Annotated in this window: 106 protein-coding genes and 1 pseudogene (2 of these 107 only partly in view); 61 read left to right on the top strand and 46 right to left on the bottom strand. The window is 58.8% G+C overall.

Annotated elements, in window-relative coordinates; genetic code table 11:
* The 4 genes from J0G10_RS27010 to J0G10_RS26995 all read left to right on the top strand — a co-directional run.
* Nucleotides 1-50: the 3' portion of a hybrid sensor histidine kinase/response regulator gene (locus J0G10_RS27010; protein WP_220557043.1), read on the top strand. The gene continues 2,305 nt to the left of window position 1, outside the view; only the last 50 of its 2,355 coding nucleotides appear in the window; its start codon lies off the left edge, out of view; the stop codon is at nt 48-50.
* A gap of 96 nt (nt 51-146) precedes the next feature.
* Entirely contained in the window at nt 147-1,796 is a 1,650-nt protein-coding gene (locus tag J0G10_RS27005) for an acyl-CoA dehydrogenase family protein (protein WP_095125488.1), read from the top strand.
* A gap of 182 nt (nt 1,797-1,978) precedes the next feature.
* The gene (gene amn, locus J0G10_RS27000; protein WP_016986142.1) at nt 1,979-3,478 is read left to right on the top strand and encodes an AMP nucleosidase; all 1,500 of its coding nucleotides are present in this window, start codon (nt 1,979-1,981) and stop codon (nt 3,476-3,478) included.
* A gap of 72 nt (nt 3,479-3,550) precedes the next feature.
* The gene (locus tag J0G10_RS26995; protein WP_245398005.1) at nt 3,551-4,186 is read left to right on the top strand and encodes a pseudouridine synthase; all 636 of its coding nucleotides are present in this window, start codon (nt 3,551-3,553) and stop codon (nt 4,184-4,186) included.
* On the opposite strand, the gene J0G10_RS26990 is transcribed toward J0G10_RS26995, so the two are convergent.
* Together J0G10_RS26990 and J0G10_RS26985 are read right to left on the bottom strand one after the other, a co-directional pair.
* Entirely contained in the window at nt 4,181-4,390 is a 210-nt protein-coding gene (locus tag J0G10_RS26990) for a DUF2788 domain-containing protein (RefSeq protein WP_007909655.1), read from the bottom strand. The genes J0G10_RS26995 and J0G10_RS26990 overlap by 6 nt on opposite strands.
* Before the next feature lie 295 nt (nt 4,391-4,685).
* A complete protein-coding gene (locus tag J0G10_RS26985; protein ID WP_008081091.1) occupies nt 4,686-5,165 on the bottom strand; it encodes an Lrp/AsnC family transcriptional regulator in 480 nt (159 codons plus the stop codon).
* A 450-nt stretch (nt 5,166-5,615) separates the two neighbouring features.
* Here J0G10_RS26985 and J0G10_RS26980 point away from each other — a divergent pair, with 450 nt between their 5' ends.
* Complete coding sequence (locus tag J0G10_RS26980) at nt 5,616-6,668, top strand: DUF6515 family protein (protein ID WP_220557042.1); 1,053 nt, start codon at nt 5,616-5,618, stop codon at nt 6,666-6,668.
* Here the strand turns inward: J0G10_RS26980 and J0G10_RS26975 are convergent.
* Complete coding sequence (locus tag J0G10_RS26975) at nt 6,662-7,570, bottom strand: cation diffusion facilitator family transporter (protein ID WP_095048757.1); 909 nt, start codon at nt 7,568-7,570, stop codon at nt 6,662-6,664. The two genes, J0G10_RS26980 and J0G10_RS26975, sit on opposite strands and share 7 nt — an antisense overlap.
* Before the next feature lie 12 nt (nt 7,571-7,582).
* Nucleotides 7,583-8,002: a hypothetical protein gene (locus J0G10_RS26970; RefSeq protein WP_007909665.1), complete on the bottom strand. Its 420-nt coding sequence runs from the start codon at nt 8,000-8,002 to the stop codon at nt 7,583-7,585.
* 110 nt (nt 8,003-8,112) lie between these two features.
* Here J0G10_RS26970 and hrpB point away from each other — a divergent pair, with 110 nt between their 5' ends.
* A complete protein-coding gene (gene hrpB, locus J0G10_RS26965; protein WP_095125485.1) occupies nt 8,113-10,632 on the top strand; it encodes an ATP-dependent helicase HrpB in 2,520 nt (839 codons plus the stop codon).
* A gap of 66 nt (nt 10,633-10,698) precedes the next feature.
* Here the strand turns inward: hrpB and J0G10_RS26960 are convergent, their stop codons facing one another.
* The 3 genes from J0G10_RS26960 to J0G10_RS26950 all read right to left on the bottom strand — a co-directional run bounded on the left by J0G10_RS26960 (nt 10,699) and on the right by J0G10_RS26950 (nt 13,500).
* Nucleotides 10,699-11,619, bottom strand: a complete 921-nt coding sequence (locus J0G10_RS26960) for a hypothetical protein (RefSeq protein WP_095048755.1) — start codon at nt 11,617-11,619, stop codon at nt 10,699-10,701.
* Nucleotides 11,620-11,670: 51 nt separating this feature from the next.
* A complete protein-coding gene (locus tag J0G10_RS26955; protein WP_095125483.1) occupies nt 11,671-12,750 on the bottom strand; it encodes an endonuclease/exonuclease/phosphatase family protein in 1,080 nt (359 codons plus the stop codon).
* Nucleotides 12,751-12,825: 75 nt separating this feature from the next.
* Nucleotides 12,826-13,500, bottom strand: coding sequence for a YciC family protein (locus J0G10_RS26950; RefSeq protein WP_220557041.1), 675 nt, complete (start codon nt 13,498-13,500; stop codon nt 12,826-12,828).
* Between the two features lie 178 nt (nt 13,501-13,678).
* On the opposite strand from J0G10_RS26950, the gene J0G10_RS26945 reads away from it, so the two are divergent.
* From J0G10_RS26945 to J0G10_RS26935, 3 genes are all read left to right on the top strand, one after another.
* On the top strand, nt 13,679-14,437 hold the full coding sequence (locus J0G10_RS26945; protein ID WP_220557040.1) for a DUF2076 domain-containing protein: 759 nt from the start codon (nt 13,679-13,681) through the stop codon (nt 14,435-14,437).
* Nucleotides 14,438-14,575: 138 nt separating this feature from the next.
* On the top strand, nt 14,576-15,055 hold the full coding sequence (locus J0G10_RS26940; RefSeq protein WP_007949802.1) for a LabA-like NYN domain-containing protein: 480 nt from the start codon (nt 14,576-14,578) through the stop codon (nt 15,053-15,055).
* Between the two features lie 41 nt (nt 15,056-15,096).
* The gene (locus J0G10_RS26935; protein WP_220557039.1) at nt 15,097-15,708 is read left to right on the top strand and encodes a 3'-5' exonuclease; all 612 of its coding nucleotides are present in this window, start codon (nt 15,097-15,099) and stop codon (nt 15,706-15,708) included.
* 12 nt (nt 15,709-15,720) lie between these two features.
* Here the strand turns inward: J0G10_RS26935 and J0G10_RS26930 are convergent, their stop codons facing one another.
* Nucleotides 15,721-18,630, bottom strand: coding sequence for a P-loop NTPase fold protein (locus J0G10_RS26930; protein ID WP_220557038.1), 2,910 nt, complete (start codon nt 18,628-18,630; stop codon nt 15,721-15,723).
* Nucleotides 18,631-18,764: 134 nt separating this feature from the next.
* The gene (locus tag J0G10_RS26925) at nt 18,765-19,217 is read right to left on the bottom strand and encodes an Lrp/AsnC family transcriptional regulator (RefSeq protein WP_220557037.1); all 453 of its coding nucleotides are present in this window, start codon (nt 19,215-19,217) and stop codon (nt 18,765-18,767) included.
* A 163-nt stretch (nt 19,218-19,380) separates the two neighbouring features.
* On the opposite strand from J0G10_RS26925, the gene yedA reads away from it, so the two are divergent.
* Complete coding sequence (gene yedA / locus J0G10_RS26920; protein WP_095048751.1) at nt 19,381-20,316, top strand: drug/metabolite exporter YedA; 936 nt, start codon at nt 19,381-19,383, stop codon at nt 20,314-20,316.
* A 52-nt stretch (nt 20,317-20,368) separates the two neighbouring features.
* Nucleotides 20,369-21,706 carry a DEAD/DEAH box helicase gene (locus J0G10_RS26915; protein WP_095048750.1) on the top strand — a complete coding sequence of 446 codons (1,338 nt, stop codon included), beginning with the start codon at nt 20,369-20,371 and terminating at the stop codon, nt 21,704-21,706.
* A 235-nt stretch (nt 21,707-21,941) separates the two neighbouring features.
* Here J0G10_RS26915 and J0G10_RS26910 read toward each other — a convergent pair whose 3' ends face one another.
* Together J0G10_RS26910 and J0G10_RS26905 are read right to left on the bottom strand one after the other, a co-directional pair.
* A complete protein-coding gene (locus tag J0G10_RS26910) occupies nt 21,942-23,189 on the bottom strand; it encodes a TIGR03862 family flavoprotein (RefSeq protein ID WP_220557036.1) in 1,248 nt (415 codons plus the stop codon).
* A gap of 281 nt (nt 23,190-23,470) precedes the next feature.
* Nucleotides 23,471-24,391 carry a histone deacetylase family protein gene (locus tag J0G10_RS26905; protein ID WP_034153803.1) on the bottom strand — a complete coding sequence of 307 codons (921 nt, stop codon included), beginning with the start codon at nt 24,389-24,391 and terminating at the stop codon, nt 23,471-23,473.
* 82 nt (nt 24,392-24,473) lie between these two features.
* Here J0G10_RS26905 and J0G10_RS26900 point away from each other — a divergent pair, with 82 nt between their 5' ends.
* The 3 genes from J0G10_RS26900 to J0G10_RS26890 all read left to right on the top strand — a co-directional run bounded on the left by J0G10_RS26900 (nt 24,474) and on the right by J0G10_RS26890 (nt 26,614).
* Nucleotides 24,474-25,043, top strand: a complete 570-nt coding sequence (locus J0G10_RS26900) for a GNAT family N-acetyltransferase (protein WP_095048748.1) — start codon at nt 24,474-24,476, stop codon at nt 25,041-25,043.
* Between the two features lie 111 nt (nt 25,044-25,154).
* Nucleotides 25,155-26,024: an acyl-CoA thioesterase II gene (gene tesB, locus J0G10_RS26895; protein WP_095048747.1), complete on the top strand. Its 870-nt coding sequence runs from the start codon at nt 25,155-25,157 to the stop codon at nt 26,022-26,024.
* Nucleotides 26,021-26,614, top strand: coding sequence for an HAD family hydrolase (locus J0G10_RS26890; protein ID WP_220557035.1), 594 nt, complete (start codon nt 26,021-26,023; stop codon nt 26,612-26,614). The genes tesB and J0G10_RS26890 overlap by 4 nt, the downstream gene beginning before the upstream one ends.
* A 139-nt stretch (nt 26,615-26,753) precedes the next feature.
* On the opposite strand, the gene J0G10_RS26885 is transcribed toward J0G10_RS26890, so the two are convergent.
* From J0G10_RS26885 to J0G10_RS26870, 4 genes are all read right to left on the bottom strand, one after another.
* Complete coding sequence (locus tag J0G10_RS26885) at nt 26,754-27,704, bottom strand: alpha/beta hydrolase (protein ID WP_220557034.1); 951 nt, start codon at nt 27,702-27,704, stop codon at nt 26,754-26,756.
* Nucleotides 27,705-28,592 (bottom strand): KPN_02809 family neutral zinc metallopeptidase, encoded by an 888-nt coding sequence (ypfJ, locus tag J0G10_RS26880; RefSeq protein ID WP_034153808.1) that lies wholly within the window; start codon nt 28,590-28,592, stop codon nt 27,705-27,707.
* A gap of 192 nt (nt 28,593-28,784) precedes the next feature.
* Nucleotides 28,785-29,618, bottom strand: a complete 834-nt coding sequence (locus J0G10_RS26875; RefSeq protein WP_220557033.1) for an aldo/keto reductase — start codon at nt 29,616-29,618, stop codon at nt 28,785-28,787.
* Nucleotides 29,602-31,341 (bottom strand): FAD-dependent oxidoreductase, encoded by a 1,740-nt coding sequence (locus J0G10_RS26870; RefSeq protein ID WP_220557032.1) that lies wholly within the window; start codon nt 31,339-31,341, stop codon nt 29,602-29,604. The genes J0G10_RS26875 and J0G10_RS26870 overlap by 17 nt, the downstream gene beginning before the upstream one ends.
* Nucleotides 31,342-31,516: 175 nt before the next feature.
* Between J0G10_RS26870 and J0G10_RS26865 the strand changes: the two genes are divergently transcribed.
* The 4 genes from J0G10_RS26865 (at nt 31,517) to J0G10_RS26850 (ending at nt 35,408) form a co-directional block, all read left to right on the top strand.
* On the top strand, nt 31,517-32,293 hold the full coding sequence (locus J0G10_RS26865; RefSeq protein ID WP_093434699.1) for an IclR family transcriptional regulator: 777 nt from the start codon (nt 31,517-31,519) through the stop codon (nt 32,291-32,293).
* 243 nt (nt 32,294-32,536) lie between these two features.
* Nucleotides 32,537-33,598 (top strand): Gfo/Idh/MocA family protein, encoded by a 1,062-nt coding sequence (locus J0G10_RS26860; RefSeq protein WP_095048740.1) that lies wholly within the window; start codon nt 32,537-32,539, stop codon nt 33,596-33,598.
* Nucleotides 33,599-33,600: 2 nt separating this feature from the next.
* Nucleotides 33,601-34,416: a sugar phosphate isomerase/epimerase family protein gene (locus J0G10_RS26855; RefSeq protein WP_220557031.1), complete on the top strand. Its 816-nt coding sequence runs from the start codon at nt 33,601-33,603 to the stop codon at nt 34,414-34,416.
* A 113-nt stretch (nt 34,417-34,529) separates the two neighbouring features.
* A complete protein-coding gene (locus J0G10_RS26850; protein ID WP_034153813.1) occupies nt 34,530-35,408 on the top strand; it encodes a DMT family transporter in 879 nt (292 codons plus the stop codon).
* Nucleotides 35,409-35,534: 126 nt separating this feature from the next.
* On the opposite strand, the gene J0G10_RS26845 is transcribed toward J0G10_RS26850, so the two are convergent.
* On the bottom strand, nt 35,535-36,872 hold the full coding sequence (locus J0G10_RS26845) for an MFS transporter (RefSeq protein WP_095125472.1): 1,338 nt from the start codon (nt 36,870-36,872) through the stop codon (nt 35,535-35,537).
* Between the two features lie 356 nt (nt 36,873-37,228).
* Here J0G10_RS26845 and quiC point away from each other — a divergent pair, with 356 nt between their 5' ends.
* Together quiC and J0G10_RS26835 are read left to right on the top strand one after the other, a co-directional pair.
* A complete protein-coding gene (gene quiC, locus J0G10_RS26840) occupies nt 37,229-39,130 on the top strand; it encodes a 3-dehydroshikimate dehydratase QuiC (RefSeq protein ID WP_220557030.1) in 1,902 nt (633 codons plus the stop codon).
* A 101-nt stretch (nt 39,131-39,231) separates the two neighbouring features.
* A complete protein-coding gene (locus tag J0G10_RS26835; RefSeq protein ID WP_220557029.1) occupies nt 39,232-39,909 on the top strand; it encodes a TetR family transcriptional regulator in 678 nt (225 codons plus the stop codon).
* Nucleotides 39,910-40,021: 112 nt separating this feature from the next.
* Here the strand turns inward: J0G10_RS26835 and J0G10_RS26830 are convergent, their stop codons facing one another.
* Together J0G10_RS26830 and aroQ are read right to left on the bottom strand one after the other, a co-directional pair.
* A complete protein-coding gene (locus J0G10_RS26830) occupies nt 40,022-40,876 on the bottom strand; it encodes a shikimate dehydrogenase (RefSeq protein WP_220557028.1) in 855 nt (284 codons plus the stop codon).
* 5 nt (nt 40,877-40,881) lie between these two features.
* Nucleotides 40,882-41,322 carry a type II 3-dehydroquinate dehydratase gene (aroQ, locus tag J0G10_RS26825; RefSeq protein WP_008084592.1) on the bottom strand — a complete coding sequence of 147 codons (441 nt, stop codon included), beginning with the start codon at nt 41,320-41,322 and terminating at the stop codon, nt 40,882-40,884.
* A 315-nt stretch (nt 41,323-41,637) separates the two neighbouring features.
* On the opposite strand from aroQ, the pseudogene J0G10_RS30090 reads away from it, so the two are divergent.
* Both J0G10_RS30090 and J0G10_RS26820 read left to right on the top strand, forming a co-directional pair.
* A pseudogene (locus J0G10_RS30090) lies at nt 41,638-42,066 on the top strand (DUF4160 domain-containing protein).
* Nucleotides 42,063-42,506, top strand: coding sequence for a DUF2442 domain-containing protein (locus J0G10_RS26820; protein WP_220557027.1), 444 nt, complete (start codon nt 42,063-42,065; stop codon nt 42,504-42,506). Before J0G10_RS30090 ends, J0G10_RS26820 begins: the two are co-directional and overlap by 4 nt.
* Nucleotides 42,507-42,565: 59 nt before the next feature.
* Here J0G10_RS26820 and trmA read toward each other — a convergent pair whose 3' ends face one another.
* Nucleotides 42,566-43,645 (bottom strand): tRNA (uridine(54)-C5)-methyltransferase TrmA, encoded by a 1,080-nt coding sequence (gene trmA, locus J0G10_RS26815; protein WP_095048732.1) that lies wholly within the window; start codon nt 43,643-43,645, stop codon nt 42,566-42,568.
* A complete protein-coding gene (locus J0G10_RS26810; RefSeq protein ID WP_095048731.1) occupies nt 43,642-44,937 on the bottom strand; it encodes an NCS2 family permease in 1,296 nt (431 codons plus the stop codon). The genes trmA and J0G10_RS26810 overlap by 4 nt, the downstream gene beginning before the upstream one ends.
* Nucleotides 44,938-45,159: 222 nt before the next feature.
* Here J0G10_RS26810 and J0G10_RS26805 point away from each other — a divergent pair, with 222 nt between their 5' ends.
* On the top strand, nt 45,160-45,609 hold the full coding sequence (locus tag J0G10_RS26805) for a DUF4879 domain-containing protein (protein WP_220557026.1): 450 nt from the start codon (nt 45,160-45,162) through the stop codon (nt 45,607-45,609).
* 66 nt (nt 45,610-45,675) lie between these two features.
* Nucleotides 45,676-46,221 carry a DJ-1 family glyoxalase III gene (locus tag J0G10_RS26800; protein WP_095048729.1) on the top strand — a complete coding sequence of 182 codons (546 nt, stop codon included), beginning with the start codon at nt 45,676-45,678 and terminating at the stop codon, nt 46,219-46,221.
* A gap of 12 nt (nt 46,222-46,233) precedes the next feature.
* Here J0G10_RS26800 and J0G10_RS26795 read toward each other — a convergent pair whose 3' ends face one another.
* From J0G10_RS26795 to J0G10_RS26785, 3 genes are all read right to left on the bottom strand, one after another.
* Nucleotides 46,234-46,521: a HigA family addiction module antitoxin gene (locus J0G10_RS26795; RefSeq protein ID WP_095048728.1), complete on the bottom strand. Its 288-nt coding sequence runs from the start codon at nt 46,519-46,521 to the stop codon at nt 46,234-46,236.
* A gap of 14 nt (nt 46,522-46,535) precedes the next feature.
* Complete coding sequence (locus tag J0G10_RS26790) at nt 46,536-46,814, bottom strand: type II toxin-antitoxin system RelE/ParE family toxin (RefSeq protein ID WP_220557025.1); 279 nt, start codon at nt 46,812-46,814, stop codon at nt 46,536-46,538.
* 84 nt (nt 46,815-46,898) lie between these two features.
* Nucleotides 46,899-48,137: an MFS transporter gene (locus J0G10_RS26785; RefSeq protein WP_095125466.1), complete on the bottom strand. Its 1,239-nt coding sequence runs from the start codon at nt 48,135-48,137 to the stop codon at nt 46,899-46,901.
* 395 nt (nt 48,138-48,532) lie between these two features.
* On the opposite strand from J0G10_RS26785, the gene J0G10_RS26780 reads away from it, so the two are divergent.
* The 3 genes from J0G10_RS26780 (at nt 48,533) to J0G10_RS26770 (ending at nt 51,233) form a co-directional block, all read left to right on the top strand.
* Nucleotides 48,533-49,975, top strand: coding sequence for a cytochrome ubiquinol oxidase subunit I (locus J0G10_RS26780; RefSeq protein ID WP_220557024.1), 1,443 nt, complete (start codon nt 48,533-48,535; stop codon nt 49,973-49,975).
* Nucleotides 49,976-49,978: 3 nt separating this feature from the next.
* Nucleotides 49,979-50,986, top strand: a complete 1,008-nt coding sequence (gene cydB, locus J0G10_RS26775; RefSeq protein WP_007909749.1) for a cytochrome d ubiquinol oxidase subunit II — start codon at nt 49,979-49,981, stop codon at nt 50,984-50,986.
* Nucleotides 50,987-51,065: 79 nt separating this feature from the next.
* Nucleotides 51,066-51,233 carry a DUF2474 domain-containing protein gene (locus tag J0G10_RS26770; RefSeq protein ID WP_095048725.1) on the top strand — a complete coding sequence of 56 codons (168 nt, stop codon included), beginning with the start codon at nt 51,066-51,068 and terminating at the stop codon, nt 51,231-51,233.
* Nucleotides 51,234-51,306: 73 nt separating this feature from the next.
* On the opposite strand, the gene J0G10_RS26765 is transcribed toward J0G10_RS26770, so the two are convergent.
* Nucleotides 51,307-52,431, bottom strand: a complete 1,125-nt coding sequence (locus J0G10_RS26765) for a methyltransferase (protein ID WP_095125465.1) — start codon at nt 52,429-52,431, stop codon at nt 51,307-51,309.
* 177 nt (nt 52,432-52,608) lie between these two features.
* Nucleotides 52,609-53,322 carry an autoinducer binding domain-containing protein gene (locus tag J0G10_RS26760; RefSeq protein ID WP_220557023.1) on the bottom strand — a complete coding sequence of 238 codons (714 nt, stop codon included), beginning with the start codon at nt 53,320-53,322 and terminating at the stop codon, nt 52,609-52,611.
* A gap of 323 nt (nt 53,323-53,645) precedes the next feature.
* Between J0G10_RS26760 and J0G10_RS26755 the strand changes: the two genes are divergently transcribed.
* Complete coding sequence (locus tag J0G10_RS26755) at nt 53,646-54,422, top strand: ferredoxin--NADP reductase (RefSeq protein WP_095125464.1); 777 nt, start codon at nt 53,646-53,648, stop codon at nt 54,420-54,422.
* A 46-nt stretch (nt 54,423-54,468) separates the two neighbouring features.
* Here the strand turns inward: J0G10_RS26755 and mscL are convergent, their stop codons facing one another.
* Nucleotides 54,469-54,882, bottom strand: a complete 414-nt coding sequence (gene mscL, locus J0G10_RS26750; protein ID WP_095048721.1) for a large-conductance mechanosensitive channel protein MscL — start codon at nt 54,880-54,882, stop codon at nt 54,469-54,471.
* Between the two features lie 285 nt (nt 54,883-55,167).
* Between mscL and katB the strand changes: the two genes are divergently transcribed.
* Genes katB through radA form a run of 3 tightly spaced genes read left to right on the top strand, consistent with a single transcriptional unit; the run spans nt 55,168 to nt 58,728 of the window.
* Nucleotides 55,168-56,709, top strand: a complete 1,542-nt coding sequence (katB, locus tag J0G10_RS26745) for a catalase KatB (RefSeq protein ID WP_220557022.1) — start codon at nt 55,168-55,170, stop codon at nt 56,707-56,709.
* Between the two features lie 60 nt (nt 56,710-56,769).
* A complete protein-coding gene (locus tag J0G10_RS26740) occupies nt 56,770-57,315 on the top strand; it encodes an ankyrin repeat domain-containing protein (protein WP_095048719.1) in 546 nt (181 codons plus the stop codon).
* A gap of 45 nt (nt 57,316-57,360) precedes the next feature.
* Complete coding sequence (gene radA / locus J0G10_RS26735) at nt 57,361-58,728, top strand: DNA repair protein RadA (RefSeq protein WP_007909773.1); 1,368 nt, start codon at nt 57,361-57,363, stop codon at nt 58,726-58,728.
* Between the two features lie 128 nt (nt 58,729-58,856).
* Here radA and J0G10_RS26730 read toward each other — a convergent pair whose 3' ends face one another.
* Nucleotides 58,857-59,225 carry a PilZ domain-containing protein gene (locus tag J0G10_RS26730; RefSeq protein ID WP_220557021.1) on the bottom strand — a complete coding sequence of 123 codons (369 nt, stop codon included), beginning with the start codon at nt 59,223-59,225 and terminating at the stop codon, nt 58,857-58,859.
* Nucleotides 59,226-59,384: 159 nt separating this feature from the next.
* Here J0G10_RS26730 and J0G10_RS26725 point away from each other — a divergent pair, with 159 nt between their 5' ends.
* The 3 genes from J0G10_RS26725 (at nt 59,385) to yjiA (ending at nt 62,795) form a co-directional block, all read left to right on the top strand.
* Nucleotides 59,385-61,451, top strand: a complete 2,067-nt coding sequence (locus J0G10_RS26725; protein WP_038361749.1) for a carbon starvation CstA family protein — start codon at nt 59,385-59,387, stop codon at nt 61,449-61,451.
* 15 nt (nt 61,452-61,466) lie between these two features.
* A complete protein-coding gene (locus J0G10_RS26720; protein WP_003228401.1) occupies nt 61,467-61,664 on the top strand; it encodes a YbdD/YjiX family protein in 198 nt (65 codons plus the stop codon).
* A gap of 159 nt (nt 61,665-61,823) precedes the next feature.
* On the top strand, nt 61,824-62,795 hold the full coding sequence (gene yjiA, locus J0G10_RS26715) for a GTPase (RefSeq protein ID WP_095048717.1): 972 nt from the start codon (nt 61,824-61,826) through the stop codon (nt 62,793-62,795).
* Between the two features lie 98 nt (nt 62,796-62,893).
* Here the strand turns inward: yjiA and J0G10_RS26710 are convergent, their stop codons facing one another.
* The 5 genes from J0G10_RS26710 to morA form a co-directional block, all read right to left on the bottom strand.
* The gene (locus J0G10_RS26710; protein WP_095048716.1) at nt 62,894-63,604 is read right to left on the bottom strand and encodes a GntR family transcriptional regulator; all 711 of its coding nucleotides are present in this window, start codon (nt 63,602-63,604) and stop codon (nt 62,894-62,896) included.
* A gap of 19 nt (nt 63,605-63,623) precedes the next feature.
* Nucleotides 63,624-64,328, bottom strand: a complete 705-nt coding sequence (locus tag J0G10_RS26705; protein ID WP_034153832.1) for a FadR/GntR family transcriptional regulator — start codon at nt 64,326-64,328, stop codon at nt 63,624-63,626.
* An 87-nt stretch (nt 64,329-64,415) separates the two neighbouring features.
* Nucleotides 64,416-65,729, bottom strand: coding sequence for a C4-dicarboxylate transporter DctA (locus tag J0G10_RS26700; protein ID WP_007909782.1), 1,314 nt, complete (start codon nt 65,727-65,729; stop codon nt 64,416-64,418).
* Between the two features lie 334 nt (nt 65,730-66,063).
* Complete coding sequence (gene glyA, locus J0G10_RS26695; RefSeq protein WP_095125462.1) at nt 66,064-67,317, bottom strand: serine hydroxymethyltransferase; 1,254 nt, start codon at nt 67,315-67,317, stop codon at nt 66,064-66,066.
* 253 nt (nt 67,318-67,570) lie between these two features.
* A complete protein-coding gene (morA, locus tag J0G10_RS26690) occupies nt 67,571-71,419 on the bottom strand; it encodes a cyclic di-GMP receptor MorA (protein WP_095048714.1) in 3,849 nt (1,282 codons plus the stop codon).
* A gap of 285 nt (nt 71,420-71,704) precedes the next feature.
* Here morA and ettA point away from each other — a divergent pair, with 285 nt between their 5' ends.
* Entirely contained in the window at nt 71,705-73,369 is a 1,665-nt protein-coding gene (ettA, locus tag J0G10_RS26685; protein ID WP_007909789.1) for an energy-dependent translational throttle protein EttA, read from the top strand.
* Between the two features lie 350 nt (nt 73,370-73,719).
* Nucleotides 73,720-75,057, top strand: a complete 1,338-nt coding sequence (gdhA, locus tag J0G10_RS26680; protein WP_095048713.1) for an NADP-specific glutamate dehydrogenase — start codon at nt 73,720-73,722, stop codon at nt 75,055-75,057.
* On the opposite strand, the gene J0G10_RS26675 is transcribed toward gdhA, so the two are convergent.
* The 4 genes from J0G10_RS26675 to J0G10_RS26660 form a co-directional block, all read right to left on the bottom strand.
* Nucleotides 75,054-75,548, bottom strand: coding sequence for a GreA/GreB family elongation factor (locus tag J0G10_RS26675; RefSeq protein WP_220557020.1), 495 nt, complete (start codon nt 75,546-75,548; stop codon nt 75,054-75,056). The two genes, gdhA and J0G10_RS26675, sit on opposite strands and share 4 nt — an antisense overlap.
* A 70-nt stretch (nt 75,549-75,618) precedes the next feature.
* Complete coding sequence (locus J0G10_RS26670) at nt 75,619-75,975, bottom strand: hypothetical protein (protein ID WP_093434789.1); 357 nt, start codon at nt 75,973-75,975, stop codon at nt 75,619-75,621.
* Between the two features lie 211 nt (nt 75,976-76,186).
* Nucleotides 76,187-78,040 (bottom strand): Lnb N-terminal periplasmic domain-containing protein, encoded by a 1,854-nt coding sequence (locus tag J0G10_RS26665; RefSeq protein ID WP_220557019.1) that lies wholly within the window; start codon nt 78,038-78,040, stop codon nt 76,187-76,189.
* Between the two features lie 94 nt (nt 78,041-78,134).
* Entirely contained in the window at nt 78,135-78,623 is a 489-nt protein-coding gene (locus J0G10_RS26660) for a DUF3015 domain-containing protein (RefSeq protein WP_007909797.1), read from the bottom strand.
* A gap of 416 nt (nt 78,624-79,039) precedes the next feature.
* Between J0G10_RS26660 and J0G10_RS26655 the strand changes: the two genes are divergently transcribed.
* On the top strand, nt 79,040-81,478 hold the full coding sequence (locus tag J0G10_RS26655) for a Lon protease family protein (protein WP_095125459.1): 2,439 nt from the start codon (nt 79,040-79,042) through the stop codon (nt 81,476-81,478).
* 311 nt (nt 81,479-81,789) lie between these two features.
* On the top strand, nt 81,790-82,104 hold the full coding sequence (locus tag J0G10_RS26650; RefSeq protein ID WP_007909799.1) for a PA4575 family protein: 315 nt from the start codon (nt 81,790-81,792) through the stop codon (nt 82,102-82,104).
* Nucleotides 82,105-82,140: 36 nt separating this feature from the next.
* Here J0G10_RS26650 and J0G10_RS26645 read toward each other — a convergent pair whose 3' ends face one another.
* Entirely contained in the window at nt 82,141-83,970 is a 1,830-nt protein-coding gene (locus J0G10_RS26645; protein WP_220557018.1) for a hypothetical protein, read from the bottom strand.
* 159 nt (nt 83,971-84,129) lie between these two features.
* Between J0G10_RS26645 and J0G10_RS26640 the strand changes: the two genes are divergently transcribed.
* From J0G10_RS26640 to J0G10_RS26630, 3 genes are all read left to right on the top strand, one after another.
* Nucleotides 84,130-84,618 (top strand): TIGR00645 family protein, encoded by a 489-nt coding sequence (locus tag J0G10_RS26640; RefSeq protein WP_007909801.1) that lies wholly within the window; start codon nt 84,130-84,132, stop codon nt 84,616-84,618.
* A 135-nt stretch (nt 84,619-84,753) separates the two neighbouring features.
* Nucleotides 84,754-85,059: a DUF6482 family protein gene (locus J0G10_RS26635; RefSeq protein WP_220557017.1), complete on the top strand. Its 306-nt coding sequence runs from the start codon at nt 84,754-84,756 to the stop codon at nt 85,057-85,059.
* A gap of 121 nt (nt 85,060-85,180) precedes the next feature.
* Entirely contained in the window at nt 85,181-85,798 is a 618-nt protein-coding gene (locus J0G10_RS26630; RefSeq protein WP_008078561.1) for an FKBP-type peptidyl-prolyl cis-trans isomerase, read from the top strand.
* 146 nt (nt 85,799-85,944) lie between these two features.
* Here J0G10_RS26630 and J0G10_RS26625 read toward each other — a convergent pair whose 3' ends face one another.
* From J0G10_RS26625 to J0G10_RS26615, 3 genes are all read right to left on the bottom strand, one after another.
* Nucleotides 85,945-86,202, bottom strand: coding sequence for a PA4570 family protein (locus tag J0G10_RS26625; protein ID WP_034153845.1), 258 nt, complete (start codon nt 86,200-86,202; stop codon nt 85,945-85,947).
* 205 nt (nt 86,203-86,407) lie between these two features.
* Nucleotides 86,408-86,749, bottom strand: a complete 342-nt coding sequence (locus tag J0G10_RS26620; protein WP_016986200.1) for a zinc ribbon domain-containing protein YjdM — start codon at nt 86,747-86,749, stop codon at nt 86,408-86,410.
* A gap of 146 nt (nt 86,750-86,895) precedes the next feature.
* Nucleotides 86,896-87,864: a polyprenyl synthetase family protein gene (locus J0G10_RS26615; protein WP_007950962.1), complete on the bottom strand. Its 969-nt coding sequence runs from the start codon at nt 87,862-87,864 to the stop codon at nt 86,896-86,898.
* 239 nt (nt 87,865-88,103) lie between these two features.
* Here J0G10_RS26615 and rplU point away from each other — a divergent pair, with 239 nt between their 5' ends.
* From rplU to J0G10_RS26590, 5 genes are all read left to right on the top strand, one after another.
* Nucleotides 88,104-88,418 (top strand): 50S ribosomal protein L21, encoded by a 315-nt coding sequence (gene rplU / locus J0G10_RS26610; protein WP_003176051.1) that lies wholly within the window; start codon nt 88,104-88,106, stop codon nt 88,416-88,418.
* 34 nt (nt 88,419-88,452) lie between these two features.
* A complete protein-coding gene (rpmA, locus tag J0G10_RS26605) occupies nt 88,453-88,710 on the top strand; it encodes a 50S ribosomal protein L27 (RefSeq protein ID WP_003176049.1) in 258 nt (85 codons plus the stop codon).
* A 193-nt stretch (nt 88,711-88,903) separates the two neighbouring features.
* Nucleotides 88,904-90,127, top strand: a complete 1,224-nt coding sequence (gene cgtA / locus J0G10_RS26600) for an Obg family GTPase CgtA (RefSeq protein WP_016986202.1) — start codon at nt 88,904-88,906, stop codon at nt 90,125-90,127.
* 220 nt (nt 90,128-90,347) lie between these two features.
* A complete protein-coding gene (gene proB, locus J0G10_RS26595) occupies nt 90,348-91,466 on the top strand; it encodes a glutamate 5-kinase (RefSeq protein WP_042561149.1) in 1,119 nt (372 codons plus the stop codon).
* Between the two features lie 10 nt (nt 91,467-91,476).
* Nucleotides 91,477-91,944 carry a CreA family protein gene (locus J0G10_RS26590; RefSeq protein ID WP_007909822.1) on the top strand — a complete coding sequence of 156 codons (468 nt, stop codon included), beginning with the start codon at nt 91,477-91,479 and terminating at the stop codon, nt 91,942-91,944.
* A 181-nt stretch (nt 91,945-92,125) separates the two neighbouring features.
* Here the strand turns inward: J0G10_RS26590 and rpsT are convergent, their stop codons facing one another.
* A complete protein-coding gene (rpsT, locus tag J0G10_RS26585) occupies nt 92,126-92,398 on the bottom strand; it encodes a 30S ribosomal protein S20 (protein ID WP_003228351.1) in 273 nt (90 codons plus the stop codon).
* A 252-nt stretch (nt 92,399-92,650) separates the two neighbouring features.
* Between rpsT and murJ the strand changes: the two genes are divergently transcribed.
* The 6 genes from murJ (at nt 92,651) to ispH (ending at nt 100,073) form a co-directional block, all read left to right on the top strand.
* Nucleotides 92,651-94,189, top strand: a complete 1,539-nt coding sequence (gene murJ, locus J0G10_RS26580; protein ID WP_095048705.1) for a murein biosynthesis integral membrane protein MurJ — start codon at nt 92,651-92,653, stop codon at nt 94,187-94,189.
* 129 nt (nt 94,190-94,318) lie between these two features.
* Complete coding sequence (gene ribF / locus J0G10_RS26575) at nt 94,319-95,257, top strand: bifunctional riboflavin kinase/FAD synthetase (protein WP_174244482.1); 939 nt, start codon at nt 94,319-94,321, stop codon at nt 95,255-95,257.
* A 13-nt stretch (nt 95,258-95,270) separates the two neighbouring features.
* Nucleotides 95,271-98,102, top strand: a complete 2,832-nt coding sequence (ileS, locus tag J0G10_RS26570; RefSeq protein ID WP_220557016.1) for an isoleucine--tRNA ligase — start codon at nt 95,271-95,273, stop codon at nt 98,100-98,102.
* Nucleotides 98,095-98,607: a signal peptidase II gene (gene lspA, locus J0G10_RS26565; RefSeq protein ID WP_095048703.1), complete on the top strand. Its 513-nt coding sequence runs from the start codon at nt 98,095-98,097 to the stop codon at nt 98,605-98,607. Before ileS ends, lspA begins: the two co-directional genes overlap by 8 nt.
* A gap of 7 nt (nt 98,608-98,614) precedes the next feature.
* Nucleotides 98,615-99,052: an FKBP-type peptidyl-prolyl cis-trans isomerase gene (fkpB, locus tag J0G10_RS26560; protein WP_169843368.1), complete on the top strand. Its 438-nt coding sequence runs from the start codon at nt 98,615-98,617 to the stop codon at nt 99,050-99,052.
* A gap of 76 nt (nt 99,053-99,128) precedes the next feature.
* Nucleotides 99,129-100,073, top strand: coding sequence for a 4-hydroxy-3-methylbut-2-enyl diphosphate reductase (gene ispH / locus J0G10_RS26555; protein ID WP_095048702.1), 945 nt, complete (start codon nt 99,129-99,131; stop codon nt 100,071-100,073).
* Here ispH and J0G10_RS26550 read toward each other — a convergent pair.
* The gene (locus J0G10_RS26550; RefSeq protein ID WP_220557015.1) at nt 100,045-100,599 is read right to left on the bottom strand and encodes a GspH/FimT family pseudopilin; all 555 of its coding nucleotides are present in this window, start codon (nt 100,597-100,599) and stop codon (nt 100,045-100,047) included. The genes ispH and J0G10_RS26550 overlap by 29 nt on opposite strands.
* 130 nt (nt 100,600-100,729) lie before the next feature.
* Between J0G10_RS26550 and J0G10_RS26545 the strand changes: the two genes are divergently transcribed.
* Genes J0G10_RS26545 through thiO form a run of 7 tightly spaced genes read left to right on the top strand, consistent with a single transcriptional unit; the run spans nt 100,730 to nt 107,500 of the window.
* Nucleotides 100,730-101,203, top strand: a complete 474-nt coding sequence (locus tag J0G10_RS26545; RefSeq protein WP_095048700.1) for a GspH/FimT family pseudopilin — start codon at nt 100,730-100,732, stop codon at nt 101,201-101,203.
* Complete coding sequence (gene pilV, locus J0G10_RS26540; RefSeq protein ID WP_220557014.1) at nt 101,200-101,649, top strand: type IV pilus modification protein PilV; 450 nt, start codon at nt 101,200-101,202, stop codon at nt 101,647-101,649. The genes J0G10_RS26545 and pilV overlap by 4 nt, the downstream gene beginning before the upstream one ends.
* Nucleotides 101,646-102,359, top strand: a complete 714-nt coding sequence (locus tag J0G10_RS26535; protein WP_095048698.1) for a PilW family protein — start codon at nt 101,646-101,648, stop codon at nt 102,357-102,359. The genes pilV and J0G10_RS26535 overlap by 4 nt, the downstream gene beginning before the upstream one ends.
* Before the next feature lie 10 nt (nt 102,360-102,369).
* A complete protein-coding gene (locus J0G10_RS26530) occupies nt 102,370-102,849 on the top strand; it encodes a pilus assembly PilX family protein (protein ID WP_095048697.1) in 480 nt (159 codons plus the stop codon).
* A complete protein-coding gene (locus J0G10_RS26525; RefSeq protein WP_220557013.1) occupies nt 102,836-105,925 on the top strand; it encodes a pilus assembly protein in 3,090 nt (1,029 codons plus the stop codon). Before J0G10_RS26530 ends, J0G10_RS26525 begins: the two co-directional genes overlap by 14 nt.
* Nucleotides 105,926-105,940: 15 nt before the next feature.
* Nucleotides 105,941-106,342, top strand: coding sequence for a type IV pilin protein (locus tag J0G10_RS26520; RefSeq protein ID WP_220557012.1), 402 nt, complete (start codon nt 105,941-105,943; stop codon nt 106,340-106,342).
* Nucleotides 106,343-106,399: 57 nt separating this feature from the next.
* Nucleotides 106,400-107,500: a glycine oxidase ThiO gene (gene thiO, locus J0G10_RS26515; RefSeq protein WP_220557011.1), complete on the top strand. Its 1,101-nt coding sequence runs from the start codon at nt 106,400-106,402 to the stop codon at nt 107,498-107,500.
* Nucleotides 107,501-107,615: 115 nt separating this feature from the next.
* Here thiO and J0G10_RS26510 read toward each other — a convergent pair whose 3' ends face one another.
* The 4 genes from J0G10_RS26510 to J0G10_RS26495 form a co-directional block, all read right to left on the bottom strand.
* A complete protein-coding gene (locus J0G10_RS26510) occupies nt 107,616-108,962 on the bottom strand; it encodes a sigma-54-dependent transcriptional regulator (protein WP_220557010.1) in 1,347 nt (448 codons plus the stop codon).
* A complete protein-coding gene (locus J0G10_RS26505; RefSeq protein ID WP_095048692.1) occupies nt 108,959-110,548 on the bottom strand; it encodes a sensor histidine kinase in 1,590 nt (529 codons plus the stop codon). Before J0G10_RS26505 ends, J0G10_RS26510 begins: the two co-directional genes overlap by 4 nt.
* Entirely contained in the window at nt 110,538-110,780 is a 243-nt protein-coding gene (locus J0G10_RS26500; protein WP_093434843.1) for a PP0621 family protein, read from the bottom strand. Before J0G10_RS26500 ends, J0G10_RS26505 begins: the two co-directional genes overlap by 11 nt.
* 126 nt (nt 110,781-110,906) lie before the next feature.
* On the bottom strand, nt 110,907-111,923 hold the full coding sequence (locus J0G10_RS26495; RefSeq protein ID WP_093434846.1) for an outer membrane protein assembly factor BamD: 1,017 nt from the start codon (nt 111,921-111,923) through the stop codon (nt 110,907-110,909).
* Between the two features lie 151 nt (nt 111,924-112,074).
* On the opposite strand from J0G10_RS26495, the gene rluD reads away from it, so the two are divergent.
* Together rluD and pgeF are read left to right on the top strand one after the other, a co-directional pair.
* A complete protein-coding gene (gene rluD / locus J0G10_RS26490; RefSeq protein ID WP_016986220.1) occupies nt 112,075-113,037 on the top strand; it encodes a 23S rRNA pseudouridine(1911/1915/1917) synthase RluD in 963 nt (320 codons plus the stop codon).
* Nucleotides 113,034-113,096, top strand: partial view of a peptidoglycan editing factor PgeF gene (gene pgeF / locus J0G10_RS26485; protein WP_095048691.1) — the start only. 660 nt of this gene lie beyond the right edge of the window; only the first 63 of its 723 coding nucleotides appear in the window; its start codon is at nt 113,034-113,036; the stop codon falls past the right edge of the window. Before rluD ends, pgeF begins: the two co-directional genes overlap by 4 nt.

Raw genomic sequence — 113,096 nt, 5'->3', positions numbered from 1 at the left:
AATTCGAAGATCTGCAATCTGCGCTGGAGCGGCGGGTGTTGTGCTGCTAACAGGGTAAAAGCGCCGCAAATTCGGCGGATATGACACTTTGATCGGTTGCGGAGCGGTGCTTAACTGGGTTCCTTGGTTGCCCGAAGGAGCCCGTCATGAACCTGCATCAGTTCGCCGAAACTCACGAAGTCACCAACCAGCCACCGTCGCTGGACGGCACTAACCTGTACCGCATCGACCTGCCGTTGCAGGAGTGGTCGCGGCGCTTTGGTGCCGGGTGGGCGGAGTCGCGGATCGATGCCTACGGTGCACTCGCTGGTGGGCCGTTGATGGAAGCCGGGTTCCTCGCCAACCAGAACAAACCTACGTTCGCCAGCCATGACCGCTACGGTCATCGCATCGATCTGGTGGAATTTCATCCGGCCTATCACGAACTGATGGGCACGGCGATCGAGCATGGCCTGACGTCGCTGCCATGGACCCATCCACAGGACGGCGCGCATGTCGCGCGCGCCTCGATGACCTATCTGCACAGCCAGGCAGAAGCCGGCAGCGGTTGCCCGTTGACCATGACCTTCGCCAGTGTGCCGGCCCTGCGTTTGCAGGCGAACATCGCTGAGCAGTGGCTACCGAAAGTCCTCGCCACCGAATACGACCCACGCAACGTCGGCATGGCGCACAAGGCCGGCGTGACCATCGGCATGGCCATGACCGAGAAACAGGGTGGCACCGACGTGCGCGCCAATACCACAAAGGCTTACCCGGTCGGCGCCAGTGGCCCGGGTCAGGCTTATGAACTGGTCGGGCACAAGTGGTTCTGCTCGGCGCCGATGTGCGATGCGTTTCTGACCTTGGCGCAGACCGACAAGGGTTTGAGTTGTTTCCTGCTGCCACGGCATCGCCCGGACGACACGCGTAATCAGTTCTACATCCAGCGCCTGAAAAACAAACTCGGTAACCAGTCCAACGCCTCCAGCGAAGTGGAGTTCCGTGGCGCGCTGGCGTGGATGGTTGGTGAGGAGGGGCGCGGCGTGCCGACTATTATCGAGATGGTCGCTATGACTCGGTTCGACTGCATGGTCGGTTCCAGCGCGTTGATGCGTCAGGCGCTGACCCAGGCCAGCCACCACTGCGCACACCGCAAGGTCGGCGGCAAACTGCTCAGCGAACAGCCGTTGATGCAAAACGTCCTGGCTGATCTGGCCTTGGAAAGCGAAGCCGCGCTGGCCCTGAGTTTGCGCATGGGCAAGGCGCTGGATCATCTGGATGATCGCCACGAAGCGCAATTTGCGCGGCTGGTGACGGCGGTGGGCAAGTATTGGATCTGCAAGCGCGCGCCGGGGATGATCAATGAGGCGGCCGAGTGCATGGGCGGCGCCGGGTATGTCGAGGACAGCATCCTGCCGCGTCTGTACCGTGAGGCACCGGTGAACTCGACGTGGGAAGGTTCGGGGAATGTGCAATGTCTGGACGTACTGCGGGCGTTGTCGAAAGAGCCGGGTGTGCTTGATGTGTTGTTCAGCGAATTGGGCGACGGGCACGGTGACAAGCGCCTGGCCGCGCATATTCAGCAGTTGCAGGCGCAGTTCAAGGACACCAGTGATATTCAGTATCGCGCGCGGCAACTGACCGAAGACATCGCGCTCGGTTTACAGGCCAGGCTTTTATTGGAGGCCGGAAATTCAACGGTCAGCGATGCCTTCATCGCCAGCCGCCTGAGCGGTGGCGGCCGGGTTTACGGCGCCTTGCCGCGTGGGCTAGACGTCGAAGCCATCGTCGCCCGCTCAACCCCACAAGGTTTCTAATCAAGCAAAAATCCCCTTGTGGGAGCGAGCCTGCTCGCGAAAGCGGTGTATCAGTCGACATCTTTATTGAATGACCCACCGCATTCGCGAGCAGGCTCGCTCCCACAGGGGATCTTCATTGATTTAAAGATTTGGGTACACCCACAACGCCACTGTTCCCGTGACGCCACGATGCAGGCAAGATGAAGCTCTGCAAGTCAGAACACAGGAAGCTGATCGTGACCGAAGCGTTTATTGTCGTTCAAACCGCCGAACAAGCCGTGGACCGTCTGGCCGAGCTGCATGAGCGGGCCACCACTGCGCTGAACTCGGCGCTCAAGCGTTACCTCAAGGATCGCGTCGAACCCGACGCTGCGCAGCGTGCTCTGTTTCGTTATCCCGAACTGCGTCTGACCTATCATTGCCAGGGCGAAGTGCCGCAGACCACCCGCGCTTATGCCAAGGTGCAACTGCCGGGCACCTATAGCGTCACCGTCACCCACCCGGCGGCGTTCCGCAAATACCTGCTCGAACAGTTGGTGCCGTTGATGCACGACTTCACCGTGACTGTGGAAGTCGGCGTCAGCCAGCAAAACATTCCGTATCCGTACGTGGTCGAGCAGGGCGATGAACTCGCCGGCTCTGGCGTCACCGCTGCCGTGCTGGCGCGGGTGTTCCCGAGCACCGACTTGTCTGCCGCTACCGATGGCATCGCCGACGGTCTTTACGACTGGGAAAACACCGATCCGCTGCCGCTGGCCTTGTTCGACGCCGCGCGCGTGGATTTCTCCCTGCGCCGTCTGGTGCACTACACCGGCAGCGACTGGCGGCATGTGCAGCCGTGGATTCTACTGACCAACTATCACCGCTACGTCGACCAGTTCATCGTCCATGGTCTGGAACAGTTGCGCCGCGACCCGCGTTTCGTGCGCATGGTGTTGCCGGGCAACGTGATCATCGAGAAGGGCATGGATCACGGCGAAGCATCGGCGATTGCGGCCGGTGTGGTCTGGCACCGTTACCAGATGCCGGCCTATCACCTGATCGCCAGCGATGGCCACGGCGTGACGCTGGTCAACATCGGCGTCGGCCCGTCCAACGCCAAGAACATCACCGACCACTTGGCGGTGCTGCGTCCGCATTGCTGGCTGATGATCGGCCACTGCGGCGGCCTGCGTCAGTCGCAGACCATCGGCGACTATGTGCTGGCCCACGCTTACATGCGTCGCGACGGCATTCTCGACCGTGTGGTGCCGCCGAACATCCCGATCCCGGCCCTGGCAGAAGTGCAAATGGCGTTGCAACAGGCTGCCGCCAATGTCACTGGCGAGAAGGGCGATGATCTGAAAAAACGCCTGCGCACCGGCACCGTGCTGACCTATGACGATCGTAACTGGGAATTGCGCTGGGCGCAGGAACGACCGTTGATCAACCTGTCCCGCGCCGTGGCCGTGGACATGGAAAGCGGCACGATTGCAGCGCAGGGTTATCGCCTGCGGGTCCCATACGGCACGTTGCTCTGCGTTTCAGATAAACCGCTGCACAGTGAAATCAAACTGCCGGGTTCGGCCAATGCCTTCTATGAACGCGCGGTCAGCCAGCACTTGAAGATCGGCATTGAAGCGGTGGACCTGCTGCGCACTGAACTCAACTCGTTGCACTCGCGCAAATTGCGCAGCTTCGACGAGCCGCCGTTCCGTTAACGCTTAGTCGTGGTCATTTGGCGGTCGGGGCACTAGCATTGTCAGCCCTGATCGCTAAATGTCTGTTCTCTTATGTCTCGTCCCCCGCGTCCACCTTCCCGCCGCTCCGGCGCGAAGCCTCAGTCGTCCGCGCCGCGCCGTGTTGCCAAGGCACCCCCGGCCGAGCCGAAACTGATCCTGTTCAACAAACCGTTCGATGTGCTGACGCAATTCAGCGACGGTGAAGGGCGGGCGACGCTCAAGGATTTCATCGATGTGCCCGGCATTTATCCGGCCGGACGCCTGGATCGCGACAGCGAAGGCTTGTTGCTGCTGACCAACGACGGGCAGTTGCAGGCGCGTATCGCCGATCCGAAACACAAACTGGCGAAGACCTATTGGGTGCAGGTCGAAGGCGTGCCGACGGCTGAGCAATTGCAGCGCTTGCGCGATGGCGTTGAACTGAATGACGGCATGACCTTGCCCGCCGAAGCGCGGCAGCTGGATGAGCCTGAGTTGTGGCCGCGCAATCCGCCGGTGCGTTTTCGCGCGACCATACCGACGTCATGGCTGGAACTGGTGATTCGCGAAGGGCGCAACCGTCAGGTACGGCGCATGACGGCGGCGGTAGGCCTGCCGACATTGCGGTTGGTGCGGGTGAAGATTGGTGACTGGACGATCGACGGACTCGATCAGGGCCAGTGGAAGGAAGTGCCGGCGCGCTTATAAAGCGCCGGATTCGATCAGGCCGATCACCACACTCTTGATGATGAACGCGGCCACGCCCAGGCCCAGTACGAAGAACAGAATGAACGAGCCAAAGCGCCCGGCTTTGGACTTCTTCGCCAGATCCCAGACGATGAAACCCATGAAAATGATCAGGATGCTGACCAGACCGGTCATCATCCACTCTTCTAATAAGGCTGGATCCATTGGGTTTCTCCGACGCGCACGCGGCTAAAAGGGCGCGGCGAGTATACGCCAAGGTGTGTGGGGTGACATTGATCTGGGTCTGATCCGGAACTGTTGCCCTCACCCTAGCCCTCCCGAAACGTCGGACCGCCCGGAGGGAGAGGGGACTGACCGGGGGATGCTCGCAAAATACGCCGACCTGAACGTTCTGTTGTGAATCCATAATCGACTCAATCTTTCAGGTCGATGTATGACGCCAGACTCCTCGGTCGGCCCCCTCTCCCTTTGGGAGAGGGCTGGGGTGAGGGGCTTTTGATCAGTTGCGCAGGTGGGTCAAGGGCAGTTCTGTGCTGTTGAGCACCTGATTCAGTACGAAGCTTGAACGAACGCTGGTCACCCCTTCAATCCGGGTCAGGTGTCCCAGCAATAGCTTCTGATAGTGATCCATATCCGGCACCACCACCTTCAACTGGTAATCTGCATCCACCCCCGTCACCAGACTGCACTCCAACACCTGCGGCAACGTGCGAATCGCCGCTTCGAAGTTCTCGAAACGCTCTGGCGTGTGTCGGTCCATGCCGATCAGCACATACGCCGTCAGGCTCAGCCCGAGCATCTTGCGATCGAGCAATGCCACCTGACGCGAGATGTAGCCGTCGTCTTCCAGTTGCTTGACCCGGCGCGAGCAAGGGGAAGGCGACAGACCGATGCGCTCGGCCAGCTCCTGGTTGGAGATGCGGGCGTCGCGCTGCAATTCCGCCAAAATACTCAGGTCGTAACGGTCGAGTTTGCTCATCAATCTGTCCTTGGTTGTAACTATTGCGGCAGATTATCTATCCAGGGTTAAAAATTGCGCAAGTGGTGTTTATTTCAGCAATCTTCGCAATCCTCTGTCGCCGTCTCAGGCCTATTCTTATCACCAGAATCACTGCTCGGTAACACAGTCCACGCGGCCCGCCCTATCCGGCCTGCCGCGGCCGCCACCCCCACCGGGGTTGTGCCGGCCCCCGAACTGCACACTGTCCAGAAGACGGCGTGAGGTGAGCCGACGTCAAAAGCGTCGAGCCAGGACGAAGTTCTCTAAAGGGAGGCCGACGGGTCTCCCTTTTTTCTTGCCTGCGATTTCATGCCGGACGCTCAATAAATAAGTTGCGTGACTGATAACCTGTTGCAGAACCCGGTGTGTGTATTCCCGGTCTTAGTGACAAGCCCTCTTACATTTACAGGCCCCGCAGTGAGAAAAAGCATGAATTCGCGCATCTGGCGTCTGGCCGGTGTTGGTTTGCTGTGTGTGAGTGTCAGTGCGCAAGCGCTTGCCGATGAACCGCAGAATCGCGGGCCGGAGGGCGGTGGCCATGGCCAGGACCATCAGGGCAATAATCAGGGCCATGGCGGCAACAATCAGCCGCGTCCGCAGAATAATCAGCCACAGCAGAATCAGCCGCGCCCGCAGAACAACGAGATCATTCGTGGCGACAACAGCCGCCAGTTCGAGCACAACGGCAACAACAATGGTCCGTGGCAAAACCACGACCAGAATCGTCCGGCGTATAACCCCAACCCGGTGCGCCAGCCGCCACCACCGCCACAACTGCCGGCCAATAGCCTGCCGATCCAGCCACGGCCCGATACCGTGCGCCAGACCCAGGAACCGCGTCAGGGTTACTACCGCGACGAGCGCCCGCAAAACGGTTATCACAATCAGCAATGGCAGACCGGTAACCGGCCCAATGACAATCGCTGGCCGGGCCGTCCGGATGGTCATGGCAATGGCTGGGGGCCTGGTCCGCAATATCGACCGGGGCATGTGATCGACCGTTTCCCGGATCGTGACTACCGCGTGCCGTATCGCGGTCAGGATTACTTCTACTCCGCAGGCTACTGGTATCGCCCGCAAGGCCCGCGCTACATCGTCGTGCAGCCGCCACGCGGGATTCGCATTCAGTATTTGCCCGATTACGCCCGTGAAGTGTGGATCGGTGGTTCGCTATTGTTCCTCGCCGCCGGTGCCTACTACGCGTATCAGGAGGCGACCCAGGATTATATAGTCGTCGAGCCGCCGGTTCAGCCACAACCGCAGCCGCAATCCCAAGGCTATGACGTCGAAGCCTATCCGGCCAACGGCCAGTCGCCGGAGCAGGTGCAGCAGGACGGATACCAGTGCTATCAGTACGCCGTGCAGCAAAGCGGTTTCGACCCGCGCACCGCGACGTATCAACCGGCACCCGAAGTGGTGCAGGCGTACCGTCAGGCGCAGGGTAATTGCCTGAGCAGTCGCGGTTATCAGGTCAGTTACTGAAGCCGGGTTTGCGCCCGTTCTGACTTGACCACTTCCTGCGGATCGGCGTGCACCAGCACTTCGGCTCGCGGGTAGGCCTTGTGAATGGCATCGGCGGCTTGGTCGCTGATGCCGTGCGCCACTGACAAGGTCAATTCCCCCGGCAATTCCAGGTGCAACTGCACGAACCAGTGGTTGCCGGAGATCCGCGTGCGCAAGTCATGCGCGCCCAACACCCCCGGCACGCTGCAGGCCAATTCGAGCATGTGCTGACTGACGTGGGTTGGCAGTTCTTCATCCATTAGCACCGAAAAACTTTCCCGGGCGATCTGGATCGCACTCCATAGGATATAGGCGGCAATGCCGAGTCCGAACCAGGCATCCAGTTGATGCCAGCCGAACCCGGCCAACACCAGCGCCACCAGAATACTGCCGTTGAGTAACAGGTCGGATCGGTAATGCAGTGAGTCGGCACGCACGGCGTTGGAACCGGTCTGCTTGATCACTCGATGCTGCAGCACCAGCAAGGCCACCGTCAGTAGCAATGAGAAAATAATCACGCCAATGCTGATCCACGGTGCGCCAAGCGGTTCCGGATGCTGGATGCGTTCATAGGCTTGAAACGCGATCAATACCGCGCTGCCGCCAATGAACAGCGCCTGCGCCATCCCCGCCAGCGACTCCGCCTTGCCGTGACCATAACGATGATCGTCATCGGCCGGGCGCAGCGCGTAATGCACGGCCAGCAGATTGAGCAGCGAAGCGATGCCATCCAGCGCCGAGTCGGTAAGGCCGGCGAGCATGCTCACCGAGCCGCTGAGCCACCAGGCGATGGCTTTGGCGATGATCAGCGTGCACGCCACCGCTACCGAAGCGCGGGTTGCCAGCCTGAGCAGGCGGGCGTGTTCGGGGCTGGATGTCATTGAACGTCCTTTTTAAGCGGCGGGTTGCAGGCCGAACATCGCCAGTTGTTGAGTGCTGCCCTTGTGTTGAATCAGGCGCGGATCATCCAGTGGGAAATCTCGGCCCAACTCGCTTTCGAGAATAGCCTGCAACTTGTGATTATCGACCTGGCCGTCCGGGCCGATGGCTTGCTTGAGTTTGGCCGGATCGATCTGCGCAGTGTGGCCCGGTTCGAAATAGATCGCACCGGTGGCGAAGTCGACGGCAAACGCGATCAGCCCGGGAATGACGTAGAACAGCAGGCCCACGGCGTCGAGCACGGCAATCGCCGGGTCGATCTTGCCGTCGATCTGCCCGCGCCGGTCCGGGTAGAAAATCGAACCGCACGCGGTAATTTGCGTGAGCAGGGTAGCGACCAGTACACCGCCGATCAGGCGAAAAGGTAAGCGCATGGGGAAATCTCCTGATTCATCTAAGAACGAAGCGTAGTCGTGTGAAGTTAAGACCCTGACGAACGCCTAGCAGTTCGCCGTTATACTCGCGCCTCTGTTTTGGAGCCAGCATGATTTCTTTGCCAATCGATGACGTTTTACCCGCCCTGCGTGAAGCCCTCGCGACACGCCACGAAGCCGTGCTCGAAGCACCGCCGGGCGCCGGTAAAACCACCCGCGTGCCCTTGGCCCTGCTCAATGAAGCGTGGCTGGCCGGGCAAACCATTCTGATGCTTGAACCACGGCGTCTCGCTGCGCGTGCAGCAGCGGAGCGTTTGGCCAGCGAGTTGGGCGAGAAGGTCGGGGAAACCGTCGGATATCGCATCCGTCTCGACAGCAAAGTCGGCCCCAATACGCGTATCGAAGTGGTCACCGAAGGCATTCTCACCCGCCGTTTGCAGGATGATCCGGCGCTGGAAGGCGTGGGCCTGCTGATCTTTGACGAGTTTCACGAACGCAGCCTCGACGCCGATCTGGCGCTGGCCTTAAGTCTGAACGGTCGCGAGCTGTTCCGGGCTGAACAGCCGCTGAAGATTTTGCTGATGTCGGCCACGCTGGAAGGCGAGCGTCTGGCCGGGTTGCTGGATGACGCGCCGATACTGCGTAGCGAAGGCCGCATGTACCCGGTGACGATGCGCTGGGGCCGGCCGTATCAGCCCGGCGAGTACATCGATCAACGCGTTACGCAAACCGTGCTCGAAGCACTGCACGATGAAACCGGCAGCCTGTTGGTATTCCTGCCGGGACAGGCGGAAATCCGTCGCGTCCATCAACAACTGGCCGACGCGATCGGTGAGCGCAGCGATGTTTTGCTGTGCCCATTGCACGGCGAACTGGACCTCAACGCCCAGCGTGCCGCCATCGACCCGGCGCCGACCGGCCAGCGCAAAGTGGTGCTGGCGACCAACATTGCCGAGACCAGTTTGACCATCGACGGCGTGCGCGTGGTGATTGATGCCGGGCTGGCGCGGGTGCCGCGTTTCGATCCCGGCAGCGGCATGACCCGCCTCGATACCCAGCGCATTTCCAAGGCCAGTGCTACGCAGCGCGCCGGCCGGGCGGGGCGTCTGGAACCGGGCGTGTGTTATCGCTTGTGGTCGCAGGATCAACACGAGCAAATGGCCGCGTATGGCAGTGCGGAAATTCTTTCGGCGGATCTCGCCGGTCTTGCGTTGCAACTGGGGCGCTGGGGTGTGACGCCGGGCGAACTGGTCTGGCTGGATGTTCCGCCGGCGGCCGCTTATGCCCAGGCGCAGGAGTTGTTGCAGCGGCTCGGCGCGCTGGAAGGTGAGGCGCTGACTTCTCACGGTCAGGCCATGGCTGAGTTGCCGGCGCATCCGCGCATCGGGCATTTGCTCCTGCGCGGTCAGGCGCTGGGGCTGGCGAACATGGCCTGCGATGTCGCCGCGCTGCTGGGCGAGCGCGATATCTTGCGCGGTGCCGGGGCAGATTTGCACAGTCGCTTGGTTCTGCTATCCGGCGAAGAACGCGCCGCTCGCGGTGCGCACGGTGGTGTGCAGCGCGCCCGGCAACTGGTGCGGCAATATCGCGGTTATCTGCGCGGCAAGGCGAGCGAGCCGGTCAGCGATCCCGATCATCCGCGCTGGCTCGGTGCCTTGCTGGCGCTGGCCTACCCGGATCGCGTCGCGCAACAGCGGCGTGCCGGTGGCGCCGAATATCGTCTGGCCAACGGTCGCGCGGCGCTGTTCGCCGAAGCCGATAGCCTGATGAAAGAGCCGTGGATCGTCATTGCCGACCTCGGCAGCCGTCAGGGCCAGCGCGAGGAGCGGATTTATCTGGCGGCGGATTTCGATCCGGCGCTGTTCGATTCGGTGCTCGCCGAACAGGTGCGCAACGTTGATCAACTCGACTGGGACGAACGCGAAGGTGTGCTGCGCGCCGAACGCCAGCGCAAGGTCGGCGAGCTGATTCTCAGCCGTGAGCCGTTGACCGGTCTTGATGAAAATGCGCGCAGTCAGGCGCTGGTCAATCTGGTGCGACGCAAAGGTCTGGAACTGCTGCCGTGGACGCCGGAACTGCGCCAGTGGCAGGCACGTGTGGCGTTGTTGCGGCAGTTGGAATTGCACAATCAGGACGACAGTCAGTGGCCGGATGTCAGTGATGCGACGTTGCTCGATACCCTTGAAGACTGGCTGATGCCGTATCTGGGCAAGGTCTCGCGGCTCAGCCATTTTGCTAATCTGGATCTGTCGAGCATTGTGCGTAACTTGCTGCCGTGGCCGCTACCGCAGAAGCTTGATGAGCTGGCGCCACATCATCTGAGTGTGCCGTCGGGGTCGTCGATTCGTCTGGACTACAGCGAGTTTCCGCCGATTCTCGCGGTGCGTTTGCAGGAGTTGTTCGGGCTGGCGGATACGCCGCGGATTGCCGGCGGGCGCCAGGTGGTCAAGTTGCATCTGTTGTCGCCAGCAAGGCGACCGGTGCAGGTGACGCAGGATCTGGCCAACTTCTGGCGCAGCACCTATGCCGAGGTGAAGAAGGATTTGAAGGGCCGCTATCCGAAACATTATTGGCCGGATGATCCGCTGGTGGCCGAGGCGACTGCACGGGCCAAACCACGCGGCACCTGAAGAGTAAAAAATCGCAGCCCGCGCAGCTCCCACAGGTTTCGTGGTGGGGCTGCCTGCGATGTCATTTCATGAACGCGAAAAGACCGTTTTGACCCACCCCTGCAAGGTGTACTTCTGGTAGATGTGCTTAGGCACATCGACATACGGATCAGTAATGAACCGTTCCGGAATCACCGGGTTGGCCTCATCGATCACCAGAATGTTCGCCGGGTTGTAAAAGTCATAGTCGACCACGCTCTTGTTGGTGGTGATGACTTTTTTCCGTGAGGCCATGGCTTCGAAGAAACGGAAGCTCAAACCGGCCTGACCGGGTTTGGCAATGTCCAGAATAATCCGTGAGCGCTTGACCAACTCACCCACGGATTCCAGCGACATTCTCTGTTCGAAAAAAGTGATGCCCGGATGCGCGCCCGGGATCGGTTTGCTCTGAACCAGAAACTTGTAATCGGTCACCCCGAGGCAATCGAACGCCCGCGCGAGACCGGTAAGTGCCGGCACCCGATCCTTACCCGCCATCACCACAAACGCCGAGTATTCACCGGGCTCGCCGTCGGCGACGTAGTCGTCGTAAATGAAGTTGTGGAGTTTCTTCAGGCCGTAGCTTTCGGCATTCTGCGGATCGAAGGAAAACACCTCGTTATAACCGGCCAGTTCTTCGCGGGTCATCGGCCAGCGACTGAAACTGTCGTAGAGGTAGGCGATCTTGTGGTCCGAGACGTTGAGTCCGGCGGCCAACTGTTTCGTATCGATCTGGGCCGGGTTGATGATGAGCGCGACATCAAATCTCCCGCACGCAGCAATGGCTTTATTGAACTGGCGTAACTGCGCCCAGCGTTTCAGCGGGCGGCGCAAGATCTTCGGCGCTTGATCAAAGCTGTTCTGCATCGATGACGTATCGATGAAACACACGTCATTGTCGATCATCAGGTAGTCCGCCAGTTTGCGCGCGTAACCACCAATGTCCTTGCACACCAATAAGATTTTCATGGGATTCCATATCGTCAATTCGGGCGACGGGGCGATGATCCTCGGCCCTGCCTATGGCGCCGCCGGCAGCAGGAAGCGCGCAATCACCGGCAGGTGATCGGAGATGCGCAACGTGTCGTCCTGGCGCACCCTTGCTTCGACCCGCTTGATCTTCGGGCTGTAAAACAGATAGTCGACCGTGCGATCCGGGCCATTCAGGCCGGGATCGTTGGGGTAGTGGGTCAGCCAGCGCGCACGGTCGATGCCGCTGGCTTCGTTGTTGGTCGGGATCATCGGGTACTTGTCCCACAGCAGATGCAATTCGCTGTCGGCGGAGTAGGGCGTGCGCTGTTCGGCAGGCAGGCGGCGGTACTGGCCCAGCGGCAACAGATTGAAATCGCCGCCGATCAGCCACGGCAGGCCTTGGCTCTCATACTTGTCGAGCACTTTGGCTACGGCGGTCAATTGTGCTTGCGCGGTGTCACCCGGTTGGCTGGAGCGTTCAAGGTGGGTGTTGAATACGGTCAGTTGCCCGCCGTCACTCAGGGGCAGTTTGGTCGCGAGCAGGGCGTCTTTCGGCTGGAACTGGCGGTTGATGAAGTTGGCGGCAGCGACCGGCAATTGCAGGCGTTCGGCGTGTTCGATGCGGTAGCGACTCAGGGTCGCCAGTTGCCGGCCGACGCTGCCGTAAATGTGCGGGTCGGGAACGAATTCGGCCTTCCAGTCGAACGCACTGGCACTGCACGGATACAGGTCGGCGACCCGTTCCTGCAACAGCTTGAGCTGGTTCTGATAGTCGCTGGCCTTGGCGCCGTCATCGAGCTCCTGCAACAGCACCAGATCGGGCTGCTCGTCGCGGATCACCCGCGCCACTTCGTCGAGGCTGAAGGCCATGTCTTCCAGCGTCGGCGCTTCATCATCGCCCTGAGCCAGATCATTCCAGAACACGTAGCGTTTGCCGGCCAGGTATTGCACGTTCCAGGTCATGACTTTCAGCGCCTGCCCGGGCACCAGCGTCGGCGTTGTGGCGGTGCAACTGACCGGCACGGTTTCGCGGGCGTCGGGGCGCCAGGTCAGGCTGAACAGCAGCCCGCCGATCAGGGCGATGGCGAGCACGACAAACAACAGGGTGTAGCGCAGTAGACGGGTCATGGCTCGGCTTATAGCGTTACAGAAAGTGGCCCCGAGCATACCTGACGGTCGTCTCGAAGCCCAAGCGCAGTGCTGTCAGATGGCTCTTTCACGTTTGTCAGGTAATTCGCTGATCAGCATGAACAGGCGGAACAACACCACACTGGTGAACAGTTGCAGGAAGCTGTGAGCGCTGTCGATCAGAATGGCGATCACAGGATTCTGCGGCTCGGGGTACACCGCCAGTGTCGCGCCTTTGAGCAACCACAGCGGCGTCATCACGCAGAGAATGCACAGCAGGATCCGCCAGAAATGCCCGCGGGTCAGGCGCAGGCTTTCCTTCATCGCCTGCAATGGTCCCATACCGCGCAGTACCAGCAGGTATTCGCCGAACGCGAGCATCACCATCAGCATCAGGCCCGGCAGGAAGTACAGCGACAGGCCCAGCAGAATCAGCAAGGTATTGAGCGCCGTGAGCAACGCGAAACGCGGCCACAGAGTGGCGGCCATCGCCAGCAGATCGCGGTTGCGCGGCGCCTCGCCACGGCTGCGCGCATCGAGAAAGAGGATCAGTGCGGCGGTGTACAGCGGATACACCAACAGACCAACGATGATGCTGATCGCCGAGATGTTATCCGGCCCGCTGGCGTGATCGACCACTTGTTGCAGGAATGCTTCGAAAATCACCAGCGGCAGGCACAACCGCACGATGCTGCCCAAATGGCGTTTGAAAAAATACAGAGAGTCGCGCAGCACTTCGAGGGCATTCATCAGTCGGTATCGCAGGTCGAAAACAGTGGCTCACTTTAACCGATGATGGCTGGCGCGACACAAACGTAAACATTCGGTAAAGGTCATTGAAACGTTTTGTCACCGTCTCCATTACAGGAGAGCACCTCGGCCAACGTGGACGAGGGCAATGTTATCCCCGGCAATCTACGAGGTCGCCATGAACAGCGAAGAGCAAACCCTGATCGATGGACTGTTTTCGCGGCTGCAACAGGCCGAAACGGAGGCAGCCCCGCGCGACGCCCAGGCTGAAACGCGGATCAAGGAACACCTGACCCGCCAGCCGGCGGCAGGTTATTTCATGACCCAGGCGATTCTGGTGCAAGAGGCTGCGCTCAAGAGCCTCGACGAGCAGAACAAACAACTGACTCAGCAAGTCCAGCGTTTGCAGGCGGAGTTGCAGTCGGCCAAGGCGCAGAGTGCCGCACCGGCGCCGAGCGGCGGCGGTGGTTTCCTGTCGAGCATTTTTGGTGGCAGCCCGCGTCCGGCGCCGACTCAGAGTGCCGCGCCGGCCTCGACTGGCGGCTGGCGCGAACCGGCACCGCAGCAGAATTACGGCGCGTCTGCACCCCAACAGAACTTCGGCGCGCCACCGCCTAACTATGCGCAACAAGCCGCTCCGGCAGCCGGCAGCAGCTTCCTCGGCAGCGCCTTGAAAACCGCCGCTGGTGTGGCCGGTGGCGTGATGCTCGCGCAGGGCATCAGCAGCTTGTTCCATCATAACCAGCAGCCGGAAGAAATCGTTGAAGTGATCAAGGAAGAACCGGCGCAGGTTGCCGACCAGAGCAACAACGGTTGGGGCGATGACCAGCGTGTGGCCGATAACGGCTTCTCTGGCAACGACCAGGGCGGCTTCACCGACACCGACTACGGCAACGACAATTCTTCCTTCTTTGATGACGACGATTCCTTCGTCTGATTCACCATTCGTCCGGAGCCCCTGAGGGCTCCGGGCCGATTATTCGCGGAACCCTCCTGATGGCTGGCATACTGAGCGCCTTTTTCGGGCCTGGCGCCTGATCCCGCTTCGTGCGCTTGCGCGCCCACAGGAACTCCGGTGAAAAAAATCGCAGTGTTCGCCGACGTGCAGAACCTCTACTACACCGTGCGTCAGGCTTATGGTTGTCACTTCAACTATGCCGCATTGTGGGCCGACATCAGCAAGGACGGGCAGATCGTCGAGGCCTACGCCTATGCGATCGACCGTGGCGACAGCAAGCAGCAACAGTTCCAGCAGATCCTGCGCAACCTCGGTTTCACCGTGAAGCTCAAACCCTACATCCAGCGCAGCGACGGCTCGGCCAAGGGCGACTGGGACGTGGGCATCACCCTCGACATCATGGACGCCGCCGACCACGTCGACGAAATCGTCCTGGCTTCCGGTGACGGCGATTTCGACATGCTGCTCGAACGCATCATCAGCAAACACGGCGTGCAAGCGGTCGCCTACGGCGTGCCGGGTCTGACCGCCAACTCGCTGATCCGCGCCGCCAGCCGTTATGTGCCGATCGAAGGCGCACTGTTGTTGAAGAATTGAGCTGTTACTGAAGAATTGATTTGTACGGAGTTGAACCCGGTTTGGAACGCATTGCAGTCATCGACTTTGAAACCACTGGCCTGTCGCCGAACAGCAACTGCCGCGCCACGGAAATCGCTGTGGTCATGCTGGAAAACGGCCGCATCGTCGAGCGTTACCAGAGCCTGATGAACGCCGGCGTGCGGGTCCCTGCGTTCATCGAACAACTGACCGGCATCAGCAACGCCATGTTGCGCACCGCGCCCTCGGCCGAGCAGGTGATGAACGAGGTCAATGAGTTTGTCGGTTGCACGCCGCTGGTCGCGCACAACGCCTCGTTCGACCAGAAGTTCTGGGACTTTGAACTGGGGCGGATCAAACGCACGCGATTGCAGAACTTTGCCTGCTCGCTGCTGCTGGCACGGCGCTTGATGCCTGCGGCACCAAATCACAAGCTCGGCACGCTCACCACGTTCGCGCGCCTGCCGCATACCGGCCAGGCTCACCGGGCCATGGCCGATGCCGAGATGGCGGCGAATCTGATGGCGCATCTGGCGGATCAGTTGCGGCACAAGCACGGCGTCAGCGAGCTATCGCACGACCTGCTGTGCAAGTTGCAGAAAGTCCCGGCTGCGAAAGTCACTGAGCACTTGCAGCTCTACCGTGGCGAGTGATGATTTTCCATATCACTCTTTTGACAATAAGAACTTGTGATTCAGTGCGTTATAGATTGAGGGGAGCTGAGAATAACTCACGTTGAAAAACGTCTTGAATAGCGTTTTTTCAGGTTGTTTGTTGAGAGTTTGAATTATTTTTTCTTGATGTTGAAGCCAGTATGCGGCCAACGTTTCTTTTCCTAGGATTTTAATAGCAGTATCAATGTTGGCTAAAAATGGAGGTTCGTTACTGTGGACTCCGCTGTCAAGTGTGATGAGTAACATATCTGCAAAGTAAATGTAGGCGGAAGCTTCTAGTTCTGGATTGAAGCATACTGAAAAAAAGTAATCGGATAAGGCTCGGTGTATACCGTGCTGTATGTTTTTCCCTTCTTCGTCATAGCTTCCGCATTCGCCAGTGGTTGTATTGCTTAGTTGTGATGATATGAAAAGTTTTATATAGTTTTTTTCAATTTCAAGCTCCGTCTCAAGCTCTTCTGTAAGTTTGCCTGAGGTTGTGGATCCAAGAAGGTCTGAGTGTGATAGTTGGTCGATCTCTTTGAATATATTTGTTTTTGTTTTTATATACTTGTTTTTGAATATGTTGAATGTGATTTGTGAGATTTCACGCATCTGATCGATGGTGGTTTCATAGCGATTCAATGATAAGTTAGGATTGTCATTGGCGTGATAACTGACGCTCTGCCAAAGGTTTACTAATCCTGATACCGTTTCTACGCTGCAGTTTAGTCGGAAGTGTAGAAGGTCGTAGAACCCAAGGATGCCACGATCTTCCTGAGTCAGTCGGTGCAATACTCCTTTTATACCTTTCGAAGAATTTCCAAAAATGATGTCTGAAATGATGTTGTGATTTTTATTTGAAATTTTGTTGTTTTTTTCACTTGAATAATTTGGGATGTTGTTGAGTACTCTCATTATTTCAGAATGTACTTTTCGTCTGAATCCAACAAAGTCTTCTTTCTCTGTGAGAGAGTACTGTGGCATTTTTTCAATGAAGTGATCGATAATTGTGTTGGACAGTTGTAGTCCAAAACTATTTAAGTATTTCATTGTTACTCGCCAAAACTCTCGAAGATTTTCTTCTTTTGAGTCAAGTTTTCTGGTGAAGAGTTCTTTTAAAAACTCATTTTGGTTCTCGGAGGTGAATAGCTCTTCTTTGAGGTTTTCGTAATATTGATAGGAATTTTGAGGTACGGGTCTGGATAGCTTTGCGATAATATATAGGTACTTTTCCAAGGGCCTTTTATTGCTCGGTGAACATGCTCGCGAACTGAACTCAGCCTCCGTCATTCGATTCGTTCCGATGGCATTAAATTGTGCAGAGTCAAATAGTTTAGATAGCAGTAGATTTTGGTCTTCGGTGAGGGTTGTTATATATTTTTTATAGTCGGGATGATTGTCGTATTTGTTGTTGGACTCTTGTAGCTTAAAGAAGCCCGATTTCCCGCTCGATTCACAGTCATAAATTTTTCGGAAAATTTTAGGGTGGTTGACGTAAATAAGTGTAAGGTGTAGTAAGTCGCTGGTATTTGTATCGCTATTTTTGAAGTCTATATTTTCGATATCTAAAAGTATAAGTGCATTGATCAGTCTTTTGATTTTTCTAATGTCGCCAAGTAGCAGCTTGTATTTGTGGAAATCATCGCTTTGGAATATTTTTGCTATTTCTTGTGTTAGAAGTTTTAGCTTATCAACAGCTGCTGTTGATATATTTAGATTTTCCTTGATGGCTTTGTCAAAGTATCGGTAGAGATAGTTTGTGAGGTCGTTTGAGCTTAGAAATAGACTGGTTTTTATGTTGATGAATTTCTCAAGAAATTCCAGTGTTTTTTCAGAGTCAGGGTTTTCTGTTGTTGCTTTAATGTTATCGGTGTCGTAGCAAAGTACGTAAGAAATGTTGCTGAGCATAAAGCTGCGCTTTATGGAGAATAGTATGCTTTTTGCCGATGACCAATGCAGCCTGTCTAGGTCGTCCACAATGACAATGATTCTGATGCTTATGTTTCTTAATGTATAATCCATCTCTTTTAGTGTGGAATGTATCGTGTCGGTATCTAGAGATAATTTTTTTCTTATGTCAAGAAAAGAGGTGGCTTTCTTATCGGCTACTAAGTTTTCATAGCGCTTGAATAACGGACGTAAGGCAGGTGCGAAAATTTGCTCTTGTATTGTGCTGATAAGATCGTCAATGAATTTTTCTGTTAGATCTACGCCTTCGTCATAACGTAATGGCTCAAAGCGGTGGATTACCGTTTTCCTGTCAGGCAACTCTCTCCAGTAGTTACAGCAGAAGTTAACAAAACTGGATTTTCCCGTGCCCCATGGAGCGTCTATACCGAATACCAGGCTATCCGATGAACCGCCGTTGAGAACTCTCTCTGCAAAAATGGTTGCTCTCTCTCCGAAGTCCAAAAGGTCGTCATCTTGGCCTTCTATGTCTCGATCACTCATGAAATAGGGGTGACATATTTCTTTTTTTCTAATATTTAATGAAGCTTTTATCATTGCAATCCAAGCTATGATCACTGGGCTGATATAAAGGCAAAAAAGTTGTGTAAAAGTAAGTCGCTCCAAATACTTTGCATAAAACTCATTGGCTAGCCCGTCGCTGTTGCAGGACAGAAAAAAACCAAGCGAAAAAACGATAAGCAAATCAATTCGTGAGCTATCGATGAGCTTTCTGGATTCCTTGCATGCACCGCGACTTACTGCGTAAAAAATGCAAGTAATAGCACTGAGACCCGAAATTGATAACACTAGGAGATCTATATTAAGGGTGGCGATATGCCTATTTATAAGTGCGCCGATTATTTGTCCGATGGACAGCGCTTCACCGATGAGAACTCCTGCAATAAAGAACTGAAGAAGTGGTGTGATTTCGCTGGCGCGCAATCCTTTACTGTATTCCGAAAAGCGCATTCTCTTTCCTTGTAGGCTGTTTCTTGTCGCATTGGTGGAAGAACACTGATTTGATGTCTGAATGTTATCTGTGCGGTGCCATTTGCCCAAGCTCTAAACTGCAGTTTTCAAAAGTTGATCAGCTCCAGAGGTGCTTATCGAGACCCCCCTTCGATATGCCCGAGCGGAACGCGTTTCTCGATGGCGCTAGACAACACAATCGACGTCTTGCTGAAGCCAAACTTCGCCACCCGATTGATCAACTCCTCCAGCTCCGTCATCGACCCCACCGCAGCCTTCATCATCACGCACGGATCGCCCGTGACTCGAAAGCATTCGGTCAGTTGCGGGATCTTCACCAGTTCGTCGTAGACCTTCTGGCTGCCGTTCTGGTGCAGGCGCAATTCGATCATGCACTGGATCGGCAGGCCGATTTTCGACAGGTCGATTTTCGCCTCATACCCGGTGATCACCCCGGCTGCCTCAAGTTTGGCAACGCGCTCGGCCACCGCCGGGGCGGAGAGGTTAACTTTGCGTGCCAGATCGGCGTAGGACGCACGGCCATTTTCCAGCAGGGCGCTGAGCAGCATGCGGTCGTATTTGTCCAAGGCCGGACTCCTGAAAATGCCAGACTTTCGAAATCGTGGTTTATTCCACCGATCTCCGTGATTTCCAAAGTGTACCGGCGCTATAAACAGGTTTTGTAACTTATTTTTGCTCGTCAGCCTTTCTAGAATAATCCATCCCCTGACTCAGACTTTCGAGCTGCCCATGTCTGCCTTGCGCCGTTTTTCCTTGCCGCTGATCGCCGCGTTTTTTGCGTTGTATGTGATTTGGGGATCGACCTATCTGGTGATCCGCATCGGCGTCGAATACTGGCCGCCGCTGATGCTCGGCGGGGTGCGCTTCGTGATCGCCGGCAGCCTGATGTACGCCTTCCTGCGCTGGCGCGGGGCTCCGGCGCCGACCTGGGCGCAGTGGAAAGCGGCGGGGATCATCGGGATTTTGCTGCTCAGTTTCGGTAATGGCGCGGTGAGTGTGGCCGAGCACACGGGCGTGGCTTCGGGTGTGGCGGCATTGGCGGTGGCGACGGTGCCGTTGTTTACTTTGCTCTGTGGATATTTCTGGGGCGCGCGTAACACTCGGCTGGAATGGGCCGGGGTGGCGTTGGGGATTGTTGGTATTGCCATGCTCAACATGGGCTCCAACCTGCAATCGAGCCCCCTGGGCGCGGCGCTGCTGATTTTTGCGGCGGCGACCTGGGCGTTCGGCTCTGTGTGGAGTAGACATCTGCCGTTGCCGCAGGGCGCGATGGCCAGCGCGGTGGAAATGCTCGTTGGCGGTGTGGTGCTGCTGATCGGCAGCGTTGTCAGCGGCGAGCACCTGCAAGCCGTGCCGCCGGTTGAAGGCTGGCTGGCGCTGGCGTACCTGATCTTCTTCGGCTCGATCATCGCCTTCAATTCCTACATGTACCTGCTCAAGCACGTACGTCCGGCGGCGGCGACCAGTTATGCCTACGTCAACCCGGCGGTCGCGGTGTTGCTGGGGATTGTGTTTGTCGGCGAGACCATCGGCATCGAAGAAGCGCTGGCGATGCTGGTGATCATCAGCGCGGTGGTGTTGATTGGCTTGCCGCAGTGGCGTCGGCCGGCACAGCCGCCAGTCGTGGCGCCGACAGCCGTTCCCACAGAAACGCGTACGAATTAGGGTAAACTGCGCGGCATTGCATGCCTGCGTTATTTTTTCCTACGGTACTCCCATGACTTTCGCCACCCTTGGCCTGATCGAACCCTTGCTGCGCTCCCTCGAGACGCTCGGCTACCAGACCCCGACGCCGGTTCAGGCGCAAGCCATTCCGGCCGTGCTGGCCGGTCGTGACTTGATGGCAGCCGCTCAGACCGGCACTGGCAAAACCGCCGGTTTCGCCTTGCCACTGCTGCAGTTGTTGGCCATGGAAGGGCCGAAAGTCGCTGCCAACTCGGCGCGTGCACTGATTCTGGTGCCGACCCGTGAGCTGGCCGAGCAGGTTCATGAGTCTGTGCGTCAGTACGCCGAAAACCTGCCGCTGCGTACTTATGCGGTTTACGGCGGCGTCAGCATCAATCCGCAGATGATGAAGCTGCGCGGCGGCGTCGATGTGCTGGTCGCCACGCCCGGTCGCCTGATCGACCTGTTCCGCCAGAACGCGCTGAAACTCGATCAGTTGCAGACTCTGGTGCTGGATGAAGCCGATCGTATGCTCGACCTGGGCTTCTCTGAAGAACTGGCGAACATTTACCGCATGCTGCCAAAAAAGCGCCAGACCCTGTTGTTTTCCGCAACCTTCTCCGATGACATTCGCCTGCTCGCCGGGCAGATGCTCAACGATCCGCTGAGTATCGAAGTCAGCCCGCGCAACGTCGCCGCCAACACCGTCAAGCAGTGGATCGTCACGGTGGACAAGAAGCGCAAGGCCGAACTGTTCGTGCACCTGATGCGCAAGAACAAGTGGAAGCAGGTGCTGGTGTTCGCCAAGACCCGTAACGGTGTGGATGCGCTGGTGGAAAAACTTCAGGGCCTGGGCGTGAATGCCGACGGTATCCATGGTGATAAACCTCAGGCGACCCGTCAGCGTGCGCTGGACCGTTTTAAACTCAGTGAAGTGCAGATTCTCGTGGCGACTGACGTTGCGGCGCGGGGCCTGGATATCGAAGATCTGCCGTTGGTGATCAACTTCGATCTGCCGATCGTGGCTGAAGACTACATCCACCGTATCGGCCGCACGGGTCGTGCTGGCGCGACCGGTGAGGCGATCTCGCTGGTATGCGCGGATGAAGTGAACATGTTGTCGGCGATTGAAATGCTGACGCGCCAGACCTTGAAACGTCAGAACGAGCCGGATTTCGAACCGGAGCACCGCGTGCCGGACACCGATGCCAGCGGTCAGGTGATCAAGAAACCGAAAAAACCGAAGAAGCCGAAGGCTTCCGGTGGTGGCGGCAAGCGTAATCTGGGCAAATGGGTCGACAGCGGCGAGACGCAGGCGCCGGAGCCTTCGGTCAAGCCTGTGCGTAAAGTGCCGGTGTTCAATACCGGGCCGCGCAAGCGCAAACCTTAAAGTCAAAAGCCCCTCACCCTAGCCCTCACCCAGGGGTAGAGGGGACTGATTGGGGGATATTCGGGAATTACGCCGACCTGGTCCGACTGTTGTGAATCCACAATCGACAGGGCTTTCGCCAGACACCTCGGTCGGCTGACCAAATCCATAATCGACTCGGTCTTTCAGGTCGACGGATGACGTCAGACACCTCGGTCAGCTCCCTCTCCCTCTGGGAGAGGGCTGGGGTGAGGGTTCAGGCAGACGCCTCGGACTTGAGCCATTGCACAATACCCAAGCCCGCCGCCCGACCACTGGCAAAACACCCCGTCAGCAAATAGCCGCCCGTCGGCGCTTCCCAATCAAGCATCTCCCCCGCGCAGAACACCCCCGGCAACGCCTTGAGCATCAAGCGCTCGTCCATCGCCTCGAACGTCACGCCCCCGGCACTGCTGATCGCCTCGTCCAATGGCCGCGTTTTGACCAGAGTCAGCGGCAACGCTTTGATTGCCCGCGCCAGCAGCGCCGGATCAGCAAACGTCGCCGCATCAGTCAACTCACGCAACAACGCCGCTTTCACCCCATCAATCCCGACCTGACTGTGCAGATGCTTGGCCATCGACCGCGAACCGCGTGGCTTGCTCAAAGCTGCCTGCAATTTATCCACAGGTCGGCCGGGCAACAAATCGATGTGAACAACCGCCGCGCCATATTGGTTGATTGCCTCACGAATCGGCGCCGACAGCGCATAAATCAGACTGCCCTCAATCCCGGTCGCGGTGATCACGCATTCGCCCAAACGCGGAACGTCGTCGTTCAAACCGATGGCGATATTTTTCAGCGGTGCGCCGGCGAATTTGCTCACCATCAAATCGCTCCAGGCCTGCACTTCGAAGCCGCAATTGCTCGGTTGCAACGGCGCCAGTCCTACACCGCGCTGCTCCAGAGCCAGCATCCACGCACCGTCGGAACCGAGGCGCGACCAACTGCCGCCGCCGAGGGCAAGCAGCGTGGCATCGGGTTTGACGGTGATTTCACCTTCCGGGCTGTCGATGCGCAGCGCGCCATGTGCATCCCAACCGAGCCAGCGATGGCGTGTGTGGATAACGACGCCGCTGTCGCGCAGGCGTTTGAGCCAGGCGCGCAGTAGCGGGGCCGCTTTCATATCAGTGGGGAACACCCGGCCGGAGCTGCCGACAAAGGTTTCGATGCCCAGATCATGAATCCATTTACACAGCGCATCGGCATCGAAACCGCGCAGCAGCGGGGCGATTTGCGGCGCGCGCTCGGCGTACCGAGAAAGGAATGCCGGGTAGGCTTCGGAGTGGGTGATGTTCATGCCGCCGACGCCGGCGAGCAGGAACTTGCGGCCCACCGAGGGCATTCCGTCGTAGAGATCGACGCGGATTCCGGCCTGGCTCAGCACTTCGGCGGCCATCAGGCCAGCGGGGCCACCGCCGATGATGGCGACGTGAGCGGGGGAGGAGGCGGAATTCTGAGTCATGGTGAGCGCTGCGGTATGGCGGGATAAGGCGCGCATTCTAGCAGCCGAGATCTTTTGTAGGAGTGAGCCTGCTCGCGATAGCGGTGTATCAGCCAAGTTAATGTTGAAGGTGCTGACGCTATCGCGAGCAGGCTCACTCCTACAAGGGATTCGGGTGGGCTTGAAATGTTGGTTGAAAAATGATCAGTGCGCTGCAGGCCATAACCGGTATGGCCTGTAGTCCCTTTCACTCAGGTTATCCACAGGCAGTTCCACAGCCATTGTGGGTAACGCAGCACAACTCAATGACAACCGTGTGACTGCCAGACCCGTTGCGCGCTGTGATGGAGGATGCCGTGGCGGCGGGCGAGGGCGTGGCGATCCTTGCTGTAGCCGCCGCCAATTACGCCCATCACCGGAATGTCGCGGCCCAGGCAATGGCGCATCACGCTTTCGTCGCGGGCGGCGACGCCTTCGTCGGTCAGTTGCAGATAACCGAGGGCATCGTCCTTGTGTACATCGACGCCGGCGTCATACAGCACCAGGTCCGGTTGATATAGCGGCAGCAGATAATTGAGTGTGTCGTCGACCACTTTCAAATAATCAGCGTCGCCCATGCCCTTGGGCAGCGGGATATCCCAGTCACTTTCCGCCTTGCGTGCAGGAAAATTCTTCTCGCAGTGCAGGGAAACCGTAATCGCCTCCGGCGTGTCATGCAGAATCCGCGCGGTGCCGTCACCCTGATGCACGTCGCAGTCGAAGATCAGTACGCGATTCACCCGGCCGCTTTGCAGCAGGTAATGGCTGATGATCGCCAGGTCATTGAAGATGCAGAACCCCGCCGGGTAGTCGTAGTGCGCATGGTGGGTTCCGCCGGCCAAGTGGCAGGCCAAGCCATGTTCCAAGGCTTTTTCCGCCGCCAGAATCGAACCGCCGACCGCCCGTACCGTGCGCCGCGCCAAGGCTTCGTTCCACGGCAGACCCAGACGCCGTTGGTCTTCGCGGGACAACTCGCCGCTCATATAGCGTTCGATATACGCACGGTCATGGGCGAGGGCGAGGATGTCGTTGGGGCAGATCTCGGGCCGCAGCAGGTCGGCGTCGCGGGTCAGACCGCTGTCGACCAGGTGATCGCGCAGCAGACGAAACTTGTCCATCGGGAAGCGGTGATCCGCCGGAAACTCGGGGCTGTAGTCTTCGTGGTAGATCAGCGGCAGTGGCATGGCGGTTTCATGTAGGAACGTAGGAAAGAGTGAAGGATCCTACCAGCGATGTAGACTTGCGGCATGGAAACGGAGGGGCATGATGGAGCCGATACTGGAACTTGAAAGCGCGCGCTTGCTGATGCGTCAGTGGCAGGACGAGGATTTGCCGGCATTTGCCGCGATGTGCGCCGATCCTCAAGTGATGCGCTACTTCCCGACACCGTTGAGCCGACTGGAAAGTGCGTCGATGATCGGCCGCGTGCGCGGGCATTTCGCCGAGCACGGTTTTGGCCTGTGGGCGCTGGAGCGCAAGGACAGCGGCGAATTTATCGGTTTCACCGGACTCGGCGTGGTCGGCTTTGATGCGCCGTTCACTCCAGCAGTGGAAATCGGCTGGCGCCTGGCCAAGGAACATTGGGGCCTGGGTTACGCCAGCGAAGCAGCGTGGACCGCTCTGCGTTGCGGCTTTGATCGGTTGGCCTTGAAGGAAATCGTTTCCTTCACCGCGCAATCCAATTTGCCCTCAGAGAAAGTCATGCAGGCGATCGGCATGCATCACGCCCCGGAAGATGATTTTGATCACCCCAAGCTTGCCGTCGATCATCCGCTAAGACGGCATGTGCTGTACCGCATTACTCGGGAACAATGGCTGCAAACCTTGCATGGATAAGCCGACACGGACGTTTACAATGGCCGCCATATCATTGGCCCGCGCCAGAATCTGAATCGGCCGCCGCAGCCAAGACTGCGCGGCATAGTGCTTTGTGTGAGGAGAGTCTGAATGAGCCAAGTGTTGGAAGATCTGGTCGACTTGCTGACCCTGGAACCGATCGAAGAAAACCTGTTCCGTGGCCGTAGCCAGGATCTGGGTTTCCGTCAGTTGTTCGGTGGCCAGGTGCTCGGCCAGTCGCTGTCGGCGGCCAGTCAGACCGTTGAAGAGGCGCGCCATGTGCATTCGATGCACGGCTATTTCCTGCGTCCGGGCGATGCCAAGTTGCCGGTGGTCTATTCGGTTGATCGCGTGCGCGATGGCGGCAGTTTCAGCACTCGCCGCGTCACGGCGATTCAGAAGGGCCATCCGATCTTCACCTGCAGCGCTTCGTTTCAATACGACGAGGCAGGCTTCGAGCACCAGAGCCAGATGCCGGTGGTGGTCGGCCCGGAAAACCTGCCGTCGGAGCTGGAGTTGACCCAGCAACGCGCGCACCTGATCCCGGAACACATGCGTGAAAAACTGCTGTGCCCGAAACCGATCGAAGTACGCCCGGTCACCGAAAAGGACCCATACAACCCGCAGCCGGCCGATCCGATCAAATACGTGTGGTTCCGCGCCGACGGCGCATTGGCCGACATCCCGGCGCTGCACAAATACTTGTTGGCGTACGCTTCGGACTTCGGTTTGTTGACCACCTCAATGCTGCCCCACGGCAAATCGGTGTGGCAGAAAGACATGCAGGTCGCCAGCCTTGATCACGCGCTGTGGTTCCACAACGATCTGCGCGCCGATGACTGGTTGCTCTACGCGATGGACAGTCCGTGGGCCGGCAATTCCCGTGGATTCTCCCGTGGCAGCGTGTACAACCGCGCCGGGCAACTGGTCGCTTCGGTGACGCAGGAAGGCCTGATCCGCCATCGCAAGGACTGGGCATGAGTCTGAAAGAGGTCAAGCACTGGGTGTTCGATATGGACGGCACGCTGACCGTCGCCGTGCATGATTTTGCGGCGATTCGCGTGGCGCTGGCGATTCCGCCGGAGGACGACATCCTCACTCATCTTGCGGCATTGCCGGCGGATGAGGCGGCGGCGAAACATGCCTGGTTGCTGGAGCACGAGCGCGATCTGGCGCTTGGTTCGACCCCGGCGACCGGAGCGGTGGAGCTGGTGCGCGATCTGCATGCGCGCGGTTATCGCCTCGGCATTCTGACCCGCAATGCGCGGGAGCTGGCGCATGTGACGCTAGAAGCGATTGGTTTGGCCGACTGCTTCGCGGTGGAAGATGTGTTGGGCCGTGATGAAGCACCGCCGAAGCCGCATCCGGGTGGGTTGCTGAAGCTGGCAGACGCTTGGGAAGTACCGGCCAGTGAGATGGTGATGGTCGGTGATTACCGCTTTGATCTGGATTGCGGGCGAGCGGCGGGCGCGCGGACGGTGTTGGTGAATCTGCCGGAAAACCCGTGGCCCGAGTTGGCCGATTGGCATGCGAAGGATTGTGTCGAATTGCGCAGGATGTTGTTTACCTGACATCTCGGTTGTTTGATCTGGCCTCATCGCTGGCAAGCCAGCTCCCACAGGGATTTTCAGTGGATGCAAAATGTGTGCGACACAACCCACTGTGGGAGCTGGCTTGCCAGCGATGGCGGCAGATCATTCAATGCAGGACTTATTCAAACAACGCCTTCTGCCCCTCCGGCGAGGTCAACATCCCATCGCCGTTATGCCCAACCCCGGGCACTTCAACTAGCCGCTGATTCACCCCTTCCGGATGCCGACGCAGCAAATAGCCGAAGTACAATTTCCCACGCTCCAAGCGATACGCACCTTGCGCTTCGGCTTCACAACGCTTGTCCAACGCCGGATGCTTGGGATCGACGTCCTGCTGTCCAAGCAGATAAATCATCTCGCGCTTGATGTAACTGCTCTCAAGCTGCAACGGCGTTTGCCCACCGGCGTACACCGGCATGTCTGACAGACCGTACTTCCAGCGATTGAAACCCGCGCATTTGGCGTGATCGAACGCCACCGGCCGTTGTTCATTGAAGTAGGCATACGATGACGGGTTGGCGACCACGTAGCGCAAGCGAATGCCGTTGGCCTTCAGCGCAGGCTGATCCTTGGCCAGCAGGGCATAGCGCTGCACCACCTGGCCACCGCCAGAATGACCGAAGATCACGATCTGCTTCACGTCGGGAAACTGTTTGCGGTCGCTGATCCGTCCGACGATCTCATCAAGTGCGGCGTAGGAACTCAACGGGTTCGGCCCTGTGGATAAGCCGCCGCCCATCCACTCGTTGCCTTGCCAGCGCAGCAACGTGGCGGGGAGCGAGTACAGCGCGACATCGCTTTCATTGAGGAACTGCGGCGCAATCACCAGCGTGTGGGCACTTTGTCCCGCTAGCTCGGCGGCGCTCTCGGCGCTTTTGCGATAGGTTTCCGAGTTGCGCAACCGGCCATGAATGACGATCAGCACCCGTTCGATCTTCTCCGGCGCAGGACCAATGCCGACCGCCATTTCCCCGGCCTTGAGTTGCAAACGACCGGGGCTGATCGCATCGACACCGGCGGCTTGCGCAGTGCTGCCAACGATCAGTAACGCCAAAAGCCATTTATGCATTTACAGGTTTTTCGCCGCGAAGGTATCGCACTGGCCGACCTGGCCCTGCGCGAATCCGGTTTTGAACCAGCGCACCCTTTGCGCCGACGTACCGTGGGTGAACGAGTCCGGCACCACACGGCCCTGACCCTGTTGTTGCAGGCGATCATCACCGATGGCGTTGGCCGCATTCAAGGCCTCTTCGATATCGCCCGGTTCCAGCCAGTTCAAACGCTTCTGCGCACTGTAGGCCCAGACGCCGGCGAGGCAGTCGGCCTGCAATTCCTGACGCACCAGCAAACCGCCGTCGCCTTCCATCTGCCGACCTTGCTGGCGAGCTGTCTGAATTTTCGCCGAGACGCCGAGAAGCGTCTGCACATGATGTCCGACTTCATGCGCGATCACGTAGGCCTGGGCGAAGTCACCGGCCGCTTTGAAGCGTTGCGACATTTCCTGGAAGAACGCCATGTCCAGGTAGACCTTCTGATCCGCCGGGCAATAGAACGGGCCAGTGGCCGAGGTTGCCAGACCGCAGGCGGAGTTGACCCGGTTGCTGAACAGCACCAGGGTCGGGTCCTTATATTGGCGCCCGGCCTGTTGGAAAATCGCGCCCCAGGTGTCTTCGGTATCGCCAAGGATCGAGCGAACGAATTCGGCCTGTTCATCGTTCGCCGGCGGGGCCTGACGGGTTTGCGAGGTTGGCGCCGATTGTTGGGTGGATTGCCCGGCGAGCTGACCGAGGATCTGCATTGGGTCCTGGCCGGTGATCCAGCCGATACCGACGATCAGCAGGATGGCCCCCAGGCTCAGGCCTTTACCGCCGCCGAAACGCATGCCGCCGCCACCGCCGGCATCATCACCACGGGCATCGACGACGTTGTCACTGCGTCGGCCTTTTTTCCATAGCATGTGGGAATCCTCTGTGTGTATCGGGTGGTGATGAGTGTTGCTGTTGTGTGAGTGTGGCGCCAGTCCGGTCGTCCGTCTATTGGCCACACGCAAACAGGCCCGGCCTCGTGTTGACGAGGTCTGGCCTGTTATTGACGGTCTGGCACGCGGCAAATTCAATCCCGCGCAGGATTTCTATCGCTGGATTATCAATCAGCGATCAAAGGCATCCCACTCAGGGGCGAAATCCGGGCTGACCTGGCGTTGGTTTTTCGGCAGTGCTGCAATCAATGCGCGGTCTTCATCATCCAGTTCAACTTTCAGCGAGGCGAGGTTGGCCAGTTGATTGGTGCGGCTGCTGGCCTTGGGAATCGCTGCGACGTTGGGTTGATCAAGCAACCATTTCAACGCTACTTGGGTCGGCAACACGCCATGTTTGTTGGCGATCTGTTGAATCTGCGGGATGTCTGAGACCTTGTTGCGCGCCAGCGGGGTGTAGGCCGTCAGCGCCAGGTTGTGTTCGCGGGCGTAGTCGAGCAGGGCGTTTTGGCCGAGCAGGACGTGGTATTCGACCTGAATCGCTGACAGATCAATCCCATAGTCTTCGACGACTTTACGCAGCAAGGGCAGCGGAAAATTCGCCACGCCGATGTTGCGTGCCAGCCCCTGTTTCTTGAACGAAGCCAATGTCTCGAGGGTGCGTGGCAGGTCCCAGTCGGTGGTGGGCCAGTGGATCATGAACAAGTCTACGTAGTCGCTGCGCAACGCGGTAAGGCTGCGGTCCATGGAATGGCGCATCGCGTCGGGTTGCAGCTGATCCCACCAGACTTTGGTGGTGACGTGAATCTGCTCGCGCGGTGTCGGGGTATTCGCCAGTGCTTGTCCGACGGCGTCCTCGTTGTTGTAGGCCGCTGCCGTGTCGATGTGTCGATAACCCAGTTCCAGTGCTTGCTCCACGGCGCGAGTGCATTCGTCGCCGAGCATCGGCCAGGTGCCGAGGCCTAGTTTCGGCATGTTCAAACCTTGGGCATTAACGATGTGCTGCATGGTCGATCTCCTGTTCGAAAGCAGTCATGCCGGCGATATGCCGGGCGGCGATGTAACCGAAAGTCAGCGCCGGGCCGATGTTGATACCGCCCGCCGGGTAGTGGCCGCCCATGATGCTGGCCATGTCGCCACCGGCTGCGTAGAGGCCGACGATGGGCTGTTCGTGGGTATCCAGTACTTGCGCGTGCGGGTTGACCTTGAGTCCGGCGAAGGTGCCGAAGCAGCCCGGCTGGACTTTCACGGCGTAGAACGGGCCGGTGTCTATTGGGGCAACGCAGGGGTTGGGCAGGTTCGCCGGATCACCCTGTTTGCGGTTGTAGGGTGTTGCGCCGCGACCGAACAACGGGTCTTCGCCGTGGCGGGCATGGCGGTTGTAGTTATCCACAGTCTGGCGCAACCCGCTCGGGTCGATGCCGCAGGCGAGGGCCAATTCTTCAATACTGTTGCCGCTTTTCAGATAGCCGCTGCGGATAAAATCTGACACTGGCAGCGGAAATGGCCGCGATATGCCCAGTCCATAACGCCGTTGAAAGGCGCGCGTGCAGATCAGCCATGAGGCGACTTCTTCACCTTCCGGCGCAGCAGCGACCATGGCGCTGACGTAGTCGTAATAACCGTTGGCTTCGTTGACGAACCGTTGGCCGTTACTCAGTACACCGATGATCCCGGGTTTGCCGCGCTCAATGATGTGTGGGAAATGGCCGATGCTACCGTCGGAATGTGGCACTTGCGATACTGGCGCCCACGCCACGGGCGAAGCTACATCGGCATTGACCCGTGCGCCGACACTTTCGCCCAGGCGCAAACCATCGCCGTTGACGGCCAGCGGCGGCAGCGCCCAATGCTCGTGACCGGTCGGCGTGCGCGGGAACAGGGCTTTGCGTCGCTCGATGTCATTGGCAAAACCACCGGCGGCGAGCACTACGGCTTTGCGTGCATGAATGCGGATCGGGCCTTTGTCTGTGTTGACCACAGCGCCCGAGACGCGCGAGCCTTCACGCAGTAACGCTGTCACCGGTGCCGATTCCCAGAGCAACACGCCGAGGTCTTCGGCGGATTTTGCCAATCGTGCAATCAACGCCACGCCGTTGACCAATTGCATGGCCCGGCCATAGACCGCGAGATCTAGCAAATGTCGGGTAAAGCGCCGGGTGACATGCCACGCGGCTTTCAGTGAACGGGTCAGATTGAGGAACGCCGACAGATCGGCGCCGGCCATGATCGGCATGCCCATGAAGGACGTTTCGCGCATCGTTGTACGAAGGCGCTTGAGCAAGCGTCCGACCTTGCGTCCATCGTAAGGCGCGGCGATGACCGAGCGGCCACCGGTGCCAGCACCCGGCGTGTCACCATGAATGTCGGCAATGGCATTGCCATCGGCAAATTGCAGCGCAGTGTGTTGCTCGAAAAACCCGACCATGCGCGGTCCCGCTTCAAGGAAAGCGTCGATCATCGCCGGGTCGAAGTGCTCGCCCAGTTCATGGCGCAAATAGGTGCGCGGTTGTTCGATGTCTTCGATGATCCCGGCCCGACGCGCGAGTGGATTGCACGGCACCCACGCCCAGCCACCGGACCAGGCAGTGGCGCCACCGAATACCGGATCTTTCTCGACAACGATGACTTTCAAACCATGCCACGCGGCAGTCACGGCGGCCGATAAACCGGCGGCACCGGAACCGACGACCAATACGTCGCAGTTGATATCAGGGTGTTCGGCAGACATCAAACAACGCTCCGGCAGTAATTTTTTTTGGAATTTGATTCCAGAAAATAACCAGTGTCGTGACGACTCGACAAGCCTTTAACCCATAAAATGGGCGGTTATCGAACGGCCGGTTCCAGATTTCGCTTTGCCGTCAATGTCTTCTAGAATCAGCAAAATTTCTTTGGACGTCCCCATGGCCGGCAGTCAAATCGAACGGGTTTTCAGCGTGCTGGAAAGCCTCACCAGTGATCCGCGCGGGCTGCCGATGCAGACGCTCGCCGAGCAGCTGGATATCCCCAAGAGTGCAACACACCGCTTGCTCGCCGAGCTGATTCGGTTGGGCTACGTACGGCAGAATGCGGAAACGTTGCGCTATCACTTGTCGACCAAACTGGTCGCTATGGGCTTTCAATACCTGTCGAGCTGCGGTGCCGATATCGTCCAGCCAGTACTCGACCGACTGGCGCAGGAAACCGGCGAACTGGTGCGTTTGGGCGTGATCGATGGCGAGCGCCAGACCTGGATTGCCAAGGCACAAGGCGCGCGCACCGGTCTGCGTTATGACCCGGACATGGGCCGCGATGCGCCGCTGTTCTACACCGCCTCCGGGCATGCGTGGCTGGCGTGCATGAGCGACGCCGAGGCGCTGTCACTGGTCGAGCGGCAGGCGGCGGAGGTGCCGGTGGGGATCGGGCCGAATGCGCCGCGTTCAAATATCGAGTTGCTGGAACGGCTGCGTCTGGCTCGTGAGCAGGGTTATGCCTGTGTCGAAGAAAGTTCGGCAGTGGGGACTTCAGCGATTGCGGCGGTGGTGAGGCATCCAACGGATGGTCGGGTGATTGGCGTGCTGAGTATCGCCGGGCCCAGTGCGCGGATGCCGGGGGCGCGGTTGCATGAGCTGGCGCCGCTGTTGCTGACCTTCACCGAAGAATTATCAGCAGCCAGCCTGGCCTCAGAACTGTTTATCTAATCCGAGTTCACGCAGACCCCCTGTAGGAGTGAGCCTGCTCGCGATAGCGGTATGTCAGCCAACGTTAACGGCGACTGACACTCCGCTATCGCGAGCAGGCTCACTCCTACAGGGGATTTTTGTTGTTCACGAAGTTGTGCGGTGTTCGCACGGTTTCAGGATGGATGGGTGTTTGATTGTGGAACTCGGTTCTAAATTGTTGCTGGAGTGATATTCCAACAACAATTACAAAAGGACCGCACCTTGAATTCGCCCCTTCGAATTGCCCTGATCGGCGCCGGCAACATGGGCCAGCAACATTATCGGCATCTACAAACCCTCAACGAAGCAACGCTGTGCGCGGTGGCGGATCCTGGGCCGCAAGCAGCAGGGCTTGCGGCCGAATGGGGCGTAAGGCATTTCGCTGATCATCGTCAGATGCTGGAGCAAATCCGGCCAGACGCGGTGATCGTCGCCAATCCGAATAATCAACACGTCAGCACGGCGCTCGATTGTCTGGCGGCGGGTGTGCCGGTGTTGCTGGAAAAACCGGTCGGCGTGCACCTGGATGAAGTGCGCGAACTGGTTGCGGCGGTCAAAAGCAGCGGCGTGCCGGTACTGGTCGGCCATCATCGGCGCCACAACCCGCTGATCGTGCGGGCCCATGAATTGGTGCAGAGCGGGGCACTCGGGCGTCTGACCACGGTCACTGCGTTGTTCCAGTTGCGCAAACCCGACAGCTATTTCGAGATCCCGTGGCGCCGCGAACCGGGCGCCGGAATGTTGCTGACCAACCTGATCCACGACCTCGACCTGCTACGGCATCTGTGCGGTGAAGTGCGCTCGGTGCAAGCGATCACCGACAACGCCGTGCGCGGTTTCGCCAACGAAGACAGTGCGGCGGTGTTGCTGCAATTCGAAGGCGGCACATTGGGCACATTGAGCGGTTCCGACGCGGTCGCCGCGCCGTGGAGTTGGGAGCTGGATTCCGGCGAGAACCCAGTGTATCCGCGTCAGGCCGATCAGCCCTGTTATCTGCTGGCCGGGACTACCGGAGCGTTGAGCATTCCGCAGCTCAAGCGTTGGCACTATGGCGCTGAGCAGGTCGACGCCGGTTGGCATGAGCCCTTGTTGATGGTCGAAGAATCCTCCGGCGGTGACGACGCTTTACGCTTGCAGTTACAGCATTTCGTCCGCGTGGCGCGGCGTGAAGTCGAGCCGCTGGTGAGTGCGGCCGACGCTGCGCGCACTTTGGCGCTGATCGAAGCCATACGCGAGGCCGCGGCCACCGGCCGTGCCTGCCCCCCTGCACTGATTGAGGCTTGAACATGAACGAACGAATCCTGTCTCTGGCCAGCCTCACCGTGCTGGAGTTGTCGCCACCGCAAATGGTCGAAGTGGCGGCACGTGCTGGTTACAGCCATGTCGGCCTGCGCCTGGAACCGGCGACGCCCGAGGAGCATCATTTCCCTTTGGTCGCCGATGCTGAATTGCGCCGTCAGACTTTGCAGCGGCTGCGCGACACCCGCATCCGCGTGCTCGACGTGGAAATCCTGCGATTGAAGCCGCAAACCGTCGTCGCCGATTTCGAGAAACTTCTTACGGTCGGTGCGGAATTTGGCGCTACCGAATTGCTGGTCGCCGGTAACGATCCTGACGAGCAGCGGCTCACCGATAACTTTGCGGCGCTTTGCGATCTGGCCGCGCCTTACGGGCTGCACCCGCATCTGGAGTTCATGCCCTGGACTGATGTGCGCAACCTCGAACAAGCGCTACGAATTGTCGAAAACGCTGATCGGGAAAACGCTGCGGTGCTGGTCGATGCGTTCCACTTTGATCGTTCGGCGTCACGCTTGGAGGATCTGGCTGAAGTGTCAGTGTCGCGTCTGCGTTATGCGCAATTATGTGATGTAGCGGGGCCGAGGCCGTCAGACATGGCCGAGATCTTGCGTCAGGCGCGCAACGAGCGGCGGTTTCCCGGCGAGGGTGATTGCGATCTGCTCGGGTTGCTGCGAGCGCTGCCGACTAATATTCCACTGAGTCTGGAAATTCCCACGGTAAAACTGCTGGAGCAGGGCGTGAGCGGATTGGAGCGAGCGCAGATGGCGATCGACAGGACGCGGGAATTGTTGGCGCGACTGTGAGTCTTTTTTGTGGCGAGGGAGCTTGCTCCCAGTGGACTGCGTAGCCGTCCCCAATCGGCGACCGCCGCGCGATCTCCTTCGCCACCGTATTGTTGTTCAAACAGGGATAACCAATGACTGTCAGCACCCCGCTCTCCGGTGTCAACCAACCCTTCAAGGGGATCTTGCTGATTGTCGTGGCAACCTTCCTGTTCTCCAGTCACGACGCATTGTCGAAATACCTGTCCGGTTTTTATCCGATCGTGATGGTGGTCTGGGCGCGCTATCTGGTGCACACACTGCTGATGGCAGGGATTTTTCTGCCGCAATCCGGGTTGCGTGTGCTGCGCACCAAGAAGCCGCTATGGCAATTGGTTCGGGCACTGTGCCTGCTCGGCACCAGCCTGTTCTTCACCACCGCGTTGTTGTACATCCCATTGGCGGAAGCCACGGCGGTCAACTTTCTTGCGCCAGTATTGGTGACCGCATTGTCGGTGCCGCTGCTCAAGGAGCGAGTGACCCGAGGTCAATGGATCGCGGTGATCTGCGGCTTTATCGGCGTGCTGATCATCGTCCACCCCGGCGGTGAGTTGTTTACTCCGGCGGTGTTGCTGCCGTTCTGCTCGGCGCTGTTTTTCTGCTTTTATCAACTGCTGACCCGCAAGCTCGCCGAGGTGGACAGCCCGACCACCAGCAACTTCTTTGCCGGGTTATGCAACACGCTGGTGATGAGTGCACTAGTGCCGTTCTTCTGGCAGGTGCCGACGTTGACCCATGCCGGGTTGATGCTGGCGCTGGGCAGTTGCGGGATGACCGCGCATTTGTTTCTGACCCAGGCGTTCCGCCATGCCGCTCCAGCACTGCTGGCGCCGTTCGGTTATTGCCAGATTGTGTTTGCCGGGTTGTTGGGCTGGCTGCTGTTCAATCACACGCCGAGTCTGCTGACGATCATTGGCATCGCGGTGATCTGTTGCAGCGGACTGGCGGCAGCGTGGCAGCAGAGCCGCCGTTGAGGGATACGCAAACCCCTGTGTAGGAGCTGACGAGTGAAACGAGGCTGCGATCTTTTGATCTTCAACATCAAGATCAAAAGATCGCAGCGTGCCGCAGCTCCTACAAGGAAGCCGGGTGTTGGCAGATTACTCGGTGACGGTAGGAATCTTGCGCGGTGCCATGAAGTACATCCACGTCAGCGCAATGAAGTACATCGCCGGAATCAGGGTGAACAACACGGTGTAGTTGTTGTTGGTCACGGTGAGGATGTGGCCGACGATCTGGGTCATGAACATCCCGCCGATCGCTGCGCACATACCACCGAAACCGAACACGGTGCTCATCATGTGCTTGGGCGTGTAGTCCATTACCAGGCTCCAGATGTTTGCTGTCCACGCCTGGTGCGCACCGATTGCCAGAGAAATCGCGGCCACCGCCACCCACAGGTTGGCTGAGCCGGCGGCCATGATCACGCCGATGATGCAGCAAGCAAACAGGAACATCGACAGCAGCCGCGCTTTGATCGAGTTCATCCCGCGACCGATCAGGAACGAAGACAGAATGCCGCCACCGACGCTACCGAAGTCGGCCGTGACGTAGATGATGATCAGCGGAATACCCATTTGGGTGACGTTGATGCCTAGGTTGTATTGCTGATTGAGGAACGGTGGCAGCCAGTACAGATAGAACCAGAACACCGGTGCGGTCAGCGAGTAGGCGAGGGCGAAGGCCCAGGTGCCGCGCATCCGCAGGATTTTCGAGAACGGCACGCGGGCCTGTTCCGGTTCGACTTCTTGCTGGATGTAGTCCAGCTCGGACTGTTTCACGCTCGGGTGATCTTCCGGGTTGAAGTATTTCAAGCCCCAGAACAACAGCCAGATCCCGCCCAGCGCCGCCATGCACAGGAACGCCGCTTGCCAGCCCCAGACGTGCAGGACCAGTGGCAGCAGCATCGGCGTGAACATCGCACCGACGTTGGTGCCGGCGTTGAAGATGCCGGTGGCGACCGCACGTTCGCCGGCCGGGAACCACAGGCGCGTGGTTTTCACACAGGCCGGGTAGTTCGCCGCTTCAGTCAGGCCGAGAATAAACCGGCAGACCATAAAGCCAACGGCTGACGTTGCCAGACCGTGGGCACCGGTGGCCAGGCTCCACAGCAGCACGGCGCAGAAGAACACGCGCTTGACGCCGACCCGGTCGATCAAGCGTCCTTGCAGGACGAAACCGATCGCGTAGCCGACCTGAAACCAGAAGTTGATGTTGGCGTAATCCATCGCCGTCCAGCTCATTTCCTTGGCGAGGATGGGCTGCATGACGCCGAGGGCGGCGCGGTCGATGTAGTTCAGGGTCGTGGCGAAAAACACCAGCGCCAGCATGCCCCAACGGGTCTTGCCGACAGCCATGGCGCCGCGGATCTTGTCGCCGATGCCACCCGTGGCAGTGCTCATGGCCGGAGCCATGCGGGAAGTCTGTGAAGGAATCATGTGTTCCACCCGTTTTTGGATTTGTTATTTGGTGTGCTTTTTACTTGCACGCTGCGACCGGTGGTTCAGATCCGGACTCAATGTGCAGTCGATGTTGGGCAGTGGACGAAAAATCGTCAATTCGCCAAACCGCCATTGTGTTCGATAATCGCACGCAAAACTAACCGGGTAGTACACTTTAAATTGCTGCCGCGATCGATGCAGCCAATAATTTCCCTACTATAAAAACCATCCCATGTAGGAGCTGCCGCAGGCTGCAATCTTTTGATTCTGTTTTCACGAATAAAGATCAAACGATCGCAGCCTTCGGCAGCTCCTACAGTAAAGATAAAGCGGCGCAGTCCGGGAGTTGAAACATGCAGCGTTCCATTGCCACCGTTTCCTTGAGCGGCACCCTGCCGGAAAAACTCGAAGCCATCGCCGCCGCCGGGTTCGACGGGGTGGAGATTTTCGAAAACGACCTCCTGTACTACGACGGCAGCCCGCGGGAAATTAAACAGATGTGCGCCGATCTCGGCATCGCCATCACTCTGTTTCAGCCGTTCCGCGATTTCGAAGGCTGCCGCCGTGATCGCCTGGCGCGTAACCTTGAGCGCGCCGAACGCAAGTTCGACCTCATGCAGGAGCTGGGCACCGACCTGGTGTTGGTCTGCAGTAACGCCTCGGCCGACAGCGTCGGCGATCAGCGAATTCTAGTCGATGATCTGCGCCTGCTGGCCGAGCATGCCGGCGCGCGCGGCTTGCGCATTGGTTACGAAGCGCTGGCGTGGGGCCGTCACGTGAATACTTATCAACAGGTCTGGGACATCGTGCGTCAGGCCGATCACCCGAGCCTCGGCGTGTTGCTCGACAGCTTCCATACGCTGTCGTTGAAGGGCGATCCCCGCGCCATTGCCGACATTCCCGGCGACAAGATTTTCTTTGTGCAAATGGCCGACGCGCCGATCCTGGCCATGGATGTGCTGGAGTGGAGCCGGCATTTCCGTTGCTTCCCGGGACAGGGCGAATTCGATCTGCCGGGTTTCCTCGCGCCGATCATCCAGAGCGGTTACGCCGGGCCGCTGTCGCTGGAAATTTTCAACGATGGCTTCCGCGCCGCGCCGCCACGGGCCAATGCCGCCGATGGTTTACGTTCACTGCTGTATCTGGAAGAGAAGACCCGCCAGCGTCTCGAGCAGGAAGCGACGCCTGTCGCCAATCGCGAAATCCTTTTCGAAACACCGAAGGCCAGCGAGTACAACGGCATCGAATTTCTTGAGTTCGCCGTTGATGAAAGCCTCGGCGCCAAGCTGTCGAACTGGCTGGAACGCTTGGGGTTCGTCAAGGCCGGGCAGCATCGTTCCAAGAGTGTGAGCCTGCTGCGTCAGGGCGACATCAATCTGATCCTCAACTCCGAACCGTATTCCTTTGCCCACAGCTTCTTCGAGGCTCACGGCCCGTCGCTGTGTGCCACGGCTGTGCGGGTCAAGGACAGCGCCAGTGCATTGGCACGCGCCGTCGCTTACAAAGGTCAGCCCTATCGTGGACTGGTCGGCCCCAACGAACTGGAACTGGCGGCGGTGCGCGCGCCGGACGGCAGCCTGATTTATCTGGTGGATGAGCAGGCCGACGTTTATGGCACCGACTTCAATCTGCTGGCAGATGCTCCCGCCCGTGGCGGTCTCAAACGCATCGACCACATGGCCATGGCGTTGCCGGCCGACAGCCTCGACAGTTGGGTGCTGTTCTACAAGAGCCTGCTGGATTTCGAGGCGGACGATGAAGTGGTGCTGCCTGATCCGTATGGTCTGGTGAAGAGCCGCGCCTTGCGTAGCCGCGACAGTTCGATCCGCTTGCCGCTGAACATCTCCGAGAACCGCAACACCGCCATCTCCCACGCGCTGTCGAGTTATCGCGGCTCCGGTGTGCACCACATCGCCTTCGATTGTGACGACATCTTCGCCGAAGTCAGTCGCGCCAAAGAAGCCGGCGTGCCGCTGCTGGATATTCCGCTCAACTATTACGACGACCTTGCCGCGCGCTTCGATTTTGACGACGAGTTTCTCAGTGAACTGGCGTATTACAACGTTCTGTACGACCGTGATGCGCAGGGCGGTGAGCTGTTCCACGTCTACACGGAGCCGTTCGAAGGGCGTTTCTTCTTCGAGATCATCCAGCGCAAGAACGGCTATGCCGGTTACGGCGCGGCGAACGTCGCAGTGCGTCTAGCGGCGATGGCGAAATCCCGCAGCGGCGCCGTGCGCCAGGCGAAGTTGTAGGAAATTCGTAAACGCGGGATTAAACACAGGTCCCGCAGCTTCCTTCACTGTGCTGCGCGGCCCATAATCGCCGCCTGTGCAGTGATGGCCGTGAGCCCGCAATGACGATGAATACAGAACTTTCCGCAGCTCCTGTCGTATCCGCCGTGGAGCCGCGCAAGAGTCGCAAGAACAACCCGGAAAAGACCCGCGAGAACATCCTGCAGGAGGCGATCGTCGAGTTCGTCCAGCAAGGCTTGTCCGGCGCTCGCGTCGACGCAATTGCCGAGCGTATCCACACCTCCAAACGCATGATCTATTACTACTTCGGTAGTAAGGAGCAGTTGTACGTCGAGGTGCTGGAAAAGCTATATGGCGATATTCGCAACACCGAAAACCGTTTGCACCTGGCCGAGCTGGCGCCGGTGGAAGCGATTCGCCGATTGGTCGAGTTCACCTTCGATCACCACGACCGCAACGTCGATTTTGTGCGCATCGTCAGCATTGAAAACATCCACAATGCCGAATACGTGAAGCGTTCCGATGCGATCAAGGCGATGAACAACACCATCCTCGATTCGCTCGGCGAGATTCTGCGTCGGGGTGCTGCTGAAGGTGTTTTCCGTCCGGGGCTGGACGCGCTGGATGTGCATTTGCTGATCAGTTCTTTCTGCTTCTATCGCGTGTCGAACCGGCACACGTTTGGCGAGATCTTTCAGATCGATCTGCCGGATGAAAGCATCAAGCAGCGGCATCGCGAGATGATTTGCGAATCGGTGTTGCGTTACCTGCAGGCCTGACACATTCCCCTGTGGGAGCGAGCCTGCTCGCGAAAGCGGTGTGTCAGTCAACAGATGTATTGGCTGGCCGTACGCCTTCGCGAGCGGGCTCGCTCCCACAGGGGGAAAGAATTCAGCCATTCATGCTTTGAAAATGCGCGAGCATCCGCTGCGCATCCGGCACCACGCCGCTAAACAATTCAAACGCCTTCACCGCCTGAAACACCGCCATGTTGCCCCCATCCAGCGTCCGGCAACCCAGCGCGCGGGCGTTGCGCAGCAGTTCGGTTTCCAGCGGGAAATACACAATCTCCGCCACCCACAATTCCTTGCGCAGCAACTCGACCGGCACCGGCATGCCCGGCAGTTTGGCCATGCCCATTGGCGTGGTATTCACCAGCCCGTTGGCCTGATTCAGCGTACTCGGTAGATCTTGCCCGGCCACGGCGCGACCCGAGCCGAAATGCTGATTGAGATTGTTCGCCAGACTCTCGGCGCGCTCACGGTCGACATCGAAAATGCTCAGTTGCCGTACGCCTTCGCTCAACAATGCGTGGGCCACTGCTGCACCCGCGCCACCCGCGCCCATCTGGACTACGCGCTCGCGGGCAGCGTCCTTCAGCCCCCGGCGAAAACCCTCAGCGAAACCGAGACAGTCGGTGTTATGGCCAACACGCTTGCCGTCCTTCAGTACCACCGTGTTCACCGCGCCGATGCCTTCGGCTTCCGGCGACAACTCATCGAGCAGCGGGATGATCGCCTGCTTGCACGGGAAGGTGATGTTCAATCCGGTGTAGTTCATCCGCTCGGCCGCCAGCAGCAGGTCGGGCAGGGCGGTGCTGTCCATTTTCAGTTGATCGAGATCGATCAGTCGGTACAGATAACGCAGGCCTTGGGCATCACCTTCGTGCTCATGCAGCGCGGGTGTGCGCGAGGCCTGAATGCCGGCGCCGATCAGCCCGGCGAGTATCACGTTAGAGCGAGACATGCGAGTTACCCCTTCAGCCGCTGGCTGAAATGTTCCAGTGCCAGTCGATAGCCGTGACTGCCAAAACCGGCCATTACCGCTGTGGCAATCGCCGAGACAAACGAGTGATGACGGAACGGCTCGCGGGCGTGGACGTTGGACAGGTGCACTTCGATCACCGGTAATTCACTGGCCACCAGCGCATCGCGAATCGCCACCGAAGTGTGCGTCCACGCGGCCGGATTGATCACGATCCCGGCGCAACGGCCACGGGCAGCGTGAATCCAGTCGAGCAGTTCGCCTTCGTGATTGGTCTGGCGAAACTCCACGGCCAGGCCGAATTCTTCGGCAGCGCGACCGCACAGAGCCGAGATGTCCGCAAGGGTTTCGTGACCGTAAGTCGCCGGCTCACGAGTGCCGAGCAGGTTCAGGTTCGGGCCATTGAGCACCAGAACGATAGGGGGCATGAGGGGTAACTCCACTTATTGTTTTTGGCTTTGGCCGAGGATTTCAGCCTGTGGAGATAAAATGTACTAGATGGTTACCATGGTCAATTGAACAAAAATGGACGTGGCGTTTTATGTTCGGTGATCGCACAGAAGCAATATTGATCGAGATATGACGACAGCTTTGCTTACGTTTTTTACCGGAGATTGACCGACTCATGACCCGTTCCGACGCTAGCCTCAAAAGCGGTGAAACGTCATGTGCTTGATCACCAGTCGTCGGATTTGAAAGGAATCTCAAATCCTGAAATTTTTTAACCTAACGGATGGGTTAGCATGAAGGTGTGCAGCTACAAAGGATTGTCGATTGTCATCATGCTGCGAGATGAACATTGCCCACCACACGTTCACGTGAATGCGGGCAGTTGGAGTGCCCGATTACAGTTCAGTTTCTGGCACAACGATATTGAGCTTTGGGACGTCGTGCCGCTTTCTCGTCGACCACCCTTGGCCGTGCTGGAAGGCTTGTGTCGATCCCTTTAGCAGCCTGCTCATCTGCGACGAGCACGCGGGATCTGGTGGTCGAAATTGCAAACTGTCTGTCTCGACAATCAATTGTGGGACAGCCATTCAAACGAAGTGTTGGGGATGAAACTCGTCACTGACACGACATACAGAGTGGGATCGGCGCGTTATCTGCCAGACGAGGGCAAAACTCTTCTGACATTGATAGACGCATTGGAAGGAGTGGAAATCGATTTATGAAGGTCATCAAAGCCAAGCCATCTGCACGTCGTCCCCTCACGGAGGAGATGATCGACGTCGCCATCGAGCAAGGGCAAGCACGCCGGACGAATAGCTTGCAGGCTGTCTCCGTAACCTTTGAGAAACCATCCCTGATCATCCGTTTTGAAGACGGCAGCGGTGTGTTGCTACCGGTGGATCGTTATCCAGAGTTCGACGGATTCAATGCAGAGGATTACGAAAACCTGACAGTTGGCTTCGCGGGCACTGCGCTTTGTCACGAGGGTAAAGACCTCGACGTTTCCATTTCTGGGATGATTTCGGCGAGCCCATCACTATTGGCCATGGCCGCTTCTGCCGTTGCTTCGCGCAACGGCCGTCAGAGCAGCGCGGCAAAGTCTGCAGCCGCGCGGGCGAATGGCAAAAAGGGCGGGCGTCCGCGTAAGGTCGATCCCGCTTAGTGAGCGCCCACAAAAAAGCCGTCAATCACGACGGCTTTTTCGTATCTGCTGTCCCGTAATCAACGCCGGGTCAGCAACACACCCGATTCCATGTGATGCGTCCACGGGAACTGGTCAAACAACGCGCACTGGGTAATACGGTGCGTGTCGTGCAACTGGGCGATGTTGGCCGCCAGGGTTTCCGGGTTGCAGGAGATGTACAGGATGTTGTCGAAACGTCGGGTCAGCTCGCAGGTGTCCGGGTCCATGCCGGCGCGCGGCGGGTCGACGAAGACGCTGCCGAACTCGTAGCTCTTCAGGTCGATGCCTTGCAGGCGACGGAACGGGCGCACTTCGTTGAGCGCTTCGGTCAGTTCTTCGGCAGACAAACGCACCAGAGTGACGTTATCCACAGCGTTTTCGCTGAGGTTGCTCAATGCCGCGTTGACCGAGGTTTTGCTGATTTCGGTAGCCAGCACTTTGCGCACGCGAGTCGCGAGCGGCAGGGTGAAGTTACCGTTACCGCAATACAGCTCCAGCAAGTCGTCAGTGCGGTCACCGAGTGCTTCGTACGCCCAGTTGAGCATCTTCTGGTTCACCGTGCCGTTCGGCTGGGTGAACGCGCCTTCCGGCTGGCGATAGCTGAAGGTGCGACCGCCGACGTCGAGTTTCTCGACCACGTAATCGAGGCCAAGCACTTCGCGTTTACCCTTCGAGCGACCAATAATGCTGACGCCGAGATCCGCCGCCAACTTCGTCGCCGCTGTATGCCAGTGTTCGTCCAGCGGGCGGTGATAGCACAGGGTGATCATCGCATCGCCAGACAGTGTGGTCAGAAACTCCACTTGAAACAGCTTGTGGCTCAGCGCCGAACTGGCCTGCCAGGCAGCCTTTAATTGCGGCATCAACTGGTTGATGCGCAGGCTGGCAATCGGGAACGCTTCGATCAGGATCGGCGTGCGTTTGTCGTCCTGCGAGAACATCGCGTAATGCCGCTCGCCGCCCTCGCGCCACAGGCGGAATTCGGCGCGCAGACGGAAGTTCTGCAGCGGCGAGTCGAACACGGTCGGCTCGGGGGCATCGAACGGCGCCAGCAGATCACGCAAACGCGTGACCTTGGCTTCAAGTTGCTCGGCGTAAGCCTGGGAATCGAATGTCATGCGTTGAACCAACCCAACTTGATCACAAACAGAATCGACAGAATCACCAGCGCCGGGTTCAGCTCACGAGCGCGGCCGGACAGCAACTTGATCACGGTCCAGGCGATGAAACCGAACGCGATGCCGTTGGCGATCGAATAAGTGAACGGCATGGCTAGCGCGGTGACCACGACCGGCGCGGCGACGGTGATGTCGTCCCAGTCTATTTCCGCCAGACCGGAAGTCATCAATACGGCGACGAACAGCAGTGCCGGCGCGGTGGCGAAGGCCGGAACGCTGGCCGCCAGTGGCGAGAAGAACAGTGCCAGCAGGAACAGAATCGCCACGACGATGGCGGTGAGACCGGTACGCCCGCCCGCACTCACGCCGGCAGCAGATTCGATGTAACTGGTGGTGGTCGACGTACCCAGCAACGAACCGGCCATGGCCGCGGTGCTGTCGGCGATCAGTGCGCGGCCCATTTTCGGCATGTGGCCGTCCTTGCCCATCAGGCCGGCGCGCTTGGCGACGCCGATCAGGGTGCCGGAGTTGTCGAAGAGGTCGACGAACAGGAACGCGAAAATCACGCTGACCAGACCGATGTCCAGTGCGCCTTTGATGTCCAGTTGCATGAAGGTCGGCGCCAGCGAAGGTGGCATCGAGGTCACGCCGTTGAACGGGGTGACGCCCATGGCGATGGAAATGATGGTCACTGCCAGAATGCCGATCAGTACTGCACCGCGCACTTTCAGCGCTTCGAGGGCAACGATCAGGGCAAAGCCGAGGGTGGCGAGGATCGGTGCCGGGGCTTTCAAGTCACCGAGGCCGACCATGGTCGCCGGGTTGCTGACCACGATGCCAGCGTTGTGCAGGGCGATCAGTGCCAGGAACAGGCCGATACCGGCAGCAATCGCCGAGCGCAGTGGCAGCGGGATGCTGTTGATGATCCATTCACGGATACGGAAGATCGACAACAGGAAGAAGCACACGGCCGAGATGAACACCGCACCCAGCGCCACTTGCCAGGTGTGACCCATGTGCAGGACGACGGTGTAGGTGAAGAAGGCGTTCAGACCCATGCCCGGCGCAAGGGCGATCGGGTAGTTGGCGATCAGGCCCATGATCGTCGAACCGATCGCAGCCGCCAGACAGGTGGCGACAAACACCGCACCCTTGTCCATGCCGGTCTCGCCGAGAATGCTCGGATTGACGAACAGAATGTAGGCCATGGCCAAGAAAGTCGTGATGCCCGCCAGAATCTCGGTGCGCACGTTGGTGTTGTGTGCCTTGAGTTGAAACAGCCTTTCCAGCATGTCTGCTCCCCGTGGCGCGCGTGGCGCCGTGAATGTATCGACCTCAACAGCAAAGCACAGACCATCGCAAGCGCCTGGAAAATTGTGGTGGGCCGGAAAAAGCCGCGCATCATACCAGCAGCGTGAGGAATATGGCGGTTGTTGGTGTCGATCGTCGGCGAAGTTTTGCCTTGAAGCCAACTGCGCCATACTGCGCGCTGATTTTTTCGGGACGGGAAGCGCATGAGCAGGTGCTGGATGAAGGGTTCGGGTTTGATTGCAGCACTGATGGCCTTGACGCCGTTAGCGTTGGCGGCCTCGGCGGAGCCGTTGACCCAAGTGAAAGTGATCAAGGTGCAATCGCCGGCCTGTGGCCTGGAAGACATTGGTGATGGGCAGACACAGACCCAATGCAATCACAACGGGCCGAGCATCAAAGTCTATGTACTGGAAGTCGGATACGGCCAGAGCCAGCCGCATGCCACGCTGGATGGTTTCGAAGTGAACGGCACCCGAGCGCCGGTATGTGCCTTTGATAATGGCAACCTGACCGAGTGCAGTCCGGGCCGTAGCACCGTCGGTTCTCTTTATACCTTCGATCTGGCGGGCAAACAGGAAGGTACCTTCACCTTCAGCAACACCTCGATCAACGCGCCACGCAATACGATGTCGACCCAGCTTTACATCAAGTAACGGCTGTTGCAGCGCGATCCGGGTGAAGCTGACTACGCTTAAAGTATCACCCAGCGGATAGCGCCCATGACCTTTAGAGCCCTGATTACCCTCGCCGAGGGCATCGATGATCTGCAAAGCGTGACCCTGATCGACGTGCTGCGCCGCGCCGGCATCGAAGTGGTCGCCGCCAGTATTGAAGGACGACGCATGCTGACCTGCGCGCGTGGTACACGCCTGACCGCCGACGGCATGCTGGTCGATGTGCTGGCGCAAACCTTCGACCTGATCGTACTGCCCGGCGGTGTTGTCGGTTCACAACATCTGGCCGCACATCAACCGCTGCAACAACTGCTCAAGGATCAAGCCAGCGCCGGACGCCTGTTCGCCGCCATCGCCGAATCCCCGGCCGTCGCCCTGCAAACCTTTGGAGTGCTGCGTCAACGACGCATGACCTGTTTGCCCAGCGCCAGCCATCAACTCTCGGGCTGTACGTTTGTTGATCAACCGGTGGTGGTCGACGGCAATTGCATCACCGCGCAAGGTTCCAGCGCTGCGCTGGAGTTTGCCTTGACGCTGGTCGAGCAACTCGGCGGCAAGGCCTTGCGGGTGAAAGTGGCGGGGGAGTTGTAGTGGCTGGAGGTGTCAGGCGTGGACAGCGATCAGTTCGATAACCGGTTGCTCCCGATGCTCCGCTTGCCACAGATCGTAGTCGGTTTGTACGCCTAGCCACACACGCGCCTTGCCAATGCCAGCACGCTCAAGACGCACAGCCAGATCCGGGCTGATTGGCGCATGTCCGTGTAGTACACGGGAAAGATGTGGGCGCGCGAAGCCCAAGTGTCGGGCCAATTCGGTCACGCTGATGCCAAGCTCGGGCAAAACATCCATCAGCAGGGTTTCGCCGGGGTGTGGCGGGTTGTGCATGGGCATGAGCCTGCCTCCTGTCAGTGGTAATCCAGATAATCGACCAGTTCGATATCCGAACCGACAAAACGAAAGATCACTCGCCAGTTGCCTGAAACGCTCAGCGACCAGTACTCCGTCAGTTCAACTTTCAATCGATGCAGGCGCCAACCCGCAAGGTCTAGATCTGCGGGAATCGTAGCGCGATCCATGAACTGCAGCATGCGCGACAGCCGTTTTGCGTGGTCGGCACGAATCCCGCGAGTCGAACCTGTTTCATAGAAGCCTCGAAGGCCTTTGTGCTGAAAGGATTTGATCATGGGCTGGAGTGTAAGGCGATACATTACACTCGGTGCGGTAACTATGTACCGCACCTTTTCAGTTATTTTGTGTTTTGGAGGTTGTCAGACCTTCACCTCCTCCACCGGCACATGCATGCGATCCCGGTTAGCCAGCGTCGGAAACAACTTGATCCATGTCCCCGTCACCACCAGCGTACCGATCCCGCCCATCACCACCGCCGGCACGGTGCCGAACCAGTGGGCGGTGACGCCGGATTCGAATTCGCCCAACTGATTGGAAGCGCCGATAAACAGCCCGTTCACCGCGCTGACCCGGCCGCGCATTTCGTCGGGGGTTTCCAATTGTACGAAAGAGGCGCGGATGACCATGCTGATCATGTCCGCCGCGCCGAGTACCACCAGCACCGCCAGCGAGAACCAGAACGAGGTCGACAGGCCGAAGGCGATGGTGGCAACGCCGAATACGCCGACCGCCGTGAACATTATCCGGCCAACGTTGCGTTCTACGGCAAATCGGGCGAGGAACAGCGACATCCCCAGTGCGCCGACCGCCGGTGCCGAACGTAGCAGGCCGAGGCCCCATGGCCCGGTCAGCAGGATGTCCTTGGCGAATACCGGCAACAACGCCGTGGCGCCGCCGAGGAGTACCGCAAACAAATCCAGCGAAATCGCCCCGAGAATGTCCGGGCGGCTGCGAATGAAGCGAATCCCCGCCAGCAACGAATCCAGCGTGGCTTTGCCTTTATTCAGTGGTGTTTGCCGCGCGGGCAGGTTGAGCATCAAGGTGCAGGCAATGACATACAGCAGCACGGTCGGGCCATACACCCAGACGCTGCCGAACGCGTAGAGCAAGCCGCCCAGCGCCGGGGCGACGATGGTTGCCGACTGTTGCGCCGATTGTGCCGCTGCCACCGCCCGTGGGAACAGTGCGCTGGGCACAATACTCGGCAGCAGTGCCTGGGTGGTCGGCATCTCGAACGAACGCGCCGCGCCGAGCAGGAAGGCGAGGATGAAGATCATCTCGCGGGTGACGTGATCGGTGGCGCTGCCGATGGCCAGCGCCAGGGCGATCAATGCCTGCAACGACTGACAGATCGCCGCGACTTTGCGTCGGTCATAGCGGTCGGCGACATGCCCGGTGTGCAACATGAACAGCACACGCGGGGCGAATTCGACCAGGCCGACCAGACCCAGATCGAGGACGTTGCCGGTCAATTGGTAGAGGTTCCAGCCAATTGCCACAGTGAGCATCTGAAAGCCGCTGGCGGTGAAGATCCGCGCGAACCAGAAAGCGAGAAACGGACGATGGTGACGTAACAGCAGGGGCGCTTGGCTGGGCATCTGAAGGCAGGTCTGGCTCGAGGGGAATCGCGAGGTTATCACCAGTCTGTAACAGGAAGTTGCCATGACAAAAAATTTAGTTAGGCAGACATCGATTTCCTCAAGCTCGCCGCAAGAAATCCATTGCAGAGCATCGCCGCGCCGATGAGGCAACTTGTCACGCGGCAAACGACCACGCAGTTCTTCGTCGGAAATGGGACTACTCTTTCAACGTTGCTTGATCCAGATCAAGACCCTCCTGGGCGATGCTCTGGTGGCGCGTTGACCAGACTCCCTGCGTTGCGATGGTTGTTTAAAAAGAACGAATCAGAATTCGCCGCACTCCATATCCGTGGGGGCAGTAGGCGCAGGGGCCACAAGCCCGGACGCCGGTATTACCTGACAGAGGAAGACTTATGTTCGGTTTAGAGGCACTCGATCTCGCCCGAATTCAGTTCGCGTTCACCATCTCGTTCCACATCCTGTTCCCGGCCATCACCATCGGCCTGGCGAGTTACCTCGCGGTGCTCGAAGGCTTGTGGCTAAAAACCCGTAATGACACCTACCGTGATCTCTACCATTTCTGGTCGAAGATCTTTGCCGTCAACTTCGGCATGGGCGTGGTCTCGGGGCTCGTCATGGCCTACCAGTTCGGCACCAACTGGAGTCGCTTCTCGGACTTCGCCGGCGCCGTCACCGGGCCGTTGCTGACCTATGAAGTGCTCACGGCATTCTTCCTTGAGGCCGGTTTCCTCGGGGTGATGCTGTTTGGCTGGAATAAGGTCGGACGTGGGCTGCACTTCTTTTCCACGGTCATGGTGGCCATCGGCACGCTGATTTCGACGTTCTGGATTCTCGCGTCCAATAGCTGGATGCAAACTCCGCAGGGCTTCGAGATCGTCAACGGTCAGGTAATCCCCACCGATTGGCTGGCGATCATCTTCAACCCATCGTTCCCGTATCGCCTGATGCACATGGCCACGGCTGCGTTTGTCGCCACGGCGTTCTTCGTCGGCTCTTCGGCGGCCTGGCACTTGCTGCGCGGCAAGGACAACCCGGCGATCCGCACGATGCTGTCGATGGCGATGTGGATGGCGCTGATCGTCGCGCCGATCCAGGCAGTCATCGGCGACTTCCATGGCCTCAACACCCTCGAACATCAGCCGGCGAAAATCGCCGCGATCGAAGGTCACTGGGAAAACAAAGGCGACGAAGCGACGCCGCTGATCCTGTTCGGCTGGCCGGACATGAAAGAAGAGAAAACCAAATTCGCCGTGGAGATCCCGTACCTCGGCAGTCTGATCCTCACTCACTCGCTGGACAAACAGGTCCCGGCGCTCAAGGAATTCCCGCCGGAAGACCGGCCGAATTCGACCGTCGTGTTCTGGTCGTTCCGGATCATGGTCGGCCTTGGTTTCCTGATGATCTTCACCGGTCTGTGGAGCCTGTGGCTGCGTAAGCGCGACACGCTCTACACCTCACGGCCGTTCCTCTATCTGGCCTTGTGGATGGGGCCTTCCGGCCTGATCGCGATTCTCGCTGGCTGGTTCACCACCGAAATCGGCCGTCAGCCGTGGGTGGTCTACGGGCTGATGCGCACGGCGGATGCGTCTTCAAACCACAGCTTCATGCAGATGAGCATCACCCTGATCATGTTTGTGGTGGTGTATTTCGCCCTGTTCGGCGCAGGTCTCGGCTACATGATGCGCCTGGTGCGCAAGGGGCCGAAGATCAGCGAAGGCGCCGAGACGCCGGACGGTGGTCCAGGCAAGCAGCGTACGCCGGCGCGTCCTTTGTCCGCCGCCGACGATTCGGCCGATGCCGATCACGACACCCCCAGCCTGACCAAGGAGATTTGAGCCATGGGTATTGATCTTCCGCTGATCTGGGCCGTGATCATCATCTTCGGCATCATGATGTACGTGGTCATGGACGGCTTCGATCTGGGTATCGGGATTCTTTTCCCGTTCATCCCGGGCAAAGTCGACCGTGACGTGATGATGAACACCGTCGCCCCGGTCTGGGACGGCAACGAAACCTGGCTGGTACTGGGCGGCGCGGCGTTGTTCGGCGCGTTCCCGCTGGCCTATTCGGTAGTGTTGTCGGCGCTGTACCTGCCGCTGATATTCATGCTGATCGGGTTGATCTTCCGCGGCGTGGCGTTCGAATTCCGCTTCAAGGCCAAGGACGACAAGCGCCATTTGTGGGACAAGGCGTTTATCGGCGGCTCGGTGGCGGCGACGTTCTTCCAGGGCGTGGCGCTGGGCGCGTTCATCGACGGCTTGCCGGTGGTCAATCGGCAGTTCGCCGGCGGTTCACTGGACTGGCTGACGCCGTTCACAATGTTCTGCGGCGCCGCGCTGGTGGTGGCCTATGCCTTGCTCGGCTGTACCTGGCTGATCATGAAAACCGAAGGCAAGCTCCAGGAACAGATGCATGACTTGGCACGGCCATTGGCTTTCGTACTGCTGGCCGTGATCGGTATTGTCAGTATCTGGACGCCGCTGGCTCATCCGGATATTGCCACCCGCTGGTTCAGCATGCCGAACCTGTTCTGGTTCATGCCGGTGCCGATTCTGGTGTTGGTGACAATGTACGGCCTGATCCGCGCCGTGGCGCGCAATGCCAACTACATGCCGTTCCTGCTGACCCTGGTACTGATCTTCCTCGGCTACAGCGGTCTGGGCATCAGCCTGTGGCCGAATATCGTGCCGCCGTCGATCTCGATCTGGGACGCCGCCGCACCGCCGCAAAGTCAGGGCTTCATGCTGGTGGGTACGCTGTTCATCATTCCGTTCATCCTGGGTTACACCTTCTGGAGCTACTACGTGTTCCGCGGCAAGGTCACCCATGAGGACGGTTATCACTAAGCGAAACCCTTTGGCAGCGAGCCTGCTCGCGATGGCGTCGGCAACGGCGCCATCGATCTGACTGATGAGGATCGAAACAATGACCGGCAAACATTCCCTGCACGACATTGAAGAAGCCGAAAAAAAACCGCTGTGGCAGCGGCTCGGCTGGTTGGCCTTGATCTGGGTCGGTAGCGTCGGCGTGCTGTTTATCGCCGCCAGCCTGATGCGCCTGTTCATGAACGCGGCAGGCCTGACCACGCACTGAATCATCCCCGTCACGGCGCCTTCGGGTACGGCTTTGCAACCCTCCTCACGGAGGGTTTTTTTTGCCTTGAGGTTTACTTGCGCGCTTTAAGAATGACGAATTTCGGTGTGGCGGCCACTTGCTCGACGCCGCGGAACAGCCGCGCCAGTTTGCTGTGGTAACCCAGATGACGGTTGCCGACGATGTACAGCGCGCCACCCACCACCAACGCTTCACGCGCCTGCTGGAACATGCGCCAGGCGAGGAAATCGCCCACCACCTGCTGCTGATGAAACGGCGGATTGCACAGCACCACATCCAGCGACTGCGCTTCCTGTCCGGCCAGACCGTCGCCGGCTCGCACGATCACTTCGCGATCGCCCAGCGCTGCACGCCAGTTTTCCGTAGCCGATTGCACCGCCATGAACGACTCGTCGACCAGCGTGTAATGCGCATCAGGGTTTTGCAGGGCACTCGCGATTGCCAGTACACCGTTGCCACAGCCCAGATCGGCGACTCGGGCGCTGCCCAGGTTTTTCGGTAGGTGCGGCAGGAACGCACGCGTGCCGATGTCCAGGCCTTCGCGACAGAACACGTTGGCGTGGTTGAGCAACTCGATCGGTGGCTCGTCGAGGCGATAGCGTGACGGGTAGGGCGAGACGGCCGGGGGTTTTGCTTCAGGCGTGGCGATCAACAAGCGAGCCTTTTTCACCGCCAGTGAGGCTTGCACCGGACCAATGTAGCGTTCAAGCAGATCACCGGCGGCGCGTGGCAGGTGTTTGACCATGGCCGCTGCGACGACTTCAGCGCCGGGCGCGAGTTGCCCCTGCAAGCGGATCAGTTGTTCTTCCAGCAGTGCAAGGGTTTTCGGCACGCGGATCAGCACCCGATCAAACGGTCCGACCAATGGCTCGCTCGCGGGAATGCCGCGAACAGTGTCGAATGCCTGACCATTGCGCAGCAGGTTTTTTTCCAGCCCCTGGAAACCGAGGAATGAGTCACCGCTGCTACTGACCCTGACCTTGCCTGACAAACTGGCAGCCAACGCACCGAAGCTGTCGTTGAGCACCAACACGTGCGTGTCCGCCGCCGGTTGCTGCGCCGCCAAATGGTTAAGCAGGTACTCGTCAGCGGCATCGAAGGCTTGCAGCGGTTCGTTCTGCTGTTCGGGCTGGCGGATCAGGTCGAGTTGGGCAAAGGGCGTATCAAGCAAAGGCATGGGGCGGGAACTCAGGGTAATCAACGGGGTGTTCCACAGCCCTGACATTGTGCTGCGGCACCGACCGAGTGTACTGCAACGCCGAACGTTCACGTCATCACTCAGGAGGGTCGCGAATGGTACGTTTTTTTCTTGGTTATTACCTGCACGTTTTATAGGGGACGCAAGACTGCTTGATTAGATGATGCCGGCTCTGGCGGCCGCGATGACAGCGGAAATCTTGTTGCAGACGTTGAGTTTCTCGATGACGTTCTGCACGTGGTAGTTCACGGTGCGTTCGCTCAGGCTGAGGATTTTCGAAATCTCATAAGCGGTCTTGCCGCCGGCTGATAATTGCAGAACCTCCAGTTCGCGGGGCGACAGGTGCGGTTGGCGGGGCTTGAGAGATTGGGGCGGCAGCGTCCGGGCGAACGGTTCACTCAGGTGACTGGTGGCGAAGAACATATAACCAAAATGTTCATACAACTCCAGAGGACTGATGGGGCAATGCTTGCGCGCCAGGCTGATAATGCTGCACAAACCGCTTTGCTCATGGTGGAACGACTGTGACCAGCCATATTGCAGTCCATATTGCTGCAAACCCTGCCAAAGCTGAGGCTTTTCTGCGAATACCGATTCGCTCCAGACGATGGGCATCATTGAGTGATTACAGTGTGCTATCAGTGGGTCGATTTTACTGTAATGTTTCTGATCATATTGTGCGTTCCATTCTTTGGGGTAGTTGTTGATTTGCAAGGGATCAAGACGTAGTTCCCGATTGGGTGAAGTAACCGAAATGGCACAAAAGTTAAAGCCCAGGTTTTCGGCGAATCTCAACAGAATCGTATAAGCAGCGTCTATATCCCTGGCGAAAGTCAGTTGCTTTAACTGCGACTCCTTCCACGTTTCCATTACAGAATCTCCATTGGTATTACCGGGGGGGTGCAAATGGATCCAAAAGATCCGGCACGCAACGGAGTGTAGGACGTTTCATACAAGGGGCATTAAATTTTTTCGATATTGATGGTGGGAATGTTTTTATAAAAGGTTCTTAGCGAATGACGGGTTTAGTATTCAGGTCGTCATCCTAAATTTCAGTTTTACATTTAATTTTATTTGATGAGTTCAGTTGCTATTCATTTAGGTGAGGAGTAGCTGAATGCCATTACTCATCGTCGGTGTTTAAGGCGACCAATATGCGCGACACTGGCAGCAATCGTTCAATGGAGTGCCCCATGACCGCCAGTGCCGAGAAATACACCACGCAGACGTTGCTTGATGTTCAACCCTTGACCCCAAGCCTGTTTACCTTGCGTACCAGCCGGGATGCAGGGTTCCGTTTCCGCGCCGGGCAGTTCGCCAGGCTCGGTGTGACCAAAGCCGATGGCAGCATCGTGTGGCGTGCCTATTCGATGGTGTCGTCGCCTTTTGACGAGTTTCTCGAGTTCTTCTCCATCGTCGTGCCGGGCGGGGAGTTCACCAGTGAGCTGAGTCGGCTGCAGGTCGGCGACACCTTGCTGGTAGATCGCCAGGCTTTCGGCTACCTGACACTGGACCGTTTCGTCGATGGGCGCGATCTATGGCTGTTATCCACAGGCACCGGGGTGGCGCCGTTTCTGTCGATTTTGCAGGACTTCGAAGTCTGGGAAAAATTCGAGCGAATCATTCTGGTGTACAGCGTGCGCGAGGCGCGGGAGTTGGCCTATCAGGCGTTGATTGCCGGACTCACGCAGCGTGAATACCTCAGCGAACATGCGCACAAATTGCAGTTCATCACGACGGTGACGCGTGAAGCGCATCCTGACGCATTGCACGGGCGCATCACTACCCTGATTGAAAATGGTGAACTGGAGCGCGCCGCGGGTGTGGAGCTGTCGGCGGAGCACTCGCGTGTCATGCTGTGCGGCAATCCACAGATGATCGATGACACGCGCGCGCTGCTGAAAAAACGCCACATGAGCCTCAGCCTGACCCGCCGGCCCGGTCAGGTGGCTGTGGAGAATTACTGGTAAACAAACGGCGCCTCGAAGGCGCCGTTGTTTCTATCGTGCACTGCATTCAGGGCCGGGTGTTCTGGGCCTTGAGCAAGTCGCGGATCTCGCCCAGCAACTCTTCTTCCTTGGTCGGAACCGGTGGCAGGGTAGGGGCCACGGCCTCTTCGCGCTTGAGGCGGTTGATCGCTTTGACACCCATGAAAATGGCGAACGCGACGATCACGAAGTCCAGAACGGTCTGCAGGAATTTGCCGTAGGCCAGCACCACTGCAGGCGCATTGCCTTCGGCGGCCTTGAGCGTGACGGCCAGATCACTGAAGTCGACCCCACCGATCAACAGGCCGATTGGCGGCATGATGACGTCACCGACAAACGACGAAACAATCTTGCCGAAGGCAGCACCGATGATGATACCGACGGCCATGTCGACCACATTGCCTTTGACCGCGAAGGCCTTGAACTCGCTTAGCACGCCCATAGTTATTTCCTTGTTACAGATGAGTTTGGTGTACGCAGTGTAAATCAGCAAAACGCGTCCTGCGCGAAACACCTTCTTACAATGCCCGTTTTTATCGACACATCAATCGACGATTAGTTTGCAAAGTGCCAGCAATCGCGCGCGAAATATACTGTAACTCGCTGATCGAAAAGCCAATTTTCTCAATCGTGGCGTTATGTTCTTTCTATTTATGTTCGACGCCGCAGGCCTCTAGCCTTGGGTTGGCGCACCTGGATGCGCCCAAAAAAACCAGAGGATCCTGATATGAACTCCACACTTGGACTGGGGGCTTTTCCCCGTCGTCGCACCCTCGGCGTACTCACCGCCAGCCTTTTGACCTTCTCCGTAAACGCCGCGCCCCTGACCCGCGATAACGGTGCAGCGGTCGGCGACAATCAGAACTCGCAGACCGCCGGTGCCAATGGCCCGGTGCTGCTGCAGGATGTGCAGTTGATTCAGAAACTGCAGCGCTTTGACCGTGAACGCATTCCCGAGCGTGTGGTTCACGCCCGTGGTACCGGCGCCCATGGCACCTTCACCGTGACCAACGATCTCAGTGACCTGAGCAAGGCCAAGGTGTTCGCCACTGGCCAGAGCACGCCGGTATTCGTGCGCTTCTCCGCGGTGGTGCACGGCAATCACTCGCCGGAAACCCTGCGTGATCCACGAGGTTTCGCCACCAAGTTTTACACGGCTGACGGCAACTGGGATCTGGTCGGCAATAACTTTCCGACCTTTTTCATCCGCGACGCGATCAAGTTTCCCGACATGGTGCACGCGTTCAAACCGGATCCGCGGACTAACCTAGATGACGATTCTCGCCGATTCGACTTCTTCTCTCATGTACCGGAAGCCACCCGTACCCTGACCGAGTTGTATTCGAACTCGGGAACGCCGGCCAGTTATCGAGAAATGGACGGTAATGGTGTTCATGCTTACAAGTTGATTAACGCCAAGGGTGAAGTCCACTACGTCAAGTTTCACTGGAAGAGCTTGCAGGGACTTAATAACCTCACGCCAAAACAAGTCGCGAACGTCCAGGGTCAAGACTACAGTCATATGACCAATGACCTGGTGAGCAACATTAATAAAGGTAACTTCCCAAAATGGGACTTGTACATTCAAGTGCTGAAACCACAAGACTTGTCCAAGTTTGATTTTGATCCATTAGACGCCACCAAGATCTGGCCAGGTATTCCTGAGCGAAAAGTTGGACAAATGGTGTTGAACCGTAATCCGGCGAATGTCTTCCAGGAAACCGAACAAGTGGCCATGGCGCCAGCCAATGTAGTTCCAGGTATCGAACCTTCCGAAGACCGTTTGTTACAAGGCCGAGTGTTCTCTTATGCCGATACGCAAATGTATCGCCTGGGTGCCAATGCCCTGCAATTGCCGATCAATGCGCCGAAAGTTGCCGTGAACAATGGCAACCAGGATGGCGCGATGAACTTCGGCGCCAGCAACAGTGGTGTGAACTATCAGCCAAGCCGACTGCAGCCCCGTGACGAGACGCCAGGCGCGCGTTACAGCCAATCGGCGCTATCGGGCAGCACCCAGCAGGCGAAAATTCAGCGTGAGCAGAACTTCAAGCAGGCCGGCGATCTGTATCGCTCGTTCAGCAAGCAAGAACGCCGGGACCTGATCGACAGCTTCGGCGGCTCGCTGGCAACCACCGATGATGAGAGCAAGCACATCATCCTGTCCTTCCTTTATAAGGCCGATCCGGAATACGGCACTGGCGTCACTGAAGTGGCCAAAGGCGACCTGAGCCGGGTCAAGGCGCTGGCAGCGAAACTGGTCGACTGATACCGATGTAGCGCACGCGGGGCCTGAGTCAGGCCCCGTTTCGTTTAAAGGAGAATGCTGATGCGAAGCTGTCTTTTACTCTTGGCCGGTTGCCTGTCGTTCGCGGCATGGGCGGCACCGGTCGAGCAGAGTCCCGAGGCAATCCAGGCCCAACTGCGCGACTATTACTTCGATGCGGCCCGACGCGGTGATGTGCCGATGCTCGACACGTTCATCGAGTCCGGGTATTCCCTCGACACCCGCGACAGCAAGGGTTACACCGCGCTGATTCTGGCGGCCTATCACGGTCAGGCTCCGGCCGTGGAGCGTTTACTTGCAGCCGGCGCCGATGCCTGTGCCCAGGATCAACGTGGCAACACCGCGCTGATGGGGGCGATTTTCAAAGGTGAAGTACAGATCGCCCGGCGCCTGATGGCCACCGATTGCAGCCCCGATCAGCGTAACGGTGCCGGGCAGACGGCAGCCATGTACGCCGGATTGTTCAAGCGCCTGGAATTGCTTGATGCGCTGAAAGCCAAGGGCGCGGACCTGAATGCCGAAGATCCGTTCGGTAATAGCGCCACGCGTCTGGCCAGTGGCGAAATCCGTAGTGCGGCGCCGCGCTGATCGTCGGCACGTGCGTTATCATCGCGGTTTTTGTCGGGGGTTCTGATGGCCAAGGCCAAGCGCATGTACGGCTGCACCGAGTGCGGCGCAACCTTTCCCAAGTGGGCGGGCCAGTGCGGCGAGTGCGGCGCCTGGAACACCCTGACCGAGACCATGATCGAAAGCGGCGGCGCCACAGCACCGACCGGCCGCACCGGCTGGGCCGGGCAGCAGGCGCAGATCAAGACCTTGGCCGAAGTCAGCATCGAAGAAATTCCGCGCTTTTCCACCGCCTCCGGTGAGCTGGACCGGGTCCTCGGTGGCGGTCTGGTCGACGGCTCGGTGGTGCTGATCGGCGGTGATCCGGGTATCGGTAAATCGACCATCCTGTTGCAGACCCTGTGCAACCTAGCCAAAAGCATGCCGGCTCTCTACGTCACCGGCGAAGAATCCCAACAGCAAGTGGCCATGCGTGCCCGGCGCCTCGGCTTACCGCAGGATCAACTGCGGGTAATGACCGAAACCTGCATCGAAACCATCATCGCCACCGCCCGACAGGAAAAGCCCAAGGTGATGGTGATCGACTCGATCCAGACGATCTTCACCGAACAGCTGCAATCTGCCCCCGGCGGTGTTTCCCAGGTACGTGAGAGCGCGGCGCTGCTGGTGCGTTATGCAAAACAGAGCGGCACGGCGATTTTCCTCGTCGGCCACGTCACCAAGGAAGGCGCGCTCGCGGGTCCCCGAGTTCTCGAACACATGGTTGATACCGTGCTGTATTTCGAAGGCGAGTCCGATGGCCGTTTGCGTTTGCTGCGTGCGGTGAAAAACCGTTTCGGTGCGGTCAACGAACTCGGTGTGTTCGGCATGACCGACAAGGGGTTGAAAGAAGTCTCCAACCCTTCGGCGATTTTTCTCACCCGTGCGCAGGAAGAAGTCCCCGGCAGTGTGGTCATGGCCACGTGGGAAGGCACACGGCCGATGCTGGTGGAAGTGCAGGCGCTGGTCGATGACAGCCATCTGGCCAATCCGCGTCGGGTGACGCTGGGGCTGGATCAGAACCGTTTGGCGATGTTGCTCGCAGTTTTGCATCGCCATGGCGGGATTCCGACCCATGATCAGGACGTGTTCCTTAACGTGGTGGGTGGCGTGAAGGTGCTGGAAACGGCGTCTGATCTGGCGTTGATGGCGGCGGTGATGTCGAGTCTGCGCAACCGGCCATTGCCGCATGACCTGTTGGTGTTTGGTGAGGTCGGCCTGTCCGGCGAAGTGCGCCCAGTGCCGAGCGGTCAAGAGCGGTTGAAGGAAGCGGCGAAGCATGGCTTCAAACGGGCGATCGTGCCGAAGGGCAATGCGCCGAAGGAATCCCCACCAGGCTTGCAGATCATCGCCGTGACCCGCCTCGAACAGGCCCTTGACGCGCTCTTCGAATAACTTGAACCCACTGCATAACCTGTGGGAGCTGGCTTGCCAGCGATTGCGTTCTGTCCGTCGACATATTCGTCGAGTCTGAAATCGCTATCGCTGGCAAGCCAGCTCCCACAGGGGATTTGCAGTGATGGCTAGATTTCGATCAAGGCACCCAGTTCGCGTTCCAGCTCCTGCGGGTCACCCAGGTTGAACTCAATCAAGCGCCGCAGGCGTTCGATGGACTCCAGGCTGATGTGCTTGCAGACGAAGCCGAGCTGGCCATGGTCGTCGTGGGTCAGTTGCACATCCATCTTGATGCCGACCTCATCGTTGAGATGAATATCGACCAGAAAATGCCGCTCCCGATCACCTAGCCACGGCTCGGGTTTATCGATCAACAGCCCCTTGAGCGACAGATCAATCAATTTGACCGGCCAGATGTAATCGCCCTGACTCAATTCAGTCTTGGCATCGAACGCGATACGTTTGAAGCGGCGACGCTCAGCTGGGTGCTGGCTCATGGCGCAATCCTCACGAAGGTTTGCTGACTATAGACCCGACCAGTCGGTCGCAGCCAATCGTTAAGGCGTCTAGACCAATGTCGGGGTATGGCCTTTGTCGCCGTAAGCGCTAAACTCGGGGTGGCTGTCTTTCTTGTCCACCCTGGCTGGAATAATAAAATGAAAAATAATAATAGCCTGCTACGCCACTTACCCTGGCTAGTGCTGGCAATCGTAGGAGCGTGCGCCCTGGGCGTAGTGGCGTTGCGCCGCGGCGAGGCGATCAACGCCTTGTGGATCGTGGTCGCCGCTGTGGCCATTTATCTGGTTGCGTACCGTTACTACAGTCTGTTCATCGCCAACAACGTGATGCAACTGGACCCGCGTCGGGCCACCCCCGCCGTGCTCAACAATGATGGTCTGGACTATGTGCCGACCAACAAACACATTCTTTTCGGTCACCACTTCGCCGCGATCGCGGGCGCCGGACCTCTGGTCGGCCCGGTGCTGGCCGCGCAGATGGGCTACTTGCCCGGCACGCTCTGGCTGATTGCCGGCGTGGTGCTGGCGGGCGCGGTGCAGGACTTCATGGTGCTGTTCATGTCGACCCGGCGCAACGGCCGTTCCCTGGGCGACATGGTGCGTGAAGAAATGGGCCGCGTGCCCGGCACCATCGCCTTGTTCGGCTGCTTCCTGATCATGATCATCATCCTCGCGGTGCTGGCGCTGATCGTGGTTAAAGCGTTGGCCGAGAGTCCGTGGGGCATCTTCACCGTAATGGCGACCATCCCGATCGCGATGTTCATGGGCATTTACATGCGCTACATCCGCCCGGGCCGCATCGGCGAAATCTCCGTGGTCGGCGTGTTGCTGCTGCTCGGGTCGATCTGGCTCGGTGGGCAGATTGCTGCTGATCCGGTGTGGGCCAAGGCGTTCACCTTCACCGGCGTGCAGATTACCTGGATGCTGGTCGGTTACGGTTTCGTCGCTGCATCGCTGCCGGTTTGGCTGATTCTGGCACCGCGCGACTACCTGTCGACGTTCCTGAAAATCGGCACCATCGTCGCCCTGGCGATCGGTATTCTGGTGACCATGCCCGAGCTGAAAATGCCGGCGCTGACCCAGTTCGTCGATGGCACTGGCCCGGTGTGGAAGGGCGGTCTGTTCCCGTTCCTGTTCATCACCATCGCTTGCGGTGCGGTATCGGGCTTCCACGCATTGATCTCTTCGGGCACCACGCCGAAGCTGCTGGATAACGAAACCAACGCTCGCTACATCGGCTACGGCGGTATGTTGATGGAGTCGTTCGTGGCGATCATGGCCATGGTTGCCGCGTCGGTGATCGAGCCTGGCGTGTACTTCGCCATGAACAGCCCGGCTGCTGTGGTCGGCAGTGACGTCGCTTCGGTTGCGCAAGTGGTTTCCAGCTGGGGCTTCGCGATCACGCCGGAAGCGCTGCAAGCCGTGGCGCATGACATTGGTGAAACCACCATCCTGGCCCGTGCCGGTGGTGCGCCGACCCTGGCGGTCGGTATCGCGCAGATCCTGCACAGTGTCCTGCCGGGTGAAAACACCATGGCGTTCTGGTACCACTTCGCGATCCTGTTTGAAGCGCTGTTCATCCTGACGGCTGTGGACGCCGGCACCCGTGCCGGGCGCTTCATGCTGCAGGACCTGCTCGGTTCCTTCGTTCCGGCGCTGAAGCGCACCGAATCGTGGACCGCCAACCTGATCGCCACCGCCGGTTGTGTGGCGATGTGGGGCTGGTTGCTCTACCAAGGCGTGATCGATCCACTGGGCGGCATCAACACCTTGTGGCCGCTGTTCGGTATCTCCAACCAGATGCTGGCCGGTATTGCGCTGATGCTCGGCACCGTGGTCCTGATCAAAATGAAGCGCCAGCGCTACATCTGGGTCACTCTGCTGCCGGCTACCTGGCTGCTGATCTGCACCACGACCGCGGGCTTCATCAAGCTGTTCGACGCCAACCCGGCGATCGGCTTCCTGTCGCTGGCCAAGAAATACAGCGATGCGCTGGCCAACGGTCAGGTGCTGGCACCGGCAAAAAGCGTCGAGCAGATGCAGCACGTGATCTTCAACGCTTACACCAACGCAACGCTCACCGCGCTGTTCCTGTTCGTGGTCTTCAGCATCCTGTTCTATGCGCTCAAGGTCGGCATCGCCGCTTGGGGCAAAAAAGAGCGTACGGATAAAGAATCGCCATTCCAGGCCCTGCCGGATGCGTAACCAGAGGATTGCAGCATGTTCAATGACCTGAGTCGCCTCGGTAAATACCTCGGTCAGGCCGCGCGCCTGATGGTCGGCATGCCCGACTACGACACCTACGTCGAGCATATGCAAACCAAGCACCCGGACAAGCCGGTGATGAGCTACGAGATGTTCTTTCGCGAACGTCAGGAAGCCCGTTACGGTGGCAAGGGTGGGCCGAAGTGCTGTTGAGCTGACAGCGCAAGGTTGAGGTAATCCCTGTGGGAGCGAGCCTGCTCGCGAATACGGAGTGTCAGTTGATGAATAATTTGACTGGCACACCGCTTTCGCGAGCAAGCTCGCTCCCACATTTGTTTTTGTATTGTTCATTCATTTGAAGGAGATCGAGTTTTGTCCTCTCCCATCCCGGTCACGGTACTCAGCGGTTTCCTCGGCGCCGGTAAGACCACCTTGCTGCGCCATATCCTCAAAGCCGAGCACGGCCTGAAAATCGCCGTGATCGAAAACGAATTCAGCGACGCCGGTATCGACACTCAGTTGCTGGGTGATGAGCCGGTGCAAGTCATGACCCTGGCCAACGGCTGTGTGTGCTGCACCATTCACACTGACCTGACCAAAGCGCTGTACCTGCTGCTTGAACGGCTGGACAGCGGTGAGATCGCGTTCGATCGTCTGGTCATCGAGTGCACCGGTCTGGCCGATCCGGCGCCGGTGGCGCAAACCTTTTTCATCGATGAAGAACTGCGCGAGCGCTATCTGCTCGACGGCATCATCACCCTGGTCGATGCCGCCCACGCCGACGTACACCTGAGCCAGACGATCGCCCAGGCGCAGATCGGTTTTGCCGACCGCTTGCTGGTGAGCAAAACCGATCTGGTCGATGAAGCCACGTTCAATGCACTGAGCGAGCGCCTGACACGGATCAACCGCCGGGCGCCGATTCGTGTGGTCGAACACGGCACCATTGATCTGGCAGAACTTCTTGATGTGCGCGGCTTCAACCTCAACGCCGATCTCGGCGGCGGATTGAGCCTGCGTCCGGTGAGCAAGGCGCCGTCGATTGATCGCATTTCCAGTCTGGTATTGCGCACCGATCAGCCGCTGGATATCGATCAGCTCAGCGAGTTCATGAATGAATTGCTGGAAGAACACGGCAAGCAATTGCTGCGTTACAAAGGCGTGCTGAACATCGCGGGTGAGGATCGGCGCCTAGTGTTTCAGGGGGTGTTGAAGCTTTATGGTTTTGACTGGGATACCGAATGGGCCGAGGGTGAGGCGCGGGAAAGTGTGATTGTGTTTATTGCCGATGATTTGCCGGAAGAGAAGATTCGGGCGGGGTTTGCCAGAGTGGCTTCTGCCTGATGGGCTTTCGGTGCCCGTAATCACGCCATCGCGAGCAGGCTCACTCCTACAGGGGAACGCATTTCAAATGTAGGAGTGAGCCTGCTCGCGATAGCTATCTAACCGACAGCACAATGCTCAAGGTCTGAACCCAGCAGCGTCTGCTCAAGATTGTCCAGATGTTGATTCATCAGCATGGCTGCTTTGGAAACATCCCGATGGTCCACTGCTTCCACCAACGCCAAATGCTCCTTCCAAGCGCAACAGCTATGCGTCTGGCCCACACTTCGCGCAATCGCCAATGATGTAAGCGGCACAAGACTGCCAAGAAAATGCGCTAACGGTGCATTCCCCGCCATTTGCGCCAATTGAAGATGAAACTCCCCGGACAAGCGAATCGCCGCACCCCGCCGATCCTGCTCGACCGCTTGACGTTCGCGCTCGATCAGCGTGCGAAGGTGCTTCAAATCGTCTGCCTGCGGACGCTGACAGGCCAGACGCACCAGCGTGCTCTCGGTCAGTCGCCGCGCATGCAGGGCCTGCCGCGTTTGTTCCCGATCAGGTGCCGCCACCCGCGGCCGGTGATTGGCGCGCAAGACAATGACGTGCTCATGGGACAGTTGGGTCAGCACCCGGCGCACGTCGGCGCGACTGGCGCCGAACATCTCTTTCAAACTGTCCTCGGTAAAACGGCTGGCCGAATCGATGCGCTGTTCCAGAATCGCATCGAACAGTCGCGGATACAGATCCTCCGCCGGTGTGCGCAGGCACGAGAAGGGCAGGGGCGACGTGGTCTGGCGAGTGTGCGACGCTGCAGCGAAACTGTTCATGGCCTGTCTCCAGTTGGGGTCAGCGACTCAAGTTGTCTTCGGGAATATTCAGCTCAATCCCCATCCGCTGGCCTTCGCGCAAAATGTGCCGACGCATTTCGGCGCTGGCCTGGGCGCTATTCTTGCTGCGGATCGCGCGGACCACCGCTTCGTTTTCTTCCAGTCGCTCGGCCAGATGTTCCGGAGAATTACGCAGCACCTCGGCGCTTTGCTTGAGGGCGTTGCTGGTTTGCTGCACCACACTCTGGAAGATCGGATTCGAGGTCAGGGTGAACAGCTCTTCGTGAAAGGCGATGTAGGCGCTGACCCCGGCCTCGCTGTCGCCGGCCTCGAGGGCTTCGCGCATGTCCATCAGGGTCAGGCGCAACTGGCCGACTTCCTTGCTGCTGATCGATTGTGCGACCAGACCGACAATGAACGGCTCAAGGGTGTAGCGCAGTTGCAGCACGTCTTCGAGGCTGGCACCGGCGACTGCACTGTCATGGCTTTGGCTGTCGCTGAGTTGCGCGTCGAGTACGACTACGCCTTTGCCTGGCATCGAGCGTACGAGGCCAAGGGTTTCCAGAACGATCACCGCTTCGCGCAGGCTCGGGCGGCTGATGCCCAGTTGTTCGGCCAGTTCGCGCTGACCCGGCAGCATGTCGCCGGAGCGCCACTGGCCACGGGCCAATGCGGCGCGGAGTTTTTCTACGACTGAGTTGACGACGGTTGATGTGGTTATCAAGGGTCTTGCTCCATTTGCCTGGGGGGAGATAGCCGCAAACTCAAGATCAAAAGATCGCAGCCTGCGGCAGCTCCTACAGGGGTTAAATCAGAACTCCTGCTGGTGCGCCGGAGTCGCTGTTTTACGCGGCTGAAAGGTGTAGCCCTGCTGGCCGCTCAGTACTTTGTTGGCTCGCTGTACATCAATGTCTTTTTCCCAACGGGCGATCGCCACCGTGGCGACACAATTGCCGATCAGGTTGGTCAACGCGCGGCCGATGCCCATGAACCAGTCCACGGCCAGCACCAACACCAGGCCGACCACCGGAATAGCCGGGATCGCGGTCAGCGTCGCTGCGAGAATCACCAGTGCCGAACCGGGAATCCCGTGGGCTCCTTTCGAGGTGATCAGCGATACCAGCAGAATCGTCAGCAAATCGGTCATGGCCAGCGGCGTGCCGGTAGCGTTGGCAATGAACACAATGGCCAAAGTCAGGTAGATCGAGAAACCGTCGAGGTTGAACGAGTAGCCGGTCGGAATCACCAGACCCACGGTCGAGCTGCCAATGCCGAGGTGTTCGAGTTTGCGCATGATCTGTGGCAGCACGGCGTCGGACGATGCCGTGCCCATGACGATCAGCAGTTCTTCACGCAGATACTTCAACAGCGGCCACATGCGCAGGCCGGAAGCACGCATCACCAGACCGAGAATCACGCTGACGAATGCGATGCAGGTCAGGTAGAACAAACCGACCAGACTGCCCAGGTGTTGCAGGGAATCAAGGCCATATTTGCTGGTAGTAAAGGCGATGGCGCCGAACACGCCGATCGGTGCCAGACGCACGATCATGCCCATGATCCGGAAGATCACATGGCTGAGTTCGTTGATCAGTCGGGAGATCCCGGAGGCCGCTTCACCGACCAGATTCAACGCGCTGCCGAACAGCACCGAAAACAGCAGAACTTGCAGGATGTTGTTGTCGGCGAAGGCGCCGATCACCGAGGTTGGGATCAGGTCCATCAGGAACTGCGTGGTGGTGTGCATGTGCTGGCTGCGTTCGGCGAGATCGCCCATGTCGGCCGCAGACAGTTGCTCGAGATGGATATTCGCGCCGCTGCCGATGCCGGTGCTGAAGGCGAAGACCAGGCCGATCACCAAAGCGATGGTGGTCAGCACTTCAAAGTAGATCACTGACTTGAGGCCGATGCGCCCGACCTTCTTCAGATCGCCGGCACCGCTGATGCCGCTGACTACCACGCAGAACACGATCAGGCCGATGAGCATCTTGATCAGTTTGATGAAGCCGTCGCCGAGCGGTTTGAGCTGGGCCGAGTATTCAGGAAGGGTCAGCCCGCAGACGATGCCGAGCATCAGTCCGAGAACCACTTGGAGGAAGATTGAGCGCGAGCACCATCTGAGCATGGGAGGAATCCTGGTCGGTGTCCTGGCTGCCGTGCGCGTGGCGCATCAGATTCAGGACTTAATTATTGTGGTCTTACCGGTATGTCCAGTGCGGGTGCAGTCTACGCTCGGTTTTTTCGCGATGACAAGTGAAAATATCAAAATTGGCATGACCGGTCTGACCAGTGGCCATAGCCGCGTAGGAGCTGCCGAAGGCTGCGATCTTTTAATCTTGTTTTTAAGATCCAGATCAAAGGATCGCAGCCTTCGGCAGCTCCTACACGGGAAATCAGGGGCGAAAAAAAACCGGCCAATCGCTTGGCCGGTTTTTCATGCTGCGGGTTTAACGTCGCAATTAAGCGCCGTATACCGGCAGTTTCTTGCAGATGGCTTTGACTTTCTCACGAACGGCGTCGATCACCGCTTCGTTGTTCAGGTCAGCCAGGATGTCGCAGATCCAGCCGGCCAGCTCTTTGCACTCGGTTTGCTTGAAACCGCGAGTGGTCACAGCCGGAGTACCGAAGCGCAGGCCGGAAGTAACGAACGGCGATCGTGGATCGTTTGGCACGGAGTTTTTGTTCACGGTGATGAACGCTTTGCCCAGAGCGGCGTCGGCGTCTTTACCGGAGATGTCCTGCTTGATCAGCGACAGCAGGAACAGGTGGTTCTTGGTACCGCCCGAAACTACGTCGAAACCGCGCTCGATGAACACTTCGGCCATGGCCTGGGCGTTCAGCACCACTTGTTCCTGGTAGGCCTTGAACTCAGGCTGCAGCGCTTCCTTGAAGCAGATCGCTTTAGCGGCGATCACGTGCTCCAGCGGGCCACCCTGGGCGCCCGGGAATACCGCGGAGTTCAGCTTCTTCTCGATCTCGGCGTTGGCGCGAGCCAGGATCAGGCCACCACGTGGACCGCGCAGGGTCTTGTGGGTGGTGGTGGTCACGACGTCAGCGAAAGGCACCGGGTTCGGGTAGACGCCAGCGGCGACCAGACCGGCCACGTGAGCCATGTCGACGAACAGGTAAGCGCCGACTTTGTCAGCGATGGCGCGGAAACGCGGGAAGTCGAGAATCTGCGAGTAGGCAGAGAAACCGGCCACGATCATTTTCGGCTTGTGCTCAACCGCCAGACGCTCGACTTCGTCGTAGTCGATCAGGCCGTTGGCGTCGATGCCGTACTGTACGGCGTTGTACAGCTTGCCGGAGGAGGAAACGCTGGCGCCGTGGGTCAGGTGACCACCGTGTGCCAGGCTCATGCCCAGAATGGTGTCGCCACCTTGCAGCAGGGCCAGGTAAACAGCGGCGTTGGCTTGCGAACCGGCGTGCGGCTGAACGTTGGCGTAATCGGCGCCGAACAGTTCCTTGGCGCGGTCGATGGCCAGTTGCTCAACAACGTCAACGTACTCGCAACCACCGTAGTAACGCTTGCCTGGGTAGCCTTCAGCGTACTTGTTGGTCAGGACCGAGCCTTGAGCTTCCATCACCGCTGGGCTGGTGTAGTTTTCCGAAGCGATCAGCTCAATGTGTTCTTCCTGGCGCTGAGCTTCTTGCTCCATGGCGGCAAAAAGGTCGGCGTCGTACTTGGCAATAGTCAAATCACGGCTGAACATGGCGGTCCTCAAGGATCGGGGGCAGAAAAGGGGGGCATTCTAACCCAATGGGTTTTGGATGGCATATGAAACGACATCATGTCGCAGACAAGTGGCGTTCATGCGCGGATAGATGGTGATTGTGCCGGCCTGAAAAGATCGCAGCCTGCGGCAGTTCCTACAGTAATCCGAGCTGATCCCGAATACTGTGACCGACATCAATCCTTGTAGGAGCTGCCGAAGGCTGCGATCTTTTCGGTCGCGCCGCAGGACTTCAGTCGAACATAAAGAGCGCGTCATTACTGAACTGCGCCTCAAACCGTCCCGCCGGCATCGGTCGGCCGAACAGATACCCCTGAACCTCATCGCAACCATGCTCACGCAAGAAGTCCAGCTGTTCATGGGTTTCCACGCCCTCGGCGATCACCGCCAGATTCAGGCTATGCGCCATGGCGATGATCGCCCGGGCGATCTGCGCATCCTGCTCACCGGACGGCAAACCATCGACAAAGGTGCGGTCAATCTTCAACACGTCGATCGGGAATTGTTTGAGGTAGTTCAGCGATGAGTAACCGGTGCCGAAGTCGTCGACCGCAATGCTCAGGCCAAGGTTTTTCAGCCCGGCGAGAATCTGCATCGCTTCGCTGACTTCGCGCATCAGAATACTTTCGGTCAGCTCCAGTTCCAGACACGCCGGTGGCAGGCCGGTTTCACGCAGGATTGTGGCGATCCGCGTGCCGAGTTGGCCATCGGAGAATTGCCGCGCCGAGATGTTCACCGACACCTTCGGCACACGCACACGATTCTGGTGCCAGGTCTTCAACTGACGGCACGCCTCGCTGATCACCCAGTCGCCGACGTCCACCACCAGACCCAGCTCTTCCAACACCGGAATGAAATCCCCCGGCGGCACCAGGCCACGGCGTGGATGGCGCCAGCGCAACAGCGCTTCGGCGCCAGTCAGGCGTTTGCCGTCACCGCTGAATTGCGGTTGGTAATACAGGACGAATTCGTTCTGTTCCAGGGCGTGGCGCAAATCGCTTTCCAGTTCCAGACGCTCCAGCGCACTGGCGTTCATGTCGGCCTGATAGAACTGGAAGTTATTCTTGCCGCGCTCCTTGGCGTGGTACATCGCGGTGTCGGCGTTCTTCATCAACTGGCTGAGTTCGTTGCCGTCCTGAGGACTCAGGGCAATGCCGATACTGGCCGTGACAAAGAACTCGCGACCTTCGAGCACGAATGGCCGCACCAGGCTGCCGAGGATCTGCTCGGCGACATGAATCGCCCGGTTCAGCGCCATTTCGCGGCTGGAGCGATGTTGCAGCAGCAGCGTGAATTCGTCGCCGCCCATGCGCGCCACGGTGTCGTCATCGTCGACGCAGGCCAACAGGCGCGTGGCCATGTCTTTCAACATGCGGTCGCCGGCGGCGTGACCGAGGGAGTCGTTGATCGGTTTGAAACGGTCGAGGTCGAGGAACATCAGCACCACCCACGACTTCTGCCGCTCGGCCGATTGCAGCGCGGTGTGCAGACGATCCTGGAACAGCGTGCGGTTCGGCAAGTGGGTCAGGGCGTCGTAGTAGGCGAGGCGGTGAATCCGCTGCTCGCTGGCCTTGCGCTCGCTGATGTCGCTGAAGAAGCACACGTAACTGGCCAGATCGCCTTCGTCGTCGAGCACGGCGGTGATGCCGACCCACGCCGGGTAATGCTCGCCGTTACGGCGCTTGAGCCAGACTTCGCCTTCCCAGGTGCTGTGCTGATGCAGTTGTTTGAGTACGTAGCGCAGGTGTGCGTCCTGCTGCTCATCAACGGTGAGCATGTTCGGCAATTGGTCGAGCACTTCGCTCACGGCGTAACCGCTGACGCGACTGAAGGCTTCGTTGGCTTGCACGATGTAACCGGCCGGGTCGGTGATCAGGATCGCCGAGGTCGAGTGTTCGAAAACCGTGGCGGCCATGCGCAGGTCTTTCTCTGCGCGGCGCTGCTGACTGATGTCGCGACCGACACCGAGTACGCCTTCAAACGCACCATGTTCGTCCCACACCAGCACCAGACGCAGCTCGATCGGGATCTTGCGGCCATCGGCGCGCAGGCAGTCGAACAGGAACAATTGCGTCTGTACCTGGTTGCGCAACACCGCCAGTTGCTCGGGTTTGTCCAGCGCCTTGCTGACGCGATCCATCAGCGTGTAGATGCCGCTCAGTTGTTGCGGGTTGGCGATGGTCGATTGCCAGCCGTTCTGGAAAATCCACTCAGCGTCATAACCCAGCACGGCCTGCACCGACGGGCTGACGTAGTTCAGCGAGAGCTTGCTGTCGGTGGAGAAAATCACGTCGCTGATGCTTTCGGCAAGCATGCGGTAGCGCTGCTCGCTGTCGCGCAGGGATTCGCTGGCTTCGATCTGTTCGGTGATGTCCTTGGCCACGCCGATGATCCGCGTGACCTGATCGTGTTTGTCCCGGGCCAGCGCTTGTTCGCGAATATCGAAACGCCGCCATTTGCCGTCGCGATGGCGGAAACGCAACTGGCACTGGAGCAACTGACTGTAACCGGCGTGGCGCTGCATCTGCCGCGAGCGATGGTAGTAGTCGGCATCTTCCGGGTGCAGGAGAATTTCCCAGAAATACTCACCCATCTGGTGCAGTTCGGTGCGGTTGTAGCCGAGGGTCTGACCGAGGTGGTGGTTGCTGAAAATCATCCGCTGGCTGATCACGTCCTGCACATACAGGTGATCCGGCACCGTGCGCACCACGTCCGACCAGAAGCCTTCGCGTTCGAGCAGCGACAGTTCGATCAGCTTGCGGCTAGTGATGTCGTTGATGCTGAGAATCACCGCTTTATAGTCGTGTTGCTCGGTCGGCAGACGCAACACCATCCACAGGTGCTGGTCGCGGCCGTTGATGTCCGGCAATTTGATTTCCAGTTCCAGCTGCTTTTGCTGCTGCAGGACGGCGTCGAGCACTTGATTGCCGATGGCGCACTGGCGGTGTGGATGGCCGTCGATCAACAGTTGCCAGGCGTGCTCGCAGGAATTGACATTGAGCAATTGCAGCGCAACCTGGTTGACCTCGGTGACGCGCAATTCCTGCAACAGTTGCTGGCGTTGCGCCGGCTGGTCGAGCCAGGCCTTGAGCTGGTCGCTGGTCTGGATCTGCGCCTTGTCGAAGACCTGCTTCAGGCCGGACAGGTCCAGCACACAGAGGGCCACGCCAGTGCCCTCGAAGATGTCCTGATAACGGCGGCGACCCTCATGCAACTGGCGCTGGCGCCGGCGCATGTTGAGCAGGGCAATCACCGGCAACATCGAGAACGCCAGGCCCAGCAGGCACTTGCCGATGAACGCCGGCAGCAGTTCCTCGAGCACACGCTGGCGGTCGAACAGGCCACGCAACTGCCAGTCGCTGCTGCTCAGCGGCACGGTCAACACCGTGTTGGCCATGTCGTCCGGACTCAAGACGCCGGCCCTGGCCGAGGGCTGCGCTTCGTCGCGGCTGATGATCTGATGGTTGAGGCGGTTTTCCACCAGCCACAACGGGCGGATGCCGGTTTCGCCCTGTTTGGTCAGCGAGTCGAAGAACGTCGGAGTCAGGCGCAATGCCCAATAACCGCGCGTGCTGCCGCTGGCCTGATGCAATAACAGATGCACTACAGAACCGTCGTCGGCGTTGCTGAAGTAATGCGCCTGTGCACGGCTGCGGCGCACCAGTTCAGTGAGGTAGCTGGCGTCGTGGCTGTTGTCGTCACTGTCGCTGATGATTTTGCCGGAAGGGGTGAGCAGGGCCAGGCTGCGCAGGTCAGGCAAGGATTGCTGGAGCTTGCGCAATAGCACCTGCTGTTCGTCGGCTGATTGCGGTTGTTCGACGATCGGTAGCAGATTGAGGGCGATTTGCGCGTTCAGCGCCATGTTCAGGCTGACCTGCGAGGCGAGGTCTGCGGTGTAATCGATGGTGTACTGGCGCTGGTTTTTCTGGGTTTCGCGCAGTTGATCGAGCAGTTGCCAGAACAGCAACGCGAGCAATAAAAGCACGAGCGTCGCCAGCGCACCCTTTAATGTACCGCGCAGGGACGAGCCGGGCGCCGGTGGGGTGCTGCTCACAGAAGCTGGCGGAGTGACATTGGACAAGCTGTGATCCTGCGATTTGGCTGGACTGGCGCGACGTGCACTATAAGCCGGACGCCCAAAGGGCGGCTAGCATGCCTTGAGTCGTGGCGAAGTGCCAGCCCCGCGCGGCTGGACTGCCACTGGTCAATCAGGTAGCTTTGCCGGTTACGCGGGAGCGTTCCAGCTCCTAGACTCAGACTTTTTCAGCGCGCACGCATTGATAACCATCAAGTGAACGACGCGCATGGTCTGGCCGGGCTTCGCCTGCGCTGCAATCATTCATCTGTCACTGACCCAAGGTTCTCCATGGCTCAATACGTCTTCACCATGCATCGGCTGGGCAAAGTTGTTCCGCCGAAGCGGGAAATTCTCAAAAACATTTCGCTGTCGTTCTTCCCCGGCGCCAAGATCGGTGTACTCGGCCTCAACGGTTCGGGTAAGTCCACGCTGCTGAAAATCATGGCTGGCGTCGACACCGAGTTCGAGGGCGAAGCCCGTCCGATGCCGGACCTGAACATCGGCTATCTGCCGCAAGAGCCACAACTTGATCCAACCAAGACCGTGCGTGAAGTGGTCGAGGAAGCGGTCAGCGTGATCAAGGATGCGCAAGCGCGTCTGGACGAGGTCTACGCCGCTTACGCCGATCCGGATGCCGACTTCGACAAGCTGGCTGCCGAGCAAGCCAAACTCGAAGCGATCCTGCAGGCCAGCGATGGTCACAACCTTGAGCGTCAACTGGAAGTCGCCGCCGATGCGCTGCGTCTGCCGGCCTGGGACGCCAAAGTAGAACACCTGTCCGGTGGTGAAAAGCGTCGTGTGGCCCTGTGCCGTCTGCTGCTGTCCGCGCCGGACATGCTGCTGCTCGACGAACCGACCAACCACTTGGACGCCGACTCGGTGGCGTGGCTGGAGCACTTCCTCCACGACTTCCCGGGCACTGTGGTAGCGATCACGCACGACCGTTACTTCCTCGATAACGTCGCTGGCTGGATTCTCGAACTCGACCGCGGCGCGGGCATTCCGTACGAAGGCAACTACTCGGGTTGGCTCGAAGCCAAGTCCGATCGTCTGGCCGCCGAATCCAAGCAGCAGTCGGCTCACGAAAAAGCCATGAAAGAAGAACTGGAGTGGGTGCGCAAAGGCGCGAAAGCCCGCCAGTCGAAATCCAAGGCGCGTCTGCAACGCTTCGAAGAAATGCAATCGCAGGAATTCCAGAAGCGCAGCGAAACCAACGAGATCTACATCCCGGCCGGTCCGCGCCTGGGCGACAAGGTCATCGAATTCAAGAACGTCACCAAGGGCTACGGCGATCGCGTACTGATCGACAACCTGTCGTTCTCGATGCCGAAAGGCGCCATTGTCGGCGTGATCGGCGGTAACGGTGCCGGTAAGTCGACCCTGTTCCGCATGCTGATGGGCAAGGAAACGCCGGATTCGGGCAGCATCGAAGTCGGTGAAACCGTGCAACTGGCCTGCGTTGACCAGAGCCGTGATGACCTGGATGGCAGCAAGACTGTATTCCAGCAAATCTCCGACGGTTCCGACCAGATCCGCATCGGCAACTACGAGATCCCGTCGCGTACCTACGTCGGTCGTTTCAACTTCAAGGGCGGCGATCAGCAGAAGTTCGTCAAGGATCTTTCCGGTGGTGAGCGCGGTCGTCTGCACCTGGCGCTGACCCTGAAGGAGGGCGGCAACGTCCTGCTGCTCGACGAACCGTCCAACGACCTCGACGTGGAAACCCTGCGTTCGCTGGAAGAAGCCCTGCTGGACTTCCCGGGCGCTGCCATTGTGATCTCTCACGATCGCTGGTTCCTGGACCGTGTGGCGACGCACATCCTGGCGTACGAAGACGACTCGCAAGCGATCTTCTTCGAAGGTAACTACACCGAGTACGAAGCCGATCGCAAAAAGCGTCTCGGCGAAGCGGCTGCCCAGCCACACCGCGTGCGTCACAAGAAACTGGCCTGATATCGGGTTGGTTGCATAAAAGAACGGAGCCTTCGGGCTCCGTTTTTTTTGCCTGGTTTTTTTCAGCGGGATCGAGGTGTGGCCATCGCGAGCAGGCTCACTCCTACATTTGAAATGCGTTCCCCTGTAGGAGTGAGCCTGCTCGCGATAGCTGTATAACTGGTGGTGCATTTCTTGAACCCAGACTCCCCATTCAGGTGCAAAACAAGCTCAAAAAACCGCCTTATTTATATCCTGTGCACCATTTAATTTCATAACTGCGACATTTTGCTCTGTTCCTGTGCGTATTTCGTTTGTTACAGTCCGGCCCAATCTCCTCCAACGACAATAAATTTGCCGAGACTTTTCCCATGATCGAATCCGTCGAATCCTTCCTCGCTCGCCTGAAAAAACGCGACCCGGATCAACCCGAATTCCACCAGGCCGTCGAAGAAGTCCTGCGCAGTTTGTGGCCGTTTCTCGAAGCCAATCCGCATTACCTGACCTCGGGGATTCTGGAGCGCATCTGCGAGCCGGAGCGCGCGGTGATTTTTCGCGTGTCGTGGGTCGACGATCAGGGCAAGGTCCAGGTCAATCGCGGTTTCCGCATCCAGATGAACAGTGCGATCGGCCCGTACAAGGGTGGCCTGCGTTTCCATCCGTCGGTGAACATGGGCGTGCTGAAATTCCTCGCCTTCGAACAGACCTTCAAAAACTCCCTGACCTCGCTGCCCATGGGCGGCGGCAAGGGCGGCTCGGACTTCGATCCGAAGGGTAAGAGCGACGGCGAAGTCATGCGTTTCTGCCAAGCGTTCATGAGCGAGTTGTACCGCCACATCGGCGCCGACGTTGACGTGCCGGCCGGTGACATCGGTGTCGGTGCGCGCGAGATCGGTTTCCTGTTTGGCCAGTACAAGCGCCTGAGCAACCAGTTCACCAGTGTGCTGACCGGCAAGGGCATGACCTACGGCGGCAGCCTGATTCGTCCGGAAGCCACCGGTTTCGGCTGCGTCTACTTTGCCGAAGAAATGCTCAAACGCCGCGAGCAGACCGTCGAAGGCAAACGCGTGGCGATTTCCGGTTCCGGCAACGTTGCGCAGTACGCCGCGCGCAAAGTCATGGATCTGGGCGGCAAAGTGATTTCCCTGTCCGACTCAGAAGGCACGCTGTATTGCGAGGCTGGGCTGAGCGAAGAGCAGTGGCTGGCGCTGCTGGAGCTGAAAAACGTCAAGCGCGGACGCATCAGTGAACTGGCGGCAGCGTTCGGTCTGGAATTCCGCGCGGGTCAGCTGCCGTGGTCGTTGCCGTGCGACATCGCGCTGCCGTGCGCTACGCAGAACGAACTCGACGCCGAAGCCGCGCGCACACTGCTGCGCAATGGCTGCGTGTGCGTAGCTGAGGGCGCGAACATGCCGACCACGCTGGAGGCTGTGGATATCTTTATCGAGGCCGGCATTCTCTTCGCTCCGGGCAAGGCATCCAACGCCGGCGGTGTGGCGGTGAGTGGCCTGGAAATGTCACAGAACGCCATGCGCTTGCTGTGGACGGCAGGTGAGGTGGACAGCAAGCTGCACGCGATCATGCAGTCGATCCACCACGCTTGTGTGCACTACGGCGAAGAGAACGGACGGATCAACTACGTCAAAGGCGCGAACATCGCCGGCTTCGTCAAAGTCGCCGACGCAATGCTCGCGCAGGGCGTGGTTTAAGCCGGTTCGATGCGGATCACTTCAATCACTTGATCGCCGGCGGGGCGCTGCCAAAGCACCTCGTCATTGAGCCGCGCACCCAGCAGCGCGCGGCCCAGCGGTGAGCCCCAATTGATCATGCCTTTGCTCGCATCGGCCTGATCTTCGCCGACCAGTTGCACCCGCCGTTCGGTGTCGTGTTCGTCGGCGTAGGTCACCCAACTGCCGATCTGCACTTTGTCGGTGGAGGTCGCGGCAACCGCGACTTGTGCGCTGCTCAGGCGTTGATTGAAATACCGCAAATCCCTTTCCAGATCCGCCAGACGCTGTTTGTCAGCCTGCTCACCTTTGGCCGATTGTTCTGCATGCAAGGTTTGCAGTTCGGCGACTTTTTCCTGCAACTGCGCCAGCCCTTGCGCGGTGACGTAATTGGGCTGCTCGCTGACCTGCCGTTCGACCGGCTGATCGGCTTGCGCGGCGGCGTTGTCTTCGTTGACGAATGCGCGACTCATGGTGTTCTCCTCGTATGAGGTTTGGGCCATGCTCGCAGGCATTTGGTTTCACTGGATGTCTGGAAACGACCTATTGCGAGCGATAGGCCCGCCCGGCGTCCTGATCTTTCTGTTGCTGCCAGGCGCGCTCGCGTTCGTCCCAATGTTCATTGCGATACTGTTCGCGGTCCTTGTTTTCCAACATTGCCTGACACTGGCGGAAGCCGTCGGTCCAGCCTTCGGCGTATTGCTTGTCCTTGAGATAGCGCGGCACATTCTTGCGAAACTCGCCACTGATCGAACCCGCCGCCTGACGACCGCTGACACAACCGTCATCGAAGCCGTCGGCGAAGGCCGGTGGATAACCCTTGGCGATCAAATCTTCATGGGTGGTCTGGCAACCGCCCAGTAACAGCACAACACCCAGCAAACCCGCACACCGCCACATCGCACTCTCCCGCGCCGGTTCTCGGCTTATGGGAAAGTCTAGAAGCTGATTCGTCGAGCGTTGGTGAAAGGCATGTGAGTAATTCGTTGAGCACCACAAATCCCCTGTAGGAGTGAGCCTGCTCGCGATAGTGGTGTATCAGTCACCGCACCAGTGACTGATGAATTGCTATCGCGAGCAGGCTCACTCCTACAGGGGGATGTGTTCGGGATCAGTAGTGATACCACTTCACTTCAAGCATGACCTCGGTTTCCGGGGTGGCGAGATGGCTGAACTCACGCTGCGCACTCAGGCGCAAACCAAGGTTGCGCGACAACTCCCACTGCTGATTCAGGCTGAGGCTGCGGCGTACTTCGCCATTGAAGAAGTAATCGCCTTTAGCCTCCAGACTGAGATTGCCCAACGGGTTTTTCCACAACACGCCGGTATTGAAACCGCCGGCTGGCGAGACGAACTCGGCGAAATCATTGTTGTGTTCAACGCGCACGGTGCCGAGGGCAAAACCCAGCACATCATCCCCCAGCGCCCACGTCCCGCCGCCGCCACCATTGACGTGGCTGACCAGCGTCTCGTCATCGTGCTTGCCCGGTACGCGCTCAAGACCGCCAGTGACTTGCCACGACAGCGGCTGCAATAGCTCATTACGCGGTGTCAGCGAACGAATGGTCGCCAGATCCAGTTGCTGAAACTGCCATTGATTGCCCTCGTACTGACGCAGTTTCATCTGCAGGATCTCGATCTGCGCGCCGAGCGGGAAGCTCTCGGCGTTGTCGTTGAGATCGTGATAGGCCATGCGCAAGCCGTACTCACCGAATGCGCGATCACCACGGGTGCCGAGACCGGCCTGCCAGGTGCGCGATTCGTGGCCGTCTTCGGGCAAGCCCGGTTGCGGGATGTCCAGTTCGGGGGCGGGGTTCTTGTTGATCGCCCGCAGCAATTCAAAACTGCGCTGCGCTCGTTGTGGATCGCGTTCCTGACCGTTGGCGCGGTAGCGCTCCAGACGATACGCCGCGTCGATGATCAACGCTTGACGATCGCGGGGCAGGGCTTTGAACGCCGGATTCTGCAACTGCTGTTGATCGGCGCTGACGTTCAGCACCCATTGCTGTTCGTCACTGGTCAAAGGCTCGGCACGGCTGAGCAATTCGCGCTCGCGGGACGGGCGGTATTCGATACTTTCCACCAGCCCGGCTTCCTTCACCGCTTTGACGGTGTCGGTGGGAATCGCGGTCAACGGGAATTGTTCAGTCAGGCGCAGGCTCGGGCGTGCCACCTGCAGCAACTCAAGCAGACGATACGAGCAGTTTTCGTCGAAGAAGAAGTAGTCGAACTGGATCTGCTTCAACTCCCACACATGCTCGACCATGCGCGCGGTTTCTTCTTGCGTCAGGTTGAGCCGGTATTCCCACAGGTCGCGGTTTTCCAGGCTGCGGTATTCGGAGAGCTTTTCCTGGTACGGCACCAGCGCGAACAGTCCCGGATAACCGCCCATCAAACCTTTCCAGGCGTACAGGATGCTGTTGTCCGAGCCTTCGATGTAGGCGCCGAAGTTGATCGCGTAACTGAGCAGCGAGGTCTTGTCGGCCTGCACATCGGCCTGATCGATGCGCAGCAGGGTGTGGCCGAACATCGATGACGGACTGTTCAAATAAGCCGCCGGGAAGATCATCACCGCGCTGTGCGGCGAGACGTCCTTGAACCACTTCTTGTATTCGGCGCATGCCGGCGCTGGCAGATCGCTGAGATTGAGCTGCGCTTTCAGCCAGCGAGTGCGCGCCGGATAAACGCATTGCGCATGTTGCTCGCCAAGGCTCGCCGGGGCGTACAGCGCTTGCACGGTGGCTTCCAGCTCATGATCGGGATGTTCGTTGCCATCGGGCGCGAGAAAGAATTTCTTGTCACTGACATAGCTGCGCCAGCCGCCAAGCTTGGCGGTTTCGTAGTGACCGAGGGAAATCCAGAAGCGGTCGTTGGCCAGTTGCTGCAAACGTTGAGGGTCGATGTGGGGCGCGGCGGACAGCGGGGCGCAGACACAGAGCGCCAGCCAGGCAAGGCGTTTGAGCATAGTCGGCAACTTGAACAGGAAAGAAATAAAGACCCAAGGAGGGCGGGCCGAAAAAACAAAACCCGCTTCCCGAAGGAAGCGGGTAGGGTCGAGCTTAAGCTTGAGTCGCGTACTTGGCCAGACGAGGATCCGATTTCAGTACGGCCAGGGTGTTGGTATGCACGTCTTCAGCGGTCACGTCAGCCTTGCTGAAGATCTGCTGGAAGTGCTCGTGAGTCACAGCAGCGAAGTGCGCACGGTCTTCCGGTGCCACGCCCAGTACCACGGCATAAGTCGTCAGCGCTTCGCCGTTGCCTTTGGCCATGTCTTCGGACAGCTCGTTCATCATGCCATTCATGGCAAACCAGGATTTGCCGCCGTAGGTCAGCGATGCGTTGGTCGAGCAACCGTTGGTGCCGGACGTCATCCCGAAGGTGGCGTTACCGGAAGTACCGTTGGTGGTGGAAGCGAGGAAGTGCGCCGGGGTGCCACGCTGACCTTCGAACAGCATGTTGCCCCAACCGCAATCCGGGCCGCCTGGAGCTTGCGCCATTGCGTTGATGGATACAGCGGTGAAGAGAGTACCGAGAAGAATCCGTTTCATAGCTTTTTTCTCTTTATGTGCATACCAATGGACAGGGTTCTGGCCGGCTCTAAACGTAAGCTGCCTGCGCGACGATCATGCTGCGTTGAAAACAGGCTCGGAATGCTCATGTAGGTCCCTACACTCCGCTTCCTCGCCTGTTTTCGCCTTGCCTGATCGCCGCTCGGCGAGCTTACGTTCAGAGCCAAACGAAGCCAGTGGGCCGGTATTAGTTCCAGCCGCGCAGTTTGGAGTTTAGGCATGTTCCAGGGGTTCCGTGGTTTTTTGCAAAATATTTGGAATAAACCCCGATTTCAGGGGGCGGGCCGCTGGCATTGCCGGTTGTCTATGCTTTGTCATGTGGCGCGCCTTGCCAGTGGGGCACAGGCAGCGCCAGAATGCCGCTATCTGCCCCGCCTGATTGTTAAGGAAGCCCGATGCCTGATCCTGTTGCTGCCAGCTTGCGTCTCGCGCCCGAAGCGCTGACCCGTCCGTTTTCCGCTGAACAGTTCAGCTTCACTACCACCAATGATCTGGAGCCCTTTCGCGGTGTGCTCGGCCAGGAACGCGCGGTCGAAGCCTTGCAGTTCGGTGTGGCCATGCCACGCCCCGGTTACAACGTTTTCGTCATGGGCGAGCCCGGCACTGGCCGTTTCTCGTTCGTCAAACGCTACCTGAAGGCCGAAGGCAAACGCCTGCAGACCCCGGCGGACTGGGTCTACGTCAATAACTTCGATGAACCGCGCGAACCGCGCGCCCTGGAACTGCCTTCGGGCACTGCCGGTGCATTCATCGGTGATATCAACGGTTTGATCGACAACCTGCTGGCGACATTTCCAGCGGTGTTCGAACACCCGTCCTATCAGCAAAAGAAAAGCGCCATCGACCGCGCCTTCAACCAGCGCTACGACAAAGCCCTCGACATCATCGAGCGCCTGGCCCTGGAAAAAGACGTTGCTCTGTATCGCGACAGCAGCAACATCGCCTTCACGCCGATGCTCGACGGCAAAGCACTGGACGAAGCGGAATTTGCCCAGTTGCCGGAAGCCGATCGCGAGCGTTTTCACGATGACATTTCCGGCCTCGAAGAGCGCCTGAACGAAGAACTCGCCAGCCTGCCGCAGTGGAAGCGTGAGTCGAACAATCAACTGCGCTCGCTCAACGAAGAAACCATCACCCTGGCCTTGCAGCCGCTACTGTCGCCGTTGTCGGAGAAGTACGCGGAAAACGCTGCGGTGTGCGGTTACCTGCAAGCGATGCAGGTCTATCTGCTGAAAACCGTGGTCGAGCAACTGGTCGACGACAGCAAGACTGACGCCGTCGCACGCAAACTGCTGGAGGAGCAATACGCGCCAAGCCTGGTAGTCGGTCACCCAGTGAGCGGCGGTGCACCCGTAGTGTTCGAACCGCACCCGACTTACGAAAACCTCTTCGGTCGCATCGAATACACCACCGATCAGGGCGCGCTTTACACCACCTATCGTCAGCTGCGTCCGGGTGCCTTGCACCGCGCCAATGGCGGTTTCCTGATTCTTGAAGCAGAAAAAATGCTCAGCGAGCCGTTCGTATGGGACGCGCTGAAACGCGCACTGCAATCGCGCAAGCTGAAAATGGAATCGCCGCTGGGCGAGATGGGCCGTTTCGCCACCGTGACGCTCAACCCGCAGCACATTCCGTTGCAGGTCAAAGTCATCATCATCGGTGCGCGCTCGCTGTATTACACGCTGCAAGACCTCGATCCGGACTTCCAGGAGATGTTCCGCGTTCTCGTTGATTTCGACGAAGACATCCCGATGGTCGACGAGAGCCTGGAGCAATTTGCCCAGCTGCTGAAAACCCGTACTTCGGAAGAAGGCATGGCACCGCTGACCGCCGACGCGGTGGCGCGTCTGGCGACTTACAGCGCACGGCTGGCCGAGCATCAGGGGCGTTTGTCGGCGCGTATCGGCGATCTGTTCCAACTGGTCAGCGAAGCGGATTTCATCCGTCATCTGGCCGGCGATGAGATGACCGATGCCGGTCATATCGAACGTGCCCTGAAAGCCAAGGCCACGCGCACCGGGCGTGTGTCGGCGCGGATTCTTGACGACATGCTCGCCGGGATCATCCTGATCGACACCGATGGCGCCGCAGTCGGCAAGTGCAACGGTCTGACCGTGCTCGAAGTCGGCGACTCGGCGTTCGGTGTGCCGGCGCGGATTTCCGCCACGGTGTATCCGGGCGGCAGTGGCATCGTCGACATCGAGCGCGAGGTCAACCTCGGCCAGCCGATTCACTCCAAAGGCGTGATGATCCTCACCGGGTATCTGGGCAGCCGTTACGCTCAAGAATTCCCGCTGGCGATTTCCGCGAGCATCGCTTTGGAGCAATCCTACGGTTACGTTGATGGCGACAGTGCGTCGTTGGGCGAGGCGTGCACGCTGATTTCGGCGCTGTCGAAAACCCCGCTCAAGCAGTGCTTCGCGATCACCGGTTCGATCAACCAGTTCGGCGAAGTGCAAGCGGTGGGCGGGGTTAACGAGAAAATCGAAGGCTTCTTCCGTCTCTGCGAAGCACGCGGGCTGACCGGCGAGCAGGGCGCGATCATTCCTCAGGCCAACGTCGCCACGCTGATGCTCGATGAGAAAGTCCTGGCGGCGGTGCGTGCCGGGCAGTTCCACGTGTACGCGGTGCGTCAGGCCGACGAGGCGTTGAGTCTGTTGGTGGGCGAACCGGCCGGTGAACCGAATGCCGATGGCGAATTCCCCGAAGGCAGCATCAATGCACGGGTGGTGGAGCGCTTGCGTGATATCGCCGAGATGATCAGCGAAGAAGACCTCAAGGAAGCCGAGAAAGAGTTGGCCCAAGAAGCGCTGGCCGAAGCCAAACCGGCCTGAACCTAAACGCGGTCAAACTGTAGGAGTGAGCCTGCTCGCGATAGCGGAGTGTCAGTCGGCGAATAAGTTGCCTGGCACACCGTTATCGCGAGCAGGCTCACTCCTACATTGGTCTTTGTGGTGATCTTCGGGAAAATCGCCACAACTCTGACGCCAATATTCACACAATGACCATTCGGCGCCTTCTGGTCTCATTCGGCTTGCGCAGCGGACTTTTCTTCTATTCTCAGCTCAAGGATATCGACAGTATCACTGGATCGAGCCAGTCCTCCCGTGAGGGCTGAATACCGGCTTCACCGAGGGTCGCCGCCATGTCGCGCAACCTCTGTCTCACCCGTCAATGCCTGGGTCTGGTGACCCGTATCGAATGCGCCATCAAGCCGTTGGCCGGCGATAACGGCATGTGGACGCTGCTCTTCGCCGCCGGCATGGCCGGTGAACAACCTTCCGCCATCAAGGCCCAAGGCCCGTTTCATGGGCCGGTCGCCGCCGAATCGATACTCGACACCATCGTTGAAAGCCTGACCTTGCATGGCTACGAACTGGCCGACGATCCGCAGATCTGGAGTTTGCACCTGCAAGCTCAACTGCGGCAGATCAACGGTGGCCGTGGCCGCGCCCTGTAGGCGCTGCCGCAGGATGCGATCTTTTGATCTTGCTCTTCAATGGGCAGTCTCAGGCACCTGCGCCTTGTCGAGCTTGACCTCAAAGCCGTATTGCACAGTGGCGAGGTCGGTGCGCTGGTAGGTTTCTACGTGAGTCGGGCGGCCATAAAAATAGTGCACGCCGAACAGCGCCGGGCCTTCTGCGCTCGCATCGTGGCTGACAGAAAGAATCTGCTTGAGGTAGTTGCCGCTGTCGTCTTTGACGAAGAAACGCCATTCGTTGGGCGGAAACAATTTCAGGTCCACCACCAGCAGGTTGTTCTTGATCTCCAGACCTTTGGGCAAGGACTTGGCGTCGTATGCCTGCTTGGCCACAGTCGCGAGAAACAGCGGCATTGAGCCGACGGCGATCGCCGGGGTTTCCGGGAACAGGTTCAGGTCGTAAGTGATCGTCGCGCGCAGCGGATCGACCTGGTAAGCCTCGGGCGGCAGTTCGATCGGCTCATCAAGCTTGCCACTGCGCTTTTCAGTGAAGAACGTGACAGGACTGACCCCCGGGCTGAAGTCATCGCCGAGCAATTCATCGTTGAACGTACGGCGATGGGAAAACTCGATGCGCGCAGCGCTCGGTTCTTCCACGGATTGATGGACGCGGATGCCAGCCTTCAATTGGTCCTCGGTCAGGCTCGCGCCTTTGAGCCAGTTGGCTGCCAGATCGTCGTAGACCGTCACTGGCAGGTCCAGCGGCTGGATAGCCTTCTGCGTCGTGTGTTGACTGAACGTGCGAATCGGCAGATCCAGCGATTTGCGCGTCACCGTCGCCGAGGAGAAGTCGAGCACGCTGACTTCCAGAGTGTCGATCGGGCCATTGAAATAGACCTTGTTATAGCGACGCGGGTGCTTGTCCTCGAATGCCTGCTGCTCTTCGGTGAGTTGCTTTTCCAGCGCCTCGCTCCAGCCCTTCTGCTGTTGCAGGTAGGCCAGTTGTTTTTCATAGAAGGCCACTTGCTCCGGACTCTCGTTGATCGAGCCGGCGCGTATCAGGTATTGCCCGGTCTTGTCGCGGGCTTGGACGATCAGCGGATTGAGCTGCGTCTCTGCGACTTCCGCAGCCAATGGCAGGCTGTTGCTGAATTCGACTTCGGCGTAGTTGTTTTCGAGCTTCAGCAGTTTGACGCTGAGGTTGTCATTGCTGCGGGTCTGGCCGACGTCTTTTGGCGTCAGGTCGAAGCTGTACAAGCGGCGCGGTGCGATGACTTCGATCTGGCCTTGCAGGCTGACCGGTTGCGGCAGGGACTTCTTGTCCACGTCCAGTCCGTCAATGAACGGGTAGGTCACGGTCAGGTCATCGGGGTTGGTGACGTTGGAGCTGGAGGGGCTGAGCTGAATGCCCGGATCGGTTTCCGACCATTCCGGCTGATAGGCGATCACGCGTTTGTTGCTCAACGTCACCGACTGCCATTCCACACCGTGTGGAAACAAGAAACCGCCGGGAATGTTCAGGTTGAACGGGAACACCGGTTGCAGATCGGTGAGGTAATCGGAGCTGGCATCCTTGTGCAGCACGAACAGGCCGTTGATAAACGTATCGACCAGCGTCTGCGGGGCAGGGTAGTGCTTGAGCACGGCGAGCGCGTCTTCACCGTATTCGGTGCGCGGCGGATTGTCGTTGAGCTTGAGTTGCGCGCGTTCGAGCAGCAGCAGTGAGCCGCCGAGTTCGGTGATGGCGTCCTTGAGTTTGGTGTCGGTGATGGCGTCCAGTGACTGTTCGAACTTTGCCGTTTTTTCTTCAAGGCTGGTGGTGTGTTTTTCGTCGCCGGGCGAGCAACCGCTGATCAACAGAGCAAGGCAAATTCCGGCCGTCGTTATCGGTAATCGCACATCCATTTCCACACGTCCTGTCTGCAGTCACTGGGCTGTCAATGGTTTCGACACTAGCAGAAAAAAATCATCCGCACGCGCAGGTGGCGGATTTTCGGGCAGTTTCTGGCTGTCACAGGGGGCTGGTATACTCGCCGCCATTTCCACCCCCTTGTGTGAGATTCAATGGAACGCTTTATCGAAAATGCAATGTACGCCTCGCGCTGGCTGCTGGCGCCAATCTATATCGGGCTTTCGCTCGGGTTGCTGGCGCTGGCACTGAAATTTTTCCAGGAAGTGTTCCACATCCTGCCCAACGTTTTTTCGATGGCCGAGTCGGAACTGATTCTGGTGCTGCTGTCGTTGATCGACATGGCACTGGTCGGCGGTCTGCTGGTGATGGTGATGATTTCCGGCTACGAGAACTTCGTCTCTGAACTGAACATCGACGAAGGCAAGGAAAAGCTCAGCTGGCTCGGCACCATGGACTCTTCGTCGTTGAAGATGAAAGTGGCGGCTTCGATCGTGGCGATTTCCTCCATCCACTTGCTGCGCATCTTCATGGACGCCAAGAACGTCGATCCCGAGCACTTGATGTGGTACGTGATCATCCACATGACCTTCGTCGTTTCGGCGTTCGCCATGGGTTACCTGGACAAAGTCACCAAGCACTGATCAACCGTTGATCGCTGCAAAAACACCGCCCGTCTGTTGCGAAACAGACGGGCGGTGTCGTTTGTGGCTTGTGCTTTGTTGCGCGCGAGCATATCCCTGTAGAGATCCTGATTCGCCACTGTGTGAGGTGCTTTCATGAACCTGCAAGAGCTGAACGCGTTTGCCATCGCCAGGAAGGTCGATGAGTTGAACCTGATCTCCATGGAAGGCGGGATTTATCTGCTCGAAGCACGCATGCATGGCGCGGCGTATCCGTTGAGTGATCTCAAAGGCAACATGCTGACACTGCGTTCGGTGGAGCATGCGCGGGATCTGCTGCATGCGTTTCCGGTGCTGCCTTTCAATCTTGTACACACCTCGGTGCATGACGAAATGTGCGGCCTGGCCGGTAGTATCGATGAAAGCCTGAAGGTGCCGCTCGTCTGGCGCTCAGCCCTGTAGGCGTTGCGCGCCATCGCCGGGCATCTGTGCTAGTCTGCTCGCCCTTTTGGTTCCGGGCGCGCCGGGACGCGCTGTGCACGCACGGCAAGTCTTGTGGCCGTCCGCACAGCGGAGCAGTGTCATGTCCGAAGTAAATCTGTCCACCGACGAAACCCGCGTCAGCTACGGCATCGGCCGTCAGCTGGGTGACCAGCTGCGCGACAACCCGCCACCGGGCGTTAGCCTGGACGCCATCCTGGCCGGTCTGACCGACGCTTTCGCCGGCAAGGAAAGCCGTGTTGGCCAGGAAGAAATGTCCGCCAGCTTCAAGGTTATCCGCGAAATCATGCAAGCCGAAGCCGCTGCCAAAGCTGAAGCCGCTGCTGGCGAAGGCCTGGCCTTCCTGGCTGAAAACGCCAAGCGTGACGGCATCACTACCCTGGCTTCCGGCCTGCAATTCGAAGTGCTGACTCAGGGCGAAGGCGCCAAGCCGACCCGTGAAGATCAAGTACGTACTCACTACCACGGCACCCTGATCGACGGCACTGTGTTCGACAGCTCCTACGAGCGCGGCCAGCCTGCAGAATTCCCGGTTGGCGGCGTGATCGCTGGCTGGACCGAAGCCCTGCAACTGATGAATGCCGGCAGCAAATGGCGTCTGTACGTGCCGAGCGAACTGGCTTACGGCGCTCAAGGCGTTGGCAGCATCCCGCCGCACAGCGTTCTGGTATTCGACGTCGAGCTGCTGGACGTTCTGTAAGACCGGGCCTGCCTTGATGGCGGGCTAATGTAGGAGTGAGCCTGCTCCGGGCGGCGATCCGACGATGGCGTCCTTTCAGTCAGCAAATCTGTTGCCTGATACAACGATTTCGCGAGCAGGCTCACTCCTACAGTTTTTACCGCGTTTCATAGTTCTATCTTGTGATGCAGTTCACTGGTCGGGCGCAAGGCCCGGGCATAGCAGAACAGGAACAGATTGCGCACCAGCTCCTTGAGCACCAACGGCTCGCTGGAATTGAGACTGCTGACGTCCAGATCCCCTTGATCCTGCAGTTCATGCAAGGCTTCTTCTTCAAGCACCGCACAGACTTCACCGGTTTCCCGATGGAGGATTCTGAGGTAAGGGTGTGGGCGATCCAGCCACGCGTCGATCAAATAAGTCATGGTTCTCATCTCCTTGAAGGGTTTCAATGAGAATAATTCTTATTCGTCAAATAGCAAGCGTCTATTGGCGGATTCTGAAATTTTCCGGGTAAAGATTGCGTAAGGTCAAAACGGCTGGCGTTTGGCTATTGCGCGGTTTTGCTGGGGCGGAGCGGGGAGGGCGAAGCTCCATCCCACGGCTGGCGCGGGATGGATGACAAGCGATTCAGACCTTTCTGACGAACTCGGATTTGAGTTTCATCGGGCCGATACCGTCGATCTTGCAGTCGATGTCGTGGTCGCCATCGCACAGACGGATGTTCTTGACCTTGGTGCCGACCTTGACCACCAGCGAAGTGCCCTTGACCTTCAGATCCTTGATCACGGTGATGGTGTCGCCGTCCTGCAGGACGTTGCCGACCGAGTCTTTCTTCACGGCATCATCAGACGCCACTTCGGCTTCGCCGCTGGCGGACCACTCGTGGGCGCACTCCGGGCACACCAGTTGGGTTCCGTCTTCGTAGGTGTATTCGGAATTGCATTTCGGGCAGGGTGGCAACGTGCTCACTAAGGCTCCTTGGGTGTGGATCGCTAAAAGTCGCACATTGTATAGGGTTTTAGTTTTTCAGGCAGTCAAATGCAAAAGATCGCAGCATCGACAACCCCTGTAGGAGCTGCCGAAGGCTGCGATCTCTTGATTTTGCTTCAGCGGTATCAGTGCGTACGGGCGACCGCAAACTCGCTCAGTTCAACCAGCGCATCGCGGTATTCGCTGGCTGGCAGTGCATCGAGGCACTTGATCGCGCGGGCCACGTAATCACGGGCCAGTTGCGCGGTGTATTCCAGCGAACCAGAAGCTTCCACAGCAATGCGGATGCTTTCCAGATCTTCGATCCCGCCTTTCTGGATCGCCTGACGCACCAGTGCAGCCTGTTCCGGCGTGCCTTCGCGCATGGTGTAGATCAGCGGCAGGGTCGGTTTGCCTTCGGCCAGATCGTCACCGACGTTCTTGCCCAGGGTCTCGGCGTCGCCCTTGTAGTCGAGCAGGTCGTCGACCAGTTGGAACGCCACACCGAGGTGGTCGCCGAAGGTGCGCAAGGCTTCGCTCTGCTCAGCGGTAGCACCGGCCAATGCAGCGGCGCTGTGGGTCGAAGCTTCGAAGAGCATCGCGGTCTTGCCGCGGATGACTTCCATATAGGTTTCTTCGGTGGTGCTGGCGTCGCGCACCTTGGACAGTTGCAGTACTTCGCCTTCAGCGATGATGCGCGTGGCCTGGGACAGGATCTTCATCACCGGCATCGAGCCCAGTTCGACCATCATTTCAAACGAGCGCGAGTACAGGAAATCGCCGACCAGCACGCTCGGGGCGTTGCCCCACATGGCGTTGGCGGTCGAACGGCCACGGCGCATGCCGGACATGTCGACCACGTCGTCATGCAGCAGGGTGGCGGTGTGCAGGAATTCGATGGTGGCGGCCAGCAGGCGCATGTCGTCGCCTTCGCGACCCAGGGCCTTGCCACACAGCAACACTAATAAAGGACGCAGACGTTTGCCGCCGGCCGAGGTAATGTAATCGCCGATTTTCGATACCAGCGGTACTCGGGAAGTCAGCTGCTTCTTGATGATGCCGTCGACGGCGCTAAAATCGTCCGCCACCGCGCGGTAGAAAGCTTGGGGTTGCATCAGCGAGAGTCGCTCCAGAAGGGTTGCGCGGCATGCTAGGACCCCCATCCAGACCTGTCAAGGCGCGATAGACGGCTACTTGCAAGCCTGCGGCACCTTGCGTACAATCGCGCACCCTGAACTTCCTGGGCAGCACCTGCCTTACGCAATTGCAACGGGCCTTCCAGCCTTATGCAGCCATGCCAGCCAATACCTCTTCTTATAAAGAGCTGGGTGAGCAGGATTATCGGAGAAATACCATGTCTTATGCAGTAATCGTTACTGGCGGCAAGCAGTACAAAGTCGCCCCGGGTGAATACCTGAAGATCGAAAAACTGGAAATCGCTACCGGCGAATCCGTTACCTTTGATCGCGTTCTGTTGGTTGCCAATGGCGACGACGTGAATATCGGCGCTCCAGTTGTTGCTGGCGCTACCGTTGTGGCTGAAGTGATCTCCCAAGGTCGTCACGATAAAGTCCGCATCATCAAGTTCCGTCGCCGTAAGCACCACATGAAGCGTATGGGCCACCGCCAGTGGTACACCGAGATCAAAATCACCGGTATTCAGGCTTAATTTCAGCCTAATTCCTCACTAGGAGAATTGACTCATGGCACACAAAAAAGCTGGTGGTAGTACCCGTAACGGTCGCGACTCAGAAGCCAAACGCCTTGGCGTTAAGATGTATGGCGGCCAGAAAATCATTCCGGGCAACATCATCGTGCGTCAGCGCGGCACCCAATTCCACGCTGGCTACGGCGTTGGCATGGGTAAGGATCACACCCTCTTCGCGAAAATCGAAGGCGTGATCAAGTTTGAAGTAAAAGGCGCGTTCAACCGCCGTTACGTGAGCGTTGTCGCAGCTTAATTGCGCGATCGCTGGAAAAGCCCTGTCTCGCGACGGGGCTTTTTCGTTTGTGGGGTGAGTCTCTTGCAAAACTGTTTGTATGGGCTGTCGGCGTGCGATGCAGGTCGTGTTTTGGGGTCGCTGCGCTCATTTTTGCAAGAGTCTTATGTCTTGATTGTTTTTCGGCTCGTCCGTACGGCGAGAGGCGTTGGTTATGAAGTTTGTTGATGAAGTATCGATTCGCGTAAAGGCTGGTGACGGCGGCAATGGCGCCATGAGTTTCCGTCGGGAAAAATTCATCGAAAACGGTGGCCCGAACGGCGGTGATGGCGGTGATGGCGGTTCCATCTACATGATGGCTGACGAAAACCTCAACACCCTGGTCGACTACCGTTACACCCGGCACTTCGATGCTGAGCGTGGCTCCAATGGCGGCAGCACTGACTGCACCGGCAAGAAGGGCGAAGACCTGATCCTGCGCGTGCCGGTCGGCACTACGGTGATCGACTCTGCTACTCAGGAAGTGATTGGTGACCTGACCAAGGCTGGCCAGAAACTGATGGTAGTGCAGGGTGGTTGGCACGGTCTGGGTAACACCCGTTTCAAATCCAGTACCAACCGGGCGCCGCGTCAGACCACGCCGGGTAAGCCGGGTGAGCAGCGCGACCTGAAACTGGAAATGAAAGTACTGGCTGACGTCGGTCTGCTGGGCTTGCCGAACGCCGGTAAAAGTACCTTTATCCGTTCCGTTTCTGCGGCCAAGCCGAAAGTCGCCGACTACCCGTTCACCACGCTGGTGCCGAACCTCGGTGTGGTCAGCGTCGATCGCTGGAAGAGCTTCGTCATTGCCGACATTCCGGGTCTGATCGAAGGCGCTTCCGACGGTGCTGGCCTGGGCATTCGCTTCCTCAAGCACTTGGCGCGTACGCGTCTGTTGCTGCACCTCGTCGATATGGCGCCGCTTGATGATTCCAGCGCGCCGGATGCCGCTGAAGTGATCGTCAACGAACTGATCAAGTTCAGTCCGTCCCTGGCCGAGCGTGATCGCTGGCTGGTGCTGAACAAGTGCGACCAGATCCTTGAAGAAGAGCACGATGAGCGCGTCAAGGAAATCGTTGATCGCCTGGAGTGGACTGGCCCGGTCTACGTGATCTCGGCGATCGCCAAGATCGGTACCGAGCGTCTGTGCCACGACATCATGCGTTACATGGAAGATCGCGCCGATCGCTTGGCCAATGACCCGGCTTACAAGGAAGAGCTGGCCGACCTCGATCAGCGCATCGAAGACGAAGCCCGTGCGCAGCTGCAGGCGCTGGATGACAAGCGTGCCCTGCGTCGCAGCGGCGTGAAGTCGGTCCATGACATCGGCGACGATGATTGGGACGAAGAAGATGTGGATGACGAAGACGGTCCGGAAATCATTTACGTGCGTGACTGATTCGTTGGGTAGGCGCTGCCGCAGGCTGCGATCTTTTGACCTTTAGAAGATCGCTGGTGTGTGCTGAGTCTTCATCTCAGGGCGGTGTTATCATCGCTGCAAGCCGTTTTTCTAAGGCGCCGCTCAATCGAGCGGCGTTTTAGTATCTGGAAATCGCAAGTCACAAATAACGTCATGGGCGGCGCTGGGTCGCGTTGCCCTCAAGCTAAGGTTGAAGATGATGCGGAGCAAGGTGACAGGTGCGCAGCGTTGGGTCGTGAAGATCGGCAGCGCTTTGCTGACAGCTGATGGCAAAGGGCTGGATCGCGCGGCAATGAGTGTCTGGGTGGAGCAGATGGTGGCCTTGCATGAGGCTGGCGTCGAGTTGGTGCTGGTGTCCTCCGGGGCGGTAGCGGCCGGCATGAGCCGTTTGGGCTGGACCGCACGACCCAGTGCGATGCATGAGCTCCAGGCGGCTGCGGCAATTGGTCAGATGGGCTTGGTGCAGGCGTGGGAATCGAGCTTCGCCGAGCATGGCCGGCACACTGCGCAGATTCTGCTGACGCATGACGATTTGTCCGACCGCAAGCGCTACCTCAACGCCCGCAGCACTTTGCGCGCATTGGTCGAGCTGAAAGTCATCCCGGTGATCAACGAAAACGACACCGTGGTCACCGACGAAATCCGTTTCGGCGACAACGACACGCTCGCGGCGCTGGTGGCCAACCTGGTCGAGGCGGATCTGCTGGTGATCCTGACCGACCGCGATGGCATGTTTGACGCCGATCCGCGCAACAATCCCGAGGCGCAGCTGATTTACGAAGCGCGCGCTGATGATCCGAGTCTCGATGCGGTAGCGGGCGGCACGGGTGGTGCGCTGGGGCGTGGCGGTATGCAGACCAAGTTGCGAGCGGCGCGACTGGCTGCGCGTTCCGGTGCGCACACCATCATTGTTGGTGGGCGTCTTGAGCGTGTGCTTGATCGCCTGAAGGCGGGTGAGCGTATCGGTACGTTGCTGTCGCCTGAGCGCGGCATGCTCGCGGCACGCAAGCAATGGCTGGCCGGGCATCTGCAGACTCGCGGCACGTTGGTGCTGGATGATGGTGCGGTGTCGGCGCTGTCACAGGGCAATAAAAGTTTGCTGCCGGTAGGTGTGAAGTTGGTGCAGGGCAGTTTCCGTCGCGGTGAAATGGTCGTCTGCGTGGCGCCCGATGGTCGTGAGATTGCCCGAGGCCTGGCTAACTACAGCGCGCTGGAAGCACAAAAAATTATCGGTCAGTCGTCGGATGCGATTGTCGGTTTGCTCGGTTACATGGCGGAGCCTGAACTGGTTCACCGTGACAACCTGATTCTGGTCTAAGGAAAATTCGATGCGTTTAGCGAAAGGATTGTTGGGCTTGCTGATGGCGATGCCATTGCTGGCCTCGGCCGAGGAAATCGGTCAGGTGTCGACGGTGTTCAAGTTTGTCGGTCCGAACGACCGCATTGTGGTCGAGGCTTTCGATGATCCGAAAGTTGAGGGGGTGACCTGCTACCTGTCGCGCGCCAAGACGGGCGGTGTGAAGGGTGGCCTGGGTCTGGCTGAAGATCGCGCAGAAGCGTCGATCGCTTGCCGTCAGGTCGGCCCGATCAAGTTCAAGGGTGATCTGAAGGATGGCGATGAGGTGTTCAAGGAGCGGACTTCGCTGGTATTCAAGACCATGCAGGTGGTGCGATTCCTGGACAAGAAGCGCAATACGCTGGTGTATCTGGTCTACAGCGATCGCTTGATCGAAGGCAGTCCGCAGAATGCCGTGACCGCGATCCCGATCCTGCCGTGGGTACCCGTCCAGCAATAACACCGCAAATCCAACTGTAGGAGTGAGCCTGCGTCAGATATGTATTTGCTGACTGACACACTGCCATCGTCGGAACGCCGCCCGGAGCAGGCTCACTCCTACATTTTTTTGCGCTGTATTTGCTAAATCACAGGCAATAAAAAACCGACCCTAAGGTCGGTTTTTTAATGACTACGTCGGATTAAGCAGCTTCTTTCAGCGCTTTGACGTGGCCATTCAGGCGGCTCTTATGGCGAGCAGCCTTGTTCTTGTGGATGATGCCTTTATCGGCCATACGGTCGATAACTGGCACAGCCAGAACGTATGCAGCTTGAGCTTTTTCAGCGTCTTTTGCGTCGATGGCTTTAACTACATTCTTGATGTAGGTGCGAACCATGGAACGCAGGCTGGCGTTGTGGCTGCGACGCTTCTCAGCCTGTTTTGCACGTTTTTTGGCGGAAGGTGAGTTGGCCACCGTCGAGCTCCTCGAAAGACTTTTTAGGAAATAGCAAACAAAATAGGCCGCGAATCATGCCGATGAGTTGAAGTCTTGTCAAGGGCACTTGAAACGTTCCGCTAAGTGGTAGGTATAAAGAGGCGGGATATTTATTTCCGGCGCTTGACCTGTAAACTCGCGAGCTTTGGCTCTGTGCTGCTGCGGCGCGGAGTATCGCACAAGTAGGCGCTTTGTTCGCCTGCTGTTTATCGACAGGCACAAATTCCCTCAATGAATCTGCTCAAATCGTTGGCCGCCGTCAGCTCTATCACGATGCTTTCCCGGATTCTGGGCTTTGTTCGTGACACGCTGATTGCTCGTACTTTCGGCGCCGGGATGGCGACGGATGCCTTCTTTATTGCCTTCAAACTGCCCAATCTGCTGCGGCGTATCTTCGCTGAAGGCGCGTTCTCTCAGGCATTCGTGCCGATTCTCGCTGAATACAAGAGCCAGAAGGGTGAAGAGGCGACCCGAACCTTTATTGCCTATGTGTCGGGTCTGCTGACGCTGGTATTGGCGGTAGTGACGGCGCTGGGCATGATCGCTGCGCCTTGGGTGATCTGGGCGACGGCCCCGGGTTTTACCGATACGCCGGAAAAATTCCAGCTCACCTCCGATCTGTTGCGGGTGACGTTCCCCTATATATTGCTGATCTCCCTGTCCTCACTGGCGGGCGCGATTCTCAATACCTGGAACCGTTTCTCGGTGCCGGCCTTTGTGCCGACGTTGCTCAACGTCAGCATGATCGTGTTTTCGCTGTTCCTCACGCCGTACTTCGATCCGCCGGTGATGGCGCTGGGCTGGGCGGTACTGGTCGGTGGACTGGCGCAGTTGCTCTATCAGCTGCCGCACCTGAAAAAGATCGGCATGCTGGTGCTGCCGCGCCTGAACCTGCGCGATACCGGCGTCTGGCGCGTAATGAAGCAGATGCTGCCGGCGATTCTCGGCGTGTCGGTCAGCCAGATCTCGCTGATCATCAACACCATCTTCGCCTCGTTTCTGGTCGCAGGCTCGGTGTCGTGGATGTATTACGCCGATCGCTTGATGGAGCTGCCTTCGGGTGTGCTTGGCGTGGCATTGGGCACGATTCTGCTGCCGACGCTGGCGAAAACTTACGCGAGCAAAGATCGCCATGAGTACTCGCGAATCCTCGATTGGGGCCTGCGCCTGTGCTTTGTGCTGGTGCTGCCCTGTGCGCTGGCGTTGGGGATTCTCGCCGAGCCGCTGACTGTTTCGCTATTCCAGTACGGTCAGTTCAGTGGCTTCGACGCTGAAATGACTCAGCGCGCATTGATTGCTTACTCTGTCGGTCTGCTCGGGATTATTGTGATCAAAGTGTTGGCTCCGGGCTTTTATGCGCAACAGAACATCCGTACACCGGTAAAAATCGCAATCTTTACCCTGGTGGTCACTCAGCTGTTCAACCTGGTGCTGATTGGCCCGTTAGCGCACGCGGGGCTGGCACTGGCGATCAGTGCCGGTGCCTGTCTCAACGCCGGACTGCTGTTCTATCAACTGCGTAAACAGCAGATGTATCAGCCGCAGCCGGGTTGGGCCAAGTTTGGTTTCAAACTGGTGATCGCGGTGGCGGTAATGTCGGCAGTGTTGCTGCTTGGCATGCATTTCATGCCGGCGTGGGATCAAGGGCACATGCTTGAGCGCTTCCTGCGTCTGGGCGCATTGGTTGCGGCGGGCGTGGTGTCCTATTTCGGTATGTTGCTGTTGCTCGGTTTCCGCTTGCGTGATTTCAATCGCAAGGCCTTGAGCTGAGGTTTTACCCTTTATAAACAGGCGCGGGCCGGCAGTTTTGTCGGCTCGTTCACTTTGCGTTACGGTGTTGCCTGTCGTCGACCGTCGGGTGTGGTTATAATCGACCACTTTATGAGCAAGAAGCGCGTTATGCAGCTGGTTCGAGGCCTCCACAACTTGCGCCCCCAGCATCGGGGCTGCGTCGCCACTATTGGCAACTTTGACGGTGTTCACCGTGGTCACCAGGCTATCCTGGCCCGACTGCGTGAGCGTGCGCTCGAGTTGGGCGTACCCAGCTGCGTGGTGATTTTCGAGCCGCAGCCACGGGAATTCTTTGCCCCCGAGACCGCGCCGGCGCGTCTGGCCCGCTTGCGCGACAAGCTGCAATTGCTGGCTGCCGAAGGCGTCGACCGGGTGTTGTGCCTGGCGTTCAACCAGCGCTTGAGCAAGCTCAGCGCCAGTGAGTTCGTCGACACCATCCTCGTTGATGGTCTCGGCGTGCAGCATCTGGAAGTCGGTGACGATTTCCGTTTCGGTTGCGACCGCCTCGGCGATTTCGACTTCCTGCTGCAGGCCGGGCAGATGCACGGTTTTACCGTCGAAGCCGCGCAAACCGTCGAACTGGATGGCATTCGCGTCAGCAGTACGCAGGTGCGTAATGCATTGGCTGCCGCCGATTTTGCCTTGGCCGAACGTTTGCTCGGTCGCCCGTACCGCATTGCCGGTCGCGTGCTGCACGGCCAGAAACTGGCCCGGCAACTGGGTACGCCCACTGCCAACATTCAACTCAAACGTCGTCGCGTGCCGTTCACAGGTGTGTATCTGGTGAATGTCGATATCGACGGCAAGACCTGGCCCGGTGTCGCTAATATCGGCGTACGGCCCACGGTACAAGGTGATGGCAAGGCCCACCTTGAAGTCCATCTTCTAGATTTTGCCGGCGATCTGTATGACCGGCGTTTGACGGTGGTTTTCCACCAAAAGCTGCGTGAAGAGCAGCGCTTCGCCTCCCTGGAGGCATTGAAAACGGCGATCAATGCGGATGTCGCCACCGCCCGTGCACTAGCCGCACCTAGCGCCCATCGCTAATGAAGAGCCTTAAATGACCGACTATAAAGCCACGCTTAACCTTCCGGACACCGCCTTCCCAATGAAGGCCGGCCTGCCACAGCGCGAACCGCAGATCCTGCAGCGCTGGGACAGTATTGGCCTGTACGGAAAGTTGCGCGAGATTGGCAAGGATCGTCCGAAGTTCGTTCTGCACGACGGTCCTCCGTATGCCAACGGCACGATCCACATCGGTCACGCACTGAACAAGATTCTCAAGGACATGATCATCCGCTCGAAGACCCTGTCGGGCTTCGACGCGCCGTACGTTCCGGGTTGGGACTGCCACGGCCTGCCGATCGAGCACAAGGTTGAAGTGACCCACGGCAAAAATCTGGGCGCGGACAAGACCCGCGAGCTGTGCCGTGCCTACGCCACCGAGCAAATCGAAGGGCAGAAGTCCGAATTCATCCGTCTCGGCGTGCTGGGCGATTGGTCCAACCCGTACAAGACCATGGATTTCAAGAACGAGGCCGGTGAAATCCGCGCCCTCGCCGAAATCGTCAAGGGCGGTTTCGTGTTCAAGGGCCTCAAGCCTGTGAACTGGTGCTTCGACTGCGGCTCGGCCCTGGCTGAAGCGGAAGTCGAGTACGAGAACAAAAAGTCATCGACCATCGACGTAGCATTCCCGATCGCCGACGAAGCCCAACTGGCTGCTGCGTTCGGTCTGCCGTCGTTGAGCAAACCTGCCTCGATCGTGATCTGGACCACCACCCCGTGGACCATCCCGGCCAACCAGGCGCTGAACGTTCACCCGGAATTCAACTACGCCCTGGTCGACATCGGCGACAAGCTGCTGGTACTGGCTGAAGAGCTGGTCGAAGCCTGCCTGACGCGCTATGGCGTCGAAGGCTCGGTCATCGCGACCACCACCGGTAAACAGCTGGAACTGATCAACTTCCGTCATCCGTTCTATGATCGTCTGTCGCCGGTGTATCTGGCTGACTACGTCGAACTGGGTGCTGGCACCGGCGTGGTTCACTCCGCTCCGGCCTACGGCGTGGATGACTTCGTGACCTGCAAGAAGTACGGCATGGTTAACGACGACATCCTTAATCCAGTGCAGAGCAACGGCGTGTACGTGCCGTCGCTGGAATTCTTCGGCGGCCAGTTCATCTGGAAGGCCAACCCGGCGATCGTCGACAAACTGACCGAAGTCGGTGGGCTGCTGCACACCACCGTCATCGAACACAGCTACATGCACTGCTGGCGCCACAAGACCCCGCTGATCTACCGCGCCACCGCGCAGTGGTTCATCGGCATGGACAAAGAGCCAACCAGCGGTGACACCCTGCGTGTGCGTTCGCTCAAAGCCATCGAAGACACCAAATTCGTTCCGGCCTGGGGCCAGGCGCGTCTGCACTCGATGATCGCCAACCGTCCGGACTGGTGCATCTCGCGTCAGCGCAACTGGGGCGTGCCGATCCCGTTCTTCCTCAACAAGGAAAGCGGCGAACTGCACCCACGCACCGTCGAGCTGATGGAAGAAGTGGCCAAGCGCGTTGAAGTCGAAGGTATCGAAGCCTGGTTCAAGATGGACGCTGCCGAGTTGCTCGGCGACGAAGCGCCGCTGTACGACAAGATCAGCGACACCCTCGACGTCTGGTTCGACTCGGGCACCACGCACTGGCACGTCCTGCGCGGTTCGCACCCGATGGGTCACGAAACCGGCCCGCGTGCCGATCTGTACCTGGAAGGTTCCGACCAACACCGTGGCTGGTTCCACTCGTCGCTGCTGACCGGCTGCGCCATCGACAATCACGCGCCGTACCGCGAACTGCTGACCCACGGTTTCACCGTCGACGAAGCCGGTCGCAAGATGTCCAAGTCGCTGGGCAACGTGATCGCGCCGCAGAAAGTCAACGATACTCTGGGCGCCGACATCATGCGTCTGTGGGTTGCTTCGACTGACTACTCCGGTGAAATGGCGGTTTCCGATCAGATCCTGCAACGCAGTGCGGACGCTTATCGTCGTATCCGAAACACCGCGCGTTTCCTGCTTTCGAACCTGAGCGGTTTCAACCCGGCTACCGACATCCTGCCGGCCGAAGAAATGCTCGCGCTGGATCGTTGGGCGGTCGACCGCACCTTGCTGCTGCAACGCGAGCTGCAAGAGCATTACGGTGAATACCGTTTCTGGAACGTCTATTCGAAGATCCACAACTTCTGCGTGCAGGAGCTGGGCGGTTTCTACCTCGACATCATCAAGGACCGTCAGTACACCACTGGCGCCAACAGCAAGGCCCGCCGTTCGGCGCAAACCGCGCTGTTCCACATCTCCGAAGCGCTGGTGCGTTGGATCGCGCCGATCCTCGCCTTCACCGCTGACGAGTTGTGGGAATACCTGCCGGGCGAGCGTAACGAATCGGTGATGCTCAACACCTGGTACGAAGGTCTGACCGAACTGCCGGCCGACGTTGAACTGGGCCGCGACTACTGGGAGCGCGTAATGGCGGTCAAAGTAGCGGTCAACAAAGAAATGGAAATCCAGCGCGCAGCGAAAGCTGTCGGTGGCAACCTGCAAGCCGAAGTGACGCTGTACGCCGAAGACGCGCTGAGCGCCGACCTGGCCAAGCTGAGCAACGAACTGCGCTTTGTCTTGATCACCTCGACGGCCAGCGTTGCACCGTTTGTACAGGCTCCGGCCGACGCGGTAGTGACTGAAGTCAGCGGCCTGAAGCTGAAGATCGTCAAATCGGCCTTCCCGAAATGCGCCCGTTGCTGGCACTGCCGTGAAGACGTCGGTGTGAACCCGGAGCATCCGGAAATCTGCGGTCGTTGCGTCGACAACATCAGCGGCGCTGGCGAGGTTCGTCACTATGCCTAATGCCGTTGGCCGTTTTGGACGGTTGAGCTGGCTGTGGTTGAGTTTGCTGGTTCTGGTCATCGACCAGGCCAGCAAGTTCTACTTCGAAGGCAGGCTCGAAATGTTCCAGCAGATCGTGATCATTCCCGATTACTTCAGCTGGACCCTGGCTTACAACACCGGCGCGGCGTTCAGCTTCCTGGCGGACAGCTCCGGCTGGCAGCGCTGGCTGTTCGCCCTGATCGCGATTGTGGTCAGTGCGGTGCTGGTGGTCTGGCTCAAGCGCCTGGGCCGCAACGAAACCTGGCTGGCCGTCGCTTTGGCGCTGGTGCTAGGTGGTGCGCTGGGCAATCTGTATGACCGCATTGCCTTGGGCCATGTGATCGATTTCATTCTGGTGCACTGGCAGAACCGCTGGTACTTCCCGGCGTTCAACTTCGCTGACAGCGCGATTACCGTTGGCGCGGTGATGTTGGCACTGGATATGTTCAAAAGTAAAAAGACCGGAGAAGCCGTTCATGACTGAACAGGTATTGGCTGAGCAACGCATCGGCCAGAACACGGAAGTCACTTTGCACTTTGCATTGCGCCTGGAGAACGGCGACACCGTCGACAGTACGTTCGACAAAGCCCCGGCGACCTTCAAGGTCGGCGACGGCAACCTGCTGCCGGGTTTCGAAGCGGCGCTGTTCGGCTTCAAGGCTGGCGACAAGCGTACGCTGACCGTCGAGCCGGAAAACGCCTTCGGCCAGCCGAACCCGCAGAACGTACAGATCATTCCGCGTTCGCAGTTCGTCGATATGGAGTTGTCACCGGGTTTGCTGGTGATCTTCAATGACGCGGCCAATACTGAGCTGCCGGGTGTGGTGAAAGAGTTCGATGACGCGCAAGTGACCATCGACTTCAACCATCCGCTGGCGGGCAAGACGCTGACCTTTGACGTGGAAATCATCAACGTTAAAGCGCTGTAAAAATGTGGGAGCGAGCAAGCTCGCTCCCACCCAGTTGGTTATTCATTGTTTTCGCGCGCAAGACACGAGGCACAGCATGCAAATCAAACTCGCCAACCCCCGTGGCTTCTGCGCCGGTGTGGACCGGGCGATCGAAATCGTCAACCGCGCCCTGGAAGTCTTCGGGCCGCCGATCTACGTGCGTCACGAGGTGGTGCACAACAAGTTCGTCGTTGAAGACCTGCGCAGCCGCGGGGCGATCTTCGTCGAAGAGCTGGATCAGGTGCCGGACGACGTTATCGTGATCTTCAGTGCTCACGGCGTATCCCAGGCCGTACGCACCGAAGCCGCCGGCCGTGGCCTGAAAGTGTTCGACGCCACCTGCCCGCTGGTGACCAAGGTGCACATTGAGGTGGCTAAATACAGCCGCGATGGCCGTGAGTGCATTTTGATCGGCCACGCCGGACACCCGGAAGTCGAAGGCACCATGGGCCAGTATGACGGCAGCAATGGCGGCGCGATTTACCTCGTCGAAGACGAGAAAGACGTCGCCGAGCTGCAGGTGCAGAACCCGGATAAACTGGCTTTCGTGACCCAGACCACGCTGTCGATGGACGACACCAGTCGCGTCATCGATGCATTGCGCACGCGCTTCCCGGCCATCGGCGGTCCGCGCAAGGACGACATCTGCTACGCCACGCAAAACCGTCAGGACGCGGTCAAGCAACTGGCCGACGAGTGCGACGTGGTGCTGGTAGTTGGCAGCCCGAACAGCTCCAACTCCAACCGTCTGCGTGAGCTTGCCGAGCGCATGGCCACACCGGCCTACCTGATTGACGGCGCGGAAGACCTGCAAAAGAGCTGGTTCGATGGCGTTGAGCGTATCGGCATCACCGCCGGTGCCTCCGCGCCGGAAGTACTGGTGCGTGGCGTGATTCAGCAACTGCAGGCTTGGGGCGCCACCGGTGCCGATGAGCTGGCCGGTCGCGAAGAGAACATCACGTTCTCGATGCCTAAAGAGCTGCGCGTGCGTTCGATCTGACGTTTTCGGTTTTTTGACACAGCGCCTGCTCAGTCTCTTGGCTGTTCAGGCGTACACGGCCGGTCGCCGCCAGTACTATCTGACGCTGGCTGACCGGCTCGCGAGCCGAGCAGACATGTAATGTCCCTGCCTGAAATGCCCGCCCGGGCATCAGCGGTTGCCCCAGACTGCTGAAACGTACGTAACGACTCACCGACCAATTGCCGACAATTGGCACCTGCGTGTCGCTCACAGTTTCTTGTAGCAGTGGATTGTTGCTGTCTTTCTGCCCCTTGCCGCTGATATCCAGAATGATCCGCCAGCCCTGACTCCAGTCGCCGTTGATGCCATGAATCACCACGCTCTGATTGCGCGTGATGGCCAGTGTGCGGGCGTTGCGAAGGCCATCGAGCAGTGATTGCGCCGCTTGATCCCGATGGTTCGATTCTCTGAGCGTGGCAAACGCCGGACTGACCAGCAGCAGAACAATTGCGCCAATCGCCAGTCCCATAAGCAGTTCTATCAGGCTGAAACCCTGTTGCGACATGAAAACTCCCTCCATGGAGTGAGATGAACGGCGCGCTCCGTGCGCCGGGCAGGGCAAATCAACCGACGCGGGCCGGTTGAATGTTCTAGCGTGTAGAAGCAGGTATAGCCGACGGCAACGGAGGGCATTGATGGATCTTCGTACAAAAGGTTTCACGCTGATCGAGTTGTTGGTCGCGATCGCGATCTTCGTGATCCTGATCACTCTGGCGGTGCCGGCGTTCACTCGTTCGGTTCAGGGCAGCAAGGCTGATACCGAGATGGGCGACCTGCAACGGGCGATCAACTTCGCCAGGCTCGAAGCCATCGACCGAGGCACTACCCTGCGTCTGCGCCCGACCGCCGGTGGCAGCGTCTGGGCCAGTGAGTTGTCGGTTTACGACAGTACTGGCACTTCGGCCAATGTGTTGCGGGTTGTTCCCGCGATGAGCAGTGGCGCAACTCTGACGCTACCCTCAGGAGTGACCGCACTGGATTTCAATAACCTCGGTGGTCTGGCAGCGCCGTCGACGGCGGTGACCATCAGTTACACGTTGGGAACGCAAAGCAGGACGCTGAATGTGTGTTTGAACGGACGAATTCAATTGGGTGGAAGTTGCGGATGAGGGCAGGGAGTCAACACGTACAGCAGGGCATGACGCTGATCGAGGTGCTGGTCGCGTTGCTGATTCTGACGGTCGGGCTGCTGGGCGCGGCAGCGGTGCAACTGAATGCGCTGAAATACACCGACAGCTCACGGATGACCAGTCAGGCCAGTTTCATTGCCTACGACATGATGGACCGCATCCGCGCCAATTCCGGCGCCGACTACAGCGTCACGCCGCCGACTTCGGGTAACTTGAGCGTTGCGCGTGATCAGGATCTCTACGACTTCTCGACCAACATCATCAATTTCGGCGGGCCGACCGCCACCGGCAGCATCACCCTCAATCAGCGCGTCTACACCATCACCATCAACTGGAGCGACGCACGGGCAGCCAACACCGCCAGTGCTCAACGCAGTTTTATCCTGACCAGCCGCGCTGCGGTTGATCCGGTGGCCACGCCATGAAGCAGCAAAACCGTGGATTCGGTCTGATCGAATTACTTATCGCTTTGGCATTGGGGCTGATTGTGGTGCTTGGCGTGGTGCAGATTTTCATCGCGGCGAAAAATACCTATGTCAGCCAGAACACTGCCGCCGCGATGCAGGAAGACGCGCGGTTCGTATTGAGCAAGATGATTCAGGAAATTCGCATGGTCGGGATGTTCGGCTGTCTGGGCACGATCCTCGATTCGAGCTCCGCGGGCGACTTCAACGCTGCGCAGGTCATGCCGATCAACTGGGACAATGCCAACCTGAAACTGACACTGGTGACCGCCGATATCGGCAGCGGCGGGGGCACGCCAACCTGGACGGTGCTCTCCGACTGCCGCAATAGCGCAACGGCCTATACCGGCTTGCGCTCCCCGGCGAGCGGGCAAATCGCGTTCCCGATCCGGCGTCTGATCTACAGCTTCAGCAACAATCAGATTCTCATGGGCACCGGCAGCGGCACACCGACCCAGCAGGTGTTGGTGAACAATGTCAGTGCATTCAACGTGACGTTTGGTCTGGCCAGTTCGGCGACGGATGTGGCGGCCTCGACCTACAGCGCCAACCCCGCCGATCCGGCGCGCATTCGCAGTGTGCGGCTGAGCCTGACCCTCAACGATCCGAACAATCGGGTGCGCAATCAAACCTTCAACGTGGTTGCCGCTTTGCGCAACCGCTTGCAGTGAGGGCGCGCTGATGAGGATTTCTCTTCACTCCCGTCAGACTCAGCAAGGCATGGTGTTGCTGGTCAGTCTGGTATTCCTGCTGTTGTTGACCCTGATTGGTTTGTCGTCGATGCAAAGCGCCAACCTGCAGGAAAAAATGGCCGGCAGTGTGAGCCTGCGCAATCAGTCGTTCCAGACGGCCGAGGCGGCTCTGCGTGTTGGGGAGAGCGCTGTGCAACTGGACAGTTATTCGCTCGCCGTGTGCAGCGGCACCACCCAATGCGCACCGCCGGCGGAGTCGTCGGTGGTCAGTGCGGCGGGGTTCAACTCGACCTCCGGGGTGACCTGGATCGCCGCCGGCAATGGTTTCTATGGTGTGCAGAACATCGGCACCACACTGACCGCCGTCAACGTGCCGAGCAACACCTCGGCGACGTTGTATCGCGTCACCGCTGTCGGCATTGCCGGCAGCTCGCGCAGTGTGGTGGAGAGTGTCTATGCGAAGTATTGAACGCTGCACATCGCTGCTGCTCGGCCTGCTGCTGAGCTTGTATCTGGCGACGCCCGTCTATGCATTCACGCCCTCTGATTCGCCGCTGTTGAGTGCTGCAGCGGTGCCACCGAATGTGATGCTGCTGATCGATGATTCGGGGAGTATGAACAGCATCATTTACGCCGCCGGATTTGATCCGAACATCAACCGTGCACCCGCCCGGCAGTGCAATGCCTTCCTGGGATTGTGCTCTGCGCTCAATGCTCCGCAGATCACCGGCGACACGGTGTTTCTATCGAGCCTGCCGACCTCCGGGTGCTCGGGCGGCGCCTATGCGTTCTACAACAACAGCGTGGCGCCGTTATGCCTGAAGCTGCCCGACCCCGTAGGCAATGAGAACACCCGATATTCCGCCGATTACATTTCCTATATCGTCGGCCTGGCCACGAGCAACGGCACCCGTGACTTCACCACAGGGGCGATTCCCAACGATTACCGAATGAACGTTGCGCGTAACGTGTCGACGGCGCTGGTCACCAGCAGTCGCACTTTGCGTATTGGTCTGTCGACTTTCAACCCGGTCACCAACAACGACTCTGGTAATGGCGGTTATATCGCCCGCTCGATCAGCGACTTGGCGCCGGTGTCCGGGAGCGTCACGCAGGCGCAGGCAGACACCAACTACAACGCGCTGATCTCATCGATCAATGGTTTGAGTGCCGTGGCCAACACGCCGTTGGCAGAAACCTACTATGAAATCACCCGCTACATGCGCGGTATGGCGCCTTACTACAACAGCACGCCCGCGACCTACACCAGTCCGATCCAGTACCGCTGCCAGAAAAATTATGGCGTGGTGATAACCGATGGCTTGCCGACCTTCGACCGTACCTTTCCGAGCAACGACCCATTGGGCGGCAGCCGGTTACCGAACTGGGACGGTGTCAGCAATGACGGCAACAACCTCTATGGCGACAAAGAAGGGGATACGCTGTATCTGGATGACATCGCCAAGTTCGCCTTCGATATCGACATGCGCTCGACCGGTACCGACGCGGCGGGCAAGAGTTGGAACGCGGTGGATTTTCCCAAGCAGAACATGAACACCTATACCGTGGGCTTCACCGCCGACAACGACATGCTCTCTGACGCGGCAAGTTACGGGCAAGGCCGGTACTATCAGGCCACCGACAGCACGGGTCTCAACAACGCGCTGTCCTCGGCATTGAGCGATATCACTTCCAAGGCCGGCTCCGGCGGGGCGGGCACCGTCAGTGGGACAACGATCAGCAGTGGCAGCAGCTTTTATCAGACCACTTACGATCCCAAGGACTGGCGCGGCACGATCAAGTCATTCGGCTTTACCTCGACCGGAACCGTTAATACATCGACAGCACTCTGGAACACTGACACGACAATCGTGCCAGGTGCGACCGCACCGACCTATCAGTCCTGGAACACCGCAAGCAACGCCGCTGTGACGCTGACCTACGGAAATTTTTCCGCCGCACAGCAGGCCACGCTGAATCAGGGCCTGCCCACCGGCATTACCGGGATTGACCTGGTGGAGTGGAGCAAGGGCATCAACAAAACCGGGCTCAAGTCACGCAGCGTGTTATTGGGCGACATCATCAATTCGCCATTGGTGCTGGCTTCACCTACCGATAAAACCGCCTCAGACCTGTCGGGCGATACCTCTTACACCTCCTACCTGACCACTAAAGCGGCGAACATGAATGCAAGCCTGGTGGTAAATGCCAACGACGGTTTCGTCAACGTGATCAACTCGGCCAACGGCACCCGGCGTTACGGTTATATGCCGTCGAGTGTATTGCCGTCGCTGTGGCTGATTGCCGATCCGAGCTACATCAACGGTGTCAGCCACAAGTTTCTGGTCGATGGCCCGGTCGGGGTTTATGACGCGCAATTCAACAGCGCTTGGAAAACCTTGGCCATCGGCGGCACCGGCGCCGGCGGTAAGACGTTCTATGCGCTGCAACTGTTCGACGCTTCGGCTGGTAACGTAATGCGTGCGCTGTGGGAAGTGAGTGGGCCAACGACTGCGAACACCGCCAATGTTTTCAATGATCTGGGTTATGCCTACGCCCGGCCGGAAGTGGCACGCTTGGCCGATGGTCGCTGGGCGGCGTTCATTTCCAACGGTTACGGCAGCAACTCCGGCGTGGCGGCGTTGTATGTGCTGGACGTACGCGATGGTTCGCTGATCAAGAAAATCGTAATCGACAGTTCGGAAACCACTAACGGTCTGTCGTCGGTGAAGCTCAAGGTCAATTCGCAAAATGTGGTGCAGGCTGCCTATGGCGGTGACTTGCGAGGGCGCTTGTGGAAGTTCGACCTCAGCGCTACTGCGCCTGAAAGCTGGGGCGTGGCGTTTTCCGGCAAGCCGCTGTTCACCACGGCAGGCGGCGCGAGTCAGCCGATCACCGCGCAACCATTGCTGGCGGACAATTCATTGGGTGGCAAACAGATTTTCGTCGGTACCGGTAAATTCAACGAAACTGCAGACAAGGCCAACAAGGATTTGCAGGCGTTTTACTCGGTGTGGGATGCCGATGGGGGCTCGGGACAGCTCACGGTCAGCAGTTTGCAGGCGCAGGCGATAACCGGTTCATTCTCCGGCAGCTCCGGGCAATTCCTGACCACAACTCAAAATGAGACGACTTATCCGGGGGAGAAGGGCTGGTATCTTCCGCTGGTGTACAACAACGTGCTGACTGGCGAGCGGGTGATCAATCAGGCGAGTATCGTGCTGGGCCGTATTGTCTTTACCACGGCGAGTGTTGATACCACTGATCCCTGTGCGAGTTTTGGTACCGGCAAACTGGTCGAACTGGATGCGTTCAGCGGTAAGATGCTCAATTACGCCGTGCTGGACACCAGCTCTGACGGTTTGGTCGACAGCAATGACTCGATCTCCAGCGGAGTGATATTCACCGGTGGCATTCCGACCCTGAACTTCGTCTCCAGCGATGGCAAGCGCAAGGGGACGACCGACACCAGTGGCACCATCACGATCATTGTGGAGAAGGGCGGCGGCGGCAGTCGTCGTATCATGTGGCGGCAAATACAGTAAGTGAGAGTTTGAGGCATGCGCAGATTCAACCGAGGTTTCACCCTGATCGAAATCATGATCGTGATTGCGATCATCGGTATCGTCATCACCATCGCCGCACCGAGCTATACCGAATACGTAAAAAAAGGCCGCCGCGCTGAAGTGGTGGGATTGCTCTCGGAGCAGGCGCAAACCCTCGAGCGTTTCTACACCAAGAACAATGTCTATACCGGCATCACTGGTCTGAGTACGGGTAATGATTTCTACACGATTATCCCGACCATCGCTGACCAGACCTTCCTGCTGACCGCTACCCGTAAAACGGGTACCTCCATGGCCACCGACAAGTGCGGGGATTTCACCCTGACCAACACCGGTGTCCGCAGCATGAACAACGCGACCACCGGGCTGACCACCAAGGATTGCTGGGGCCGCTGAGGCGCTTTCTTTCGGGTGCCATTTGCGCCCACTGTCTTATTTACGGTTGGATCAAACATGACCAGGCAACAGCAAGTGGTGATTGTCGGTGGCGGAGTGATTGGCCTGCTGACCGCCTACAATCTCGCCTCCGAAGTGCGCAGTGTGGTGCTGCTCGATCGTTCGAACCTCGGCCAGGAATCGTCTTGGGCCGGCGGCGGTATCGTTTCGCCGTTGTATCCGTGGCGTTATAGCCCGGCGGTCACGGCGCTAGCGCACTGGTCGCAGGACTTTTATCCACAGCTCGGCGAGCGATTGTTCGCTGACACTGGAGTGGATCCTGAAGTGCACACCACCGGCCTGTACTGGCTGGATCTGGACGATGAAGCCGAAGCACTGGCCTGGGCCGAGCGGGAGAACCGTCCGCTGAGGGCTGTGGATATCTCGGCTGCGCATGATGCGGTGCCGGTGCTTGGTGGCGGTTTCTCGCGGGCGATCTACATGGCCGATGTCGCCAACGTGCGCAATCCGCGCCTAGTCAAATCACTGAAAGCTGCACTGCAGGCATTACCGAACGTGACCATTCACGAACAGTGCGAAGTCAGCGGCTTTGTCCAAGAGGGCGAGCAGGTAATTGGCGTCCAGACATCGATGGGTGTAATCAAGGGCGATCAGGTCGTGCTGACGGCAGGGGCGTGGAGCGGTGATCTGCTGAAGACGCTGGACCTGACGTTGCCGGTCGAACCGGTCAAAGGCCAGATGATTCTCTACAAGTGCGCGGCGGACTTTTTGCCGAGCATGGTATTGGCTAAGGGCCGTTATGCGATTCCGCGTCGTGACGGGCATATCCTGATCGGCAGCACGCTGGAGCACGAAGGTTTCGACAAGACGCCGACCGATGTGGCCCTGGAAAGCCTGAAGGCTTCAGCGGTTGAGTTGTTGCCGGCGCTGGCGGATGCCGAAGTGGTCGGGCACTGGGCGGGGTTGCGTCCGGGTTCGCCGGAGGGGATTCCCTACATTGGCCGGGTGCCGGGGTTTGACGGGTTGTGGTTGAACTGCGGGCATTACCGCAATGGACTGGTGCTGGCGCCGGCGTCGTGTCAATTGTTTGCCGATGTGATGCTGGGGCGCACGCCGATAATTGATCCGACGCCGTATGCGCCGGAAGGCCGCATTTAGTCTGATATTTCTCTGTAGCCTGGCAGATCGCTTTCGCGAGCAGGCTCGCTCCCACAGTTGATCTTTGTCGATCACAAAATCCAATGTGGGAGCGAGCCTGCTCGCGAAGGGGCCCTCAATCCAGACCGAGTTTCTTCAGCCGATAGCGCATCGAACGAAACGAAAGACTCAACCGCTGCGCCGCCGCCGTGCGATTCCAGCGCGTTTCTTCCAGCGCCTGCAAGATCAGCTTCCGCTCGACGTTCTCCAGATAATCTTCCAGATTATCGATCTGGGTCAGATCGGCAATACCGCCATCTGCCGCGCAGTTGCCTTCGCTCAGACGTAAGTCTTCAGCCTCGATCGTGCGGTTTTCACACAAGGTGTGCGCCCGTTCGAGAACGTTCTCCAACTCCCGCACATTCCCCGGAAACCGGTAATTCTTCAGCGCTTCCAACGCCTGCGGATGCAAGCGTGCTGCCGGCTGGCCGGTGTCCTTGGCCAAACGCTTGAGCATACTGGCCGCCAGCACTTCAATATCATCACGCCTTTCGCGCAGGGACGGCACGCGCAGTTCGATCACGTTCAAGCGGTAATACAGATCCTGACGGAAGCGTTCGGCCGCCACCTCCGCGTCGAGATCCTTGTGCGTGGCGCAGAGAATCCGCACATCGACCACGCTTTCCTGCTGGCCGCCGACACTGCGCACGGCTTTTTCCTGAATCGCCCGCAGCAGTTTGACTTGCATCGACAACGGCAAGTCCGCCACTTCATCGAGAAACAACGTACCGCCATGGGCTGCCTGAAACAACCCGGGCTTGTCCTCGACCGCGCCGGTGAAACTGCCTTTGCGATGTCCGAAGAATTCGCTTTCCATCAGCTCGGAAGGAATTGCCCCACAGTTCACCGGCACGAACGGCTGGCCGGCGCGCGGCCCTTGTTCATGGATCAGCCGCGCGACCAGTTCCTTGCCGCTGCCCGACTCGCCACTGATGTACACCGGCGCCTGGCTGCGAGCGAGTTTGTCGATTTGCTTGCGCAGAATGCGCATCGGTGGCGAATCGCCGAGCAAGCGCCGATCAATGGAGGTAAAGCTGCCTCCCGCCGCCGGCATGCGCAGGGCTGTGCCGACCAGTTCGCGCAGGCGCGTAAGGTCGACCGGTTTGGTCAGGAAGTCGAAAGCACCTGCTTTCAAAGCGTTGATGGCCGTTTCCAGGCTGCCATAAGCGGTGATCATCGCCACCGGCAGTTGTGGATAACGTTGCTGAATGTGCTGCACCAGCTCCAGCCCCGTACCGTCGGGCAGGCGCATGTCTGTCAGGCACAGATCGAAACTCTCGCGGTTCAGCAGCGCCTGGGCTTCAGCCAGATTGCGTGCGCTGTAGGTGTCGAGCTTCATCCGTCCCAGGGTGATTTCCAGGAGTTCGCGGATATCCGGTTCGTCGTCGACGATGAGAATTTTTTGCCGTGGGCTCGTATTCAACTTTGTTTCCGTCCGTGAGCAAAGGTGATGCGAAAGCAACCGCCGCCTTGGCGTGACTGAAAGTCTAGGCGCGCTTGGTTGCTTTCGCACAGCTCACGGGACAGATAAAGCCCAAGGCCGGTGCCCTGGCTGCTGGTGGTGAAGAAGGGTTCGAACAGATGTGTCTGTTCATCGGCAGGCACGCCGGGGCCGTTGTCCTGCACTTCGAGGACCGCCAACTGGCTGTCGGGATCACTGAACAACGAGAGCCAGACTTCGGCCTGATCATGCAGCAGGGCGCTGTGGCGCCAGCCATTGCGTAGCAGATTGTCGAGAATTTGCGTGAGCTGGTTCGGGTCCATCAGCGTGGTGAAATCTCCCGAATTGATCCGCAGGTGAATCTGCTGGCGTTCGCTGGCCTGTTCACGACTTTCGACAACGAAGTTTTCCAGCCATGGCTTGAGATCCAGGCGTTGCGGCGCGCTTTGCTGGCGGCGAGACAGTTGCAGGACGTTTTCGATGACTCGGTTCATGCGCTGGGAGTGGTCTTGAATGATCTGCGTCAGACGCCGATCCGCGCTATCGAGTTCCTCGGACTCAGCCAATAGCTGCGCGGCGTGACTGATGGCGCCCAACGGATTGCGGATCTCGTGGGCGATGCCGGCGGTCAAGCGCCCGAGTGCGGCGAGCTTAAGTTGCTGGGCTTGCTGGGCGATTTGCGCGAGGTCTTCGAGAAATACCAGGGTTTGCTGGTGGGGGCTTTGTTCGAGGGCAATGAAGCTCGGTTGCAGTTCCAGGCCGTTGCCGGGGATTTTCAGACTCTGCGGGCGCAAGGTCGGGTTGTTCAGCCACAGTTGCAGGCGATCGACCAGCGCCGTGGAATAGTCATCGATCAAATGCCCCTGAAGGTGCGACTGCGCGAGCAGGGTTTGCGCGCTGTGATTGGCCAGTTGCACTCGCCGCGCCTCGTCGAGCACCAGAATGCCGGTGCGCATGCGTTGCAGGATCAGCGCGTTGAGGGCTTCGAGGCTGACCACTTCACTGGCACGTTGCTCGGCAAGGGTTTCGCTGACTTCGAGGCGGCGGATCAGTCCCTGCACCAGCAACGACGCGGCAAAGCACAGCGCACCGAGGGTGCCGGCCTGCAAGTATTCATTGGCGCTAAGGGGATGGTTGAAGCCGAGCAGGAAGCTCGAGCCGACGATGCCCAGCGCACCGATGGCGGCGATCAATAGCCCGATGCGCCGCCGTAGCAGGGTGTTGCTGATCGCCACCGAGACAATCAGCAAATTGCCCAGCGCACTACCGACGCCGCCCGCAGCAAAGAACAAACCGCATAAAAGCAGGACATCGACGAGGGCCAGACTGAACAGCTGCGCTGGCCGTCGGGTGTTCTCAAGGAACACCACCAACAGAATGTTGAGGATCAGATACAGCCAACTGCCACCGCGCAGCAATTCGTCGTTGGCCGACGTCAGCAGGCGGTTGTCCATGTTGCTGGAGATCAGCAGCACCAGCGTGATGCCGATACTCAAGCGGTAGAGATGATAAAGGCGCAGCAGGCGCTGCGCCTGTTTGCTGTCGGCGTGGGTGGCCTCAGCGATCACGGGTACCCGGGCCTTGCTCAAGGTGAGCCTGGCTGCAATACCACTGTTGTTGCACGCTCAGCGCGCGGTCGCGCGGCAGATGCACGCCGCAATGGGCGCAACGCACCATCGGTGGGGCGTCCTGTTCGCGAGGGGCACGGTTGGATTGGTTGGACGCGGCAGGCGCCTTGAATTTACGCCACAACCATATCGCGGCAAAAATCACGACGATCCAGAACAATAAACGAAGCATGATGAGCGGCTTTCCGACTGATGATCCGGCAGTTTAGCCAAGCTCCCGACAAGCGCACAGCCTATTAACGCGCGGCAATAAAAAAGGGAGATCCGCAGATCTCCCTTTTCGGTGCAAACGGTGTGATCAGTCGAACACGCCGAAAGTCATGTAGCTGAACCACGAGCGGTCGGTGTTGCTCGACTCAGGCTCTGGCTCTTCGATCACGTCGCCGTTTTCGTCTTTAGGCTTGAGCTCGTTCGGAATCGCGTCTTTCGCGTCCTGGAACTGCTTCTGCACGTCCTGGTTGGCGCGGGTTTCTCCCGGCGGCAGCGGTGGACGCGACTCGATCAGACCCAAAGTCGCCTTGCTCAGGAACGAACGGTTGTCGGCTTCGGCAACCCGTGGCACGAACTGGCCGTCTTGCAGGCTCGGGTGGTTCGGGTAGTTGAGCTTCAGGGTTTCCAGACTGGTGGCTGCCAGGTCGTCCAGGTGCAGACGCTGGTAAGCTTCAGTCATCACCGCCAGGCCGTCGCCGACCGATGGGGTTTCCTGGAAGTTTTCCACTACATAGCGACCACGGTTGGCAGCGGCTACGTAAGCCTGACGGGTCAGGTAGTAGTCGGCCACGTGGATTTCGTAGGCGGCCAGCAGGTTGCGCAGATAAATCATGCGCTGCTTGGCGTCCGGCGCGTAGCGGCTGTTCGGGTAGCGGCTGGTCAGCTGGGCGAACTCGTTGTACGAGTCGCGCGCGGCGCCCGGGTCACGCTTGGTCATGTCCAGCGGCAGGAAGCGCGCCAGCAGGCCGACGTCCTGGTCGAAAGACGTCAGACCTTTCAAGTAGTACGCGTAATCCACGTTCGGATGCTGCGGGTGCAAACGAATGAAACGCTCGGCAGCGGATTTTGCTGCTTCCGGCTCGGCGTTCTTATAGTTGGCGTAGATGAGCTCCAGCTGTGCCTGATCGGCGTAGCGACCGAACGGATAACGCGACTCCAGAGCCTTCAGCTTGGCTGTGGCGCTGGTGTAGCTGTTGTTGTCCAGGTCAGTCTGAGCCTGCTGATACAGCTCGGCTTCGCTGAGGTTTTCGTCTACGACTTCCTTCGATGAGCAAGCAGCGGTCAATGCGAGGATGGCGATCAGCAGCAGGTGTTTCACTTGCATGGCGGCTTGCGTCCCTATGACGGCCGCTGTCTTGGGCGGGGCCGTCCTGTTATGATGAGCGCCCCGTTGAAAAGCCTCGGGGCAAAAGACGCCGTATTTAACCACAAGCGCGCAGCCGAAACCAAAAGCTGTGCCGACGCACAGTCAGAGCATGTCCGATAAAATTGAACTTCGCGCAGAGGTGCCGTCCGAATTGGGCGGCCAACGCCTCGATCAAGTCGCTGCCCAACTCTTCGCTGAGCACTCTCGCTCGCGCCTTTCCGCCTGGATCAAAGAAGGTCGCCTGACTGTGGACGGGGCGGTCATCCGCCCTCGCGACATCGTGCACGGCGGTGCCATCCTTGAGCTGACTGCCGAGCAGGAAGCCCAGGGCGAATGGATCGCCCAGGACATCGAACTCGACATCGTCTATGAAGACGACGACATCCTGGTGATCAACAAGCCTGCGGGCCTGGTGGTACACCCGGCTGCCGGTCACGCCGATGGCACGCTGCTCAACGCGTTGCTGCACCATGTGCCGGACATCATCAATGTCCCGCGCGCCGGTATCGTGCATCGTCTGGACAAGGACACCACCGGTCTGATGGTGGTGGCCAAGACCATTCAGGCGCAGACCAAGCTGGTGACGCAACTGCAGAGTCGCAGCGTCAGCCGCATCTATGAGTGCATCGTGATCGGTGTGGTCACCGCTGGGGGCAAGATCAACGCCCCGATCGGTCGCCACGGCCAGCAGCGCCAGCGCATGGCGGTGATGGAGGGCGGCAAGCCTGCCGTCAGTCACTACCGTGTGCTGGAGCGCTTCCGCTCGCACACCCACGTACGGGTGAAGCTGGAAACCGGTCGTACTCACCAGATTCGCGTACACATGTCGCACATCAACTTTCCGTTGGTCGGCGATCCGGCGTATGGCGGCCGTTTCCGCATTCCGCCAGCGGCTAACCCGACGATGGTTGAATCCCTCAAGCATTTCCCGCGTCAGGCCCTGCACGCGCGCTTCCTTGAGCTGGATCATCCGACGACCGGTGAGCGCATGAGCTGGGAGTCACCGCTGCCGGAAGATTTCGTCTGGCTGCTGACCCTGCTCAAACAGGATCGCGAGGCCTTCGTCGGATGAACTGGCTGACGCCGGACTGGCCTGCGCCGGCCAGCGTCAAAGCCTGCGTCAGCACCCGC

Source organism: Pseudomonas germanica (assembly GCF_019614655.1).
GTDB lineage: Bacteria > Pseudomonadota > Gammaproteobacteria > Pseudomonadales > Pseudomonadaceae > Aquipseudomonas > Aquipseudomonas neuropathica.
The sequence above is the reverse complement of the archived record's forward strand: the minus strand, read 5'-3'. Positions and strand labels throughout refer to the sequence as shown.

What these genes read in the sequence shown, in the direction of transcription:
- tesB (WP_095048747.1), top strand. Translation starts at nt 25,155, where the DNA reads ATGAGCCAAGTGTTGGAAGATCTGGTCGACTTGCTGACCCTGGAACCG.
- glyA (WP_095125462.1), bottom strand. Translation starts at nt 67,317, where the DNA reads ATGTTCAGCCGTGATTTGACTATTGCCAAGTACGACGCCGACCTTTTT.
- rpmA (WP_003176049.1), top strand. Translation starts at nt 88,453, where the DNA reads ATGGCACACAAAAAAGCTGGTGGTAGTACCCGTAACGGTCGCGACTCA.
- J0G10_RS26615 (WP_007950962.1), bottom strand. Translation starts at nt 87,864, where the DNA reads ATGCAACCCCAAGCTTTCTACCGCGCGGTGGCGGACGATTTTAGCGCC.
- J0G10_RS26500 (WP_093434843.1), bottom strand. Translation starts at nt 110,780, where the DNA reads ATGCTTCGTTTATTGTTCTGGATCGTCGTGATTTTTGCCGCGATATGG.
- J0G10_RS26520 (WP_220557012.1), top strand. Translation starts at nt 105,941, where the DNA reads ATGCGCAGATTCAACCGAGGTTTCACCCTGATCGAAATCATGATCGTG.
- J0G10_RS26915 (WP_095048750.1), top strand. Translation starts at nt 20,369, where the DNA reads ATGACTTTCGCCACCCTTGGCCTGATCGAACCCTTGCTGCGCTCCCTC.
- ileS (WP_220557016.1), top strand. Translation starts at nt 95,271, where the DNA reads ATGACCGACTATAAAGCCACGCTTAACCTTCCGGACACCGCCTTCCCA.
- cgtA (WP_016986202.1), top strand. Translation starts at nt 88,904, where the DNA reads ATGAAGTTTGTTGATGAAGTATCGATTCGCGTAAAGGCTGGTGACGGC.
- J0G10_RS26820 (WP_220557027.1), top strand. Translation starts at nt 42,063, where the DNA reads ATGAAGGTCATCAAAGCCAAGCCATCTGCACGTCGTCCCCTCACGGAG.
- J0G10_RS26945 (WP_220557040.1), top strand. Translation starts at nt 13,679, where the DNA reads ATGAACAGCGAAGAGCAAACCCTGATCGATGGACTGTTTTCGCGGCTG.
- J0G10_RS26740 (WP_095048719.1), top strand. Translation starts at nt 56,770, where the DNA reads ATGCGAAGCTGTCTTTTACTCTTGGCCGGTTGCCTGTCGTTCGCGGCA.
- J0G10_RS26890 (WP_220557035.1), top strand. Translation starts at nt 26,021, where the DNA reads ATGAGTCTGAAAGAGGTCAAGCACTGGGTGTTCGATATGGACGGCACG.
- aroQ (WP_008084592.1), bottom strand. Translation starts at nt 41,322, where the DNA reads ATGCCCCCTATCGTTCTGGTGCTCAATGGCCCGAACCTGAACCTGCTC.
- J0G10_RS26625 (WP_034153845.1), bottom strand. Translation starts at nt 86,202, where the DNA reads ATGACTTATTTGATCGACGCGTGGCTGGATCGCCCACACCCTTACCTC.
- J0G10_RS26525 (WP_220557013.1), top strand. Translation starts at nt 102,836, where the DNA reads ATGCGAAGTATTGAACGCTGCACATCGCTGCTGCTCGGCCTGCTGCTG.
- J0G10_RS26650 (WP_007909799.1), top strand. Translation starts at nt 81,790, where the DNA reads ATGTCGCGCAACCTCTGTCTCACCCGTCAATGCCTGGGTCTGGTGACC.
- yedA (WP_095048751.1), top strand. Translation starts at nt 19,381, where the DNA reads ATGTCTGCCTTGCGCCGTTTTTCCTTGCCGCTGATCGCCGCGTTTTTT.
- J0G10_RS26835 (WP_220557029.1), top strand. Translation starts at nt 39,232, where the DNA reads ATGACGATGAATACAGAACTTTCCGCAGCTCCTGTCGTATCCGCCGTG.
- J0G10_RS26665 (WP_220557019.1), bottom strand. Translation starts at nt 78,040, where the DNA reads ATGCTCAAACGCCTTGCCTGGCTGGCGCTCTGTGTCTGCGCCCCGCTG.
- J0G10_RS26755 (WP_095125464.1), top strand. Translation starts at nt 53,646, where the DNA reads ATGACCGCCAGTGCCGAGAAATACACCACGCAGACGTTGCTTGATGTT.
- J0G10_RS26785 (WP_095125466.1), bottom strand. Translation starts at nt 48,137, where the DNA reads ATGCCCAGCCAAGCGCCCCTGCTGTTACGTCACCATCGTCCGTTTCTC.
- J0G10_RS26955 (WP_095125483.1), bottom strand. Translation starts at nt 12,750, where the DNA reads ATGACCCGTCTACTGCGCTACACCCTGTTGTTTGTCGTGCTCGCCATC.
- J0G10_RS26995 (WP_245398005.1), top strand. Translation starts at nt 3,551, where the DNA reads ATGTCTCGTCCCCCGCGTCCACCTTCCCGCCGCTCCGGCGCGAAGCCT.
- J0G10_RS26495 (WP_093434846.1), bottom strand. Translation starts at nt 111,923, where the DNA reads ATGCAAGTGAAACACCTGCTGCTGATCGCCATCCTCGCATTGACCGCT.
- J0G10_RS26930 (WP_220557038.1), bottom strand. Translation starts at nt 18,630, where the DNA reads ATGCGCTTTTCGGAATACAGTAAAGGATTGCGCGCCAGCGAAATCACA.
- J0G10_RS26720 (WP_003228401.1), top strand. Translation starts at nt 61,467, where the DNA reads ATGTTCAATGACCTGAGTCGCCTCGGTAAATACCTCGGTCAGGCCGCG.
- J0G10_RS26855 (WP_220557031.1), top strand. Translation starts at nt 33,601, where the DNA reads ATGAACGAACGAATCCTGTCTCTGGCCAGCCTCACCGTGCTGGAGTTG.
- J0G10_RS26725 (WP_038361749.1), top strand. Translation starts at nt 59,385, where the DNA reads ATGAAAAATAATAATAGCCTGCTACGCCACTTACCCTGGCTAGTGCTG.
- pilV (WP_220557014.1), top strand. Translation starts at nt 101,200, where the DNA reads ATGAGGGCAGGGAGTCAACACGTACAGCAGGGCATGACGCTGATCGAG.
- J0G10_RS26710 (WP_095048716.1), bottom strand. Translation starts at nt 63,604, where the DNA reads ATGAACAGTTTCGCTGCAGCGTCGCACACTCGCCAGACCACGTCGCCC.
- katB (WP_220557022.1), top strand. Translation starts at nt 55,168, where the DNA reads ATGAACTCCACACTTGGACTGGGGGCTTTTCCCCGTCGTCGCACCCTC.
- J0G10_RS26845 (WP_095125472.1), bottom strand. Translation starts at nt 36,872, where the DNA reads ATGATTCCTTCACAGACTTCCCGCATGGCTCCGGCCATGAGCACTGCC.
- J0G10_RS26870 (WP_220557032.1), bottom strand. Translation starts at nt 31,341, where the DNA reads ATGTCTGCCGAACACCCTGATATCAACTGCGACGTATTGGTCGTCGGT.
- J0G10_RS26950 (WP_220557041.1), bottom strand. Translation starts at nt 13,500, where the DNA reads ATGAATGCCCTCGAAGTGCTGCGCGACTCTCTGTATTTTTTCAAACGC.
- J0G10_RS26660 (WP_007909797.1), bottom strand. Translation starts at nt 78,623, where the DNA reads ATGAAACGGATTCTTCTCGGTACTCTCTTCACCGCTGTATCCATCAAC.
- mscL (WP_095048721.1), bottom strand. Translation starts at nt 54,882, where the DNA reads ATGGGCGTGCTAAGCGAGTTCAAGGCCTTCGCGGTCAAAGGCAATGTG.
- J0G10_RS26805 (WP_220557026.1), top strand. Translation starts at nt 45,160, where the DNA reads ATGAGCAGGTGCTGGATGAAGGGTTCGGGTTTGATTGCAGCACTGATG.
- thiO (WP_220557011.1), top strand. Translation starts at nt 106,400, where the DNA reads ATGACCAGGCAACAGCAAGTGGTGATTGTCGGTGGCGGAGTGATTGGC.
- J0G10_RS26700 (WP_007909782.1), bottom strand. Translation starts at nt 65,729, where the DNA reads ATGCTCAGATGGTGCTCGCGCTCAATCTTCCTCCAAGTGGTTCTCGGA.
- J0G10_RS26760 (WP_220557023.1), bottom strand. Translation starts at nt 53,322, where the DNA reads ATGGAAACGTGGAAGGAGTCGCAGTTAAAGCAACTGACTTTCGCCAGG.
- rplU (WP_003176051.1), top strand. Translation starts at nt 88,104, where the DNA reads ATGTCTTATGCAGTAATCGTTACTGGCGGCAAGCAGTACAAAGTCGCC.
- J0G10_RS26765 (WP_095125465.1), bottom strand. Translation starts at nt 52,431, where the DNA reads ATGCCTTTGCTTGATACGCCCTTTGCCCAACTCGACCTGATCCGCCAG.
- hrpB (WP_095125485.1), top strand. Translation starts at nt 8,113, where the DNA reads ATGATTTCTTTGCCAATCGATGACGTTTTACCCGCCCTGCGTGAAGCC.
- J0G10_RS26645 (WP_220557018.1), bottom strand. Translation starts at nt 83,970, where the DNA reads ATGGATGTGCGATTACCGATAACGACGGCCGGAATTTGCCTTGCTCTG.
- ispH (WP_095048702.1), top strand. Translation starts at nt 99,129, where the DNA reads ATGCAAATCAAACTCGCCAACCCCCGTGGCTTCTGCGCCGGTGTGGAC.
- J0G10_RS26795 (WP_095048728.1), bottom strand. Translation starts at nt 46,521, where the DNA reads ATGCCCATGCACAACCCGCCACACCCCGGCGAAACCCTGCTGATGGAT.
- J0G10_RS26635 (WP_220557017.1), top strand. Translation starts at nt 84,754, where the DNA reads ATGAACCTGCAAGAGCTGAACGCGTTTGCCATCGCCAGGAAGGTCGAT.
- gdhA (WP_095048713.1), top strand. Translation starts at nt 73,720, where the DNA reads ATGATCGAATCCGTCGAATCCTTCCTCGCTCGCCTGAAAAAACGCGAC.
- J0G10_RS26530 (WP_095048697.1), top strand. Translation starts at nt 102,370, where the DNA reads ATGAGGATTTCTCTTCACTCCCGTCAGACTCAGCAAGGCATGGTGTTG.
- J0G10_RS26905 (WP_034153803.1), bottom strand. Translation starts at nt 24,391, where the DNA reads ATGCCACTGCCGCTGATCTACCACGAAGACTACAGCCCCGAGTTTCCG.
- radA (WP_007909773.1), top strand. Translation starts at nt 57,361, where the DNA reads ATGGCCAAGGCCAAGCGCATGTACGGCTGCACCGAGTGCGGCGCAACC.
- J0G10_RS26655 (WP_095125459.1), top strand. Translation starts at nt 79,040, where the DNA reads ATGCCTGATCCTGTTGCTGCCAGCTTGCGTCTCGCGCCCGAAGCGCTG.
- J0G10_RS26545 (WP_095048700.1), top strand. Translation starts at nt 100,730, where the DNA reads ATGGATCTTCGTACAAAAGGTTTCACGCTGATCGAGTTGTTGGTCGCG.
- amn (WP_016986142.1), top strand. Translation starts at nt 1,979, where the DNA reads ATGAAGCTCTGCAAGTCAGAACACAGGAAGCTGATCGTGACCGAAGCG.
- J0G10_RS26630 (WP_008078561.1), top strand. Translation starts at nt 85,181, where the DNA reads ATGTCCGAAGTAAATCTGTCCACCGACGAAACCCGCGTCAGCTACGGC.
- J0G10_RS26975 (WP_095048757.1), bottom strand. Translation starts at nt 7,570, where the DNA reads ATGACATCCAGCCCCGAACACGCCCGCCTGCTCAGGCTGGCAACCCGC.
- ypfJ (WP_034153808.1), bottom strand. Translation starts at nt 28,592, where the DNA reads ATGCTATGGAAAAAAGGCCGACGCAGTGACAACGTCGTCGATGCCCGT.
- J0G10_RS26910 (WP_220557036.1), bottom strand. Translation starts at nt 23,189, where the DNA reads ATGACTCAGAATTCCGCCTCCTCCCCCGCTCACGTCGCCATCATCGGC.
- J0G10_RS27005 (WP_095125488.1), top strand. Translation starts at nt 147, where the DNA reads ATGAACCTGCATCAGTTCGCCGAAACTCACGAAGTCACCAACCAGCCA.
- murJ (WP_095048705.1), top strand. Translation starts at nt 92,651, where the DNA reads ATGAATCTGCTCAAATCGTTGGCCGCCGTCAGCTCTATCACGATGCTT.
- J0G10_RS26980 (WP_220557042.1), top strand. Translation starts at nt 5,616, where the DNA reads ATGAATTCGCGCATCTGGCGTCTGGCCGGTGTTGGTTTGCTGTGTGTG.
- J0G10_RS26985 (WP_008081091.1), bottom strand. Translation starts at nt 5,165, where the DNA reads ATGAGCAAACTCGACCGTTACGACCTGAGTATTTTGGCGGAATTGCAG.
- ettA (WP_007909789.1), top strand. Translation starts at nt 71,705, where the DNA reads ATGGCTCAATACGTCTTCACCATGCATCGGCTGGGCAAAGTTGTTCCG.
- J0G10_RS26670 (WP_093434789.1), bottom strand. Translation starts at nt 75,975, where the DNA reads ATGTGGCGGTGTGCGGGTTTGCTGGGTGTTGTGCTGTTACTGGGCGGT.
- J0G10_RS26590 (WP_007909822.1), top strand. Translation starts at nt 91,477, where the DNA reads ATGCGTTTAGCGAAAGGATTGTTGGGCTTGCTGATGGCGATGCCATTG.
- J0G10_RS26970 (WP_007909665.1), bottom strand. Translation starts at nt 8,002, where the DNA reads ATGCGCTTACCTTTTCGCCTGATCGGCGGTGTACTGGTCGCTACCCTG.
- J0G10_RS26960 (WP_095048755.1), bottom strand. Translation starts at nt 11,619, where the DNA reads ATGAAAATCTTATTGGTGTGCAAGGACATTGGTGGTTACGCGCGCAAA.
- J0G10_RS26900 (WP_095048748.1), top strand. Translation starts at nt 24,474, where the DNA reads ATGGAGCCGATACTGGAACTTGAAAGCGCGCGCTTGCTGATGCGTCAG.
- proB (WP_042561149.1), top strand. Translation starts at nt 90,348, where the DNA reads ATGCGGAGCAAGGTGACAGGTGCGCAGCGTTGGGTCGTGAAGATCGGC.
- rluD (WP_016986220.1), top strand. Translation starts at nt 112,075, where the DNA reads ATGTCCGATAAAATTGAACTTCGCGCAGAGGTGCCGTCCGAATTGGGC.
- J0G10_RS26730 (WP_220557021.1), bottom strand. Translation starts at nt 59,225, where the DNA reads ATGAGCCAGCACCCAGCTGAGCGTCGCCGCTTCAAACGTATCGCGTTC.
- J0G10_RS26865 (WP_093434699.1), top strand. Translation starts at nt 31,517, where the DNA reads ATGGCCGGCAGTCAAATCGAACGGGTTTTCAGCGTGCTGGAAAGCCTC.
- J0G10_RS26885 (WP_220557034.1), bottom strand. Translation starts at nt 27,704, where the DNA reads ATGCATAAATGGCTTTTGGCGTTACTGATCGTTGGCAGCACTGCGCAA.
- J0G10_RS26640 (WP_007909801.1), top strand. Translation starts at nt 84,130, where the DNA reads ATGGAACGCTTTATCGAAAATGCAATGTACGCCTCGCGCTGGCTGCTG.
- J0G10_RS26800 (WP_095048729.1), top strand. Translation starts at nt 45,676, where the DNA reads ATGACCTTTAGAGCCCTGATTACCCTCGCCGAGGGCATCGATGATCTG.
- J0G10_RS26810 (WP_095048731.1), bottom strand. Translation starts at nt 44,937, where the DNA reads ATGCTGGAAAGGCTGTTTCAACTCAAGGCACACAACACCAACGTGCGC.
- ribF (WP_174244482.1), top strand. Translation starts at nt 94,319, where the DNA reads ATGCAGCTGGTTCGAGGCCTCCACAACTTGCGCCCCCAGCATCGGGGC.
- cydB (WP_007909749.1), top strand. Translation starts at nt 49,979, where the DNA reads ATGGGTATTGATCTTCCGCTGATCTGGGCCGTGATCATCATCTTCGGC.
- J0G10_RS26780 (WP_220557024.1), top strand. Translation starts at nt 48,533, where the DNA reads ATGTTCGGTTTAGAGGCACTCGATCTCGCCCGAATTCAGTTCGCGTTC.
- J0G10_RS26550 (WP_220557015.1), bottom strand. Translation starts at nt 100,599, where the DNA reads ATGTCGCAACAGGGTTTCAGCCTGATAGAACTGCTTATGGGACTGGCG.
- J0G10_RS26770 (WP_095048725.1), top strand. Translation starts at nt 51,066, where the DNA reads ATGACCGGCAAACATTCCCTGCACGACATTGAAGAAGCCGAAAAAAAA.
- J0G10_RS26850 (WP_034153813.1), top strand. Translation starts at nt 34,530, where the DNA reads ATGACTGTCAGCACCCCGCTCTCCGGTGTCAACCAACCCTTCAAGGGG.
- J0G10_RS26535 (WP_095048698.1), top strand. Translation starts at nt 101,646, where the DNA reads ATGAAGCAGCAAAACCGTGGATTCGGTCTGATCGAATTACTTATCGCT.
- J0G10_RS26675 (WP_220557020.1), bottom strand. Translation starts at nt 75,548, where the DNA reads ATGAGTCGCGCATTCGTCAACGAAGACAACGCCGCCGCGCAAGCCGAT.
- J0G10_RS26790 (WP_220557025.1), bottom strand. Translation starts at nt 46,814, where the DNA reads ATGATCAAATCCTTTCAGCACAAAGGCCTTCGAGGCTTCTATGAAACA.
- J0G10_RS26830 (WP_220557028.1), bottom strand. Translation starts at nt 40,876, where the DNA reads ATGTCTCGCTCTAACGTGATACTCGCCGGGCTGATCGGCGCCGGCATT.
- lspA (WP_095048703.1), top strand. Translation starts at nt 98,095, where the DNA reads ATGCCTAATGCCGTTGGCCGTTTTGGACGGTTGAGCTGGCTGTGGTTG.
- J0G10_RS26990 (WP_007909655.1), bottom strand. Translation starts at nt 4,390, where the DNA reads ATGGATCCAGCCTTATTAGAAGAGTGGATGATGACCGGTCTGGTCAGC.
- trmA (WP_095048732.1), bottom strand. Translation starts at nt 43,645, where the DNA reads ATGACATTCGATTCCCAGGCTTACGCCGAGCAACTTGAAGCCAAGGTC.
- quiC (WP_220557030.1), top strand. Translation starts at nt 37,229, where the DNA reads ATGCAGCGTTCCATTGCCACCGTTTCCTTGAGCGGCACCCTGCCGGAA.
- J0G10_RS26875 (WP_220557033.1), bottom strand. Translation starts at nt 29,618, where the DNA reads ATGCAGCACATCGTTAATGCCCAAGGTTTGAACATGCCGAAACTAGGC.